The sequence below is a fragment of the Lachnospiraceae bacterium JLR.KK008 genome (assembly GCA_037015955.1).
In the GTDB taxonomy this organism is placed as follows: domain Bacteria; phylum Bacillota; class Clostridia; order Lachnospirales; family Lachnospiraceae; genus VSOB01.
On record CP143548.1, the window covers coordinates 1233700 to 1349042 of the forward strand.

At 47.3% G+C, this 115343-nt stretch carries 122 protein-coding genes, 2 tRNA genes, 1 pseudogene and 1 riboswitch (2 of these 126 only partly in view); of the genes and pseudogenes, 113 read left to right on the forward strand and 12 right to left on the reverse strand.

All coding sequences use genetic code 11. The features are described 5' to 3' along the window. The 36 genes from V1224_06155 to V1224_06330 all read left to right on the forward strand — a co-directional run. Window positions 1-337: the 3' portion of a flagellar basal body-associated FliL family protein gene (locus V1224_06155; protein WWR17009.1), read on the forward strand. 179 nt of this gene lie to the left of the window's left edge; 337 of the gene's 516 nt are visible here — the last part of the coding sequence; the start codon falls outside the window, past its left edge; it ends in the stop codon at window positions 335-337. A 46-nt stretch (window positions 338-383) separates the two neighbouring features. Beyond that, a complete protein-coding gene (gene fliM / locus V1224_06160; GenBank protein ID WWR17010.1) occupies window positions 384-1364 on the forward strand; it encodes a flagellar motor switch protein FliM in 981 nt (326 codons plus the stop codon). A gap of 3 nt (window positions 1365-1367) precedes the next feature. Further along, entirely contained in the window at window positions 1368-2591 is a 1224-nt protein-coding gene (gene fliY, locus V1224_06165; protein ID WWR17011.1) for a flagellar motor switch phosphatase FliY, read from the forward strand. Window positions 2592-2609: 18 nt separating this feature from the next. Next, window positions 2610-2972, forward strand: coding sequence for a response regulator (locus tag V1224_06170; GenBank protein ID WWR17012.1), 363 nt, complete (start codon window positions 2610-2612; stop codon window positions 2970-2972). Between the two features lie 14 nt (window positions 2973-2986). Continuing rightward, window positions 2987-3334, forward strand: coding sequence for a flagellar biosynthetic protein FliO (locus tag V1224_06175; protein WWR17013.1), 348 nt, complete (start codon window positions 2987-2989; stop codon window positions 3332-3334). Window positions 3335-3344: 10 nt separating this feature from the next. After that, window positions 3345-4244: a flagellar type III secretion system pore protein FliP gene (gene fliP / locus V1224_06180; GenBank protein ID WWR17014.1), complete on the forward strand. Its 900-nt coding sequence runs from the start codon at window positions 3345-3347 to the stop codon at window positions 4242-4244. Between the two features lie 32 nt (window positions 4245-4276). After that, window positions 4277-4546 carry a flagellar biosynthesis protein FliQ gene (gene fliQ / locus V1224_06185; GenBank protein ID WWR17015.1) on the forward strand — a complete coding sequence of 90 codons (270 nt, stop codon included), beginning with the start codon at window positions 4277-4279 and terminating at the stop codon, window positions 4544-4546. Window positions 4547-4550: 4 nt separating this feature from the next. Next, the gene (locus V1224_06190) at window positions 4551-5333 is read left to right on the forward strand and encodes a flagellar biosynthetic protein FliR (GenBank protein ID WWR17016.1); all 783 of its coding nucleotides are present in this window, start codon (window positions 4551-4553) and stop codon (window positions 5331-5333) included. Then, the gene (gene flhB / locus V1224_06195; GenBank protein WWR17017.1) at window positions 5330-6442 is read left to right on the forward strand and encodes a flagellar biosynthesis protein FlhB; all 1113 of its coding nucleotides are present in this window, start codon (window positions 5330-5332) and stop codon (window positions 6440-6442) included. The genes V1224_06190 and flhB overlap by 4 nt, the downstream gene beginning before the upstream one ends. 27 nt (window positions 6443-6469) lie before the next feature. Beyond that, complete coding sequence (flhA, locus tag V1224_06200; protein WWR17018.1) at window positions 6470-8503, forward strand: flagellar biosynthesis protein FlhA; 2034 nt, start codon at window positions 6470-6472, stop codon at window positions 8501-8503. After that, window positions 8503-9720 (forward strand): flagellar biosynthesis protein FlhF, encoded by a 1218-nt coding sequence (flhF, locus tag V1224_06205; protein ID WWR17019.1) that lies wholly within the window; start codon window positions 8503-8505, stop codon window positions 9718-9720. The genes flhA and flhF overlap by 1 nt, the downstream gene beginning before the upstream one ends. A 23-nt stretch (window positions 9721-9743) precedes the next feature. After that, window positions 9744-10628: a MinD/ParA family protein gene (locus V1224_06210; GenBank protein WWR17020.1), complete on the forward strand. Its 885-nt coding sequence runs from the start codon at window positions 9744-9746 to the stop codon at window positions 10626-10628. Between the two features lie 7 nt (window positions 10629-10635). Next, window positions 10636-11385, forward strand: a complete 750-nt coding sequence (locus tag V1224_06215; protein ID WWR17021.1) for a flagellar brake protein — start codon at window positions 10636-10638, stop codon at window positions 11383-11385. Beyond that, on the forward strand, window positions 11363-12436 hold the full coding sequence (cheB, locus tag V1224_06220) for a chemotaxis-specific protein-glutamate methyltransferase CheB (GenBank protein ID WWR17022.1): 1074 nt from the start codon (window positions 11363-11365) through the stop codon (window positions 12434-12436). Before V1224_06215 ends, cheB begins: the two co-directional genes overlap by 23 nt. Before the next feature lies 1 nt (window position 12437). Next, on the forward strand, window positions 12438-14561 hold the full coding sequence (locus V1224_06225) for a chemotaxis protein CheA (GenBank protein ID WWR17023.1): 2124 nt from the start codon (window positions 12438-12440) through the stop codon (window positions 14559-14561). Window positions 14562-14608: 47 nt separating this feature from the next. Further along, a complete protein-coding gene (locus V1224_06230; GenBank protein WWR17432.1) occupies window positions 14609-15091 on the forward strand; it encodes a chemotaxis protein CheW in 483 nt (160 codons plus the stop codon). 25 nt (window positions 15092-15116) lie between these two features. Further along, window positions 15117-15734, forward strand: coding sequence for a chemotaxis protein CheC (locus V1224_06235; protein WWR17024.1), 618 nt, complete (start codon window positions 15117-15119; stop codon window positions 15732-15734). Window positions 15735-15763: 29 nt separating this feature from the next. Then, window positions 15764-16249, forward strand: coding sequence for a chemotaxis protein CheD (locus V1224_06240; protein WWR17025.1), 486 nt, complete (start codon window positions 15764-15766; stop codon window positions 16247-16249). 12 nt (window positions 16250-16261) lie between these two features. Continuing rightward, complete coding sequence (locus V1224_06245; protein ID WWR17026.1) at window positions 16262-16555, forward strand: hypothetical protein; 294 nt, start codon at window positions 16262-16264, stop codon at window positions 16553-16555. Window positions 16556-16626: 71 nt separating this feature from the next. After that, complete coding sequence (locus V1224_06250) at window positions 16627-17391, forward strand: FliA/WhiG family RNA polymerase sigma factor (GenBank protein WWR17027.1); 765 nt, start codon at window positions 16627-16629, stop codon at window positions 17389-17391. A 32-nt stretch (window positions 17392-17423) separates the two neighbouring features. Further along, window positions 17424-19013 carry a FapA family protein gene (locus V1224_06255; GenBank protein WWR17028.1) on the forward strand — a complete coding sequence of 530 codons (1590 nt, stop codon included), beginning with the start codon at window positions 17424-17426 and terminating at the stop codon, window positions 19011-19013. A gap of 22 nt (window positions 19014-19035) precedes the next feature. After that, window positions 19036-19350: a hypothetical protein gene (locus V1224_06260; GenBank protein ID WWR17029.1), complete on the forward strand. Its 315-nt coding sequence runs from the start codon at window positions 19036-19038 to the stop codon at window positions 19348-19350. Window positions 19351-19353: 3 nt separating this feature from the next. After that, the gene (locus tag V1224_06265) at window positions 19354-20517 is read left to right on the forward strand and encodes a DUF6115 domain-containing protein (protein WWR17030.1); all 1164 of its coding nucleotides are present in this window, start codon (window positions 19354-19356) and stop codon (window positions 20515-20517) included. Between the two features lie 6 nt (window positions 20518-20523). After that, window positions 20524-21147 carry a hypothetical protein gene (locus V1224_06270; GenBank protein ID WWR17031.1) on the forward strand — a complete coding sequence of 208 codons (624 nt, stop codon included), beginning with the start codon at window positions 20524-20526 and terminating at the stop codon, window positions 21145-21147. Window positions 21148-21322: 175 nt separating this feature from the next. Further along, on the forward strand, window positions 21323-22060 hold the full coding sequence (gene rpsB / locus V1224_06275; protein WWR17032.1) for a 30S ribosomal protein S2: 738 nt from the start codon (window positions 21323-21325) through the stop codon (window positions 22058-22060). 45 nt (window positions 22061-22105) lie between these two features. Next, window positions 22106-23038, forward strand: a complete 933-nt coding sequence (gene tsf / locus V1224_06280; protein ID WWR17033.1) for a translation elongation factor Ts — start codon at window positions 22106-22108, stop codon at window positions 23036-23038. 174 nt (window positions 23039-23212) lie between these two features. Continuing rightward, a complete protein-coding gene (locus V1224_06285) occupies window positions 23213-24421 on the forward strand; it encodes an ABC-three component system protein (protein WWR17034.1) in 1209 nt (402 codons plus the stop codon). A gap of 1 nt (window position 24422) precedes the next feature. Further along, entirely contained in the window at window positions 24423-24923 is a 501-nt protein-coding gene (locus V1224_06290) for a three component ABC system middle component (GenBank protein ID WWR17035.1), read from the forward strand. 2 nt (window positions 24924-24925) lie between these two features. Further along, window positions 24926-26905, forward strand: coding sequence for a DUF3732 domain-containing protein (locus tag V1224_06295; protein WWR17036.1), 1980 nt, complete (start codon window positions 24926-24928; stop codon window positions 26903-26905). A 1116-nt stretch (window positions 26906-28021) separates the two neighbouring features. Beyond that, entirely contained in the window at window positions 28022-28243 is a 222-nt protein-coding gene (locus V1224_06300; GenBank protein WWR17037.1) for a helix-turn-helix transcriptional regulator, read from the forward strand. A 146-nt stretch (window positions 28244-28389) separates the two neighbouring features. After that, window positions 28390-28608 (forward strand): hypothetical protein, encoded by a 219-nt coding sequence (locus tag V1224_06305; GenBank protein WWR17038.1) that lies wholly within the window; start codon window positions 28390-28392, stop codon window positions 28606-28608. Then, window positions 28598-28750 (forward strand): hypothetical protein, encoded by a 153-nt coding sequence (locus V1224_06310; protein ID WWR17039.1) that lies wholly within the window; start codon window positions 28598-28600, stop codon window positions 28748-28750. The genes V1224_06305 and V1224_06310 overlap by 11 nt, the downstream gene beginning before the upstream one ends. A 42-nt stretch (window positions 28751-28792) precedes the next feature. Next, the gene (locus tag V1224_06315) at window positions 28793-29326 is read left to right on the forward strand and encodes a hypothetical protein (GenBank protein WWR17040.1); all 534 of its coding nucleotides are present in this window, start codon (window positions 28793-28795) and stop codon (window positions 29324-29326) included. 1244 nt (window positions 29327-30570) lie between these two features. After that, entirely contained in the window at window positions 30571-30816 is a 246-nt protein-coding gene (locus V1224_06320; protein ID WWR17041.1) for a type II toxin-antitoxin system prevent-host-death family antitoxin, read from the forward strand. A 1-nt stretch (window position 30817) separates the two neighbouring features. After that, window positions 30818-31165, forward strand: coding sequence for a type II toxin-antitoxin system RelE/ParE family toxin (locus V1224_06325; GenBank protein ID WWR17042.1), 348 nt, complete (start codon window positions 30818-30820; stop codon window positions 31163-31165). Between the two features lie 12 nt (window positions 31166-31177). After that, window positions 31178-32302, forward strand: coding sequence for a toll/interleukin-1 receptor domain-containing protein (locus tag V1224_06330; GenBank protein ID WWR17043.1), 1125 nt, complete (start codon window positions 31178-31180; stop codon window positions 32300-32302). 38 nt (window positions 32303-32340) lie between these two features. Here the strand turns inward: V1224_06330 and V1224_06335 are convergent, their stop codons facing one another. From V1224_06335 to V1224_06345, 3 genes are all read right to left on the reverse strand, one after another. Then, the gene (locus V1224_06335; protein ID WWR17044.1) at window positions 32341-32568 is read right to left on the reverse strand and encodes a hypothetical protein; all 228 of its coding nucleotides are present in this window, start codon (window positions 32566-32568) and stop codon (window positions 32341-32343) included. Window positions 32569-32641: 73 nt separating this feature from the next. Further along, window positions 32642-33250: a zf-HC2 domain-containing protein gene (locus V1224_06340; GenBank protein ID WWR17045.1), complete on the reverse strand. Its 609-nt coding sequence runs from the start codon at window positions 33248-33250 to the stop codon at window positions 32642-32644. Continuing rightward, on the reverse strand, window positions 33234-33740 hold the full coding sequence (locus V1224_06345; protein WWR17046.1) for a sigma-70 family RNA polymerase sigma factor: 507 nt from the start codon (window positions 33738-33740) through the stop codon (window positions 33234-33236). The genes V1224_06340 and V1224_06345 overlap by 17 nt, the downstream gene beginning before the upstream one ends. Window positions 33741-33902: 162 nt before the next feature. Between V1224_06345 and V1224_06350 the strand changes: the two genes are divergently transcribed. Genes V1224_06350 through V1224_06370 form a run of 5 tightly spaced genes read left to right on the forward strand, consistent with a single transcriptional unit; the run spans window position 33903 to window position 38840 of the window. Continuing rightward, window positions 33903-34577, forward strand: coding sequence for a response regulator transcription factor (locus tag V1224_06350; GenBank protein WWR17047.1), 675 nt, complete (start codon window positions 33903-33905; stop codon window positions 34575-34577). Further along, window positions 34574-35803 carry a HAMP domain-containing sensor histidine kinase gene (locus V1224_06355; protein ID WWR17048.1) on the forward strand — a complete coding sequence of 410 codons (1230 nt, stop codon included), beginning with the start codon at window positions 34574-34576 and terminating at the stop codon, window positions 35801-35803. The genes V1224_06350 and V1224_06355 overlap by 4 nt, the downstream gene beginning before the upstream one ends. Before the next feature lie 33 nt (window positions 35804-35836). Continuing rightward, window positions 35837-36529: a polyphosphate polymerase domain-containing protein gene (locus V1224_06360; GenBank protein WWR17049.1), complete on the forward strand. Its 693-nt coding sequence runs from the start codon at window positions 35837-35839 to the stop codon at window positions 36527-36529. Between the two features lie 25 nt (window positions 36530-36554). Continuing rightward, window positions 36555-37226, forward strand: a complete 672-nt coding sequence (locus tag V1224_06365) for a DUF4956 domain-containing protein (GenBank protein ID WWR17050.1) — start codon at window positions 36555-36557, stop codon at window positions 37224-37226. Window positions 37227-37238: 12 nt separating this feature from the next. Next, window positions 37239-38840 carry a CotH kinase family protein gene (locus V1224_06370; protein ID WWR17051.1) on the forward strand — a complete coding sequence of 534 codons (1602 nt, stop codon included), beginning with the start codon at window positions 37239-37241 and terminating at the stop codon, window positions 38838-38840. A 2-nt stretch (window positions 38841-38842) separates the two neighbouring features. Here V1224_06370 and V1224_06375 read toward each other — a convergent pair whose 3' ends face one another. Continuing rightward, the gene (locus tag V1224_06375) at window positions 38843-39268 is read right to left on the reverse strand and encodes a helix-turn-helix domain-containing protein (GenBank protein ID WWR17052.1); all 426 of its coding nucleotides are present in this window, start codon (window positions 39266-39268) and stop codon (window positions 38843-38845) included. A 283-nt stretch (window positions 39269-39551) separates the two neighbouring features. On the opposite strand from V1224_06375, the gene V1224_06380 reads away from it, so the two are divergent. From V1224_06380 to V1224_06480, 21 genes are all read left to right on the forward strand, one after another. Continuing rightward, window positions 39552-40226 carry a response regulator transcription factor gene (locus V1224_06380; GenBank protein ID WWR17053.1) on the forward strand — a complete coding sequence of 225 codons (675 nt, stop codon included), beginning with the start codon at window positions 39552-39554 and terminating at the stop codon, window positions 40224-40226. After that, window positions 40223-41647 carry a HAMP domain-containing sensor histidine kinase gene (locus V1224_06385; GenBank protein ID WWR17054.1) on the forward strand — a complete coding sequence of 475 codons (1425 nt, stop codon included), beginning with the start codon at window positions 40223-40225 and terminating at the stop codon, window positions 41645-41647. Before V1224_06380 ends, V1224_06385 begins: the two co-directional genes overlap by 4 nt. Before the next feature lie 122 nt (window positions 41648-41769). Beyond that, a complete protein-coding gene (locus V1224_06390) occupies window positions 41770-41901 on the forward strand; it encodes a hypothetical protein (GenBank protein WWR17055.1) in 132 nt (43 codons plus the stop codon). Between the two features lie 196 nt (window positions 41902-42097). Continuing rightward, a complete protein-coding gene (gene pyrE / locus V1224_06395) occupies window positions 42098-42781 on the forward strand; it encodes an orotate phosphoribosyltransferase (GenBank protein WWR17056.1) in 684 nt (227 codons plus the stop codon). 141 nt (window positions 42782-42922) lie between these two features. Beyond that, window positions 42923-43075: a hypothetical protein gene (locus tag V1224_06400; GenBank protein ID WWR17057.1), complete on the forward strand. Its 153-nt coding sequence runs from the start codon at window positions 42923-42925 to the stop codon at window positions 43073-43075. A gap of 21 nt (window positions 43076-43096) precedes the next feature. Beyond that, the gene (locus V1224_06405; protein WWR17058.1) at window positions 43097-43420 is read left to right on the forward strand and encodes a DUF6142 family protein; all 324 of its coding nucleotides are present in this window, start codon (window positions 43097-43099) and stop codon (window positions 43418-43420) included. After that, complete coding sequence (locus V1224_06410; protein ID WWR17059.1) at window positions 43417-45528, forward strand: aminopeptidase; 2112 nt, start codon at window positions 43417-43419, stop codon at window positions 45526-45528. The genes V1224_06405 and V1224_06410 overlap by 4 nt, the downstream gene beginning before the upstream one ends. 120 nt (window positions 45529-45648) lie before the next feature. Further along, on the forward strand, window positions 45649-46149 hold the full coding sequence (purE, locus tag V1224_06415) for a 5-(carboxyamino)imidazole ribonucleotide mutase (protein WWR17060.1): 501 nt from the start codon (window positions 45649-45651) through the stop codon (window positions 46147-46149). Between the two features lie 23 nt (window positions 46150-46172). Then, window positions 46173-47198, forward strand: a complete 1026-nt coding sequence (gene purM / locus V1224_06420) for a phosphoribosylformylglycinamidine cyclo-ligase (GenBank protein ID WWR17061.1) — start codon at window positions 46173-46175, stop codon at window positions 47196-47198. Beyond that, window positions 47192-47818: a phosphoribosylglycinamide formyltransferase gene (gene purN, locus V1224_06425; protein WWR17062.1), complete on the forward strand. Its 627-nt coding sequence runs from the start codon at window positions 47192-47194 to the stop codon at window positions 47816-47818. The genes purM and purN overlap by 7 nt, the downstream gene beginning before the upstream one ends. A 17-nt stretch (window positions 47819-47835) precedes the next feature. Then, the gene (gene purD, locus V1224_06430; protein WWR17063.1) at window positions 47836-49107 is read left to right on the forward strand and encodes a phosphoribosylamine--glycine ligase; all 1272 of its coding nucleotides are present in this window, start codon (window positions 47836-47838) and stop codon (window positions 49105-49107) included. A 28-nt stretch (window positions 49108-49135) separates the two neighbouring features. Next, complete coding sequence (locus tag V1224_06435; protein WWR17064.1) at window positions 49136-49330, forward strand: hypothetical protein; 195 nt, start codon at window positions 49136-49138, stop codon at window positions 49328-49330. After that, window positions 49327-49584 (forward strand): hypothetical protein, encoded by a 258-nt coding sequence (locus tag V1224_06440; GenBank protein ID WWR17065.1) that lies wholly within the window; start codon window positions 49327-49329, stop codon window positions 49582-49584. The genes V1224_06435 and V1224_06440 overlap by 4 nt, the downstream gene beginning before the upstream one ends. A gap of 19 nt (window positions 49585-49603) precedes the next feature. Then, window positions 49604-50989 carry an SH3 domain-containing protein gene (locus V1224_06445; protein WWR17066.1) on the forward strand — a complete coding sequence of 462 codons (1386 nt, stop codon included), beginning with the start codon at window positions 49604-49606 and terminating at the stop codon, window positions 50987-50989. A 111-nt stretch (window positions 50990-51100) separates the two neighbouring features. Further along, window positions 51101-51478: a GntR family transcriptional regulator gene (locus tag V1224_06450; GenBank protein WWR17067.1), complete on the forward strand. Its 378-nt coding sequence runs from the start codon at window positions 51101-51103 to the stop codon at window positions 51476-51478. Then, window positions 51475-53925, forward strand: a complete 2451-nt coding sequence (locus tag V1224_06455) for an ATP-dependent Clp protease ATP-binding subunit (GenBank protein WWR17068.1) — start codon at window positions 51475-51477, stop codon at window positions 53923-53925. Before V1224_06450 ends, V1224_06455 begins: the two co-directional genes overlap by 4 nt. Window positions 53926-53958: 33 nt before the next feature. Continuing rightward, the gene (locus V1224_06460; GenBank protein ID WWR17069.1) at window positions 53959-54369 is read left to right on the forward strand and encodes an endosialidase; all 411 of its coding nucleotides are present in this window, start codon (window positions 53959-53961) and stop codon (window positions 54367-54369) included. 29 nt (window positions 54370-54398) lie between these two features. Beyond that, window positions 54399-55784 carry a DNA repair protein RadA gene (gene radA, locus V1224_06465; GenBank protein ID WWR17070.1) on the forward strand — a complete coding sequence of 462 codons (1386 nt, stop codon included), beginning with the start codon at window positions 54399-54401 and terminating at the stop codon, window positions 55782-55784. 124 nt (window positions 55785-55908) lie between these two features. Further along, the gene (locus V1224_06470) at window positions 55909-57030 is read left to right on the forward strand and encodes a DUF6709 family protein (protein WWR17071.1); all 1122 of its coding nucleotides are present in this window, start codon (window positions 55909-55911) and stop codon (window positions 57028-57030) included. 251 nt (window positions 57031-57281) lie between these two features. Next, window positions 57282-57352 (forward strand) — tRNA-Trp (locus tag V1224_06475). A gap of 188 nt (window positions 57353-57540) precedes the next feature. Beyond that, entirely contained in the window at window positions 57541-58371 is an 831-nt protein-coding gene (locus V1224_06480) for an HAD family hydrolase (protein WWR17072.1), read from the forward strand. 190 nt (window positions 58372-58561) lie between these two features. Here the strand turns inward: V1224_06480 and V1224_06485 are convergent, their stop codons facing one another. The 6 genes from V1224_06485 to cobD form a co-directional block, all read right to left on the reverse strand. Further along, window positions 58562-59197: a lactate utilization protein gene (locus V1224_06485; GenBank protein ID WWR17073.1), complete on the reverse strand. Its 636-nt coding sequence runs from the start codon at window positions 59195-59197 to the stop codon at window positions 58562-58564. A 79-nt stretch (window positions 59198-59276) separates the two neighbouring features. After that, a complete protein-coding gene (locus tag V1224_06490) occupies window positions 59277-60551 on the reverse strand; it encodes a peptidoglycan-binding protein (GenBank protein ID WWR17074.1) in 1275 nt (424 codons plus the stop codon). Between the two features lie 108 nt (window positions 60552-60659). After that, the gene (locus V1224_06495; protein WWR17075.1) at window positions 60660-61484 is read right to left on the reverse strand and encodes a hypothetical protein; all 825 of its coding nucleotides are present in this window, start codon (window positions 61482-61484) and stop codon (window positions 60660-60662) included. Beyond that, complete coding sequence (locus V1224_06500) at window positions 61478-62182, reverse strand: ABC transporter ATP-binding protein (GenBank protein ID WWR17076.1); 705 nt, start codon at window positions 62180-62182, stop codon at window positions 61478-61480. The genes V1224_06495 and V1224_06500 overlap by 7 nt, the downstream gene beginning before the upstream one ends. Before the next feature lies 1 nt (window position 62183). Continuing rightward, window positions 62184-62552: a GntR family transcriptional regulator gene (locus tag V1224_06505; protein ID WWR17077.1), complete on the reverse strand. Its 369-nt coding sequence runs from the start codon at window positions 62550-62552 to the stop codon at window positions 62184-62186. A 259-nt stretch (window positions 62553-62811) separates the two neighbouring features. Next, entirely contained in the window at window positions 62812-63909 is a 1098-nt protein-coding gene (gene cobD, locus V1224_06510) for a threonine-phosphate decarboxylase CobD (protein WWR17078.1), read from the reverse strand. Window positions 63910-64010: 101 nt separating this feature from the next. On the opposite strand from cobD, the gene V1224_06515 reads away from it, so the two are divergent. From V1224_06515 to V1224_06665, 31 genes and pseudogenes are all read left to right on the forward strand, one after another. Next, on the forward strand, window positions 64011-67580 hold the full coding sequence (locus V1224_06515) for a DUF5717 family protein (GenBank protein ID WWR17079.1): 3570 nt from the start codon (window positions 64011-64013) through the stop codon (window positions 67578-67580). A gap of 21 nt (window positions 67581-67601) precedes the next feature. Continuing rightward, the gene (locus tag V1224_06520) at window positions 67602-68861 is read left to right on the forward strand and encodes a DUF5716 family protein (protein WWR17080.1); all 1260 of its coding nucleotides are present in this window, start codon (window positions 67602-67604) and stop codon (window positions 68859-68861) included. A 28-nt stretch (window positions 68862-68889) separates the two neighbouring features. Then, a complete protein-coding gene (locus V1224_06525; protein WWR17081.1) occupies window positions 68890-69720 on the forward strand; it encodes a hypothetical protein in 831 nt (276 codons plus the stop codon). Window position 69721: 1 nt separating this feature from the next. Further along, complete coding sequence (locus V1224_06530) at window positions 69722-70948, forward strand: hypothetical protein (GenBank protein ID WWR17082.1); 1227 nt, start codon at window positions 69722-69724, stop codon at window positions 70946-70948. A 140-nt stretch (window positions 70949-71088) separates the two neighbouring features. Beyond that, window positions 71089-71979: an amino acid ABC transporter substrate-binding protein gene (locus V1224_06535; protein ID WWR17083.1), complete on the forward strand. Its 891-nt coding sequence runs from the start codon at window positions 71089-71091 to the stop codon at window positions 71977-71979. Window positions 71980-72095: 116 nt separating this feature from the next. Continuing rightward, window positions 72096-72746 (forward strand): amino acid ABC transporter permease, encoded by a 651-nt coding sequence (locus V1224_06540; protein ID WWR17084.1) that lies wholly within the window; start codon window positions 72096-72098, stop codon window positions 72744-72746. A gap of 18 nt (window positions 72747-72764) precedes the next feature. Next, entirely contained in the window at window positions 72765-73520 is a 756-nt protein-coding gene (locus V1224_06545) for an amino acid ABC transporter ATP-binding protein (GenBank protein WWR17085.1), read from the forward strand. A 133-nt stretch (window positions 73521-73653) separates the two neighbouring features. Next, the gene (locus V1224_06550) at window positions 73654-73893 is read left to right on the forward strand and encodes a hypothetical protein (GenBank protein WWR17086.1); all 240 of its coding nucleotides are present in this window, start codon (window positions 73654-73656) and stop codon (window positions 73891-73893) included. Window positions 73894-73906: 13 nt separating this feature from the next. Beyond that, on the forward strand, window positions 73907-74815 hold the full coding sequence (locus tag V1224_06555) for a class I SAM-dependent methyltransferase (GenBank protein WWR17087.1): 909 nt from the start codon (window positions 73907-73909) through the stop codon (window positions 74813-74815). A gap of 126 nt (window positions 74816-74941) precedes the next feature. After that, a complete protein-coding gene (locus tag V1224_06560; protein WWR17088.1) occupies window positions 74942-75133 on the forward strand; it encodes a YjfB family protein in 192 nt (63 codons plus the stop codon). A 61-nt stretch (window positions 75134-75194) separates the two neighbouring features. Next, window positions 75195-75309, forward strand: a riboswitch (FMN riboswitch). 341 nt (window positions 75310-75650) lie between these two features. After that, window positions 75651-76754 (forward strand): bifunctional diaminohydroxyphosphoribosylaminopyrimidine deaminase/5-amino-6-(5-phosphoribosylamino)uracil reductase RibD, encoded by a 1104-nt coding sequence (gene ribD, locus V1224_06565; protein WWR17089.1) that lies wholly within the window; start codon window positions 75651-75653, stop codon window positions 76752-76754. A 4-nt stretch (window positions 76755-76758) separates the two neighbouring features. Next, on the forward strand, window positions 76759-77400 hold the full coding sequence (locus V1224_06570) for a riboflavin synthase (protein ID WWR17433.1): 642 nt from the start codon (window positions 76759-76761) through the stop codon (window positions 77398-77400). A gap of 26 nt (window positions 77401-77426) precedes the next feature. Then, window positions 77427-78635 carry a bifunctional 3,4-dihydroxy-2-butanone-4-phosphate synthase/GTP cyclohydrolase II gene (locus V1224_06575; GenBank protein WWR17090.1) on the forward strand — a complete coding sequence of 403 codons (1209 nt, stop codon included), beginning with the start codon at window positions 77427-77429 and terminating at the stop codon, window positions 78633-78635. Next, complete coding sequence (locus tag V1224_06580; protein WWR17091.1) at window positions 78632-78769, forward strand: hypothetical protein; 138 nt, start codon at window positions 78632-78634, stop codon at window positions 78767-78769. Before V1224_06575 ends, V1224_06580 begins: the two co-directional genes overlap by 4 nt. A gap of 3 nt (window positions 78770-78772) precedes the next feature. After that, window positions 78773-79240: a 6,7-dimethyl-8-ribityllumazine synthase gene (gene ribE / locus V1224_06585; GenBank protein ID WWR17092.1), complete on the forward strand. Its 468-nt coding sequence runs from the start codon at window positions 78773-78775 to the stop codon at window positions 79238-79240. 87 nt (window positions 79241-79327) lie between these two features. Next, a complete protein-coding gene (gene ispF, locus V1224_06590) occupies window positions 79328-79885 on the forward strand; it encodes a 2-C-methyl-D-erythritol 2,4-cyclodiphosphate synthase (protein WWR17434.1) in 558 nt (185 codons plus the stop codon). A 16-nt stretch (window positions 79886-79901) separates the two neighbouring features. Further along, complete coding sequence (locus V1224_06595) at window positions 79902-81011, forward strand: GNAT family N-acetyltransferase (GenBank protein WWR17093.1); 1110 nt, start codon at window positions 79902-79904, stop codon at window positions 81009-81011. A gap of 113 nt (window positions 81012-81124) precedes the next feature. Continuing rightward, complete coding sequence (gene epsC, locus V1224_06600; protein ID WWR17094.1) at window positions 81125-81793, forward strand: serine O-acetyltransferase EpsC; 669 nt, start codon at window positions 81125-81127, stop codon at window positions 81791-81793. A gap of 24 nt (window positions 81794-81817) precedes the next feature. Beyond that, the gene (cysS, locus tag V1224_06605; GenBank protein ID WWR17095.1) at window positions 81818-83227 is read left to right on the forward strand and encodes a cysteine--tRNA ligase; all 1410 of its coding nucleotides are present in this window, start codon (window positions 81818-81820) and stop codon (window positions 83225-83227) included. After that, the gene (locus V1224_06610; GenBank protein ID WWR17096.1) at window positions 83212-83658 is read left to right on the forward strand and encodes a ribonuclease III domain-containing protein; all 447 of its coding nucleotides are present in this window, start codon (window positions 83212-83214) and stop codon (window positions 83656-83658) included. The genes cysS and V1224_06610 overlap by 16 nt, the downstream gene beginning before the upstream one ends. Then, window positions 83655-84410: a 23S rRNA (guanosine(2251)-2'-O)-methyltransferase RlmB gene (gene rlmB, locus V1224_06615; protein WWR17097.1), complete on the forward strand. Its 756-nt coding sequence runs from the start codon at window positions 83655-83657 to the stop codon at window positions 84408-84410. The genes V1224_06610 and rlmB overlap by 4 nt, the downstream gene beginning before the upstream one ends. Next, window positions 84411-85034, forward strand: coding sequence for a sigma-70 family RNA polymerase sigma factor (locus V1224_06620; protein ID WWR17098.1), 624 nt, complete (start codon window positions 84411-84413; stop codon window positions 85032-85034). It abuts the gene before it with no gap. Between the two features lie 143 nt (window positions 85035-85177). Further along, on the forward strand, window positions 85178-85462 hold the full coding sequence (locus V1224_06625; protein WWR17099.1) for a metalloregulator ArsR/SmtB family transcription factor: 285 nt from the start codon (window positions 85178-85180) through the stop codon (window positions 85460-85462). 120 nt (window positions 85463-85582) lie between these two features. Further along, window positions 85583-86585: pseudogene (locus V1224_06630) on the forward strand (permease). Window positions 86586-86671: 86 nt separating this feature from the next. After that, window positions 86672-86744: transfer RNA gene (locus V1224_06635), tRNA-Thr, on the forward strand. Window positions 86745-86922: 178 nt separating this feature from the next. Further along, window positions 86923-87777: a bifunctional DNA-formamidopyrimidine glycosylase/DNA-(apurinic or apyrimidinic site) lyase gene (mutM, locus tag V1224_06640; GenBank protein ID WWR17100.1), complete on the forward strand. Its 855-nt coding sequence runs from the start codon at window positions 86923-86925 to the stop codon at window positions 87775-87777. A gap of 82 nt (window positions 87778-87859) precedes the next feature. Beyond that, window positions 87860-88507 carry a YHYH domain-containing protein gene (locus V1224_06645; protein ID WWR17101.1) on the forward strand — a complete coding sequence of 216 codons (648 nt, stop codon included), beginning with the start codon at window positions 87860-87862 and terminating at the stop codon, window positions 88505-88507. A 28-nt stretch (window positions 88508-88535) separates the two neighbouring features. Beyond that, complete coding sequence (gene cbiQ / locus V1224_06650) at window positions 88536-89255, forward strand: cobalt ECF transporter T component CbiQ (GenBank protein WWR17102.1); 720 nt, start codon at window positions 88536-88538, stop codon at window positions 89253-89255. Beyond that, complete coding sequence (locus tag V1224_06655) at window positions 89252-90115, forward strand: ABC transporter ATP-binding protein (GenBank protein ID WWR17103.1); 864 nt, start codon at window positions 89252-89254, stop codon at window positions 90113-90115. Before cbiQ ends, V1224_06655 begins: the two co-directional genes overlap by 4 nt. Before the next feature lies 1 nt (window position 90116). Beyond that, a complete protein-coding gene (locus tag V1224_06660) occupies window positions 90117-90920 on the forward strand; it encodes an energy-coupling factor ABC transporter permease (protein ID WWR17104.1) in 804 nt (267 codons plus the stop codon). Beyond that, the gene (locus V1224_06665; GenBank protein WWR17105.1) at window positions 90917-91267 is read left to right on the forward strand and encodes a cobalt transport protein CbiN; all 351 of its coding nucleotides are present in this window, start codon (window positions 90917-90919) and stop codon (window positions 91265-91267) included. Before V1224_06660 ends, V1224_06665 begins: the two co-directional genes overlap by 4 nt. Window positions 91268-91374: 107 nt before the next feature. On the opposite strand, the gene V1224_06670 is transcribed toward V1224_06665, so the two are convergent. Then, on the reverse strand, window positions 91375-92013 hold the full coding sequence (locus tag V1224_06670; GenBank protein WWR17106.1) for an orotate phosphoribosyltransferase: 639 nt from the start codon (window positions 92011-92013) through the stop codon (window positions 91375-91377). 426 nt (window positions 92014-92439) lie between these two features. Here V1224_06670 and V1224_06675 point away from each other — a divergent pair, with 426 nt between their 5' ends. The 8 genes from V1224_06675 (at window position 92440) to V1224_06710 (ending at window position 100238) form a co-directional block, all read left to right on the forward strand. Then, entirely contained in the window at window positions 92440-93516 is a 1077-nt protein-coding gene (locus V1224_06675) for an autoinducer 2 ABC transporter substrate-binding protein (protein ID WWR17107.1), read from the forward strand. A gap of 145 nt (window positions 93517-93661) precedes the next feature. Next, entirely contained in the window at window positions 93662-95149 is a 1488-nt protein-coding gene (locus V1224_06680) for a sugar ABC transporter ATP-binding protein (GenBank protein ID WWR17108.1), read from the forward strand. An 8-nt stretch (window positions 95150-95157) separates the two neighbouring features. Then, window positions 95158-96156, forward strand: coding sequence for an ABC transporter permease (locus V1224_06685; GenBank protein WWR17109.1), 999 nt, complete (start codon window positions 95158-95160; stop codon window positions 96154-96156). Between the two features lie 12 nt (window positions 96157-96168). Continuing rightward, a complete protein-coding gene (locus V1224_06690) occupies window positions 96169-97143 on the forward strand; it encodes an ABC transporter permease (GenBank protein WWR17110.1) in 975 nt (324 codons plus the stop codon). Between the two features lie 15 nt (window positions 97144-97158). Continuing rightward, window positions 97159-97638 carry an ureidoglycolate lyase gene (locus V1224_06695; GenBank protein WWR17111.1) on the forward strand — a complete coding sequence of 160 codons (480 nt, stop codon included), beginning with the start codon at window positions 97159-97161 and terminating at the stop codon, window positions 97636-97638. 38 nt (window positions 97639-97676) lie between these two features. After that, window positions 97677-98687 (forward strand): dihydroxyacetone kinase subunit DhaK, encoded by a 1011-nt coding sequence (locus V1224_06700; GenBank protein ID WWR17112.1) that lies wholly within the window; start codon window positions 97677-97679, stop codon window positions 98685-98687. Between the two features lie 24 nt (window positions 98688-98711). After that, window positions 98712-99338 (forward strand): dihydroxyacetone kinase subunit L, encoded by a 627-nt coding sequence (locus tag V1224_06705; protein WWR17113.1) that lies wholly within the window; start codon window positions 98712-98714, stop codon window positions 99336-99338. 171 nt (window positions 99339-99509) lie between these two features. Continuing rightward, on the forward strand, window positions 99510-100238 hold the full coding sequence (locus V1224_06710; protein ID WWR17114.1) for a DNA alkylation repair protein: 729 nt from the start codon (window positions 99510-99512) through the stop codon (window positions 100236-100238). A gap of 172 nt (window positions 100239-100410) precedes the next feature. Here the strand turns inward: V1224_06710 and V1224_06715 are convergent, their stop codons facing one another. Continuing rightward, entirely contained in the window at window positions 100411-101412 is a 1002-nt protein-coding gene (locus V1224_06715) for a LacI family DNA-binding transcriptional regulator (protein WWR17115.1), read from the reverse strand. A gap of 113 nt (window positions 101413-101525) precedes the next feature. On the opposite strand from V1224_06715, the gene V1224_06720 reads away from it, so the two are divergent. The 12 genes from V1224_06720 to hemC all read left to right on the forward strand — a co-directional run. Beyond that, on the forward strand, window positions 101526-101768 hold the full coding sequence (locus V1224_06720) for a hypothetical protein (GenBank protein ID WWR17116.1): 243 nt from the start codon (window positions 101526-101528) through the stop codon (window positions 101766-101768). Between the two features lie 2 nt (window positions 101769-101770). Continuing rightward, on the forward strand, window positions 101771-102475 hold the full coding sequence (purC, locus tag V1224_06725) for a phosphoribosylaminoimidazolesuccinocarboxamide synthase (protein ID WWR17117.1): 705 nt from the start codon (window positions 101771-101773) through the stop codon (window positions 102473-102475). Window positions 102476-102481: 6 nt separating this feature from the next. Beyond that, window positions 102482-103930, forward strand: a complete 1449-nt coding sequence (gene purF, locus V1224_06730; GenBank protein WWR17118.1) for an amidophosphoribosyltransferase — start codon at window positions 102482-102484, stop codon at window positions 103928-103930. 97 nt (window positions 103931-104027) lie between these two features. Beyond that, on the forward strand, window positions 104028-105461 hold the full coding sequence (purB, locus tag V1224_06735; protein WWR17119.1) for an adenylosuccinate lyase: 1434 nt from the start codon (window positions 104028-104030) through the stop codon (window positions 105459-105461). 184 nt (window positions 105462-105645) lie between these two features. Further along, entirely contained in the window at window positions 105646-109224 is a 3579-nt protein-coding gene (gene nifJ, locus V1224_06740; GenBank protein WWR17120.1) for a pyruvate:ferredoxin (flavodoxin) oxidoreductase, read from the forward strand. Window positions 109225-109296: 72 nt separating this feature from the next. Beyond that, window positions 109297-111222, forward strand: coding sequence for a BMP family ABC transporter substrate-binding protein (locus V1224_06745; GenBank protein ID WWR17121.1), 1926 nt, complete (start codon window positions 109297-109299; stop codon window positions 111220-111222). Between the two features lie 7 nt (window positions 111223-111229). Beyond that, the gene (locus V1224_06750) at window positions 111230-111847 is read left to right on the forward strand and encodes a metallophosphoesterase (GenBank protein WWR17122.1); all 618 of its coding nucleotides are present in this window, start codon (window positions 111230-111232) and stop codon (window positions 111845-111847) included. Beyond that, window positions 111844-111990, forward strand: coding sequence for a hypothetical protein (locus tag V1224_06755; protein WWR17123.1), 147 nt, complete (start codon window positions 111844-111846; stop codon window positions 111988-111990). Before V1224_06750 ends, V1224_06755 begins: the two co-directional genes overlap by 4 nt. After that, the gene (cobI, locus tag V1224_06760) at window positions 111975-113507 is read left to right on the forward strand and encodes a precorrin-2 C(20)-methyltransferase (GenBank protein WWR17124.1); all 1533 of its coding nucleotides are present in this window, start codon (window positions 111975-111977) and stop codon (window positions 113505-113507) included. Before V1224_06755 ends, cobI begins: the two co-directional genes overlap by 16 nt. Before the next feature lie 9 nt (window positions 113508-113516). Then, complete coding sequence (gene hemA / locus V1224_06765) at window positions 113517-114728, forward strand: glutamyl-tRNA reductase (GenBank protein WWR17125.1); 1212 nt, start codon at window positions 113517-113519, stop codon at window positions 114726-114728. Further along, complete coding sequence (locus tag V1224_06770; GenBank protein WWR17126.1) at window positions 114725-115282, forward strand: bifunctional precorrin-2 dehydrogenase/sirohydrochlorin ferrochelatase; 558 nt, start codon at window positions 114725-114727, stop codon at window positions 115280-115282. Before hemA ends, V1224_06770 begins: the two co-directional genes overlap by 4 nt. Next, on the forward strand, window positions 115275-115343 hold the start of the coding sequence (gene hemC / locus V1224_06775; protein ID WWR17127.1) for a hydroxymethylbilane synthase. Its footprint extends 912 nt past the window's final position; 69 of the gene's 981 nt are visible here — the first part of the coding sequence; its start codon is at window positions 115275-115277; the stop codon falls past the right edge of the window. Before V1224_06770 ends, hemC begins: the two co-directional genes overlap by 8 nt.

A 115343-nucleotide genomic window follows, 5' to 3' on the forward strand; every position in this document is an offset into this window, starting at 1 on the left:
TAATGTGCCAATGGAAGATATCGAGGTCTATAAAATTGCAGAGCAGATGACTATTCCGTTAAAATTAGGGGAAGATGGGCAGGCTCATTATTGTCTTGTGTCAGTGGCGTTGTCTATGGACATTAAGAATGAAGGGTATAAAGCATATGGAGCAGGTCTCAGTTCCAAGGAGAGTTTGATAACCGCTAAGATTTATGATATTATTGGCAGCTATACATTGGAAGAGGCACAGGCAAACAAAGATCTGATGCGTGAAGATATACTGAAACAGGTTCAGGCAATGTTTGATTCTGACTTTATTTTCCAGGTTTCTTTTAGTGATATTATATTCCAATAAACCTCCTGTTGTTATATGATAGAAGGAGAATGGGAGGTGAGCCGGAGTGGGAGAAGTTTTATCCCAGGCTGAAATTGATATGCTGCTGTCGCAGATGAACAGCGGTGAATTTGATGCAGAGGAGATGCAGGCCAAGGATGAGAAACAGGCCAAGAATTATGACTTTAAACGTCCTGTTAAATTTTCCAAAGAGCATTTGCGAACCCTTGAAATTATATATGAACATTACGCACGGCTATTGTCCACCAATCTGCCGATTTATCTTCGCAAAAGTGTTCAGATTGATGTTGCCAGTTCGGAGACCGTTACATTCTCGGAGTTTTCCAATGCACTGGCCAATCCTGTTGTGCTGGGAATTATAGGCTTTGATCCTCTGCCAGGGAATATTTTGGTTGAGTTGACAGCGAATCTGGCTTTTGCCATTATTGACAGAATGCTCGGTGGGCAGGGAGTGCCGCTGGACAAGAGCAGAGATTTTTCTGAGATTGAGATGACTATTATTGAGAGAATTATGGTCATTGCGATTCAGCTTATGCGGGATCCCTGGAAGAATGTATTGGAGATCAATCCGCTCTTAGAGCGCATTGAGACGAATCCTCAGTTTGCACAGGTGATTTCACCCAGCGATATGATAGCTATCGTTACCTTGAACATCAAAATTGGTGATATAGAAGGGTTTATGAATGTCTGTCTTCCGTATCTGACGTTGGAAGACATTATGGATAATCTGAATACGAAATATTGGTATTCAACGATCAAGGCTGTCAGCGATGAAAGTTATGAGGAACATATTGAGTCGATGCTGCGGAGGGTGGATGTTCCGGTTAAAGCAGTGCTGGGCAACAGTGCGATTTCTGTAGATGATTTTATCCACCTTCAGGTGGGGGATATTATACGGCTGGATTCCAGAGTGGATTCTGATCTGAATATCTACGTTGGTAATATTAGAAAATTTACGGCATTACCGGGAGCAAACAATGATACATATGCGGTACAGGTAACGTCAATAGTCAGAGAGGAGGAATAGAGCATGGACGGGATGTTATCTCAGGATGAGATAAATGCCCTTCTGAGCGGCATGGATAATTCGCCAGAAGCACCGGCAAGCAGTCCCTCAAAGAACGAAGATGGGAGTGCACCGATCGACAAGTCGCTGCTTACGGATACGGAGAGAGATGCGATCGGTGAGATAGCCAACATTAGTATGGGTTCTTCGGCGACGACTCTTTATTCCCTGGTAAATATAAAGGTGGATATTACGACGCCAGTCGTTACTCTTTCTAACTGGAAGACCATGATTGAGGATTATGAAAAACCTTGTGTGTTTATCCAGATACGGTATACGGTCGGCTTGGAAGGCAGTAATATTCTTATTTTAAAAGAGCGGGACGTAAAGGTCATCACAGATCTGATGATGGGTGGAGATGGAACTAATATTGACGGGGAACTGGGAGAGCTGCATTTGAGTGCAATTTCTGAGGCAATGAATCAGATGATGGGTTCTTCTGCCACCTCGCTTTCCACGATGCTTGGCAAGATGATAGACATCAGTCCGCCGGAAGCCAGTCTTGTCGATTTGACAGAGTTCAAAAAGCCGGGGGAGATTGCAGAATTTCTTACCGGCACGTTCTGCAAAATTGCATTTACAATGACGATCGGTGATCTTGTTCAGAGCACGATTTTACAGTTGTATCCGGTCGATTTCGCGAAATCCCTGTATGATACCTTTATCAATCAGCAGATGGGAGAAGCAGCAAAAGATCCTACACCGGCACCGGCTCCGACTCCGGAACCGCAGGCATTCAATCCGCCGCCGGCACAGGCGCCAATGTCACAGTCAAATATGGGGATGCCGCAGATGGATATGTCTCAAATGAATATGCAGATGCCGCAGATGAATATGGGGATGCCGCAAATGCCAATGCCACAAATGAATATGGGAATGCCGCAGATGCAGATGCCGAATGTACAGCCAGCGCAATTCCAGAGCTTTTCGGGTAATTATGGAATGACAAATGCGCCGGAGAATATCGGCCTGATCATGGATGTTCCGCTGAATGTTACCGTGGAGCTGGGAAGAACGAGTAAATCCATTTCGGAAATTTTGGATTTTTCACCAGGTACGATCATAGAGTTAGATAAAATAGCAGGTGAACCGATTGATGTGCTGGTGAACGGAAAGTTTGTTGCCAAAGGTGAGGTTGTTGTTATAGAGGAATGCTTTGGTATTCGTGTAACTGAAATAATAAAGTAGAACACAGGAGTGAGAGAGATGGCGAAGAATATTTTAATTTGTGATGATGCAGCATTTATGAGAATGATGATTAAGGACATTCTGACAAAAAACGGCTATAATGTTGTTGGAGAGGCAGAAAACGGATTGAAGGCTGTTGAAAAATACAATGAGTTGAAGCCGGATTTGGTGCTGATGGATATTACCATGCCGGAGATGGATGGTATTCAGGCATTGAAAAAGATTAAGTCCGCAGATTCGGGAGCAATGATTATTATGTGTTCTGCAATGGGTCAGCAGGCAATGGTTATTGAGTCAATTCAGGCGGGGGCAAAAGATTTTATTGTTAAGCCATTTCAGGCAGAGCGTGTTCTGGAAGCAGTGAAAAAGGTTGTAGGATAATGCTTCTTACGCATATGAGCGGAGTGGAGTCTTTCGTTCAGTTTATAACAGTGCTGATACTTTTCTGTATTGTACTTGCGGTTACATATGTGACTACGCGGTATGTTGCAAATTTCCAGAAGCTGAGACAGGAAGGAAGCAATATTTCTGTTGTGGAAACATGTAGGATAGCACCCAGTAAGTATGTTCAGATTTTGAAGCTGGGGGGAAAGTATATTGCGGTCGCAGTATGCAAGGATACCATGACAAAATTGGCAGAACTTTCTGAAGAAGAACTTATGCTGTCTGTCAATCAGGAAAATGAAATTCCCGGTTTTGCCAGTTTTTTGGAGAAAGCGAAATTGAGAAAACAAAAAAAGTAGGCACAGTGTGATGAAAAGATTTTTTTTCGGAAAACAATTTAGGTTCGTAGTATGCCTGCTGTTCACAGTAGGCATATTGTTTTTGCATCATTCGGCGGTTGTACTGGCAGCGGATGTCACGGAGGATACATCGGACGATCTGTTTGACAGAGAGACGCATCTGACAGGGGATACCGATACGCGAACATATCGTAATGAACCGGGTTCCGCGGAGAATGCAGATGATTTGAGAGAATTGAATATTGCCAACAGTCTGTCGGTTACTTATGAGGGCGATAACGGCAATGTGTCAGGGCCTGTAAGAATATTTGTTGTCCTGACGATGCTCGCGCTGGCGCCGATCCTGTTAATTATGCTTACGTCTTTTACAAGGATTATTATTGTACTGCATTTTACGAGAACGGCTCTGAATACACAGACAGTTCCGCCGAATCAGGTATTGATAGGTCTGGCGTTGTTTCTGACGTTCTTTATTATGAGCCCGATCATAACACAGATCAATGAAAATGCCATACAGCCTTTTGACAGGGGAGAACTGACGCAGGAGCAGGCGATCGAGATTGGTATGGAGCCGCTGCGCGAGTTTATGTATGGACAGACACAGGTCAAGGATGTACGGATGTTCATGGAGATTGCGGATCAGGAGTGGGACGGCAGTCTCTCAGGGATTCCTTCTTCGGTATTGATTCCCAGTTTTATTGTCAGTGAACTGAGAACTTCATTCATTATCGGATTTTTATTATATATACCGTTTATTGTCATAGACATGGTGGTAGCTTCGGCACTGATGAGTATGGGTATGATGATGCTGCCGCCAACGACGATTTCCATGCCGTTTAAGATATTGTTGTTTGTGCTGGCAGATGGCTGGAATCTGGTCATTGGCAGTCTTGTCAAGACCTTTTATTAGCTTTGAGCAGGAAACAGAAAGGGGGAAATAAAATGACGATTGATGTGGTGACAGCGATTGCAAGGGAAGCCCTGTTTTTGATCATTAAAACATCGGCGCCTGTACTGCTTATTTCCCTTACCATCGGTCTGGTCGTCAGCGTATTTCAGACGGCAACTTCGATACAGGAGCAGACGCTTACATTCGTTCCCAAGGTTGTCTGCGTGTTTATGGGACTGATGCTGTTTGGCCATTGGATATTGAATTCTATCGTGGACTATATGATAAGACTGTGGTCAGATTTCAGTCTGTATATCAGGTAGCGGTATGATCGATTACAGTTTTTCATATGATGAGCTGGAATATTTTCTGCTCATATTAGTAAGAATTACGAGTTTTATCCATGTGGCTCCATTTTTTGGAATGAATAATACGCCAAGAAGGGTCAAGATCAGTCTGGGATTTTTCATAGCAGTGCTTCTTTATCATATGACAATGCCGCATACACCGCTTGTGTATCATACGGTCTGGGGATATGGCGTACTTGTGATGAAGGAAGCTGTAACCGGTCTTCTGATCGGGTTTGGGGCCAATATCTGTACGACAGTGGTCACTTTTTCCGGTATGATTATTGATATGAATATTGGTTTGTCAATGGTGAGTATGATGGATCCGACGACAAAACAGAATTCCAGTATTACGGGTATGTACTTGCAGTATACGACAATGTTGATGCTGCTAGTCAGCGGGATGTATCAGTTTTTGCTGATGGCGTTTGTTGATGCCTATCGGCTGATACCGATCAATGGAACGGTTTTCCGCACGGATTCTCTGCTGGCGAGTATGACACAGTTTTTATCGGAATACATTATCATTGGATTTCGCATTTGTCTGCCTGTATTTGCGGTTATTATGATATTGAATGCGGTGCTTGGCATTCTGGCGAAGGTGGCGCCGCAGATGAATATGTTTTCTGTCGGCATTCAGTTTAAAATTCTGGTGGGATTGATGGTGCTGTTTTTTACGACGGCGATGCTGCCGGGTGCGGCGGATTTTATTTTCAGACAGATGCGGATTATGGTAACACGCATTGTGGAGGGACTGTTGTGACAGTGACATATAATTTGCAGTTTTTTGCAAAAGATGGTCCTGGCGGAGAAAAGACAGAACCGGCTACGGCGAAGAAGCTGCAGGATGCAAGAAATGAAGGACAGGTGGCCAAGTCCAAGGAATTGAACATGGCGTTTTCATTGCTATTCCTGTTCCTTATTTTAAAGATAGCGGTGGGCTGGATCGGAGAAAAACTGACAGGCTGCTTTTCTCTCGTCTATACGCGGATTCCGGATATGGTTGGGTTGCGTGACGGTATGGTGCCGGCAATGGCAATCAACAGCCTTGTGAAAAATATGATGCTGCGGATTCTGATGATTCTGGCGCCCTTTCTGGCAGTTGGTTTTCTTGTTGCTTTTATCGTTGATCTCGTGCAGGTAAAATGGAAGCCAACATTTAAACCTATGAAGCCTAAATTCAGCAAGATGAATCCGGTTACCGGTCTCAAAAAGATCATTTCTCCCAAGTCGCTTATGGAGCTGGCCAAAGCAGTGATCAAGATTCTCCTGATCAGTTATGTCGTTTACAGTACTCTGAAGGATCAGGCAGGTGTTATTCTTTCCATGTATGATATACCGATGATGAATGCGGTTATGTTGACCGGCAGTATTGTAATCAATCTCGGCATTAAAATATCTGCACTGTATCTGGTTGTTGCGCTGCTCGATTATATTTATCAGAAGTGGAAGTTTTCCGAAGACATGAAGATGACCAAACAGGAAGTCAAGGAAGAGATGAAAAATGCGGAAGGCGACCCGCAGATCAAGGGAAAGATTCGTGCAAAAATGCGCGAGGCTTCCAGAAGACGAATGATGCAGTCAGTACCGGAGGCAGATGTCGTCATTACAAACCCGACGCATTATGCGGTTGCGGTCAAGTATAATGCCGAGGCACACACAGCTCCGATGGTAACAGCCAAAGGAGAGGACTTTCTTGCGCAGAAGATTAAAGATGCAGCCAGAGAGCATCATGTGGAGATTGTGGAGAACAAGCCGCTGGCGCGTATGCTCTATGCCAATGTGGAGATTGGCGAGCTGATACCGCCTGAATTATATCAGGCAGTGGCGGAAGTGCTGGCGATGGTATATCATGCACAGGGACGTGCGTAGCGAATATCGGACAAAGGGGAGGGACAGATGAAAAAAGCGGATATAGGCGTTGCGTTGTATGTATTGGCAGCTTTCGTTATGCTGATCGTTCCGATACCTTCGTGGCTTTTGGATGTTTTACTGGCACTGAACATTTCGGTTGCCTTTACCGTTATGTTTGGCTGTATGTTTGCAACAGAGGTATTGGAGATGTCATTTTTCCCTACCGTGCTTCTGTTTACAACAATTTTCAGGATCGCTTTGAACGTGTCTTCGACCCGTCTGATTCTGGCTACCGGTGACCCGGGAAATGTCGTACAGGTTTTTGGAAACTTTGTTGGTGGCGGTGATCTGACAATCGGTATCATCGTGTTTCTGATTTTGATCATCGTGCAGTTTATGGTTATCAATAAAGGTTCCGAGCGTGTTGCGGAGGTAACGGCCAGATTTACACTGGATGCTATGCCAGGTAAACAGATGGCAATCGACGCCGATCTGAATACGGGTGCAATCACCGATGACGAGGCGAAGAAACGCAGAGAAAAGATCCAGGAAGAATCAAGTTTCTTTGGCTCCATGGATGGTGCCGTGAAGTATGTAAAGGGAGATGCTACAGCCGGTCTGCTGATCTCGGCTGTCAACATCATTGGCGGTATCTGCATGGGAGTGCTCAGACAGGGGATGGATTTCGGGGCGGCCATGGATAAGTATACGATTCTGACGATCGGTGATGGTCTTGTCAGTCAGATTCCATCGCTGCTGATTTCATTGTCCACCGGTATTCTTGTGACGAAAGGCTCAAAAGACGCAGACTTTGGCACGGTTCTTGTCAGCCAGCTGTTTGGGGTTCCGAAAGTACTCTATTTTGTCGGGGGTACGATCATTGCCCTGGGCGTTCTGACACCACTCAATACAATCCTGTTTCTTGTCCTTGGATTTTCCTTTATCATTACGGCCAGGATTATGTCCGGTACGCTGGAGACAGCGAAGATCGACAGTCAGGTAGAGGAAGAAGAGGCGGCGGCAGAAGAGATCCGTCAGCCGGAGAATGTCACCTCTCTTCTGCAGGTGGACCCGATCGAACTGGAGTTTGGCTACGGTATTATTCCGCTTGCCGATGTCAATCAGGGAGGCGATCTGCTTGACCGCGTTGTCATGATTCGTCGTCAGGTAGCGCTTGAACTTGGTACGGTCGTGCCGATTATCCGTCTGCGCGATAACATTCAGCTCAATCCGAATCAGTATATTATTAAGATCAAAGGAATCCAGGTGAGTGAAGGTGAGATCCTTTTTGACCATTATATGGCCATGAATCCGGGGTATGTGGAGGAGAAGATCACCGGTATTCCTACTTTTGAGCCGTCCTTCCATCTGCCTGCGATCTGGATTACGGAAAATCAAAGAGAGCGGGCAGAGAGTATGGGTTACACAGTAGTGGATCCTCCTTCTATTATCGCGACCCATCTGACCGAGATTATCCGCCAGCATATCGCAGAGCTGTTGTCGAGGCAGGATGTACAGGGGCTTGTGGACAATATCAGGGAGAGCAATCCGGTGCTTGTGGACGAACTTGTTCCCAAGTTGCTGGGGCTTGGTGAGATTCAGAAAGTATTGCAGAATCTGTTGAAAGAGGGTGTTTCCATCCGCGATCTGCAGACGATCTTTGAGACGCTGGCAGATTATGCGGTGACAACGAGGGACACAGATATTCTGACAGAATATGCCCGTCAGACGCTGAGGCGTGCGATCTCCAACAAGTTCTTTCCTGCCGGTGAGACGACGAGTGTGATCACGCTGGACCCGAAGATAGAGCAGGAGATCATGGGAAGCGTAAAGCAGACGGAGCAGGGCGCATATATTACCTTAGACCCGGAGCGGACGAAAAACATCATCGCTTCCGTGGAGTCAGAGATCAAAAAGCTGGAAGAGCTGGGACGAAATCCGATCATTATCACATCTCCGATCGTGCGTATGTATTTTAAACGTCTGACGGAAGATTATTTTAAAGATTTGATCGTAATCTCATATAATGAGATAGAATCTAATATTGAATTACAATCTGTGGGGATGGTGACAGCATAATGATAATAAAAAAATATCAGGCGAAAACGGAAGCGGAGGCCGTGGAGCAGGCAAAAAAAGAGTTGGGACAGAATGTGGTGATCATGAATGTCCGCAATATGAAAAAGAAGGGGATGTTCGGCGTTTTCAAGTCCAAGATGGTGGAAGTTACAGCGGCTCTGGAAGATGACACAGATAAAAATTCTACCCAAAAAGAAGCACCGGTCGCGGCTGCTAAACAGGCGGAAACAGGCGGTATCCTCTCTGATGAGCTGCTTCAAAGCACGATGGAGAAACAGGAAATACTGGAGAAACAGGAAGAGAGTGGGAAAGCGATTGAAGAGAAACTGGAAAATCTGCAGACTCTGTTGGAAAAACAGTTAAAACCTGCCGAGGAAGAGGAAAAGAAAGAGACGGAAAGCCCGCAGGAAGAAAAAAGTGAGATCGTAGCCTTCATGCAGTTATTGTCGCACACAATGACTGAAAATGAAGTCAATGAGAATTACGCTAACCAGATCATAGAGGAAATCGAAAAAACGACGAAAGCCAATGTGCCGATGGATTATATTTTGTCCAATGTATATCAGAAGATGATTTTAAAGTTCGGGAAACCAATGCCAATCCAGCCGGCGGAAAATGGTCCTAAGATTCTTTTTTTCATAGGGCCTACGGGAGTGGGAAAAACGACGACAATCGCCAAGATCGCTTCCAGATTCCGTGTGGATGCCAAGAAGAAAGTTGCGCTTCTGACAGCGGACACCTATCGTATCGCCGCGGCGGAACAGCTTCGCACATATGCGAATATTCTGGAAGTACCATTTCGTGTGATTTATTCGGTGGAGGAGATAGAGGCTGCACTGAAAGATTTTATGAATTATGATTATATTCTGGTCGACACGGCCGGGCATTCTCATCATAATGAGACGCAGAGGGATAATATGAATCAGTTTATCCATTCTGTCGATGATAAGGCTGAGAAGGAAGTGTTTCTCGTTGTCAGTGCGACGACCAAGTACAGAGACCTGGTGAGCATTGCCGATGTGTATCGGGATATGACGGAGTACAAACTGATCTTCACAAAGCTGGATGAAACGACTGCACTCGGTAATCTGCTGAATTTAAAGCTTCACACGGGAGCGGCGTTGTCTTATGTGACATGTGGACAGAATGTACCGGATGACATTGAGCAGTTTAACCCACAGAAGACAGTAAAGCAGCTGCTTGGAGGGAGAAAGTAAAGTACAGTACGGAGGAGGCGCCGATGGATCAGGCGGAACAGTTACGGAATATTATAAAGGCATCTTCACAGAATAACAGACCGCTCGCACGGGTCATTACTGTAACAAGTGGCAAGGGTGGTGTGGGAAAGTCAAACACCTGTATTAATCTGGCGCTTCAGTTTAAGAGTTTTGGACAGAGGGTCATTATTTTGGATGCTGATTTTGGGCTTGCAAATATTGAGATTATGTTCGGAGCGATCCCCAAAAATAATCTGAGTGATCTGATCTATGAGGGAAAGAATATCAGAGAGATCATCACCTGGGGTCCGGGGGATGTGGGATTTATTTCCGGCGGGAGTGGGATCGCAGGACTTTCCAATCTGAGCCGGGAGTATCTGATCTATATTATCCAGAATCTGGCAGAGTTAGATGCCATTGCTGATGTTATTATTATTGATACGGGGGCAGGCATTTCTGACGCAGTGCTGGAGTTTCTTGTTGCCAGCGGGGAGATTCTGGTCGTGACGACGCCTGAGCCTACTTCAATCACAGACTCATATTCCCTTTTAAAGGCGTTGAATCGGCATTCAAGATTTAAGCAGGAAGATTCAAAAATCAAGGTGATTGCCAACAGGGTGGGGAGTACTGAGGAAGGAAAAACACTGTTTCACAAATTGAACGCAGTCGTCTCCAGATATTTAAAGCTGCCGATCCAGTATTTGGGCTATGTGCCTCACGATAGTCAGCTTTCCAAGGCAGTCATGCAACAGATGCCAGTGTCTCTGTATAATCCCTCTGCAAAATCTGCGGTCGCCTATAAGGAGATCGCAGCGAAATTAATGAACAAGGAACTGAATGAAGATCTGAGAAAACGTGGGATGGCAGCATTTTTTTCTCATATCGTAAACGGAAAGAAGATGGGGTGACGGGAATATGGATATGAAAAAGATTTTAAGACCAGGAATGAAAATAGAACTGCGTCCGGACGATATGCCCAATTCTGAAGAGGAAGAGGATAGTTTTCAGCTTTATTCCAGTCAGATCAGCGATGTCAGAGAGGACGGGGAGATAGAGGCTTATATGCCGATCGAGCAGGGCAGGCTGATTCTTATATCGGTGGGTAGTCAGATGGATATGTACTGTTACACGGACAGAGGAATTTATGAATGCCGTGTCGGGGTAAAAGAGCGCTATACGAACGAGGGGCTCTATCTTCTTCTTCTGCATGTCACGAGTGATCTGAGAAAACATCAGAGGAGGGAATTTTACCGTTATGAGTGCTCTCTGCCGATGCAGGACAGGTGGATGGATGATTCGGAACAGAAGCTGATGACTGACAATGGCTGGCTTTGTGTGGATGAGGATCTGCCTATGAGTAAAAGTACGGTAATTGACATCAGTGGCGGCGGAATCCAGTTCACAGGGAAACACAGTTATGGCGTCAATGAGTTGGTCTATTGTAAGTTTGACTTTGGAAAGGAATACAGGCTGTGTGTGGAGATTATGGGGTGTGATCCGATCGCAGGCCAGCCGGGAAATTATTGTCACAGAGCAAGGTTTGTTGGGATGAGCAAACAGGAGAGAGAAGGAATTATACGTTATATTTTTACTTTGGAACGGTTGGAAATAAAGAAGAACAGAGCTGAGAAAGAGGGAGAATATGAAAAAAATTCTGGTAGTTGATGACTCTGCACTTATGAGAAGAGTCCTTTGTGATATAATTGATGGAGATAAACGATTTCAGGTAGTAGACAAAGCGACCAATGGAGTGGAAGCACTGGCGCTCCTGACAAAAAATACATATGATGCGGTTGTACTGGATGTGAATATGCCGAAGATGACCGGTCTGCAGCTTTTAAAAGAATTGCAGAAGCGTAAGATTCCGGCCAAGGTCATGATGGCAAGTACGGATACAAGAGAAGGCGCAAAGACGACGATGGACGCATTGGAGCTGGGCGCGCTTGATTTCGTACATAAGCCCAATAATGCCCTGGACTGCAAAGCGGATATTTTTCAGAGAGACTTTTTGCGGACGCTCAGTGCGATTACGGAGAGTAAGGCACCGGCTTTCGGAAAGGCGTTTAGTCTGGACAGTATCAAAAAGACGAAACAAGTCGTAGAACTGGCAAAAAAACATGCCTCTTCGATCAGGGGAAAGAAAATCGTGGCGATTGCAAGTTCCACGGGAGGACCCAAAGCACTTCAGTCTGTGATTACGAAACTGCCCAAAGGACTTAAGACACCGGTTGTCGTTGTCCAGCATATGCCGGCAGGGTTTACACAGTCGCTGGCAGAGCGGCTTGATTCGCTCAGTGAGATCGAGGTGACGGAGGCTGCCGATGGCGAGACCTTGCAGAGTGGTCATGTGTATATCGCCCGCGGAGGAAAGCATTTAAATATTGACACGAAGCCGGGCGGCAGGTATGTGATCCGTTATTCGGATGAACCGTCGCGGGAAGGTGTGAAACCCTGTGCGAATTATATGTATGAATCGTTAATGAAGAGTGACTTTGACGAAGTTGTCTGCGTTGTGATGACTGGCATGGGTGCAGATGGCACAAAGGGAATCGTGAATCTGAAAGAAGCGAAAAAAGTGCATGTACTTGCACAGGAGCAGAGTACCTGTGCGGTATATGGGATGCCAAGAAGCATTGTCCAGTCAGGCCTGGCGGATCAGATTGTTCCGCTGGAGCAGATTGCACAAGAGATTATTTTGAATGTGGGGGTAATGTAAGATGGATGTAAGCCAGTATCTTGAGATTTTCATTGATGAGACGAAAGAACATTTACAAAGCTTAAACACGCAGATATTGAATTTGGAGCAGGATTCTGAAAACGAAGATACGATCAACGAAATATTCCGTGCAGCGCATTCCTTAAAAGGAATGGCGGGTACAATGGGTTATAAGAGGATGCAGCTTCTTACCCACGACATGGAAAACGTATTTTCCGAAGTGAGAAACGGAAATATAAAAGTAAAAGCAAATATGATTGATATTCTTTTCCAGTGTCTGGATGCTCTGGAAGAATATCTGGATAATATTCAGTCTTCCGCGGACGAGGGGACCAATGACAATGAACCGTTGATTAAGGCGCTCAATCAGATTCTGGCAGGCGATGCTGCACCGGAGAAGGAAGAGGAACCGCCGACGGCCGAGAGCGAGTCCGATGAGAATGAAGAGATCGAAGAGCCGGGGGAAGACGCAAAATGGACAGGCGTGCCTTTGGATGAGACTGACAGGAACGTAATCAATAAGGCGATTGATCAGGGAAAGAAAGTATACGGAGTTACCGTTTATATTCAGGAGAACTGTATTTTAAAAGCAGCCCGTGCGTTCCTCGCGTTCAAGGCGGTGGAAGAGCTGGGGGAGATCATTGTGTCCGAACCTTCTGCGCAGGATATAGAAGATGAAAAATTTGACAGTAATTTCAGTCTGATCGTGATCTCTGACGCTTCTCTTCATGAGATTTTAGAGTCTGCTCGGAGCGTATCCGAGATTGAAAAAGTGGTGGGCGGCGTTCTGAAACTCGGTGAGGAAGCCGGTGAGCAAAAGAAAGAGAAAGAGGAAGAGCACGAGGAGAAACAGGAAGAAGAGAAAGCGGCGGAAGTGCCTGCCGTACAACATACGGAGCAGCCTGTGTCTGCACCCGTTCCTTCTGCAAAACCGGAAAAGAAACCGGCAGTAAATAAACCGGTTGTCAATCGTACCGTTCGTGTGGATATTGAGAAGCTGGATACGCTGATGAATCTGGTGAGTGAGCTGATTATCGCCAAAAACTCTCTGGTGTCGATCGGAGCCAATGGCGGAAACGATTCGGCAGACAGCACAATGTTTAATGAGCAGATCGAATACCTGGAGAGTGTCACCACAAACCTTCATGAGTCAGTGATGAAGGTGAGAATGGTTCCTATCGAGAGTGTAGTTCAGAAATTCCCGCGTATGATCCGTGACCTGCAAAAGAAGCTGGGAAAAAAGATGGAATTATACATGTCCGGCGAAGAGACAGAGCTGGATCGTACCGTAGTGGATGAGATTGGTGATCCGCTGATGCACTTGCTGAGAAATGCAGCCGATCATGGTCTTGAGAGTGCCGAAGTGCGCAGGGAAAGAGGAAAGTCGGAAGTTGGTTCCATCCATCTGGACGCATATCAGGACGGCAATAATGTCATTATCGAAGTCAGCGATGATGGCGGCGGAATTAATGTAGAAGCAGTCAAACAGAAAGCAATCGGTCGTGGCGTTATTTCGGAGGAACAGGCGGAGAGCATGAGCGACAAGGACATTGTCAATCTGTTATTCCTCCCGAGTTTTTCCACTGCGGAAAAGGTTACGGATGTATCGGGCAGGGGCGTCGGTCTGGATGTCGTGAAGTCCAAGATTGAGGCGCTCAGCGGCGAAGTGGACGTTAAGACAAAATACGGAGAGGGAAGTACATGGACGATTCGTCTCCCGCTCACACTTGCAATCATTCAGGCGCTCATGGTAGTAGTCGGAGACGAAAAATATGCTATTTCCTTAGGTTCTATCGATACGATAGAGAATATCTCCAAGGAAGACATCAAATATGTACAGGCGAAAGAAGTCATTAATCTGCGTGGTATAGTCATTCCTTTGATCCGTCTGGACGAAATGCTTGATATTCAGAAAGAAAAAACGGAAAATGAAGATATTATCGTTGTTATTGTCAGAAAGGGTGATAAGCAGGTCGGACTCGTTGTAGATGAACTGATCGGTCAGTTGGAGATCGTTATTAAGTCTCTTGGAAAATACGTCAACAAATGTAAATTTATCAGCGGTGCTACTATCCTTGGCGACGGTGAGGTGGCGTTGATCCTTGATACGAATGTAATGATTTAATGAGAACAGGTGAGGAGGACGATAGCATGGACAAATTCAATAACAATATGAACCTTGCAAATGTCGGTGACGACAGTGAAGAATATGTGACTGCTCAGGTCACACAATATATTGTCGTGAAGTTTGGGGAAGAGCAGTATGGCATCGACATTAAATATGTGGACAATATCGTACGTATGCAGCACATTACAAGAGTGCCCAAGGTAGCCAATTATCTGAAAGGTGTGATCAATCTGCGCGGCGAAGTCATTCCGGTCATGAGTGTGAGACTCAAGATGTATCTGGGAGAGGACGTGGAGACGAAGGCGACGAGAATTATCATTTTGAAGATGGAACGTGGCAATATTGGTATTCTTGTGGATGAGGTAAAGGAAGTAGTCAATCTGGAAGAAAAACAGATCGAAAAAGTTGCCTATGATGGAAAGGAGGATAAATCCAACTACTTTATCAATGGAATTGGCAAATATGAGGGCGGACTGATTTCGCTGTTGGATCTGAACGCAGTCGTGCTCGACAGAGAAATGATGTAATAAGAGTAAGGCGGGAAAGTGGAAAATGGACAAAGAGATCAATTTGGAGACGATGTCAGCGGAGTATGTTGATGTGTTGAAAGAGCTGGGGAATATAGGAGCCGGCAATGCAATGACGGCGCTGTCTCAGCTTCTGAACTGTAAGGTAGATATGAAAGTACCGCAGGTCATGCTGCTGGAGTTTAAGGACGTTGGAACTCTGATCGGTGGCGAGGAACAGATTATGGCGGGAATTTACCTTGCTGTGGAAGGGGATATAACCGGAAGCATCATGTTTCTTGTAGAAGTAGATTCTGCAAAACATCTGATCGGTAAGTTAATGGGGATGGAAATATCGGGGGATGAATTTGGCGAGATGGAGATGTCTGCTTTGATGGAGGTAGGAAATATCATTACCGGAGCGTATCTGAATTCTCTTGCTACAGTCACAAATCTTAAAATCTTTCCATCAGTGCCGGCAATCAGCATTGATATGGCAGGAGCGATATTGAGTGTGCCGGCAATTCAGTTTGGAACGATGGGCGATAATATATTGCTAATACAGTCTCAGTTTATGGATGAGATAGAATTGAACGGTTATTTCATTATGGTTCCGGATATTGATTCTTATGCAAAAATATTGTCATCGTTAGGATTAGCATAAAATAAAATCATTGGGAAGAAGTTTGAAAAATGAGTGAAATTATCAAAGTAGGTATGGCCGATTTAAAAGTGTGCAAAAGCCCCAATGCGGTGACGACATTAGGACTCGGGTCCTGTGTGGGAATTGCCGTGCGTGATCCGGTTACGAAAGTCGGAGGGCTGGCGCATATCATGCTGCCGGACAGTACATCGATACGAAATAATTCTAACATTCCCAAGTTTGCAGATACCGGCATTGAGGAGCTGGTAAGGCAGATCGTGTCGGCAGGCGCCAACCGTAACCGGTTGGTCGCCAAGATTGCCGGCGGGGCGCAGATGTTCAGCTTTCAGCAAAAGGCAGATATGGTACGTGTCGGAGACCGAAATGTGGAAGCAGTAAAAAAGAAACTGCAACAAATGAAAATTCCGATTCTTGCATCAGATACCGGAAAAAATTACGGAAGAACTGTTATTTTTTACCCGGAAACAGGTGATTTTGTGATCAGGCGTGTAGGAAAAGGTGACAGTGTCATCTAGTTGAGGAAAGAAATGAACACGAAACAAATACCACTTATCGTGATGCTGTTGGCGGGAGCCGTAACAAGCATCAGTACGAAACTTATGCACTATGAGCTGGAAACATCATTATGGATATTACTTGCAGTTTTGCTTGTGTCATATATCGCGGGATGTGTGATCAAGAGGACGATAGATTCCTTTGAGGCGGCGGTAGCGGAGAGCGAAACGCAGCAGGAGGACGATGGAAGTGTCTCCGAAGAAGGAGAAGTGATTGAAAAGGATCTGTCGGAAGAGGCTGTGGAAACTGAGGATGCACAGGAGTGACAGGCGCGGAGACGGCGGTCAGATGTGCAGGGGTATAAAAAAGCGAAGGGGAATTAAAATCGGAGGGATTTATGGACGAAACGGCCAGAAAAAAAATGTGGGCCGAATATGCGCGGACCAAGCGGCCAGACATCAGGGAGAAGATCATTTTGGAGTATGCGCCCCTGGTCAAAGTGGTGGCTGGCAGGCTCAGCATGTATCTTGGATATAATGTGGAATATGAAGATCTGGTCAGTTATGGAATTTTCGGACTGATTGATGCTATCGATAAATTTGATTCTCTGAAAGAAGTGAAGTTTGAGACGTATGCAAGTTTGCGTATCCGTGGAGCAATTTTGGACCAGATACGCAAGATGGACTGGATTCCCAGAACAATACGGCAGAAGCAGAAAAAGATAGATGCCGTAATGCGGGAGATCGAGACACAGACAGGCCGACCGGCAACGGATGAGGAGATTGCCAAATCGCTGGGGATCAGTGATCTGGAGTATGTTGAGTGGCAATCGCAGATGAAGATAACAGGCATTGTCTCTCTGAACGAATATTTGGAACAGGGGAGTGATATTCCCAATGATAAAAATGTGTCCAGATATTTTGACAGTCCGGAGAAAGCGATGGAGCAGAGTGAATTGGCGCAGGTGCTCAAAGATTCTCTGACTCTCCTGACGGAGAAAGAGAGGCGGGTCATTGAACTTTATTATTATGAGGAGCTGACGTTGAAAGAGATCAGTCATATACTGGAAGTGACAGAGTCGAGAATATCTCAGTTACATACGAAAGCGTTACAGAAGATGAAAACAAAAATGGGACATTATATGGGAATTTTAACTGATTAAGCAGACAATCAAAGAGCAGGCGGGGTGGCATTATGAATGGATATTTTCAGATAGTGAATGAAGAAACCGAAACTAGTATTATGCTGTATCCCGCCGTAGACGGCGGTGAAGAACTGGATATGAAAGAAGTGGCAAGTTATTTGAATCAATGCGAGATTTCCTATGATTTGCAGTCTTTGTCCGCTGCAGCAAAAAATATGGGTAAGAGTCCTGTGAAAGTTGCGCTCTGCAGTCAAAAAGGCAGGCCGAGACAGGAGAGAATGAAAGTACGGATCTCGCGTGATACAATGTCAGTAACTGCGAGGTTTTATGCGCCTTCTAATGACGGTACAGTCTTAGGAAAGGAAGACATCATTATAGATCTGAAACTTCAGGGTGTTGTTTACGGCGTTTGCGAAGATGTCTTGGATGACTTTGTGAAGAACCGAGAATATTGTAAAGACCTGACAATCGCGCTTGGCAAGGAAAAAGTGCGGGGACAGGACGCCAGAGTGGAATATCAGTTTAATACCGATACAAAGGCCAGACCAACGCTTCAGGAAGATGGCAGTGTAGACTTTTTTCATCTGAATACGGTCAATAATTGTCATAAAGGGGATGTGCTTGCAAGACTGATTCCGGCAGTGCCTGCGGAATCAGGTGTGAATGTGTTCGGCGAGGTGCTCCCGGGCGGAGATGCAAAGAGTGCTTTTTTGCGCTATGGAAAGAATGTAGAGCTTTCTGAGGATGGCGATGAGATTATTGCTCTCGTGGACGGTCATGTGATGCTGGACGAGGGAAGGGTCTCTGTCTCCGATGTACTACAGTTGAAGAATGTGGATCACTCCACAGGCAATGTCGATTATTATGGCGGAGTTCATATTACCGGCAGAGTATGTGAAAATTTTACGGTTAAGTCAGGCGGTACTGTGATTGTGGAAGGGGTCGTGGAAGGCGCTGTCATAGAGGCCGGTGGCGATGTAATCATTGCCAGAGGCATGAACGGAATGGGAAAAGGGAAGATTAAAGCAGGCGGCAACGTCATCGCCAAATTTTTTGAAAACGCAGAAGTGACAGCAGACGGCTATGTCGACAGTGATTCTATTCTGCACAGTACGGTTAAGGCAAAAGATGCGGTACATGTGGGAGGAAAACGGGGATTTATTACCGGCGGACGCATTTGTGCGGCCAATGGTGTCGATGTAAAGAATCTTGGTTCCAATATGGGAGCGGATACAACGGTGGAGATCGGGGCGGACCCTTCTCTGAAAAACCGAGTGCAGGATTTGCAGAATTTATTGATGGAAGGTGATAAACTGATCAGACAGACACGCCCTATTTTAGATTCTGCAACAAAAAAGATTAAAAGCGGTGCTGCTGTCTCCGATGAACAGCTGAGTTATGTCAGGGAGCTGTATCTTCTCTATAAAATGAAAAAAAGGGAAATAAAGAGTCTGGAGAAGGAGCTGGATAAACTCCAGAAAATACTGGAAAACAGTAAACATGCCGCTGTTATCGTCAGAGGTGATGTGTATGCAGGCACAAGGATTGTAGTCGGTGATGTGTCTATGATGATCAAAGGAAAGCAAAGTTACTGTAGGTTTGTCAGAGAACATGGTGATGTCAAAATGAAAGCGTTGTGACGGGCAGAAACGGGGTGCGGATATGGCAATAGGGCCGGTTGAAATGAATGGCGTAATATCAAGAACGCAGGATTACTCTACGATCAAACAGAATGAGGATAATAGGGGGATTATCAACCAGCAGAATTTTCAAAATAAGTTCGAGAAAGAGCTTGATATAAAACACAATCAAGTCGTGCAGAAAGATGATCTGAGAAAACAGGACAGAAAATTTGACGCCAGAGAAAAAGGGGATAATGAATACCAGGGAGATGGCGGCAGACGGAAGAAAAAAGAAGAAAATCCAAACGGAAAGGTAGTTGTGAAAGGGCGGGCGTCCTTTGACATGAAGATATAGACTATGGAAACGATTGAAATGATACTGCTTGGCTTGGGAGTTATCGTGTTTATATTGAGCTTTATACTTCCCGAGAGAAAACAAAAACTACATGAGGCGGACAGAAAACTGGGTGAGGAGCTGCTCAGGGAACTTTTGGAAGAGCAGATGAAGGATGTGAAGGTAAAGGTTTCCGAAGTAGTAGAGGAAGTGATCACACAGGCGACGGAAAAAGTGGAACGCTCCATGGAACGAATCGCGAATGAGAAGATCATGGCGATCAATGAATATTCAGATACCGTGTTGGAATCGATCCATAAAAATAATGAAGAGGTTGTTTTCCTGTATGATATGTTGAACGATAAGCATAAAAATCTGAAAGAGATCGCCGCCGAAGTGGACAAGAGGATAAAGGCAGTCAGAGAGTCGGTACAGGAATCTGCAAGAGAAATTGAGGAATCGGCAGCCCGTACGGTACAGGAATCTGCGAAGACGCTGGAGGAATCGGCAGCCCGTGCAGCGCAGGAGTCTGTGAGAGCAGTAGAGGCGTCGGCGGCCAGGGCAACACAGGAGTCTGTGAGAGCGGTGGAGGCTTCAGCGGCGAGAGCAGCGCAGGAGTCGTCCAAGGCAGTGGAGGAATCTGCCCGTGCGGCCTGGGAGTCTGCGAAAGCAGCCTTGCAGCAGGTAAAGGATGCGGAAGAGACGCGGATCAGACAGAAGAAAGATGCCGAGAGACAGGCAGAAAAACAAGTAGAAAAGCAGACAGAAAAAACAGCACATCCGGCGATCATGGTCGAAGAGAAACGGGAGGAGAAACTAAAGAAGGAAGAGAAAAAACCGGAGCTTTCTTCTTTTGCTCCTTTTTCATCGCTACCTGTCGTGGAATCTGTGCCATATGATGTGATGCAGAAAGAAACGGAGCCCGTCAAAGAAGAAAAGCCAAAAAAGAAGACGGCAGCCAGAAAGCCTGCCAAGCCAGTGCCGGTGAACAGGGAAACGATTCCGGTACCGGGCGAACTGCCTGAAGTAAAACTTTCTTTTGCCAATGCCGGAGATGACGGAAAAAACAATAATGAAAAGATTTTAGAATTGCACAAGGCGGGCAAGTCAAATATGGCGATCGCCAGAGAGCTTGGACTTGGCATCGGGGAAGTGAAGTTGGTGATCGGTTTATTTAAAGGGGTTTAGTCTGATATGAGATTAAAATGTTATTTACGGGGACTTGGCATTGGCGTTGTGGTGACTGCGATCATCATGAACCTTTTTGTCAGTAGAAAACCGGCTTCCATGACAGATGCAGAGGTCATAGCCAGGGCAAAAGAACTGGGGATGGTGGACGGCGTATTGACAGAGCTTTCCGAGACCGGGGAAGAAGTATCACCGGAGTCAGAAGACGGAAGTGAGGAAGCTGCCGGGGAGCATGTGTCGGAAGAAGAGGACGACGAAGATGAGGAGGATGGTCCGCAAGAGACGGACAGTAAGATACAGACTCCCGATGAAGAGCAGCCGGATGCAGAAAATGTCTTACCGGAGACAGACGGAGAGGCGGAAGAAGGGCAGCCGGAAGAGCCGCTGGAAGATGAAAACAAACCTGTGCCGTCCGAAACGGTAGCGACAACGATCGTGTCGGTATATCCCGGGGAAGGTTCTCATACAGTCAGCAGAAAGCTGGCCAATCTTGGTTTGGTAGAGTCAGCGGATATTTTTGATGATTTCCTCTGCCAGAATGGGTATGACAAGAAATTGTGTGCGGGAAATTATGAGATTCCCGAAGGGGCTACCGCACATGAAATCGCCAAAGCTCTGACGGGGGAATGACAGCCATTATAATGTGATTTACAGGGAATCCTCTTGCAGGATTCCTTTTTATGTGGTATAATCTGCATGTTGCAAAAAAACACGTGTGTGGATCTGTCACCGGTGCTTCATTGACGCGGAAGTGGCTGACAGAGTAGAAATGCACGGAAGAAAGATAACCAATGGAGGTAGAAAAATGAGCGTTATTTCAATGAAACAGTTGTTAGAGGCAGGTGTTCACTTCGGACATCAGACGAGAAGATGGAATCCTAAAATGGCTCCCTATATTTTTACGGAGAGAAATGGAATTCATATCATTGATTTGCAGAAATCCGTAGGGAAGGTAGACGAGGCCTACAGAGCAGTGGCAGATATTGCGTCTCAGGGTGGTACGATTCTTTTTGTAGGAACAAAGAAGCAGGCACAGGATGCAGTAAAAGCGGAAGCGGAACGCTGCGGAATGTTTTATGTAAATGAGAGATGGCTGGGTGGAATGCTCACCAACTTTAAGACAATCAGAAGCAGAATCGAGCGTCTGAAAGCGATCGAGACAATGTCTGAGGATGGTACCTTTGATGTACTTCCGAAGAAAGAAGTTATTAAACTGAAAAAAGAATGGGAAAAACTGGAAAAGAACCTTGGCGGTATTAAAAATATGGCAAGAATCCCGGATGCGATTTTTGTTGTTGATCCGAAAAAGGAGAGAATCTGTGTGCAGGAAGCACATACATTGGGTATTACTCTAATCGGCATCGGTGATACGAACTGTGATCCGGAAGAACTGGATTACATCATCCCTGGAAATGACGATGCGATCAGAGCAGTCAAATTGATCGTGTCTAAAATGGCGGATGCTGTTGTCGAGGTAAATCAGGGCGAAGCGGCAGAAGCGGAAGAAAACGTTGGCGAGACAGAGGAGACTGTAGCTGAATAAGCGGGTTTCAACTGATTAAAATAGAAGAAATGGAGGAACAGACTCATGGCTATTACAGCAACAATGGTAAAAGAATTGCGTGAGATGACCGGTGCAGGCATGATGGACTGCAAAAAGGCATTGACGGAGACAAATGGCGACATGGATGCCGCTGTAGAATTTTTGAGAAAGAACGGACAGGCTAAAGCGGAGAAGAAAGCAAGCAGAATTGCGGCAGAGGGCCTGTGCAAAGTAATAGTAAAAGATGATACGACAGCAGCGGTTGTGGAAGTAAATTCCGAGACAGATTTTGTGGCAAAGAATGCTGATTTCCAGAACTTTGTAGCGGCAGTTGCCGAGCAGGCAGTGAATTCTGATGCTGCAGACATGGATGCTTTTCTGGCAGAAGCATGGAACCAGGACAGCCAGAAGACAGTAAAAGAGGCACTCGTAGACAAAGTAGCCGTTATCGGTGAGAATTTAAATATCAGAAGATATGAGAAAGTTGTGGCAGAGCATGGCTGTGTTGTCTCCTATACACATGGCGGCGGAAGAATTGGCGTTATCGTGGAAGCTGATACTGATGTGGTGAATGATGCTGTGAAAGAGGCATTGACGAACCTTGCAATGCAGATCGCTGCGCTGAATCCCAAGTATGTGTCCAGGGATGAAGTGAGCGCAGAGTATATTGCTCATGAAAAAGAGATTCTTCTGGCACAGATTCAGAATGATCCGAAGGAGTCTCAGAAGCCGGAAAAAGTAATCAACGGCATGATCGAAGGCCGTATCAGCAAGGAATTAAAAGAGATCTGTCTCGTAGATCAGATCTATGTAAAGGCAGAAGATGGAAAGCAGACAGTTGCCAAATATATCGATCAGGTAGCGAAAGAGACAGGCGCAAAGCTGTCCGTCAAGAGATTTGTCCGTTTTGAGACAGGTGAAGGACTTGAGAAGAAAGAAGAGAACTTTGCGGAAGAAGTTGCAAAACAGATGAAATAATTGTCGTATTTTGTCGACGCATTGATAATTAAAATAGAAGTTCTTGTAAACGGTGTAGTAGCACTGTTTACAGGAGCTTTTTACATTTCAAGGAAATATAAGTGGTAGAATACGGAGAAAAGATATGTTAGAATAGAAAAAATGAAAACCTACTTATGCTTTGGAGAAGTGAGTATGGACAAGGGAGAAGTTATTAAAAAAACTAATATTGAGAAAACGCATGTGCCAGATAAAGTTTATGCGTTTATGATTCAATCGCATCATATGTTATATGAATTGTTGAATTGTAAAGATGGAGACAGTGTGAGTGTTGAAGTATTTGATGATGTAGGGGTAGAACATGAAGACGGAAGCAAGGATGCTATTCAATTAAAAAGTGCCCTTTCTAATAGAAATCCGGTATCTAATAAGGCGGCTGATTTATGGAAAACAATGTATAATTGGTTGATTTCTGTAGAAGCTGGTGTATTTGGTCCAGGAAAAGTAAAATTTATTTTATTCCTTAATGTCAATAAGCAAGGAACTATCGTTAATGGATTTCATTTAGCAGAAAGATATGATGAGGCGGTTTTGGCATGGAAGAATGCAAGAAGGGAGTTTTATGATGAAAAAGGGATACTTAAAGAAATTGGAGAAGAGTATAAGAAATATATTGAATATTTTTTCGCTCAAGACAGGATGGAAATGGCTTGCAAAATAATTCAAAATTTTGAATTAAAAAAGTGTATTGATAATTATACGATAACTGTAAGGAAAGAATTTGATAAATCTGGTATTCCGGCAGATATTATTGAACCTATTTATATGGGAATTATCGGTTGGATAGATTTAAATGTAACAAATATGGTTGAAAATAATGAAGCAATAATTATTCCATTTGAGAATTATCAGGTACAATTAAGAGCGCTTTATAGAGATTATAATCAAAAACATAGTCTTATGCCTCATTCAGTGAAACCGAGTAAGCTTGAAATTCAAAATGAATTACAACAGCAGAGAACATATATAACACAGTTGGAGATTATTGATTGTGATTACACAGAAAAGATTGAGGCGATAAATGATTTTATACGAGCATCGATAGATAGAACGATTTGGGCAGATAATGGAGATATAAGTTTTTTGAGTATGCAATCGTATGAAGAAAAACTAAAACGTTCATGGAATTTGGAACGGAAAATTATTATGATTGAAAAGAAGAATGAATTACCAGAAGAACAGGGAAAATTGATTTATTATAAATGTCAAAGGAATCAAATTGAAATGCCATCAGTCAGTGTACCAGATTTTTTTCAAAATGGTTGTTACCATTTGCTGGCGGATGGGCTGGAAGTCGGTTGGCATCCACAATATTTGGAGAAGATTAAAGAGGTGAAAAGTTAGCATGAGTAAACTGACGAAAGAGTTTTATAATGTTCAAAATCCGGCATTAGGGGCGTACTTGTTAGCTCGTTTTTCACTAGGTTATTTGGAGGAAAATCAAAATATGCCACCAATGCCATTGTTATTTGTTGTATTGCCTATGATTTATAAAAAGGACGTCGTTGCTTTTATATCATCAACACAGAAATCATCAAGTTTGCATTTTTTTGCGGATAAATTTACTGAGAAACAAAACAGTAATAATGATTTGATTATTCAAATACAAGGTTTGAGCCAGCAATATAAAATGATGACATTAGAAGCGCTTCGTATATCTATAATCGGAGAGTTAATATCTATTCAAGATAAGGTATACATATTACCGTTAAGAGATAATATTAATGACTTTAAGCCAAAGACAAAGGATATAAAAAAAATGGGAAATGCTGCTGAAAAATTTGGTATATGGTGTTCAAGACTTTCACTAGTGGAAATTTCTCAAATTTTAAAAGTGAGGTTTTAAAAGTGTATTTTCAAATTGAAAAAATAATACTGTGGTCTAAAAAGATACAATATGCATTTAAAACAGTTGATTTTGAGATTGAAAAGGTAAATATAATAACAGGAGCTTCCAGAACAGGAAAATCTGCGATCATTCCTATTATTGATTATTGTTTAGGAGATGGGAATTGTCAAATACCGGTTAATACAATACGTGATGCATGTTCATGGTTTGGCGTATTGGTAAAATTGGAGAGTAAACGTATTTTATTAGCAAGAAGAGAACCAGGTCAACAAAAGTCTACAGACGATATGATGTTGCTGGAGGGTCAGAAAATTGTAATTCCAGAAATACCAGCTAAAAATACGACACGTAAGAATGTTCGTAGACATTTAGACGAGATAGCAAGAGTTTCATTCTTAGAGATAGAACAGGAAGAACTAAATGGGTTTACTGATAGACCTTCATTTCGGGATATGATGGCGTTTTGTTATCAATCCCAAAACATAGTTGCTAATGCCAATGCTTTATTTTATAAAGCAGATACAATGGAGCATAGAACAAAACTTATAAATATTTTCCCATATGTTTTGGGAGCGGTAACGCCTGAAATTTTAGCCAAAAGGCAGGAGTTAAGTGATTTAGAGAAAAAATTAAAACGCAAAGAGCGTGAATTAGAAAAAATGCAAGAGGTATCTGATAGATGGCATATTGAAATAGGTGGTTGGATTAATGTTGCAAAAGAATATGGATTAATTGAAGCAGAACTTTCAGTAGATTCTTTAAGTTTCGGAGATAAGCTGGCTTTATTAAAAGAAATTTCTAAAAAAAATAATACGGATGTTTATATATTAGGGAAGAATATTAAAAATTCATCAAAACAAATAGTTGAGTTGCGGAAACGAGAAAATGAAATATCATTAAAATTATCAAAGTATAAGAGCCGATATTTGGAAATGACGCAATTTGTTGAAAGTATAGAAGATTATCGAAAAACACTTACTATACAGATTGATAGATTGAATATATCAAAATGGTTTGAAGAACTGACAAAAAAGAATAAGATTTGTCCGTTTTGTGGAAGTAAACATAATGTTGATGAAAAAATGAAAGAGTTAGTTAGTAGCTTGGAGGCACTTGAATATGAAACTGAAGAAATTGCAGAAATTCCTGTAGCTTTTGAAAGAGAATACTCTCTTGTACAAGAAAAAATTTCAGAATTAACTGAAAATCTTAATTCTATTCAAAAGTCTATAAAAATACAAAATAATAAAAAAGATGAAACATACAACCAAAAATATACGCTGGAAAGTATGTTACGTTTTTTGGGAAAGGTTGAATATGCTGAGGAAGCATATAGAGCCATGGCATTTGATGGTGAACTGCAAGAGGAAATTGTACGATTGAAGGGAAGAATTTCTGATTTGCAGAAAGAAATTAATGAATCTGTAATACAAAAGAAATTTAAAGCAGCTTTGAAAAATATTGAATTAAAGGTAATGAAATTATTACCTATGTTGGATACAGAAAGGCCAGAAGATAATGTTGAGATAGATTATAAAAATCTTACGATTACGGTTACCGGGAAAACTGGGCGTAAAGATTATTTGTGGGAAATAGGGAGTGGTTCCAATTGGTTATCATACCACATTTCTGTATCATTGGCATTTCAAATGTTTTTTGCGGAACAGAATTATTCTACGGTGCCACAATTTATTGTATATGATCAGCCTAGTCAAGTATATTTTCCCCAAAAACTGGCACAAAAGGAAAATGAAAAGGAGAAAGATCCACAACTTGAAGATGAGGATGTATTAGCTGTTAGAAAAATATTTGAAGCAATGTCGAGTGCTTTGGAAAAGACAAATCCACATATACAAATTATAGTGTTAGAACATGCTTCGGAATCTGCATGGAGTGAAATTAAAAATATAAATTTAGTGGAAGAGTGGAGGGGAGATAATAATAAATTAATACCCAAAGAATGGCTAGATGAAAATTAGCTTTTATATAAAAGGCCGTTTTGGATAGATGATATTATGACATAATGTGTAAAAATGATATAGATTTTGGCTATTAGTTTTTGTAAAATTAAGGATAAGAACGTGAGAAATAGGATTATATAAATATGAAGGAAAGGATATGTTAAAGCTAGAAATAAAACTTTATGAAAGTAAAATAAGTAAAGAGCAAAAATATAGCGTTTCTAGTGTATATTATGCATTGGAGGAAACTTTTAACAGTTATCACTAGAGGAAAAATAGTGAGCCTGATGGCACAATTGTATTTTATGGAAGTGGAAACCCTAGAGATTATGGGACATTTGGTTGTATTATCACATCTTTAAAAGAGAAATCGTGGTTTAGGGATTATGTAATTAAATGGATTTGGTACAATAGCGATGATGGTGAAAATAAAAATGACTTTGCTGTTGAGGATGTTCTGTATTATTATACAAAGAGAATGAGTGTGGCGTAATGAAGGGGAGGGAGGCAAAACACTTCAAGGTACTTTATTTCGATTTATGTGTAAAGGATTTGGAAAAATACTATTCTGCAACTAATCCAAGGGAATCTTATCGGAAGATACATGATTATTGGCTTCGACGACAGTTTTCACATGAACAGTATTCGGGTTATCATTCGCAATATAAAACAACAGATTTGGTATATGAAATAAATAAAGAATTTCCGTGGCTAGGACATTGCCTAAGTCATTTTGAAGTAACATTTAGTGCAGTTGTTCGATGAACCGTTTCAAGAACCGAAAAAGGTGTGAACATATTTATTGATATTATAAATGGTTAGAAATTGGGGGGGATGCAGTTGAAAAGGTATAGATATAGGGTAGTTAAAAATTACTGAAAAGCCAGTAAAATACATAGTTCCGGGGATATATGGTTGTAACATGAAAAAGGGAAAGTTCGCAAAACAGATGAATCAATAGAAATTTTTCAATATTAGACGAATATAGATAAAAATGAAGACCCTTGTAGATGGTGTGGAAATGCCATTTACAGGGGTTTTTAATGTTTTATGTTGAATTTTCATTTCTTGACACTGTCACGATATACCGTTATAATCAATAAAAAAAGAATCCCTGAAATGGAGAATAGAGAAATGGAATTGATGAATTTGTTAAAGGAAAAGCAGCTTTCTGTTTATCAGTGTGCGAAAGAAAGCCATGTACCATACACTACATTATCAGATATTGTAAAAGGGAAAACTAAGATTGAAAAATGTACCGCAGAAACAATATATAAATTAGCGAGGACGCTCCATTTGACAATGGAAGAACTTTTAACAGAATGTTTTAAAGAAGATGAAAATGCCCCAATTTAAAAGATTTTGAAATATATAAAAGTAATATCTGCCATTTAGTGAAAGATAAGGGGGATAAGGACTTTATTATTGATATTTTAAAAGAAAATCAAATAAGGACTTATTGGGAACGATAATGGTATCGGGAAAGTTTTTATCTTTTGGCTATGGTAGATTACTTAAGCAGGGAAAATGGACTCCCACTGTGCAATGATTATAAGGATATAAGGAATTGTACGTTGTCAGAGCCATTATATCCAAGGGATGTTGTTCTTGCTGCAAAACTGGATCCTTCGCTTGATGTGAAAGAACAGTGCTTGAAGGAAGCGATTCCTGAGTTTATGAGATTTAATATTATGGAAAGCGAGATCAGGAATGTCTGTTGAAAAAGGTTTTACAAAGGAAAATTTGGATTATTACTTGAAAGAATTGGCAAAAGAATTCCGAAAAAGGAATGGAAGAAATACGCCAGCAGAAATTATATTAGTTGGTGGTGCGGCAATTCTTGCCAATTATGGATTTCGTTAAATGACGTACGATATTGATGCAGTCATAACTGCATCATCAGCTATGAAAGAAGCAATTAATACATTAGGTGACCGTTTGGATTTGCCAAATGGCTGGCTGAATGCAGATTTTAAGAATACGAGTTCTTATAATCCTAAATTATCGCACTACTTTAAGTATTACCGTACCTATTCTAATGTGTTGAATATCAGGACAATCAGTGCAGAATATCTTGTTGCCATGAAATTAATGTCCGGAAGACGCTATAAGAAAGATTTGTCTGATACTAATGGTATATTGATTGAACAAAAAAGGATGGGAGAGCCTTTAAGTTATCAGCAAATTGATTGCGCAGTAAAAAATTTGTATGGTGGATGGGATCATATTTCCGAATATGCAGTACAGGTTTTGGAAGCGGCTTTAGATTCAGAAAATTTAAGGGAATTGTTTATGGAACAGGAACATGAAGAAGCATTATCAATACAGGCAGTGCTTCAAGTTCAAAAATATGAAGAGGGAAAAGTGAAGGAAAGTAATATGGATGAGATTATTCAAAAAGCTTTAAGGAAGAAAAGAAATAATAGAGAAGGAAAATAATATATGTGTATTGAAAAACTAAATATTCTTTAGAACAGAAAAAAGCCAACTTTATTTTTCGGTGCAGGATTTACTCTAGGTGAGAAAAGTAAAAATATGGAAATATGCTTTCAGCAGATGAATTGGTAAAACGTTTGCATGAGTATTGTCTTGCTAAACGTAAACTATCAAATGAATTACAATATGATATTTTATATACAAAAGAATATATGAAGGATCAAAATTAAAAAAATTGTGCAACCTATTAAGAGAGGAAGGTTCTGAAAGGCTAGAATTACAAGATAATGATTTGTAGGATGTGTTTGCAAACTATTCGGTAGAAGATGATGATTTTCATTTCTATTTGACAAAGTATGAGTGGAACAAAATTTATACTTTGAATATTGATGATTTGTTTGAATACGTTTTTGTTAAAAGAAACATTGAGTTAAATGTTTGAATAATGACCATGATGATAGAGGGAATGATAAAAGTAGGACAACGCTAGTAAAGTTATATGGCTGTGTGAACAATCATTCTTTGTGCGGATAAAGATGCACTGGCAACAGAATATGCGTTAGGTGGTTTGTCAAGCGACATTTTTGTTTCAAAATATGCGTATTACATACCGGATAAGGAGTAGTTGCTTGCAGAGGTTGAAAAAGTAATTAATCAGTGAAAGAGGACAAGGATTGCTAGGTACTTAGTTGCTCAATAAGTATGAAAAACAAAATAATATATTTTTGAGGGCATTTGCCAGGAGAAACCGTATTTAGCAGATTGAGAGTCAAAGTAACGGATATACGGTTTACTCAACAGCAAGTTCTGGAACGGTATAAAAGTACATATGATAATAAGCCAAACCAAAGAGATAATAAATATAGATATGGAAATTCGGCTTGGTATAAAATATATAACAAATAAAGAGACAATAAGATGGTATATGTATCTAATAGGGATTATTTAGTTTGCAGAGACATAACCAGCTCAACAATTGTTATTATAGTGTTATATTTTGTTTTTTCGGTAGCGTTGCAATTAGTTCCTTTCAAAATAGAATGTGTTATATATTTGATGATCATGTTTCTTGTGACGAATATTGCCACTAGAACGAAAGGAGAGAGAATGGTTAACAATGTAATTATATGTGATCTTCAAGCTAAGAATGAAAATCAGGAGTAATCTATCAGCTGTAAATTCACGTGTTAATTTACTTGCTATTTATCTGTGGATTGCATATAATAAATGCAAAGGAGATGATGACTATGCCAAATATTAAGCCAATATCAGATTTGCGAAATTATACAGAAGTATTAAAAGAAGTAAAAACAAACCAACCAGTGTATCTGACTCGGAATGGTCGGGGAGCATACGCTATTGTGGATGTTGACGAATTGGATCGATTAAAAGCAACTATTCAGCTTTTGACAAAACTGGAAGAAGGAGAGCAGTCTGCTAGAGAAAAGGGGTGGTTAACAGCGGATGAAGTAGAGGCTGCGTTGGGATTGTGAAATGCCGAAATTGATTTATACACCAAAAGCGTTGGATGATCTACAGGGAATAAAGGCTTATGTTGCCAAGCAGTTTGGCGAGAGCAAGGCAAAATCCTGTGCCAAGGAGATTACATCAACTGTCAAACAGTTAGAATTGTTTCCGGGAGAAGGTCCTTGCTTAGAGGATCTGATAGAATATCCAACAGATTACCATTATTTGGTTATAAAGCCTAATTATATTTTTTACAGGGTTGAGAGTGATACCGTAAGGGTTATCCGTATTCTAAATGAAAAACAGGATTTTTTACAGTTGCTATTCGGAATTAGCAGTATATCTGAAGAAGGAGAAGATTGCTGGGGTGAATAGGGGATTATGTAGATGAAGGAAGATTTAGTAAAGCTTATAGAAGATACAGAGCAGATAAAGACAAAATTTCACAGCACGGGTGGACGAGGACTGCCTGTTCACAACGTAATATATGATAATGCGGACTTTACTTTGTGGAAACGAGAAGTGCAATTAGAGTTGCAGGAAATATATGACAGGACAAGTGATCAGTTTATATGGGATATTTTGGTACTAATTAAACAAGGTTTTAATAGTTGGAAAGATGAAAAATCCTTTAATGAATTACAAGGGGGATTACGGGCGATTTATAAAAATATAGACAAATATTATCCAAATAGTATTCAGAATTCGGTATTATTGGAGGAAAGCCAAATGGCAGTTAAAAAGCCAAAGATATTCATTAGTCATGCAACAAAAGATAAGGACTATGTATCCATATTGGTTAATTTGTTGGAGGACATGGGACTAAGGGAGAGTCAAATATTCTGTTCGTCAGCCTCTGGATATGGTATTCCGCTTGATGAGGACATTTATGAGTATTTGAAAAAGCAGTTTGATGAATTTGACTTACATATTATTCTTGTTTTATCCAATAACTATTATGAAAGCGTTGCCAGCATGAATGAAATGGGAGCAGCATGGGTATTGCAAAAGAAGTATACGACAATCTTACTTCCGGGTTTTGAATTTATGGAGATAAAAGGTGCTATCAATCCGCGAAAAATAGGTCTTAAATTAGACAATGACTTGAATGATGTCAAAGAGAAACTGGGTCAGCTTAAGGATATGGTTATTGAAGAATTTGGCTTAGAAAAGATAAGAGATGTACGCTGGGAGCAAAAAAGAGATCAGTTTATTACCGGAATAATGGAAATATGTAAAGAGCAGTCTTTGAGTGAAGAAGCATTGCAGATGCTTCAGGCTGCATGTGATACATTGGACGGGACAATTATTAAGACGTCGGATTTAAGTGGTGAGTATATTCAAGTGAGAAATAAAGATTTTATAACATCACAGAATAGAAGAGAGATATTAAGATGGACGAATGGATTGGATGAATTGGTAAAAAGAGGCTTCGTTGAAGTAAAAGGTGATAAAGGAGAAATTTTTACTGTTTCCAAAAACGGATATGATTATGTTGAACAATTGAAATAGTGGTGCAGCAGGGACAAAGATGCCCCTGCTGTTTTGAGTTAAATATTCTGCTTAATAATCCGCGAAATCAACCCTACTGCCACATTCCGGTCTGCGTCAACCCGCGTCACCACAAAGCTGACTTCATCCTTCTTTCCGGGGAGGCGGTTATCGTAGCAGCTATGGGCGACTGCATTGACACCGATGTGGAGGCGGACGAAAACAGTGCCTTTATGGATGTCCGTGACGGTCCAGAAGGCTGGCTCTGTCCGTTTATAACTATTCATAAATCTCATGTCAGTTTTTAGGGGTTACACAAAACTTGAAACAGTCTCTTTTGCAATATTCTCTTCTGAATCGTTATTCAGTGTTGGAAATTTGTAATGTATCATTTTCCAGTTCAACGATCACTTCCAGATATTGTTTTTCCTCATTCGAAGGTCTTCCCCAGCTCATGGAGCTGGTATTTTGTGTAAAATTATTATGATATTGCAAATTATACAGAGTGATTGGCCGACCGCATACTTCGTTTTGGTCATTCAAAATATCTTCCGTTTTAGAATCAAAAGAAAGAGATTTTCCGGCTTCGGTTTCTAAGATAATATAGGTATACCTGCCGTCAGATTTTACTGACAGTGAAATATTGTCCTTCTTCACAGAGTAACTAATGCCGGTATAAAGCATGATTGCACTAAATAATACTACGAATACAAGACATACAGCAGCCACTATTTTAAAAATTCTTTTGGCGATTTTCTTTTTGACCGCCGTTATTACATTTATGTCATTGTTTCTCTGAGGAGTTTCTGACTTACCAATTTGCCCGCCCGACTTCAAATGTTCAAATTCTGCGGCACAATCGGTACAATTTTCCAGATGTTCCCCTACAAATACCGCTGTATCTTCGTTTACCATAGTTTCAAGGTATAATGGCAACACATCACGAACAATATTACATTCTCTTTTCATTATTGATCTCCTCCAGTCTGCTTTGTATCATTTTTCTTGCCCGATGGTATGTAACACAGGCCCAATTATCTGTCTTGTCATATAGATTGCCTATTTCTTTAAAGGATAGTTCTCCAAACACGCGCCACATAAAAATTTCCTTGTAAGGGTCAGGAATTGTATGTAAAATTTTTCTTATTCGCTGAGCTTCGTCCTGTATTACAATCTGTTCATCTATAAGAGCATTTGGGGATCGTATACTCTGCAATTCTGTTTCGCTGGCACTTGCAATTTTGTTTCTTTTTTTCGGGTATGAAAAGTATGTATTTTTCGCAATTTGGCAAATCCATACACGCATATCACATTCGCCACGAAAATCCCCAATGGATTTCAGTACCTTTAAAAATGTTTCACTTGTGATTTCCTCCGCAACATGTTCATTACCGGAAAGTTTTCGGATATAGAGGTATACCGATTTAAAATAAGTGTTGTATATCTGTTCAAATTCCATTACACTACCACCTCTTTTCATTTATAAGGTTCCGGAAACATAGAAATCATACAAGGTTTTAGAAAAAATTTAAACCTGTCAGCAGATTTTTATTGATGTAAATAGCTTTAGCCTGCCTTTAGGCAGATGTGGTAAACTGTTTTCAGTAAGGGAGGTGAAAGGATGAAACTTCTGATTGCGGAAGATGATCCCAGATTATTAAAAACACTGGTTCATATTTTTGAGAGCAATCGATTTGTTGTGGATGGTGTGTCCAATGGTACAGATGCGCTCGCCTATGCTGTGGCCGGGGAATATGATGGTCTGATACTGGATATTATGATGCCGGGTTCTGACGGTATACAAGTGTTACAGGAGCTGCGCAGGCAGAAGATCACAACACCGGTACTTTTTCTGACTGCCCGAACCGAAGTGGAGCAGCGTGTGGAGGGACTGGATGCCGGAGCGGACGATTATCTGCCCAAGCCGTTTGTGGTCTCCGAGCTGCTGGCGAGGACTAGGGCAATGCTGAGGCGGAAAGACAATTATTGCCCGGATCTGCTGATGCTTGGCGACGTTATTCTGAACCGGTCCACATATCAGTTAAGCTATAAAGATAATATACAGACATTAAGCGGCAGGGAGTTTCAGATTATGGAAATGCTGATGCAAAAACCGCAGATGATTGTTCCGACTGAGCAGCTTATGTCGCATGTCTGGGGATGGGACAGTGATGTGGACACCAGTGTGGTGTGGGTTCACATATCCAATCTGCGAAAAAAGTTTGGTGCGCTTCATGCACCGCTGGAAATCCGTTTTGTACGCAGTGCTGGATATATTCTGGAGGAAAAAGAATGATCTACAGTTTACGCAGGAAATTCATATTGATCTGTACCGTTTCGATCTGTACCGTACTGCTGGCTATCTTTGCGATTATGTGCGTGATGAATCAAATACAGCTCAATCATACAATGGATACGCTGGCAGATGTGATCGTTTCCAATGAGGGTGTATTCCCGAAAAAGGATGAGTCGGGACATCCGTTTCCACCGGGAGGCAGACCGCACAGGGATATTATCACAAGGGAGACTCCCTTTAGTACCCGTTTTTTTACCGTATGGCTTGGAACGGAGAATCAAATCGAAAAGGTAAATGTGGATTCTATTTTTAATATCTCGGAAGAGCAGTTGCAGGAATATGTGGAAAAGGCATTGGAAAAGGGTCAGAAAAGAGGATGGGTATCTGATTATCGTTTCTGCACATTCCAGTCGGAAAATAAAACGGCAGTCGTTTTTGTGAACGGTGAAATGAATCTGATGATGTCAAAGCGTTTCCTGACGAGTGCGTCTTTGGTTCTGGCGGGAAGCGGTATTGCTATCCTTGGATTAATTATCCTTATTTCAAGAAAAGCAGTCTATCCTGTTGCGGAGAGCTATCAAAAGCAGCGACAGTTTATCACGGATGCAAATCATGAATTAAAAACGCCTCTGACGCTCATATTGTCGAATTTGGACATTGTGGAAGCGGAATTTGGAAAGAATGGTTGGCTTGATGATATGAGAAGCGAAGGCGAGAGAATGAGAACACTGATCAACCAGCTGGTTACGTTATCAAGAATGGATGAAGACCAGGTAAACCTTTGCCTTTGGTCTTTTAATCTGAGCGATGCGGCATTGGACACTGTATCGGAATTTCAGCCTTTGGCAGCCGGGAGCAAAAAAGAACTGACTGCTGATATAAGACCGTCTGTCAGCTACTATGGCGATGAGGGGCTGATCCGTCGGCTTCTAGCGGTTCTCTTAGACAATGCAGTGAAATATTGTGACGAAGGCGGCAGCATAAGTGTTGCAGTGTACAGAAAACGCCATCCGGTTATAGTCGTGGAAAATACCTGTCAGCATGTGGATCGTCTGGAGCTTGACCGCTTGTTTGACCGCTTTTATCGTGCAGACAAATCACGGCCTTATGATGGAAGTTTTGGGGTGGGACTGTCTATCGCCAGAGCGATTGCAAGGAACCATCATGGAGATATTACCGCATATAAAAAGGATCAGCTGATCGGATTTAAGGCAGAGCTGAAATAGAATCTGATCATGCTTTGAAAGGAGCAGTGGAAGATGACGAAAAACGATACTTATCGGCATGAACTGAAATATCGGATTGGCCCTGCGGATTACTTTGCCATTCGTCAGAGGCTGCGTCCGGTTATGAAACCGGATGAACATGCCGGAGCAGACGGACAATATGTGATCCGCAGTATTTATTTTGACAATATGGACGATAAGGTGCTGCGGGAGAAAATAAATGGTATTTCTAAAAGAGAAAAGTTCCGTATTCGTTATTATAATGACGATTTTTCCTTCCTTATGTTGGAGAAAAAGGTGAAATGGAACAGTCTGTGCCTGAAAGTCGGTGTGAGATTGACGGAAGATGAATGCAGGAGAATCCTGTCCGGAAATACCGGGTGGATGAAAGAGCACTCTTTCGGGCTTGTGCGGGAGTTATATTGCAAAATGAACAGTCAGCAGCTCCGTCCCAGAGTTCTGGTCTCCTATGTCCGGGAACCATATGTATATACTGCCGGAAATGTCCGGGTCACCTTCGATTCCTGCATCAGGAGCACTCTTTTTCACAGAGATTTTTTGGAACAGACGGTCAGAGACATCAGTGTGGCGGACAATCCGGGGGAAATGACTCTGGAAGTGAAGTTTGATGCTTTTTTGCCGGAAGTGATCCGGATGCTTTTGCAGACAGGCGGGATACGGCAGCAGGCATATTCGAAATACGGCGCCTGTCGCAGATTCGGCTGACAACATGAATCAGGAGGAACAAGGTATGAGTTTTCAGGATGTATTCAAATCCAGCTTTCTGGAGAATGTATCACAATTTTCTATGATCGACACTTTGATAGGGTTGACAGCGGCCTTGGTCATTGGCTTGTTTATCTTTGTCATTTATAAGAAGACGCTGACAGGCGTCATGTATTCGAATGGCTTTGCGCTGACACTTGTAGGGCTCTCTCTTGTGACAACGCTTATCATTATGGCAGTTACCTCCAATGTGGTTCTCTCTCTTGGAATGGTCGGTGCGCTGTCTATCGTTCGATTTCGGACTGCGATCAAAGAACCGATGGAGATTGTTTTCTTGTTTTGGTCACTGGCTACGGGTATTGTGATCGGTGCCGGTATGATTCCACTGGCTGTGATCGGCTCCGCCATGATCGGGGTGATTTTATGGCTGTTTGCCAATCGGAAGATTCGTAACAATCCTTATATTCTTGTCTTAAACTTACAGGATGAGAAGGCAGAAGGAGAAGCTCTGAATATTATCAGACAGGGTGTTGAACAGTATATTGTAAAATCCAAGACGATCAGTGGCGCAGGGATCGAGCTGACTGCGGAGCTTCGCACAAAAGACGCCACGACAGAATTTGTCAATCGGCTCTATGAGATTGCTGGGGTGGAGAACGCAATGCTTGTCAGCTATAACGGCGAATATATGTCTTAGCGGGGGAAATGTATGATCGCACAGAAATACATATCAAAAATCGTTGTCGTTATGATGGCTGTCGCTGTCGGTCTGTGTCTGGTGGCGATGAGTTATGGGGGAGCGGTCGTGGAGACTCTTGGCGGTGCTGCTGTCACAATGGAGTATGAGTCCATGCTTTTTGATACGGATGAGGTCATCCGCGCCAATATCATCATGGACGAGGAGGATTGGGAAGAGATGCTCGCAAACCCTCTTGCGGAGGCCTATTATCCGTGCGACATCACGATCAACGGAGAAACATTTTATCATGTTGGGATCCGTCCGAAAGGAAATACAAGTCTGACATCCGTTGCCAATGACCCGGACACGGACCGGTACAGTCTGAAGCTGAAATTTGATCATTATGTCGATGGACAGACATGTTACGGTTTGGATAAACTGATTCTGAATAATAACTATGCCGATGCGACCAATATGAAAGAGGCTTTGATTTATGATATGTATCAATATCTGGATGCAGATGCTTCTTTGTATAATTATGCCGAGCTATCTGTCAATGGTGAATATTGGGGAGTGTATCTGGCGCTGGAAGCAGTGGAAGAAAGTTTCTTGATGCGCAATTATGGAACGGAAAATGGTGAACTCTATAAACCGGATAGCATGAAGTTGAACGGCAGAAACGATGGCGCTGGCGGCCCTCCCATGGGTGACAAAAAACGCAGCGATCCTCCCATGGGCAGAAGAAATGACAGCAGCCCTCCGAGGGAAGACACAAATAGTGGCGGCTCTTCCAGCGAAGACAGGAATGGCAGCAGTCCTCGTATGGGAGGAAATGGCGCCAACCTGAATTATGTGGATGATAATCCGGGCAGCTATTCTGCGATCTGGGAGGGCGAGGTAACTGCCACAACAGAGGCCGATCATAAGCGCGTAGTAAAAGCGCTGAAAAATATCTCGGAAGGCATAGAGCTGGAAACGTATATGGACGTGGATAATCTCCTGAAATATATGGCAGTTCATGTTTTTTCCGTGAATGAAGACAGCCTTTCAGGAATGATGGCGCATAACTATTATCTGTATGAGTCAGAAGGACAGCTGAATATCATTCCATGGGATTACAATCTTGCATTTGGAGGTATGGGAAGGATGGACGGTAAAGACGGAAAGGATGGGAAACAGAGAATGAGTGAGAAGAATAGAGTGAGCGGCAGTGACAATGCGACAGCTACGGTCAACGATCCGGTCGACCATGCCTTTTCGGGTACGGAATTTTTTGACACACTGATGGAAAACGAGGAATATCATGAAACGTATTATGGATACCTGCAACAGCTTGTGGATGAGTATGTTTTGGGCGGCGGATTTGATGATTTTTATAATCACACCCGCAGCCGGCTCGATCCATTGATTGAGAACGATCCCACGGTTTTTTACACCTATGAAGAATATGAGGCAGCAGCGGATGTGCTGTATGAGGTTGTACGGCTTCGTGGTCAGTCCGTAGATGGTCAGATTACAGGGGCGATTCCTTCCACAGAAAGAGAACAGGAAATTTCCGATGCCCTGATAGATGCCTCTCATCTTGATCTGAACATAATGGGAAGTATGGAGATGGGAGGCCATGGCGATTGAGCCTATCCACAGCAGACGGTACCGGCATAGCTGTCATGGTACCTGTCTGCGGAAGGGAATGATTTTACATGTTCCTTTATTGCTTTTGGCAGTTTTTTTAATTTCATCCGCAGGATTTCCAGCAATTCTTCTTTTTCGGCGTCAGGAAGTCTGCGGAATCCTCTGATCAGTTCTTTCTCGGATCGGCAGATGGAAATAGCTATTGCATGGAAGGAGTGACCTGTTGCCAGCCAATTCATATCACAATTCAATATGCGGGATAATCTGCATAGTACGGTCATGGATGGAAGGGTCTCTCCGGTTTCTATCTTGGATAATAATTCTGCTGTGATGTTACATTTTTGAGAAAGGTCAGACTGGGAAAGCATCTGCTCCTTTCTTTTTCTTTTGATTCTGACGCCAATGGCAGTGCTTTTGTTTTCTGTCATGATGGCCTCCTGAAAGACAGTACCAGAGGAGAGTCCCGGCTGCGGAACCCTGAAATTAATATTTGCATCGCAGACAGCCGGTCAGAAGCTGTGCGGTATCCTGTCATTTATTATACAGGAACAGAACAGTGAATGAAATGGGGCTTTCGGGCCATACCGGAGACATGTTCATAATATATGCGGGAAATATTTTGTTGCGGTGTGACGGTGAGAATCATATAATAAAATCAGAGTGAGACAGGTCAGGAATCAGTGCAATTAAGTAGAAAAAGGATGAGAAAATATGCGTATTTTGGTGGCAGAGGACGAAAGAAATCTCAATGATATTATCGTCAGGGAATTGAAACAGAATCATTACACGGTGGATGCGTGCTATGATGGGATTTCAGCGCTGGACTACATCCGGCTTGCGGAATATGATGCCGTTGTGATGGACATTATGATGCCAGGAGCAAGCGGGATTGAGGTAGTCAGACAGCTCAGGGATCTGGGAAATCACGTACCGGTACTGCTCCTGACAGCACTGGGCAGTGTGGAGGACCGGGTTGCCGGACTTGATGCGGGCGCGGATGATTATCTCGTGAAACCGTTTGCGCTGGACGAGCTGACAGCCCGCATTCGGGCGATGCTCCGGAGAGCTTCTGGAAATACCAATAATTGTTTTACCGTTGCAGATCTGAAAATGGACTGTGATAAGAGGACCGTGTTCCGTGGGAATGTGGAGATCGTGCTGTCAAGCAAAGAATTTGCCATTTTAGAATATATGATCCGTAATAAGGGAATCGTTCTGACGCGCGAGAGGATCGAGCAGCATATCTGGAATTATGACTACGAAGGCGGTTCCAATGTCGTGAATGTCTATATCCGGTATCTGCGGAAAAAGATCGACGATGATTTTGAACCGAAACTGATCCATACAATCCGGGGCGCTGGGTATGTATTGAGGGAGAATGGATGAGAAGGTTATCGATCAAAGGAAGAGTGACGCTCTGGTATACGCTGTTTCTGATCGCTCTCACAGGGATTATTTTTGTCATTTTGTTTTTTATCGGTGACAGACAGATTCTTGCTTCTGTGCAGAGCCGGTTGGAGGAGGCTGTTTCCGGCAGTCTTGATGAGATAGAATATAATGATGAAGAATGGAATGGGGTGGAGATAGACGATGATCTGAGAATTTTTCAGGACGGCGTTTATCTCACGGTCTATGATGAGCAGGAAACCTGTATCTACGGTCAGCTTCCTCATGACCTGCAGGAAGCCCGGATACCCGGTTTTGAGAACGGAAAGATACAGGAGGTAAGGCTGCGTTCTGCCAGATGGCTGATCTTTGACGTATACAAACCCCTGTATGCCGAACGTGGGGTGTGGGTGCGGGGCGTGTTGTCTCAGAGCGAGGCAGAGTCCGGGCTGGCAGTTATGCTGCGGCTGCTTATGTTTTTTATCCCAGTCTTTGTCTTATTGGCAGCTATCGGCGGATATTATATTATCCGGCAGGCGTTTGCGCCAATCGAGAAGATTCGTAAAACGGTAGATGAGATTGCGGACGGGAATGATCTGTCACGCCGTATCAGACTTGGAGACGGGAGCGATGAAGTTTACCGCCTGGCAGATACATTTGACCGGATGCTGGAGCGTATCCAGGAGGCTTATGAGCGTGAGAAACAATTCACTGCGGATGCATCTCACGAGCTGCGCACGCCGACTTCGGTCATTGCAGCGCAGGCAGAATATGTACTGCGCCACGATACGGTTTCCGAGGAAGCGAGGGGAAAATTGCAGATCATCTTGGAACAGTCTCATAAAATGTCTGTCCTGATCTCTCAGCTCCTGGCGCTTGCCCGCGCGGACCGGGGACAGGAAAAGCTGCACAGGGAGAACATAAATCTCAGTGAGCTGACAGAGATCATTGTCGAGGAGGAGCGGGAACGGGCTGCCGGGAAACAGATGGAAATTTATCTGGATTGTCAGCCGGGACTGTATCTGGAAGGTGATGAGACAATGATGATGAGATGCCTGATAAACCTGCTGGAAAATGCCATTACTTATGGAAGAGAGGGTGGGCATATCTGGGTGAGTCTTGTGGGACTGGATGATACGATTCAGGGCTACGTCCGCGATGACGGGATCGGGGTGCGGGCGGAAGACTTGCCGAGAATATGGGAACGGTTCTATCAGGCCGACGCCTCACGTGGTTCTCAGGCAAGGGGCAACGCCGGTTTGGGTCTGACGATGGTGAAATGGATTGTGGAAGCCCATGGCGGCAGTATCACGGCAGAGAGCAGATACGGTCAGGGGACGGTGTTTTATTTCCGTTTACCGAAGAAGGACAGTGCGGCGGATGAAATGAAAGTGGGAATGGCAGGAGAAAAGAAGGAATGAGAAGGCCTGGGGCCGGAGGGGGGGGCAGAATATTGACAAATTACAGGATAATATGACAGGTCTTATCATACGGAAGGTTGGAGGAATAAGATGGCGACAGTGCTGCTGCCGGCATGACAGATATGAAGACAATGACGGCAGGATATTTTGCCGGTTTTCGGGCGGATTATATTGTATTTGTCATCGTGCTTGTCTTTGCGGTCATTTTTGAAAGGGCGGTAATTCCTGTCCCTCTGGAAGAAAATGGGATGTGATCGACAGCAGGACGACGCATGGGGCAGAAAGTAACAGGAACAATATAGTTGAAGACGGGCAGTAAATGTGGTAAAATTGGGAAAACGCTGACGGAAAAATAAGCGGCAGTGTGTCTGAAAAGGAATAGTGTTAATTATCATATTATGAAACCTTAACAAGATGCAAAAGCCGGCAGATACGGAGGTTTAACGATAAGTGGACAGCTATAAAAAGGAATTTATTGAGTTCATGGTGGACAGCAATGTGTTAAAGTTTGGCGAGTTTACGTTAAAGAGCGGCAGGAAGTCTCCGTTTTTCATGAATGCCGGTTCGTATGTGACGGGGAGCCAGCTCTGCCGTCTGGGACAGTATTATGCCAGAGCCATACACGATACGTATGGTGTGGATTTTGATATTTTATTCGGTCCTGCCTACAAGGGGATTCCTCTTGGCGTGGCAACGGTTATGGCGATCAGCCAGTTATACGGAAAAGATGTGAAATATTGTTCTAACCGAAAAGAGATCAAGGATCATGGAGATGTCGGTATATTGCTTGGGAGTCCGATTCACGATGGAGACCGGATCGTTATCATTGAGGATGTGACCACTTCGGGAAAGTCGATTGAAGAGACGTTTCCGGTGCTGAAAGCGCAAGGAAATGTGGAGATCGTGGGGCTTATGGTGTCTCTGAACCGTATGGAAAAGGGGCAGGACGGAGACAAGAGCGCACTGCAGGAGATCCAGGACCGATATGGTTTTCCGGCTTCAGCCATCGTAACAATGGAGGATGTCGTCTCCTGTCTGTATAACAGAGAATATAAAGGGAAGGTTTATATTGACGATACGATTAAGAAGTCGATCGAAGCGTACTATGCAGCGTACGGAGCAAAGCCAATATAATCCCGCCGTAGGCAGCGGAGAATGGAGTTTGAAGAGCCTGAAGGGTGACGGGATTGCCCTTCGCGGCATTTGTCAAATGTCCGGACAAACACGGTACCAGACCGATTGCCGGCGGGAATAAAAAGGAGAGAGGGACAGAATATGGAAGAAAAAGCATATAAGGTCATGAGCCTGACAGGAGGTTTGAACATTACGCTGGGCGTGATTTCGATCGTGATGGGAATTGCCGGCGGCGTTCTGCTGATCGTCGGTGGAGCCAGACTGCTTGCCGCAAAATCAAAATTATTGTTCTGACCGGGAACACGGGAGGCAGTGATGGCGAAGAAAAACGGTTATATATTTACCAATAAGGAGCATCCCCAGAAGGCGATCATGTCAACGATACTGGGGATTGTTTCTGCGGCTTCTGTTATCATGGCTGTTTACTTTACCTTTTTAAATGGCGGGGCCGCGCAGGTGCGCTATGGGGTGGCGGCATTTTTGTCGATGCTGTTTTCACTCGCAGGGTTTGTACTCGGCGTTATGTCGAGGATGGAACCGGACAAATATTATTTTTTTTCATATCTGGGGCTTGTGTTAAATAGTTTGGTTTTGGCGGGCACCGGATTTATTTTATTTGCGGGAGTGCATGGAATATGAGAGAAAATGAGACAGGCGGGACAATACCGATTGCCGAAAATACGTTGGACGAGCGGTTTGCGCTGGCCGGAGAGCGAATTGCAGAGATCGTTTCTCTGGCAGAGGGAGAGTTGGGAATTTCTCCGGAATATGTGCCTTATTTCCGCCGGACAGCAGGTTATATCATAAAACTGGTAAGTGAATGGGAAGAACAGGAGCGGAAGCCTTTGCACAGTCTGACGCTCGCACAGCTTCGGGCGCGCAATTATGCGCTGTATGAAGACATTTTGCCGGAGGCTTATGATAACTGTTATGGCAATCCGGCGTATGCGGTGAGTCAATATGGCGAGGAGACAGGCAGAGCGCTGGCATTTTTGTATGCGGAGCTGCACAGCCAGATCGAGTCGGTGTATGAACGGGACAGGGAAGAGTTTGTCATACGGATAGAGCTTTTTCTGGAGGTCTATCAGTCTTTTGTCTGTGCATTTGAGGAGAAAAAGAACGCGCCGGATTATGAACAGCTTCGTCAGATTATCTATTGGTTTATCAGCGATTATTCTGAGACAGAGCTGGAAAAGAGAGTGCGCAGCCAGTTAGATCCGGACTGTGATTTTTTTCTGCGTATTGTAATGGATGCGGACCTTACCGATAACAGGTATTTATATTATTACGGAGAATATATGACCGGGGCCGAGGAGGCGCTTGCCTCTTATCTGCGCAGTCTGCCGCAGGAAAAGATAGAGAGGATAGCTGAAACCTTTACAGAGGGGTATCGCAAAGGTTTCCTTGCGGGCGGCAAGGATATGACAAAGAAAAAGACGGTCAATATCCGGTTTCCGGCAGGCTTTGAGCGGATCATCCGGCAGGCAGTTCTGAATTTTCGGGAGATGGGGCTGGAATCGGTGATCCACAGGGCGTCTACGAGTATTTTCCATAGAAAAGGGGCTATGCGCATCGGTTTTTGCGGGGCGGATGCCAACAAGCAATATCTGTATGATCATAAAGAGGACGATGCACTCTTCCTCGATAAAAAATATGTGGGCAGGAAACTGGAAGAGCTGAAAGCAGCTTACGAGGCCGTAAAGGATTTGGCGGGCGTTCACGGTGGTCCGGCTTGTCTGGAGTCTTTTGGTGAAACACCGTTTGCACCGCAGACGAAACCGGAGGCGGCTCGGCTGAATGACGTGCAGAGAAAGCTGGCTGTGGAATATGCCTCCGCTGCCGGCGAACTCGTCAATCAATATATCAAAGGAGAAGAGCGCAGTTTTACGATCATTGCCTTTCCGACACCGGAGATCGGCCAGCAGTTCCCGGAAATCTTTGATGCCGTGACAGAGATCAACACCCTGGACTATGTACTGTATCAGAGCATACAGCAGACAATTATTGATGTACTCGATCAGGCCCGGTATGTGAGAGTCAAAGGGCAGGGCGTAAATCGAACGGAGCTGGCGATAGCCCTTCACCCGCTCTCCAACCCGCAAAAGGAGACGATCTTTGAAAACTGTGTGGCCGATGTGAATATTCCGGTCGGCGAGGTCTTTACCTCCCCGCAGTTGGAAGGAACAAACGGTACACTGCATGTCACCCGCGTATTTTTAAACGGGCTGGAATACAAAGATCTGGAGCTGACTTTTACGGAAGGGATGATAACGAATTATCACTGCGGTAATTTTGAATCGGAGGAAGCAAACCGAAATTACATCCGGGAAAATGTGCTTTATCATCACGATAGCCTTCCGCTGGGAGAATTTGCGATCGGGACGAACACGACGGCGTATGTGGCCGCTGAAAAATATCAGATCGCGGATAAACTGCCGATTTTAATCGCGGAAAAGACAGGGCCGCATTTTGCAGTCGGCGATACGTGTTATTCTCACAGTGAAGACCTTCCGGTGTATAATCCGGATGGGAAGGAAGTGATCGCCAGAGACAATACCTGTTCCAAAAACAGAACCACCGATCAGACGAAAGCCTACTTTAACTGCCATACGGATATTACAATTCCCTATGACGAACTGGGAGAGCTGACCGCTGTGTCTGCGGACGGAAGGCAGCAGACGATCATCCGGAACGGACGCTTTGTGCTGCCGGGATGCGAGGAACTGAACCGGGCGTTTGCAGATTGACTGCTGTCATTGTCATATAGGAAATACCTCCTATGTGGCAAAAAGGCTCCGGTAATGTATTGACGGTAAAGAAGTCTCATAATAAAATAGATAAGGATAAATGAAAAAGGAGATGTGATTATGGCACAGGTATCAATCGTTATGGGCAGTGATTCCGACCTGCCGGTTATGGCAAAAGCGGCGGATATTTTAGACCAGCTCGGCGTTTCTTATGAGATGCGGATCATTTCCGCACACAGGGAGCCGGATGTGTTTTTCGAATATGCAAAAGCGGCGGAAGAGCGAGGAATCAAAGTAGTCATCGCAGGGGCAGGTATGGCAGCTCATCTGCCGGGGATGTGTGCAGCTATCTTTCCGATGCCTGTGATCGGCATTCCGATGCACACCACGTCTCTTGGCGGCAGAGATTCCCTGTATTCTATCGTGCAGATGCCTTCCGGTATTCCGGTAGCTACCGTAGCCATAGGCGGCGGGGTCAATGCGGGTCTGCTGGCGGCGAAGATTCTTGCCGTGTCAGACAGTGAGCTGTTACAGAGGCTGAAAGACTATCAGGCAGATCTGAAGACGAGCGTAGAGAAAAAGGATGCACATTTACAGGAAGCAGGATATAAAAACTATTAAGCTGCGATATAAGGAGATAGAAGATGGATTATAAAAGTGCAGGCGTGGATATTGAAGCGGGTTATGCCTCCGTGGAATTGATGAAAAAGCATGTACAGGAGACGATGCGTCCGGAAGTGCTTGGAGGTATCGGCGGGTTTTCTGGAGCCTTTTCCATGGCGGCCTTTCGTGATATGGAGAAGCCTACGCTTGTCTCCGGTACGGACGGAGTCGGAACGAAATTGAAACTGGCGTTTTTGATGGACCGGCATGATACGGTCGGCATTGACTGCGTGGCCATGTGTGTCAATGACATCGCATGTGCGGGTGGTGAACCACTGTTTTTCCTGGACTATATTGCGTGTGGCAAAAATCATCCGGATCAGATCGCTGATATTGTCAAGGGCGTGGCTGAGGGATGTAAACAGGCGGGAGCGGCGCTGATCGGCGGGGAGACTGCGGAGATGCCGGGATTTTATCCGATCAATGAATATGATCTGGCAGGATTCGCGGTCGGCATCGTGGATGAGAAAGACCTGATTACGGGCAGAGATCTGCAACCGGGCGATGTGCTGATCGGGATTGCTTCGAGCGGCGTACATAGCAATGGGTTTTCACTTGTGCGTAAAGTGTTTACAATGACGAGGGAAAGCCTGGATACTTACTATGATGTGCTCGGAGAGACGCTTGGAGAGGCGCTTTTGACGCCGACGAAAATTTATGTGAAAGCGCTGAGACAGGTCAGGGAGGCAGGCGTTACGGTCAAAGCGTGCAGCCATATTACCGGCGGCGGCTTTTATGAAAATATTCCACGTATGCTGACCGACGGTGTGCGGGCGGTAGTGAGAAAAGACAGTTACCAGATTCCGCCCATTTTCGGACTGCTGCAAAAGGAAGGCAATCTCGAGGAAGAGATGATGTATCATACATATAATATGGGAATTGGTATGGTGGTAGCCGTGTCACCGGACGATGTGGACAAGACGATGGCAGCATTACAGACGGCAGGGGAAACTGTTTACAGGATCGGACAGATAGAGACGGGCGAAAAGGGAGTTGACTTATGCTGAGGGTGCTCGTATGTGTCTCCGGCGGCGGCACAAATCTGCAGGCGCTGATCGACAGTGTGGAGAAGCGACAGATTGCGGATGTGCAGATCGTTTCAGTCATCAGCAACAACAAGGGAGCCTATGCACTGGAGCGTGCGAGAATACATGGTATTCCGGGGCGTTGTATTTCACCGAAAGACTATGCTGACAGGGAAAACTTTAATACCGCATTTTTGCAGGCAGTGGAGGAAGCTGCGCCGGATCTGATCGTACTGGCCGGCTTTCTTGTCGTACTTCCGGAAAGCATGATAAAAAAATACAGAAACAGAATTTTGAATATTCATCCATCGCTGATCCCTTCCTTTTGCGGGACGGGTTATTACGGACTGAAAGTGCATGAAAAAGCGTTAGAACGGGGCGTCAAAGTGGTCGGGGCGACCGTACACTTTGTGGATGAGGGGACGGATACCGGCCCGATCGTGCTGCAGAAGGCAGTTGAGGTACATCCCGGTGATACGCCGCAGACATTACAGCGGCGTGTGATGGAGGAAGCCGAGTGGATTCTTCTTCCGAGGGCAGTGGAACTGTTTGCGCAGGGAAAGATCGTTGTCGAGGGCGGCAAGGCAGTCATACGGGATTGACAGTTCAGGAGGAAAAGATGAAAGTTTTAATCGTAGGAAGCGGCGGAAGGGAACATGCGATCGCCATGAGTGTGGCCAGGAGTGCCAGAGTGAGTCAGATCTTTTGTGCGCCGGGGAATGCCGGCATCGGACAGGTTGCGCAGTGTGTGCCGATTGGTCCGATGGAATTTGATAAGCTGGCTGGGTTTGCCAGAGAGCAGGCGGTCGACCTGGTGATTGTCGGTATGGATGACCCGCTTGTGGGAGGGCTTACCGATGTATTGGAGGAGGCAGGCATCCGGGTGTTCGGCCCGCGGAAGAATGCGGCTATTTTGGAGGGAAGCAAGGCTTTTTCCAAAGACCTGATGAAGAAATATCATATTCCTACCGCGTCCTATGAAAATTTTTGTTCTTCCGAAGAGGCGCTCGCTTATGTGGAAAGGGCCAAATTGCCTGTGGTACTGAAGGCGGATGGGCTTGCACTGGGAAAGGGTGTGCTGATCTGTAATACTCTGGAAGAGGCCAGAGCAGGGATTCACACGATTATGGAAGAAAAACAGTTTGGAGATGCCGGTAACAGGATCGTCATTGAAGAATTTATGACAGGACGGGAAGTGTCGGTTCTTGCCTTTGTAGATGGCAGGACGATCAGGACAATGACATCCGCACAGGATCACAAACGTGCCGGGGATGGAGATACAGGATTGAATACCGGCGGTATGGGTACCTTTTCGCCGAGTCCCTTTTATACGGAGGAAGTGGATGCATACTGTAAGAAATATATTTATCAGCCGACGGTGGACGCTATGGCGGCGGAGGGAAGAACTTTTCAGGGAATTATCTTTTTCGGGCTGATGCTGACGGAAGAAGGACCGAAAGTGCTGGAATACAATGCCCGCTTTGGAGATCCGGAGGCACAGGTCGTTTTGCCGCGTATGAAAAATGATGTGATAGAAGTGATGGAAGCGTGCATTGACGGCAGGCTGGATGAGATTGATCTGCAGTTTGAGAATAACGCGGCAGTCTGTGTCGTACTGGCGTCCGGTGGTTATCCGGTTTCCTATGAAAAGGGGTTTCCAATATCCGGGCTGGAATGTTTCGATGGCAAGGATGATTATTTTTGCTTTCATGCGGGAACGGGCAGAAAAGGCGATCAGATCGTTACGTGCGGAGGACGTGTTCTGGGAGTTACCGCTCTTGGTAAAGATTTAAAAGAAGCCAGGGAAAAAGCCTATGAGGCTGCCGGCTGGGTTTCTTTTGAAAAGAAATATATGCGTCACGATATTGGAAAGGCAATCGATGAGGCGTAAAAAATAAGATTATATGGGGGTGTTTTGTGTGGAAAAACGATTTGGGGATTCGGAAAATTATAACAGGCCGGTTACATGTGAAAAATGCGGCGGTATTATGATTTTCAAAGGAGTCGGAGAATATCAGTGTGAGGACTGCAGAGCGGTTGACTATGACGATTATGGAAAAGTGCGTCGTTTTCTGGAGGAACATCCGGGGCAACGGCTTCCGAGGCAGAGATGAGCACCGGGGTAAGTCAGAAATCGATACGCCGTATGCTGAAGGAAAATAAGCTGGAGATTTCCCAGGATTCCGCAGCCTTTCTTCGCTGTGAGGTCTGTGGAACCAATATTCGCAGCGGCCGTTTCTGCGCAAAATGTGAACGGGATTATCATGCCAGACTGGAAGATGAGCAGCGGCGTCAGAAGAAGATTCAGGGATTTGGCAAAGCCGGGGAGGAAGAAGAAGGAGCAAAGCGGTTTAAGCGTAAAAATTAAGGAAGGATACATTAGAGAAATGAAGATAGCAGCAGAGAAAACGGGGAGAAAGATCTTATATGGAGCGGCCGGAGTGGTGGCGGCTATGTATATGTTTTTTTCCGGTGCAAATAGCTTTGTCAGTCATGCGGAAGACATTACCATGAAAAACAATGCAAATGTAAGGAGCAGCGCCAGTACTGACAGCGCCGTAGTGATCGGCGTATCACAGGGGGATACATTTACTGTTCTCGACGAAGTGACAGGAAGCGATGGCAACATATGGTATCAAATATCCGTGAACGGTACGACGGGCTATATCCGTTCTGACCTGGCAGACAAGGGTGGAGCGAGCCTGACACAGGAACAGGTAGAGAGGGAAAATTCAACCTCCGAAGTTTCGGCCACTGTGTCAGAGACGAACGTGAAATCTGCTACTGCGATCACAAACGCCACAGTACGAAAGGGACCTTCCACTTCTGCGGCAGCAGTCGGGTCTAGTGTGAAATCCGGCGCGCAGGTGACGGTGACAGGAGAGACGGTTGGTTCTGACGGGAATACCTGGTATCAGGTTGAGGTGAATGGCAATATTGGTTTCATCCGCTCTGACCTTCTGGACCCGGTTGAAGATTCGGCAGCGGAGGGAAGCCCGGAGGAAGGCGGGGAAGAGGTGCCCGCAGAAGGAGAAGCCAGTCCGGAAGAGCCGGCAGGGGAGGAAGCCGCGCCGGAAGACTCCGAAGGTTCCGGAGATGCGATGAAGATTGTCAATATCATATCTTCGCAGAATATTCCCGCAGGTACGGATCTCGATGATATTACGATCGACGCTTCATTTCTTCAGCAGAATGCGAATGAAGATCTCTATTTATTGCGCATCAAAGACGAAAATGATGAGGAGGATGAGGGAAGCTGGTACCTCTATTCCATCAGCAATCATAAATTGGAAAAACAGAATATTGGCAGCAGTGGTTCCGGCGGGGGAAATTTTCTGTCCTCATTGGAGGGAAACGGAAAAATTATCCTGATTGCAGCTATCGTTTTGTTTGTGATCCTGATCCTGGTCTGTGTTGTTCTTGCCGTAAAGCTTCATGAATATCGTGAGGATGATGGATATGACGATGATGACGACGAAGAAGATGAGGAAGACGACGAGGATTATGAGGACGACGAGGATGAGGAAGACGACGAGGATTATGAGGACGAGGAAGACGACGAGGATTATGAGGACGAAGACGATGAAGATGAGCGTCCGGTGAGACGGCGCCGGTGGCGTCCGAAAAATTTCCTGTCCCGTCGTGACGAGGATGAAGATGAGGACGAAGACGACGAGGATTATGAGGACGAGGACGACGAAGGCGATGAATATCTGGATGATGACGATTTTGAGTTCGAATTTTTAAATATGGATGACAAGGATGATTTTTAACGGTATTTATATGAGCTAAGATGACAGAGTCGGTGTCAGCACAGGAGCTGGCACTGACTTGACTTTTTTTACACTCTGTTATAATATTCATATAACAGAGGAAGTGATGAAATGATAATTGAACTGGATTTTAACAGTGACGAAGCATTGTATATTCAACTGAGGAATCAGATCATTCTTGGAATTGCCACGACACGGCTGAAAGAAGGCGATACACTTCCTTCTGTGCGCCAGCTCGCAGACATGGTCGGAATCAATATGCACACGGTAAACAAAGCATATACTGTATTGAAGCAGGAAGGGTATGTGAAAGTAGACAGAAGAAAGGGAGCTATTATTGCCGTGGATATTGATAAAATGCAGGCAGTCAAAGATATGAAAAAGGAGCTGCGGGTGTTGCTGGCCAAAGGAAGTTGTAAGAATATTTCTCGTCAGGAAGTGCATGCTCTTATAGATGAAATCTATGAAGATTATGGAGGGCTGGGATGATGTCGCAGTATACAAAGAAAGCAGTCGCTGCGCTCTCATTGGCAAAACAGACAGCAAGAGAGCTGAGACAGAACTATATTGGTACGGAGCATATTCTGTTAGGACTGCTCAGGGAGAATACTGGTGTAGCCGCCAGGGTGCTTCAGGACAATGGGGTAGAGGAAAAGCAGTTGATCTCCATGATCTATGATCTGATTGCGCCGGGGAATTTTTTGCCTGTGAAAGAGAGGGACGGTTATACGCCCCGGGCGGAAAAAATCTTGCAGGAGTCGGCAAGACAGGCGATCCGGTTTCGCTCGGAGTCAGTCGGGACGGAGCACATTTTATTGTCTCTGTTAAAAGAGGGAGACAATGTGGCGGTGAGACTGCTCAATACGCTTGGTATGCAGATACAGAAATTGTATATGGATACTCTTCTCGCGATGGGGCAGGACGGTAATCTTTACAAAGAGGATTTAGGTTATAAAGGGAAAAAGAAAAAAGATAAGAACAGTACGACAGAGACTTTAAATCAATATAGCAGAGATCTGACAGAACTGGCGGGAGAGGGGAAGCTGGATCCGGTTATCGGCAGAGAGACGGAGATTCAGAGAGTGATACAGATTCTGAGTCGCCGTACGAAAAATAATCCCTGTCTCGTAGGCGAGCCCGGCGTGGGAAAGACTGCGATAGCGGAAGGACTTGCGCTGCATATTGCTGCGGGCGATGTACCGGAGACGATTAAAAATAAAAGAGTCGTCACACTTGATCTGTCAGGTATGGTGGCGGGCAGCAAGTATCGGGGAGAGTTTGAAGAGCGGATCAAAAAAGTAGTGCGTGAAGTGACTGAGGACGGGAATATCATTCTGTTTTTGGATGAACTGCACACAATTATTGGCGCAGGAGGCGCCGAAGGGGCCATCGATGCCTCTAATATATTGAAGCCTTCTCTGGCGCGGGGGGAGCTTCAATTGATTGGAGCCACGACGATCGCGGAATACCGCAAGTATATTGAGAAGGACGCGGCTTTGGAACGGAGATTCCAGCCGGTGACCGTTGAGGAACCTTCCGTAGAGGAGGCCGTGCGGATTCTAAGCGGTATCTGTGGCAAATATGAGGAACACCACGGCGTTAAAATCACGAAAGAAGCGATCGAGGCCGCCGTACAGCTCTCCGACAGATATATCAATGACAGGAATCTGCCGGACAAAGCGATCGATCTGATTGATGAGGCGGCAGCGGCGATCCGCCTGCGGGATATGCACATGCCGGAAAACCTGAAGACAATGCAGGAAGAAATAGGGAAAATGGATCTGCAGATCGAGCGTTCCATTCGCATAGAAGCGTACTTGCAGGCAGGGGAAATCCGCAGGAATCAGGAAAAACTGATCAGAAAATATGAAAAGGCAAAGGCGGCTCATGAGCAGAAAATGGCTGACCGGGAATTGGCGGTAGGAGAAAATGAAATCGCCGACGTCGTGTCCGTATGGACAAAGATCCCGGTATCCAAGCTGGCAGAGAAAGAAAGCGAGCGTCTGTTGAAACTCGAGTCTATTCTCCATAAGCGGGTGATCGGACAGGAGGAAGCGGTAAAAGCTGTGGCGAAAGCCATGCGCAGAGGGCGGGTCGGGTTACAGGATCCCCATCGTCCAATCGGCTCCTTTTTGTTTCTCGGTCCTACCGGTGTGGGCAAGACAGAACTGAGCAAAGCGCTGGCGGAAGCGATGTTCGGTTCCGAAGAGGCGCTGATCCGGGTAGACATGTCGGAGTATATGGAGTCGCATTCCGTCTCTAAGATGATCGGCTCGCCCCCGGGATATGTAGGATTTGACGAAGGGGGACAGCTCAGCGAAAAGGTGCGGCGCAATCCTTATTCCGTAGTACTTTTTGATGAGATAGAAAAGGCGCATCCGGATGTGTTTAATATATTGCTTCAGGTACTTGATGACGGGCATATTACCGATTCCAAGGGCAGGAAAGTCAGCTTTAAAAATACGATATTAATTATGACATCCAATGCAGGCGCGCAGCGGATTATCGAACCGAAAAGTCTGGGATTTATAGCGGAGACATCGGAAAAGAAAGACTACGAGACAATGAAGGCCAGTGTCATGGAAGAGGTCAAGCGGATGTTTAAGCCGGAGTTCATCAATCGTATTGACGAGATCATGGTGTTCCATCCCCTGAACAAGGAGAATATGAAAGACGTAGTTTCACTCCTCGTAAAAAATCTGTCGCGGCGATGTAAAGAGCAGATGGACATCGGGCTGACGGTAACGCCGGCGCTGAAAGAGCATATTGTTGACAAATATTCTGAGATGAAGATGGGGGCGCGTCCGATGAAGCGGGCCATTCAGACCGTGATCGAAGATATGCTGGCGGAAGAGATTTTACAGAAGAGAATTGTACCCGGCGACGTGGTAGTAGCCGGATTGAAGAAAAAGCAGGTCGTTTTTACAGTGAAATAATCATAAAATACAAAAGCACAGGAGGAAATAAAAATGGCAGCAGTGGAAGGATTGATTCGTACAGAGAGTGACGGAAGTCTCAGTTTTGGCAATCACAGTCTGAAGGAAAAAGCCAAAAAAGAAGATTTTGAGCATGGTGGTGACCTGTTTAAAGTAAAGACATATGTCACGATGACAAAGCTGGAAAAAAACGGTATGTTTGTTTATGAATCTGTTCCTGGCACGAGTGTGACTCATTTTATGGAAAATGAGAACGGCGTCGCTTTTAATGTGGAAGGAAAAGAAGATGCACAGTTGACCGTAGGTCTGGAAGATGAAACAGAGTACGAAGTATTTGTCGGAGGCGGAAGCATCGGTAAGATGCGTACCAACTTGGGAGGCAAGCTCAATATCAGTGTGGAGCTCGCGGGCGCAGGTGAGGTAGCCGTGAAAATCTGCAAATAAACGATCGTAAGTTTTGAAGGAACAGGGATATGGCGAAAGGAAAAACAGCGACAGTATTTTTCTGTCAGGAGTGCGGGTATGAGTCGTCGAAATGGATGGGACAGTGCCCGGGCTGCAGACAGTGGAATACATTCGTGGAAGAGACAGTCTCGACAACTTCAAAGGCAGCGTCAGGCAGTGGAAAGAAGGCTTCTAAGGAAGGACAGGAGCCTTCTTCTTTGTCTGCGATTGTGATGGAAGAGGAAGAGCGGATGGGCACACATATACAGGAATTGGACCGGGTGCTGGGTGGTGGTATCGTGCCCGGTTCTCTGATTCTGGTAGGTGGTGATCCGGGGATTGGAAAGTCCACCTTGCTTCTCCAGGTGTGCAGATATTTGTCAGACGACGGCCGGAAGGTACTTTATATTTCCGGGGAGGAATCTTTGAAGCAGATCAAGCTCCGTGCCATGCGCATCGGTGAGTTTACGGATGATCTGCTGCTACTTTGCGAGACGAATCTGGCAGTCATTGAGGAGATCATCGCCAGACAAAAGCCGGCGGCGGTTGTGATCGATTCCATTCAGACGATGTACCGGGATGAAGTGTCAGCGGCGCCAGGCAGTGTGTCACAGGTCAGGGAGGCTACGGGAATTTTGCTGCGTCTGGCAAAGGATATGGGGATTTCCGTCTTTATCGTAGGTCACGTGACAAAGGAAGGAACAGTGGCCGGTCCCAGAGTGCTGGAACATATGGTAGATACGGTACTCTATTTTGAGGGAGACCGGCATGCCTCTTATCGAATCCTGCGGGGCGTAAAGAATCGGTTCGGTTCCACCAATGAAATCGGTGTGTTTGAGATGCGGCAAAGCGGTCTGACTGAGGTGGCGAATGCCTCGGAATTTATGTTAAATGGCAGGCCGCAGGGAGCCAGCGGCAGTGTGGTTGTCTGCTCAATGGAGGGAACAAGACCAATCCTCCTGGAGATTCAGGCGCTCGTATGCAGGAGCAATTTCGGTATCCCGAAAAGACAGGCGACGGGCACCGATTTTAACCGGGTAGGCCTCTTGATGGCAGTTCTGGAAAAAAGGGTTGGTCTGCCGATGTCGAACTGCGATGCCTATGTGAACATTGCCGGGGGGATTCGGATGATGGAGCCAGCGATTGATCTGGGTATTGCCATGGCAGTCGTGTCCAGTTTTCAAAACAAGCCGGTCAACGAGAAAACCGTCGTATTTGGAGAGATCGGATTAAGCGGCGAGGTGCGCTCCGTGAGCATGGCGGAACAGCGCATCACAGAGTCAGCCAAGCTCGGGTTCACGGAATGTATCCTGCCCAGATCGGCGGAAGAAACATTGCGCGCTTCCGGGAGTATACCAAAAGAGATCACGCTCAAAGGCGTCTCCAGTGTCCAGGAGGCAATTCGGCTGATGTAACTTGCTGGCGGAACACTTATGTGGTATACTTATGCACGACAGCAATGAGCACTGCGGGTGCAGAACAGCGGCGTGCTGCACTGTCATTTGCTGTAGCGCATAGTAAAGAAGAGGGGGAACAGGTATGTTAGAAATACTGAAGAAAAAAGCCAGACAAACGCTGATTTTGTATGCGGTAATTGCGCTGGCAGTTGGCATCGGGCTTCTGGTCTGGACAAAATTTGCGATTATCAATGTGATTACCGGACCGATCGAGATGGATTTTACAAGAGATCCCGATTCCTATAAAGGAAAATATGTGACGGTCGACGCAGACTTTTTCCTGACAGATTATGTGGAACATACGACGACAACGACACGGAAGTATGGCGGAAGTACGACCAGTGTAGATGGAAACAGCTATATTGCTTTTCAGTGGATTGATGATTATGAGAATCAGTCGTCTACCTGGTATTATTACAGTGTGTACATGAAAAAGAGCGATCAGGCTATGATGTACGGTCTGATCGATGATACATGGAATTACATGGCGGATGAGACGGGAACGGTAGCGCCTCCTTCGACGTTACAGGTAAAAGGAACCTGGACGAGAATGGACGATGAGATCGAGAGTTATTACCGGCAGACACTGGCAGAGATTGGAGTAGAAGAAACAGAATACGATGTCTTCTATTTCTATACATTAGAGACGAACAAGATCGGCGGTGTTACAACCATGTTTTTCTGGCTGATGAATATTGGGGCTCTGGTGTCGATTGTTTTCGGTATCTACAGTATCGTCGGCTGCTTTACTGACCGTTATGCGAAGAACATCAACAAATATCTGCAGGGAAATCCGTCAGTTTCTCTTTCTGCTGTGGATGCAGATTTTGCACAGGCACATCCGGTTGGCAAAGATACATGGGTTGGCAGAAATTGGACAGTATATATAAGGAACGCCAGGACAGATATATTGGCAAACAAAGATCTGATCTGGGGTTATTATTACAGAAGAACAGGGAGAAATTCCGTGAGTGAGATGCGTCTGTACCATGCGGATGGAAAGGTATCTCATATTAGTATGTCCGAGGACAGAACAAAAGAGGCATTGCGGTATTATGATGCGGAGCAGCCGCATATGATCATTGGTTATAGCAATGACCTTGATAACGCTTACAGAAGCAGTATTCTTTCTTTTAAAGATCTGAAATACAATCCGGTGATGAATGCAGCTTCTCAGAATCAGGAGGATGTCAACCAGTTTTAGAGCCTGAGACAGAATAGAAAAGCAGTGCTTCGATCCGTGGACAATGCGTCAGGTGCCGTGCCTGCACGTGCACTTGACGAGTGCCGCGAGATGGGACTATCTGTCAAGGCTGTATGGCAGTTAAGAAGTTTCACATTCCTGTAACAGCGTGGTCTCAATGAGTTTGAGAGTCGTAAAAGATTTGCTAAAATATGCTTGCTAATTCAATGTGAGTATGATATAATCATTTCTAGCAGTAAAATTGACAAAATAGGGGAATAGTACAGCGGTAGTGCGGCGGTCTCCAAAACCGTAAACGGGGGTTCGATCCCCTCTTCCCCTGCTGAAGAAGTCCTGAAAGCCTTGCAGAATTGGGTGGTTTTGAGGGCTTTTTATTTTAATATAGGAAATTCCCCCGGATTTGCTGTTTCTTCATAATAAAATGCACATACGCGATTCTTTTTTATGAGATGGCAAAGGAAACAAAAGTATTTGGATAAACGGGATAAAATGACACAAACATAGGAGAATATGATGCAGATACACGGAAAAGAGATAACAACAATCATCAGCGATCTGGACGGAACACTGTTGGGACAGGAAGAGGGTCCGCAAGAGCAGAGACGGGAATTGAACCCGGCAGTCTTTGGATTAATCCGGAGACTGGAGGAAAAGGGTGTCTCTTTTGTGGCGGCGAGCGGCCGACAGTATAAAAATATGCGCCTGTTATTTGAACCGATCGTGAAGGGGCATCCCTTTGTCTGTGAAAACGGCAGTGTGATTGTGAAAGATGAAGAGATTATTTATGCGGGCTATATACCGAGAGAGCTTTGTTTTGCATTACTTGATGATATGCTGTCCATGCCGGGAGCGGAGACAATCGTTTCCAGTGAGATGTCGATCTATACGCTCGCTGACCGGGAAAGTTTTATTGAACGCATGAATAAATTTTTGCGTCCGCGCGTGGAAGTGATCGAAGATTACAGTCAGATTGAGGGGCGGATCAATAAAATTTCTATCTGGTGGCCGGATGGGATACCGGAAAAAGAAGAGAAGTGGTTCCATGAGAAATATGATGACAAGCTGCAGGCAACGGACAGTGGCAACGGCTGGCTTGATTTTACGATGAAACATGTAAACAAAGGAACTGCGTTACAGAGACTGGCAGAACTGGAAGGGTTTTCTCTCGAGGAAGCACTTTGTTTTGGGGACAGCGAAAATGATGTTACGATGTTTCGGGAGTGCGGGATCTCTTATGCAATGTCGATGAGCAGAGAGCATGTCAAGGCGGAGGCTGATTATGTATGTACGGATGTGATAGAGACGCTGCGCAGTTTCCTGGCGGAAGATGGAACTGAGTAAATCATGATGCCATGGATAACTTATGGAATTGATCAGAACAAGAGAGCATCGTGTCTGCACGGTTCCCTGCGTGCGAACGGGCTGTGAAGCAATTTTCTTATATAATAATTACAGACAAAAAGGTAGACAAAGCAAGGAGCTGTCTACCTTTTCGTATTATATATAACATATGTTTTAATAAGACTGCGGCTCAGTATCCCAGATCTTCATTTACAAGATATACCTGGATTCTGCCCGGGTGCTGGGAGCGGCGTGTGATTACCAGATGGCTGCAGATGCAGTCCGGCGAGAAGCAATCACCGCAGCGTCCGCTTTGCTGGCAGGGGGTCTGCTTGTGCAGTCGCTTTACATTGGCGGGAGCGGCAATGTTACGGGCACGGGCGATGGCGTCCGCTATGTTTGTGGAGACTTTATTACGTCCCACGATCAGACACACATGAGAGGGGCCCTGGACAAGGCAGGCGATCCGGTTGCCGTTGCCATCGATGTTGATCAGTTCTCCATCCATCGTAATGGCGTTTGTACTCATAAAGTAATAGTCAGCCATGACGGTGCGGCTGAAGATCTCTCTCTTTTCTTCCGGGGTTTTGGCCTCTGCCCGGTCGATCAATTTATAACGACCGTTCTCTAATAAGTCCATCACGCCGCTCTCCCGGAGGGATTCGCTGCCGCCCCAGGAGATCACGGCATTCTCCGGCAGCATTTGTTTCAGATGATCGCAGAGGGCAGTACTGTTTTCAAAATAAAAGCCCTCCATTTCCCGTTTTCTCAGATTTTCTACGATTCCTTTTGCCAGTGTGGCAAAGGCTTCTTCTTTTGGCGTCATAAAAATACCTCCTTACCAGATTTGTGAAACATATTTCATTCAGCCATATTATATCACAAAACAGTTCAAATGGCGAAACTTAGTCCGGTTCGGAGATGCGGGTAACGCCTACATAAATATCGGAGATTTCGTACCAGGTGGCATAATCAATAACGCCTGTTTGTGGAAGGTCAAAAATTCCCTGGAAGATGCGCACGGAATCAGCGGTTCGCTGACCATAGATGCCGTCGGCGACGATCTTTGGAATGGCGGGATAGTTCTGGGCGATCCGATTGAGCTGTTCCTGCGCCTGCCGCACTTTGGGGCCGCTTGAGCCGATCGTCAGATTATACCCAGGCCAGGAAGAGGGAATGCCCGCTATTTCATCGGCAGTGTTGATATACATGTCGTTGCCGTAATAATAACGGATGATTTCAATCGGAGAGTAACCTTCATCTGCCAGGTATTTGGAACCCCATTGGCTCAAACCCGAACAGTCTACCCGTTTTCCATCGCAGTAGGAAGTAAAGATCGGCTGTCTGACGCCGGGCCGGGAGAGATAATTGGCAAAGATGTTGTCTACCAGCATGTCAATATTTTCAAAGATATTTCGCCCATGTATCCATTTCTGGTCATAGGCGGTGGAAGAAGTGATCGTAAAATCATAGCCCTGGTTTCGATACCATTCCGTATAGACACGGTTCATCGTGAAAGACATGATGACAAGGATATTGGCGTAGAGGGCAGCCTCGGGCCAGGTGGCATAGATTTCGCTGGATGCCACATTTTTGATATAGTCTTTGTACCGCACATAATAGTTCTGGGCGGTGGGATCTGACGGCACACCATCGTGGACGATAACATATTCCGGTATGACGACCCGGCTGAGAACGATTTCGCCGGATTCGTCCATCGGTTTGATCTCATCCTCCGGTATTTTGGGCGGATATTCGCCAAATAGAGTGTGGTCCGGAATGATGATGTCTTCTTCCGTCTCGCCTTCCTCGATCGGTGTCATGCGGATCGACTGTATGGCGGTGACATCCGGCAGTATTTCCGTGCCGGAGACAAGTACCGGCTCATAACCTTCTGCAGTCACGGTAATATTATATTCGGAATAGGGTTGTACGAGTTGTTCCGGCTCCAAACTGTATTCCAGATCGGGAGCTGAGAGCATGATTGGCGGTGTCTGACCGCTCTCGTCAGTTGTGAGTGTCATGAGCGGTGTCTGGGGATCGCCGGTGTATGATATGATAACAGTTGCATTTTCAATGGGGATCAGGCCAATGGTGGAGAGCACGGAAATGCGCAGACCACCTTCGAATGTTTCTCCCTCAGAAGGTTGTTGCGCTTTTGTCAGATAGTTGAAAGGCATAGAGATACCTCTGCATTTTTTGTTATACTATGCAGAGGTATGGAAAATGACATATAAAATAACAGATGAAATTATATTTATATATGATCCGGGTATCTGCTGCACTTTTTAGTCAAGGTTTAGTCGTTTTTCCATCATATGGAGCGTGATGATATAGAAAGCGATACCGGTAAACAGGCTGATAATCGACACAGTCAGCAGTGTACCATTGAGATAGGCCGCCAGGTCGAACTGCGTTGTGTTACGAATTGACAGCACTAGCTGCGGTGTCATCGCAAACGTAGTTATTGTCTGCAAGAGAAAATAGATGCCGACATAACATAAAATAGATCCCATCACTTTATGCTTTTGGAAAGTCTGGCCCAGTGATACCGCACAATAGACGGACAGGATGCCGCTGAGCTGGCCGATAATACTGGCGAGTACGTATAAAATAAAAACAGCAGGCAGTAAGAGACCGTAAGCCTCAGTACCGCTTTTGGTCAGCTCTTTTATTAAATAGAAGACAGACACAGAGGGATCTTCCGTAATCCTTGCCATCAACGGAAGGAGCAGCAGACAGACGCTGGCGCATACGAGAATGCCTGTGATACACATGCAGACGAAGTGCACAAGCAGCTTGGAGATGACGAGCTGCCGTTTTGTCACTGGCAGAGTGTGCATGAGATAACCTTCCTCTGTGTACAGATTCCGGTAAAAGCGGACTGCGATATAGATCGTCATGGCAAAGGAAACACCCATGATCGTTGCATAATAAAACAGGAACAGAAGAATAGTCATCACTATATGGTCATCGGTGTGGAAACCGCCGTTATAGGAGAGACTGTGCATGGCGATCATACCAAGGAATGTGACGGCGACGGTGAAAGCATTGATGATGAGCAGTGCTTTCCAGACAGCTTTCCATTCATATTTAATCAGATTTTTTAACATGTGAACACCTCCCTGAAATATGCGTCCAACGACTTCCCTTTTTCTTCCCGAATTCTTTCTGCCGGAGCATATAAAAATATACTGCCGTCGCGGATGAAAATCACATCGTCGAGTATGTTTTCGATGTCTGCGATCAGATGGGTGGAGATCAGAAGCGTTGCGTTTTCATGATAATTGGAAATTATCGTCCTTAAAATATAATCTCTGGCGGCAGGGTCAACGCCTGCGATTGGTTCATCAAGAATATAGAGCTGGGCGTTCCTGCTCATCACGAGAATGAGCTGCACTTTTTCTTTCGTCCCTTTCGACAGTGTTTTTAATCTGGCGGAAGGATCGATCTGCAGTGAATTCAGCATGTCATATGCTCTTTCCCTGGAAAAATCCGCATAAAAATCAGCAAAAAATTCGATGAGCTCTTTGACTCTCATGGAACTTTGCAGATAAGTGCGCTCCGGAAGATAAGAAATCACCGCCTTACTGCCTGTTCCAGGTGCTTGTCCATTTATGGTAAGACTGCCGCAGGTAGGGACTAACAGGCCATTGATCAGTTTGATCAGTGTTGACTTGCCACTGCCGTTTGGGCCCAGCAGACCAATGATACGTCCTCCGGGGATAGACAGGTTGATGTCACTGAGTGCAGGGGGTTTCTTTTTATCATATTGTTTTGTAAGGTGACTGATTTCTAATAAGTAACTCATGTTAAACTCCCTCCTTATGTTCCGATTCAAAAAAAGACAGAATCTCTTTTTTCTCATATCCAAGCTGCTGCATGTTGTGCAGGAAATGAGCCAGTAATTCTCTTGCCAGCTCCTGCCTGGTATGGCATATCCGGTCAGTGTCTTCGGTCACGAAACGTCCCGAGGTCCTCTGCGTCTGTATCAGCCCTTGCCGTTCCAGCTCCTGCAGAGCTTTCTGCATTGTGTTGGGATTGACGCCAGCCTCGGATGCCAGTTCTCGTACGCTGGGCAGTTTGCCGCCGCAAGGGTATCTGCCGGAAACGATCTGCATTTGGATCTGTTCCAATAGTTGTGCGTAGATCGGTCTGTCTGAATCCAGCTTCCACGCCATACATATATTCCTCCTCTTTGCCTTATGTATTATTGTATTAAGTGATTAATATAATAATACATAAGAAAAAAAGAGATGTCAACAAAAAGTTGAAATCTCTCATAATCTGAATAAGGGGATATGGGATGAAGATAATTGCTTTGCAGCCGGCTTACGCGAGGTATCGCACTGCGGCGGAGGGGGGGAGTATGTCGCTGTCGCGACCCGCCGCAGGCGGAGAATCCTGCTTTGCAGGATTCTTTTTTATTGTAATTTCTTTTCAGGAAACAAATTCCCGGATACAGGAGAGCAATCTCTCATTGTCATCCGGCTTCATGAAACAGAAGCGGAAATAGGTGTCATCCAAAAAAGGAAATGTGGAGCAGTTGCGGATCATCATGCCCCGGCGGATAGCCATGTCAAACAGCTCTGCGGCGGAGAGAGACTCCTTCAACAGACGCACGAGAACAAAGTTGGCGCAGGGAGGATAAACTTTCAGACCGTCTGTCACCGATAACTTTTGGAAGACATGCTGCCGCTGGCTGTCAATCAGTTCCCTCGTCCGGCGGATATAGTCCGTATCTGTAAACAGAAGCCGGCCGGCCGTCTCGGCGATACTGCTGACTGACCAGGGATTCTGCTTTCGCGCCGCGGATCTGATCAGAGTTTCATCTGCAGTGACGGCGTACCCAAGGCGCAGACCCGGAGAGGCGAAAAATTTGGAGACCCCTCTGAGAACGACGAGATTGTCATATTGTTCCGTCAGTGGGATGGCACTGGCAGCGTCCACGTCGCGGACAAATTCCATATAGGTTTCATCGACCATGACAAAAATATGACGCTGCCGGCACAGGTCGAGAATGGTGCGCAGACGGTCTGCGCCGATGAGAGTCGAGGTAGGATTATTCGGATTACAGAGAATGAACAAGTCGATCTCCGGCTGCAGAGCCTGCTTCAGTTTGTCTTCATTGAGAGCAAAGTCTGCGGACTCTTCCAGAGGAAAGTACGAACAGGTACCGCCGGAAAGACAGACTTCACGTTCATATTCCGAATAAGTTGGTCCGAGGATCAACGCCTTTTTCGGATCTTGTATCTGGATGACAAGAGAAATCAGTTCCGTGGAGCCGTTGCCGACGATGACACGGTCGCTCTCTGTTTTGCAGTAGGAGGCGATCGTTTCCCGCAGCTTTTGATAGGTTCTGTCCGGATAGGTGGTGATTACATCGAGCTGTGCGGACAGCCTTTCCTTAAACTGACGGGAGAGCCCGAGCGGATTTACATTGGCGCTGAAACTGACGATTTCTTCTTTGCGGATACCATAAAGGCTTTCGATCTTTTCCAGATCACTGCCATGGAATTGGTCTGATGGTTTTAACATTTCCTGCTCCATTCTTGAACTTATACTATAAATCATGCTATACTTATTATAATTCTATACGTAGAAAAGTCAAATGAGGAAGAGTGAGGGCGGCGTAATTGATGGACAGAAGAGAGAAGATCGCGGAAATGCTTGCAGCAAGATCTGTTTGCAGGGAAGGTTCCCTTTCTTTTTCATGCCCAAAAGTAGAATGCTGCGTGAAAGCAGGCCAGTCTGTGGAGGGGAGCTTTTGCATGACCGGGCGGGAAGACACCGTTCTGACAGGAACCGTTGTCACGGGTGATCTCCGTATGCACTGTCTGAAATCTGAGTTTACAGGCAATCCGTCTGAAGTTTTTTACCGGTTTGACAGTACGGGGCTGGAGGAACGGGAAGTCTGCACGGGTGAGTTTAAGATCGTCTCCAATCAGGGAGAATATACCCTTCCTTATGCGATAACCGTTCAGCCCGAACTGTTTGAGACTTCTCTCGGCCCGATGAAAAATCTCTTTCACTTTGCCAATCTGGCAAAGACTAACTGGAGAGAAGCTGTCGAGGTCTTTTACTCCCCTGGGTTTGAAACAGTACTTTCCGGTAATGACAGACAATATCTGAACGGATACCGGGCGCTCAGCGCACTGCCGAGGCAGGAACAGAAGGTGGAGGAATTTCTCATCTGGGTACGGAAGAAACAGCCGGTTGCCTATACTTGTGACCGGGACAGTGTCGTGATCTCCGCCTCGGAGGACATGATCCGTGAGGTCATTACCCTGACGAGAGACGGCTGGGGGCACACAAGACTTTTGGTGGAGACAAAAGGGCGGTTCCTGCAGGCGGAAAAAGATGTGCTGACAGACGACGATTTTCTTGGCGATCAGTGCCACTGCGGGCTGATTATATTCCGGGATGCACTTCACGGAGGCCGCAATTACGGAAAGGTACGGTTTTTTAATGAATATGTCTCTTTGGAAATCGCCGTGTGTGCAGAGCATAAGAAGAGAACGCCTGTCAGACGCAGGAAGGGCAAAAGACGGAAACTGCTGGAGTTTTACCAGCAATATCTTCAATACAGTGTAGGCAGGCTGTCCAAACAGGAGTGGCTGGCTTCCACAGAGGCTATTGTGTCAGGGATGAATTACTATGGCAAAGAAAATCCAGTCAAAGAATTGTTTCAGGCGCAGCTTCAACTGACAAAGGAACGGTATAAAGAAGCGAAATGGCTTCTCGACTATGCGGGAAATGTGATTGTACCGGAGGAAACAAGACCGGAGACAGTCTGTTATTATCTGTATCTGACGACACTGACGAGCAAAGACGGACATTATATCCGGGCGGTGACAGAGGAAATCCGGCGGATCTATCAGACTGATCCGACAAACTGGCAGGTCGCCTGGCTGCTTTTGTATCTGGATGAAGAGTGTGGAAAAAGTGTTTCCAGGAAATGGCTTTTTCTCGAACAACAGTTTGAAAGAGGGTGTCGCAGTCCGATCTGGTATATGGAGGCTGCGATGCTTGTCAGGAAGAATCCGGCACTTTTGATGAAGACAACGCCCTTTGTCATGCAGACGCTTAACTTCATGGCGAAATATGATTTTCTGACGGATGCCTGTATCGGGCAGGTGCATTATCTGGCTGACAGGCTGAAGCAGTATTCAGAGAGGATGTATGCCGTCCTGCAAGTCTGCTATGAAAAGAAGAAAGACGTGGAGACGCTGCGGGCTATCTGTACGCTTCTGATTAAGGGAAATAAGATCGGTCCGGCATATGCCGTCTGGTATCGAAAAGGGATCGAATGTGAACTGTGGATCACCAGATTGTATGAACACTATATTCTTTCTGTTGATCTGCAAAAGAAAGAGAGCATACCGGCGGCCGCGCTCCGCTATTTTTCATACCGCAGTGAGCTGCCGTATGAGCGGATGGCCTATCTGTATGCGTATGTGATGCGCAGACGGGATAAATATCCTGATCTGTACCGGGCGTATTTCCCGGACATGGAGAGGTTTTTGACGGAACAGCTGGAAAAGAGACGGATGAACCAGGACATCGCATTTGTATTCCATGAGATGATACAGGAGGGAATGGTCTCCGAAGAACTGCTTGGCAGATATGCGGACCGGCTGTTCTACCATGAGATCCGGGTGGAGGCATCCGACATCTGCCGGGTCATCGTTGTCTATGGAAAGCTGAGAAATGAGACGATATGGCCGGTGAGCGACGGTGTGGCCTATGTGCCTCTCTATGACAGAGATTTCTGCCTGATCTTTGAGAAAGAGTCCGGAAGCCGTTTTATTTATGAGATCCCATATGAGGATCAGACACTTTTTTATCCGGAAGAAATGCTGTCCGACATCATTCCCGACAATGCGGGTCTGTTTGTGGAGGAGGTCGGCGTTGCGCTCTATCAGTGCGAGCATGGAAAGTGCTATACGGTCGTGGACAAAGGAAATGTGCGCTATGCCCAGCGGCTTTGGAGCAGTGGGCAGATCCGGGAAGCATACAGGGATGAGCTGGGGATGAAGCTGCTCCAGTATTTTTACCAGCAGGATCAGCCTGAGGAGATGGATCAATATCTGACAGGGCTACATCCCAATCGTATGAACGCGAGAGAACGGTCGGAGACCGTACGCTATCTGCTCTCGCGGGGCCTGTATGATACCGCTTATGAATGGATTGTCAGGTATGGGGCGGAGAAGGTGAAGCCAAAAGTGATCGCCCGTCTGTGCAGCAGGCTGCTGCCGCGGTACGATTACATGGAAGCGGAAAACCTGACGATACTGGCGCATATGGCATTCCAGAGAGGGAAATATGACGAAGATATTCTGTGTTATCTCAGCAGATACTTCCGGGGAACCGTGCGGGAGCTTTGGGAACTCTGGTACGCCTGTGACCAGTTTGACACAGGAAGTTATGAGCTCTGTGAGAGACTGCTTCTGCAGATGCTTTTTGCCGGCGAATATATCGCGGAGGAGGCAGAGGTCTACAGGAAATATCTGGAAGGCAGCGCGGATGAGAAATTGGCCGATGCCTGCCTTGCACACTTTGCCTGGCAGTATTTTATGTATGATCAGGAACTGGCGCCTTTTATCTGGAGAGAATTAACGCGTAAGAGTCGCAACGGAGAGCAGCAGGATGAGATCTGCGAGCTTGCACTCTTAAAATATTTTGCCGGGAAGAGCGGTCTGGAAGATGAGGAACGGCAGATGGTGCAGGAGTTCATGGACGATCTGATCCTGAAGAGAGGAATCGTCTTCCCGTTTTTCCGAAAATTTGCGGACATGATTCCGGCGATGGACTGTTACATGGATAAAACGTTTCTCGAATACCGCTCAGAGACAGAAAACCCGGTCATCCTTCACTATATGCGCAAGTCCCGGGATAAGAGCGGGGAATACCGGATGGAAGAACTGAAAAACTGTTATGCCGGTATTTATGTCAGGAGTTTCCAGCTCTTTGCGGGCGAGGTCGTACAGTATTATATTACCGAGAAAAAGGGAGAAAAGGAAAAGCTGGTGGAAAGCGGCACTTTGGGCGGAGACGGAGAAGCGGACAGGTCAGAGGTGGGACGTTTTGGGATGATCAATCATTTGATCGACGATGCTTTGCATGGCAGGGAAGAAAAGGCCAGGAAGATACTGGGGCAATATTATGAGACGGAGTTTTCTGCCGGAAAATTGTTTACACTTTTGTAATGCGGATAAAAGGCGATCAGAATGTTTTTGGATAAAGAGACTTTTACAGGAAAGAAAAATAAGATCATTGTCGGATATGATCTGGGAGACCAATGGTCTCAGATCAGCTTCTGCCATTTTGACGGGGAGGAACCGAGGACATTATCGGTGGTGGCCGGGGAAGAGCAGTATGATTTTCCGACCGTTTTATGCCGCCGCAGGGAAGTTGATCAGTGGGTCTGCGGAAAGGAAGCGGTGAAGCTGGCGGCGGAAGGCCGGGGGATGGCGGTGGAACACCTGCTGACACTGGCGAGAGATGGCAGTGAAGTGGAGGTAGGGGAAGAAAAGCTCGATCCGGTTGCTTTGCTGGCACTGTTTATAAAGCGGAGTCTGTCGCTTCTGGGCATGAATGCGCTCACTCAGCAGATCGATCTGATGATGATCACGGTGGAGGAACTGGACAGACGTACGATAGAAGTGCTGAGTCAGGCAGTATCACTCATGCAGCTTTCCGCAGAGCAGATCAGTTTTCAGAGCTATGCGGAGAGCTTTTATCATTACATGCTTCATCAGCCGAGGGAACTCTGGCTGGGAGAGGCGTTTGTCTGTGACTATGAGAATGCAGGGATGAAGACGTATCGCCTGGAGTGCAATAAACGGACGACGCCTGTCGTCGCCTATGTGGAAGACCGGGAGTATCCACAGATGCAGGACGACGACGGGATGCTGCTGAATATTCTTGAAGAAAACTGCGGCGAGAGAACGGTCTCTTCCGCCTATCTGATTGGCAGAGGATTTGAGGGAGACTGGTATCAACAGTCTCTCCGCTATCTGTGCCGGGGCAGGCGGGTTTTCAAAGGCAATAATCTGTACAGCAAAGGGGCCTGTTTTGGCGCAAGAGCAAAGGTGATTCCGGATGAGACGGAAAAGCAGTATGTATTTCTCGGCAAAGATAAGCTGCAGGCTAATGTGGGTATGGGGGCGCTGCGCAGGGGCGAGGACTCTTACTATGCGCTTTTACATGCGGGGACCAACTGGTTTGAGGCGCAGAAGCAGTGCGAGTTTTATCTTGAGAGCGGCAATTCCTTTTCTATCCGTGTTATTTCTCTGACAGGGAAGGAAAGTAAGGAGATCGAGATCATATTGAACGATCTGCCGGTTCGCAGTGAACGCGCGACACGGATCAGGATGCTGATCACTATGGAGTCGGGAGAGGATGTGTCGGTGACGATGGAGGATCTGGGCTTTGGAGAGATCTATCCTGCGACTCATAAGATCTGGCAGGAGCATTTCAAGATCTGAGCAGTGAAAGTATGGGTGAGGAGAGGCGATGGGCAGAGTAATTCTTTGCATGGGTAATGTGGCAAAAACACCATATCTGATCAGGAAAGCCGACATTTCGGTGTATACAGTGGAGGAACTCTGTTATTGCATCCGGGAAAATACTTTTCTGATGGACGAAGATATGGTGTGCAGGGAACTGGTAGACTGGCTGCGTCAGGAATGCGGGTTGTCCGAACTGGCGGATTCCCTGCGCGGGTATCTGCGGGGCAGGCCGTCTGTCAGCAGTTTTCTGACAGAAATTATGGAGTATGCTGGCTTCTATCCAAGGGAAGAGATCAGACGAATCCGGCAGTTTCTGGAAGCAGAGGCCTGGCAGAGCGAGTATGAGCGTCAGAAAAACGCGGCAGACTATCTGGCAGGCAACGGGAAATACGAGCTTGCGATGATGCGGTACCATGAACTGCTGCAGGATATTCCGCAGGAAGAAATTCTCCTGCGTGCCAGAATCGTCCACAACATGGGATATGTGAGCAGTCAGTTATTTCTGTTTGACAGAGCGGCGAAGTTTTTTTACAATGCTTATGAGCTGTCAGGAGAGGGTGAGAGCTTTCTGCAGTTTCTGGCAGCCAGACGGATGCAGCTCGATGAAAAGTCATATGTGGACTTTATTGCAGGGCTTTCGGAAGACTGCTACGGGATAACAATGGAACTGGAAAAGCGGGTGGAACAGGTCGCACAGGAGTGGCAGCAGAGCGGTCAGGCAAAGGAGCTTGGGTGGCTGGAAGAGCAAAGCGGCGACGGACACTGCCTGGAGCTGTTAGAGGACGCTGCCGGCCAGATGAAAGAAAAATATCGCAGTATGATAAGAGAGAAATAGGATGGGATGGATTAATAAAATATTTCAGAAAAAAGTATTTCAAAAACCATTATTTCAGAAATGGTTTGGCAAAACCAGAAAAGATAACTACGGGGAAGAGACGGAAGATAATTCAGAATCCCCTGTTCTTTGCCGCGACAATATAGATTTGCATGATCGGAGTCAGAGACAGCGTTATGTGCACAGTTGTCTGGAACAGATGAAAGACGCACAGACGCAGATCGGGCATCTGACGAAAGAGTACAGCATGGTTACTTCCTATCTGACAGACATGGAAGAGATCGAGGCGCTGCCTCCTTCTGAAAAAAAAGCGCTCGCTGCCGTGGCGGATAAGATCAGTGGATACGAGAGCGAAAAGAACGTCTACGAGAGAGGGGAAAACCGAATGCCGGAAGCGGACTTTTCCCGGATCGAACAGATGGAACAGGAAGTGGAGGAAGGCATCGGGAAGCTGCGTTCAGCGGAAGAGTATCAGGAAAAGATCCGTCAGGACATGCGCAGGCTCGGCGGAGAACGCCATGCCTACCAGTACCGGAAACATGATCTGAAAAATACAATGGAAAATATGCGGGGCATGATGATCATTATCAGTTTCGCCTTTATCACCTGCATGGTGATCTTGTTTCTCCTGCAGGCGCTGCTGGAGATGGACATCGGAATCGGGTATATTCTGACGGCTGCGGTCACGGCGTTTGCAGTCTTTCTCATCTATATGAAATATACGGAGGCGGCAAAAGAAAAAAAGCAGGTGGAGAGGGCCATTAACCGGCTGATCCTTTTACAGAACCGGGTGAAGATCCGTTATGTGAATAATACAAATCTTCTGGAATATCTGTACGTTAAATATACGGTGGCATCCTCGGAAGAGCTGGCCCGGCTCTGGGAACAGTATGAGAAAGAAAAAGAAGAGCGGCGGAAATTCCGCGAACTGTATGTGGAGCTTGACTATCAGCGCAAGGAACTGCTGCAGATTCTTCGCCGTTTCCAGGTAAAAGACCCTGAAGTGTGGCTGTACCAGACACAGGCAATCACGGACCACAGTGAGATGGTGGAGATTCGCCATAAGCTGATCCAGCGCCGTCAGAAACTGCGGAAACAGATGGAATATAACGAAGGTCTTGCGGAGAGTGCGCAGGCAGAAGTCAGGGCGCTGGCAGAGGAATTTCCTGCCTTTGCGCCGGAGATCATGGAGCTTGTCTCTCAGTATGAGGAAACCGAGGCGTCGTGAACCGGCGTTCGTTACAGCCTTGAGGCAGACTGTTCCTTCCGGCATCTGCTTTCTTTCTGTTGACAGCGGCACTTTATCGTGGTAGTATACAGAAGTACGTTGTTTCCCGCACAGGGAGACAGGGAGAAGGAGGAAAAGTTATGAAAAAATTAGTTTCGATCGTATGTATGCTTTCGATAACGGCAACGATGCTGGTGGCCTGTGGGAACAGTGACAATGCGGGAGCTGAGCAGCCGGCAGAGACTGAGGCTCCGGCGCAGGACAGCAGCTTACAGGAAGATGCTGCGGAGACGGAAGGCGCGTCTGTGGCAGGAGGGCGGACGACCTTTACGGTAGGATTTGACGCAGAATTTCCGCCGTATGGCTATAAGGATGACTCCGGAGAGTATGTGGGCTTTGACCTTGATCTTGCCCGTGCCGTATGTGAGAAGAATGGCTGGGAATTTGTGGCACAGCCGATCGACTGGGATGCGAAAGACATGGAGTTATCTTCCGGTTCTATCGACTGCATCTGGAATGGCTTTACAATGAACGGACGTGAGGAGGACTACACATGGAGCGTGCCTTATATTGATAACAGCCAGGTATTTGTCGTTCCGGCGGAAGGCGGCATTGCCTCCAAAGCGGATCTGGCAGGCAAGATTGTCGGTGTGCAGAAAGATTCTTCCGCGCTGGCAGCGCTCACCGATGAAGAGAATCAGGAAAATCTGGATCTGGCCGCTTCTTTTGCCAATCTGGTAGAATATGCGGATTACAATACGGCCTTTATGGATCTGGAGCAGGGCGCAATCGAAGCCCTGGCGATTGATATTGGTGTTGCCAACTATCAGATCGAGTCGCGAGGCGATGGTTTCGTCATGCTGGATGAAGCTCTTGCCACGGAACAGTATGGGATCGGCTTCCTCAAAGGCAACAGCGAATTAAAAGATACGGTGGAACAGTCTTTGCTGGAGCTGTATGAAGAAGGCGTTGTCGCAGAGACAGCAGAGAAATACGGTATCGACAGTTCCATGATCTGCCTGGGGAAATAAAAGTCAACATATGGTAAGGGATGAAAGGGGAATCCTTCATCCCTTATTGGCTATACAGACATAAATATTAAGAGAAACAGAAGAGATAGAAGTGACTTTATTCTGGAGGAAATACAATGAATTTCACATTGATGGTTGCACAATTAGGGGAAGGAATGGTAATTACGGCAGAGATCTTTTTTCTGACATTGTTGTTTTCCCTGCCGCTGGGACTGGTCATTGCTTTTGGCAGAATGTCCAGACATTTCTCTCTGCGGACGCTTACAAAACTATACATATCCGTCATGCGGGGGACGCCGCTGATGCTTCAGCTGATCGTCGTGTATTTCTCTCCGTACTATGTGTTTGGCATGAAAATTTCTGCTTCGTACCGTTTTACGGCGGTGATTCTGGCATTTGCCCTGAATTATGCCGCATACTTTGCTGAAATCTACAGAGGCGGTATTGAATCCATGCCCATCGGGCAGTATGAGGCCGCACAGGTGCTCGGCTACAGCAAAGTGCAGACGTTCTGTAAGATCATTCTTCCTCAGGTCATCAAGAGGATTCTGCCTTCGATCACAAATGAGACGATCACACTTGTCAAAGACACCTCGCTGGCATTTGTGCTGGCAGTTGTGGAGATGTTTACGGCGGCCAAGCAGATTGCTGCCAAGGAGACAACGATAATCCCGCTGATGGCAGCAGGCGTATTTTATTACATATTTAATCTTGTGGTAGCTGCCTTTATGGAGCATCTGGAAAAGAAACTTGGCTATTACAGATAGACAGATAGGAGGAAGAAGATGAAATATCTGGAGATCAAACATTTAAAAAAGACCTTTGGCGCTCTGCAGGTGCTGAAGGATATTTCCCTGTCTGTAGAGGAAGGGGAGGTGGTGTCAGTCATCGGACCTTCCGGTTCCGGAAAGTCGACACTGCTGCGCTGTGCCACGATGCTGGAACGCATGGACGGCGGCAGTCTTTCTTACATGGGGGAGGCAGCGGCCTGGGAGGAAAACGGCAAATGTGTCTATGCGCCGAAGAATGAACTGAAACGGATTCGCAAAAACTACGGGCTGGTATTTCAGAGCTTCCATCTCTTTCCCCATTACAATGTGCTGAAAAATATTACAGATGCGCCAATCAGTGTAGATCATGTATCAAAGGCGGAGGCGGAGACGCGTGCTGAGAAGCTATTGCTTCAGCTTGGATTGGAAGATAAGAAGGAGGCCTATCCTTTTCAGCTTTCCGGCGGACAGCAGCAGAGAGTATCCATTGCCCGTGCGCTCGCTCTGCAGCCGAAAATACTGTTTTTTGATGAACCGACGTCCGCACTCGATCCGGAACTGACCGGGGAAGTGCTGAAGGTCATCAAGGAGCTGGCGAAAGAGCAGATGACGATGATTATTGTCACGCACGAGATGCAGTTTGCCAGAGAATTGTCTGACCGGATCATTTTTATGGAGGAAGGCGTGATCCGCCAGCAGGGCACACCGGAAGAGCTGTTTGGCAATCCGGATGAACGTGTAAAAGAGTTTATCGGGAAATTTCAGGCGTGAGAGGAGGATTCAGACTTTGCTCCCCTGCCCGGTCAGGGGGCGTTAATCAGTTAAATCAGCAGCTCCAAATCAGAATCAATTTTGAGAATATTTTAGGGGTACGTAGCAAATTATTTCAGGAGGTATGAATTACATGTATTCATTTTTAAAGGAACTGTTGTCAGGCAAGACGTTATATATTTTTGGCGCCGGGCAGCGAGGGGAACGTATTTATTCAATGTTAGAAAGCTGTGGTATGTCTGTCAGGGCATTTATTGATAACAGTATTGAGAAACAGGGACATAAAGTGTGCAATAAAGAATGTCTCAGTCTCGACGAGTTTATCGGTGAGGGGGGGGGCGGCGGACAGAGCCGTTATAGTTTCACCCCGTGATCATGATTCCATATTGGAACAGCTAAAAAAATGTAATGTTGAAAACGTTTATGACGGCGAAGAAATAATCAAAAATTATTTTTTCATTCCGATCGTCAAAGAGAAGGAAGACTATAATAATGTGCGCCCGTTTAATTATTATGAGTCTCCATATCCAGATATTCGTGAGATTCATGAAAAAGAAGACGAAATATTTGATGACTCAAGGGAAGTACTGGGAATTGATTTTAATATAGACCGTCAGTTTGAATTGCTTGAAAAGATGAAACAGATTGATGCAATAGAATGGGGGATACAGAAACAACCTGAATACAGGTATTATTATGGAAATTCCTGTTTTGGCAGGGGTAGTGCAGATGTTTTGCATTATATGATGCGTATTTTAAAACCGAATAAGATTATCGAAGTAGGTTCTGGTTTTTCGACATCAGTTATGCTGGATACGAATAATAATTGTCTGAAAGACAGCATAGAAATTAAATCGATCGAGCCGGATACAAAGCGGTTGAGATCTTTATTGAGAGAGCATGACAATCTGGAAATTCATGAATGCTGCCTGCAGGATATTTCGCTTGATTTTTTCGGGCAGTTGAAAGAAAATGATATATTATTTATTGATTCTTCACATGTGTCCAGAATTAACAGTGATGTCAACTATTATTTATTCGAGATATTTCCGCGTCTTAACAAAGGTGTGTACATACATTTTCATGATATGTTTTATCCGTTTATCTATCCTAAACAGTGGATTTATGAAGGGCGCGCATATAACGAACTATATCTGCTAAGAGCGTTTCTGATGAACAATAACGCATTTTCAGTACAGTTTTTCGGAGAACTGTTAATGAAGAAGTATCCGGAAAAGCTGAATGAAAAGTTACAGGATATTTCAGGAAGTTTGTGGATTAGAAAGGATTGCTGATTAAGCTGGAAAATCAAACTTAATACTTAAGGGAATGTTTCTTTACCTGAGAAAAGTGTTGTCAACTATGGAATAATATGTTATATTTATACTATATATTAGAAATTAAAAAAAGGAGGGATGATTATGGATATTCCGGCATTATCGATGGCGCTTTCACAGACGAAAACAATGGGCGATATCGGGACAGCGGTACTTGGAAAGGCACTGGACACTGCCCGTGAGTCAGGCGCTGCAATGGCAGAGCTGATTGATACCGCGGCTATGGAGCTCTCTGTAAACCCTCATATCGGCGCGAACTTTGATGTGAGCGTATAAAGATTATTGGCTGGAAACCGTAGAGACGGTACGAGCAGTCAGGGAAAATTGGATACTATTTTAATATCTTCAGGGTCGGGTTCATTTCCCAGCCGGTGGTACAGCCCACGAGCCGCAAGGCATGATTCGGTGCAATTCCGAAGCCGACAGTAAAGTCTGGATGGAAGAAGATAAAAATGCAGCGCAGTGTTATCTGTGCTGTATGTGTTGTAATGGATGGACTCTGGAATGGAAACATTTCAGAGTCTTTATGTTTACGCACATACAGGGCAGGTGTGATACCGCTGTATTCAAGTCAGACAGTCCTGGAGATTCCGGGGCTGTTTTTTACCATATAGGAAAGTTCTCCGAATTTCCCATATGGTAAAAAAATGATTATCGCACTGCGGCGGAGGGGGAATATGTCGCTGTCGCGACCCGCCGCAGGCGGAAAATCCTGCCTTGCAGGATTCTTTTTTATTACTGGAAATTTTACTGGATTTGCGCAGATGTGATTTTTTAATTACGAGGTGATGGTATGACTATGACAGAAGACATGTATTTTATGAAGCGGGCCCTTGCGCTGGCTGAGCGGGGCGCCGGAAAAGTGAATCCCAATCCGCTGGTTGGGGCGGTAATCGTTAAAGACGGCACGATCATTGGCGAAGGGTGGCATGGGCAGTTTGGCGGGCCGCACGCGGAGCGACAGGCTTTTGCGGCATGTTCGGAGTCGGCGGAGGGGGCCGTTCTCTATGTGACGCTGGAGCCGTGCTGTCATTATGGGAAAACACCGCCTTGTACCGATGCGATCATCGAGCATAAGATCCGCAGGGTGGTCGTAGGTTCTCCGGACCCCAATCCTCTTGTGGCGGGAAAAGGGATTTGTATCCTGCGCGATGCAGGCATCGAGGTGACGGAAGGAGTGCTGCGGGAGGAATGCGATGCCGTCAATGCCGTGTTCTTTCATTATATCGCGCACAAGATGCCCTATGTGACGATGAAATATGCGATGACAATGGACGGGAAGACTGCGACATATGCGGGGCATTCCAAATGGATCACTGCCCCTCCGGCCAGAGTGCGGGTACATGAGGACAGGAACAGAAATATGGCGATCATGGCCGGAATGGGAACCGTTCTGGCGGATGATCCACTGTTAAACTGCCGGCTCCCAGGTTCCAGACAGCCTGTCCGTCTGATCTGTGATACGCATCTGCGCACTCCGCTGAAGTCAAAAGTAGTACAGACGGCAGACAGACAGCAGACATGGATCTTTACGTGCTGCCGGAGGCCGGAGAAATGGGCGGCATATGTGGAAAGCGGCTGCCGGATCTGGAATGTTCCGGAGAAAGACGGACATGTGGACCTGCGGAGAATGATGCGGCAGCTTGCAGACGCGGGGGTGGACAGTGTGTATCTGGAGGGCGGCGCTTTGCTGAATGCCTCTGCGCTACAGGAAGGGATCGTGCAGGCAGTGCACTGCTATGTGGCGCCAAAGCTATTCGGAGGGACGGAAGCCGGCGTGCCAGTCGCCGGCGGGGGCGTGGAGTTTCCGCAGGAGGCGTATGGTCTGGAGATCCGGGAGATCCGTCGTTATGGGGAAGACATTCTCATCGAGAGCGTTGTGCGGAAAGGGGAGTGACAGCGTGTTTACGGGAATCATTGAGGAGATTGGTTCCATACGGAAGATAACGAGAGGCAGATCGTCGGGCAGTCTGACGATCGGGGCCAGAGAAATCATGTCCGATGTGAAGATCGGGGACAGCATTGCGGTGAACGGCATCTGTCTGACTGTGACAGGGTGTGGGGAGGACAGTTTCACGGCAGATGCGATGCATGAGACATTTGACAGGAGCTGCATCGGAAGTTTTCGGGCAGGGACCAGAGTCAATCTGGAGCGGGCGATGCCGGCGCAGGGGCGTTTTGGCGGTCATATTGTAGCCGGTCATATTGATGGCACCGGGAAGATACGAAAGATTCACAGAGATGAAAATGCAGTCTGGTATGAGATCACGGCTCCGGAACAGATCAGGCGCTATATCGTGGAAAAAGGTTCCGTGGCGATTGACGGAATCAGTCTTACCGTTGCCAGAACCGGCCGTGACAGCTTTTCGGTGTCGGTGATTCCCCATACGGAGATAGTGACGACGATGGGCGACCGGCGGGAAGGCGACATGGTAAATGTGGAAACGGACTGTATTGGTAAATATGTGGAGAAACTGCTGGCAGGGCGGAGCGCTGACAGTCATGTGACAAAGGAACTGCTGTTGCAAAACGGGTTTTTGTAAAAATAACCGGAAAAGGAGAGGGAACGATGAGTGGATTTGGGACGATTCCGCAGGCATTGGAGGAATTGAGAAGCGGTCACATCATTATGGTGACAGACGATGAGGATCGCGAGAACGAAGGAGATTTTATCTGTGCGGCGCAATTTGCCGACTGTGCCAATGTGAACTTTATGGCGGTGTATGGAAAAGGTCTAATCTGTATGCCGATGAGTGAAAGTTACTGTAATAAGCTGATGTTTCCGCAGATGGTGGCAGAGAATGGGGACAATCATGAGACTGCGTTTACGGTGTCTGTCGACTATGTGGGGACGACGACGGGTATATCAGCGAAGGAGCGGAGCATGACGGCGATGCGATGCGTGGCGGAAGACGCGAGACCGGAAGACTTCCGCAGGCCGGGCCATATGTTTCCCCTGCGGGCTAAAAAACACGGGGTATTGGAGCGGCCGGGCCATACGGAAGCGACGGTGGATTTTATGCGTCTCGCCGGATTGAAGGAATGCGGCCTTTGCTGTGAGATCATGCGGGAAGACGGGACAATGATGCGGACGCCGGAGCTGCTGGAACTGGCAGAGCGTCACGGGATTGTCTGCGTGACGATCAAGGCGCTGCAGGAATACAGGAAGCGCACGGAAAAGCTGGTGAGCAGGGAGGCGGTGACGAAACTGCCAACCAAATATGGTGATTTTACGGCCTACGCCTACGTGAACAGGCTAAATGGAGAGCATCATGTCGCGCTCGTAAAAGGAGAGATTGGCGATGGAGAAGATATGCTTTGCCGTGTTCATTCCGAATGTCTGACAGGTGATGCCTTCGGCTCAGCCAGGTGTGACTGTGGGCAGCAGCTTGAGGCGGCAATGAAAGAGATCGAAGCGCAGGGCAGAGGAATTCTGCTGTATATGCGTCAGGAGGGCAGAGGGATCGGACTTGTCAATAAGCTCAAAGCCTATGCGCTGCAGGATCAGGGAATGGATACGCTGGAGGCCAATCTGGCGCTCGGATTTGCGGGCGACGAGAGAGAATACTATATTGGCGCGCAGATTTTGCGTGATCTGGGTGCGAGGTCGCTGCGTCTGCTGACGAACAATCCGGACAAGATTTATGAGCTTTCGGACTATGGCATGGAGATCAAAGAGCGGATTCCCATTCAGATCGAGGCAGGCAGTTACAATCAGTTTTATCTGCGGACCAAACAACTGAAAATGGGACACATGGTGAACTATGAGGCGATTTGAGCCAGGAGGTCAGAGATGACAGCAGCCGGGAATTGGCAGGTACAATCTACAGTAAGGATGCTGTCTGTGACAGATTGAACATAGACAGAGAACTGCCGGGAAGCGGCAGAAAACAGAGAAAATCGGAGGTTTGAGAGATGAGAAGAGTAGAAGGTAACATGACGGCAAAAGGGATGCGGATGGGCATTGTCGCGGCACGGTTTAACGAGTTTATCACTTCAAAACTGGTGGAGGGTGCGTTAGATATACTGCGCAGACATGAGGTGGCGGAGGAGGATATTGTGACAGCGCTCGTGCCGGGAGCTTTTGAGATACCGGTCGTCGCCAAAAAGATGGCGGAGAGCGGAAAGTATGACGCTATCATCTGTCTGGGCGCTGTGATCAGAGGTTCGACTTCCCATTATGACTATGTGTGCAACGAAGTGTCCAAAGGGATTGCACAGGTGTCAATGGCCAGCGGTATCCCTGTGATGTTCGGGGTACTGACAACGGAAAATATCGAACAGGCCATCGAGCGTGCCGGGACAAAGGCGGGCAACAAGGGCGCCGAGTGTGCAAGCGGCGCGATCGAGATGGTCAATCTGCTGCGAGCGCTGGAGAAGTAAGTAAAATATTTAACCCGATAGTTGTAGGAAACCGTGGATATCGTGTATACTAACCTATAGAAATCAGAGGTAAGGAAGGGAGAAATGATGCGGATAGGAATGGGATATGATGTCCACAGACTGGTAGAAGGAAGAAAGCTGATTCTTGGTGGGGTGGAGATTCCTTATGAAAAGGGGCTGCTTGGACATTCGGATGCGGATGTGCTGCTCCATGCGATTATGGATGCACTGCTCGGTGCGGCGGCGCTGGGAGATATTGGCAAACATTTTCCGGACACGGATGACGCTTATCGAGGAATTTCCAGTATCAAGCTGCTTGAAAAAGTGGGGGAACTGCTGGAGGACAACTGCTTTTTTATAGAGAATATTGATGCAACGATCATTGCACAGGCGCCGAAGATGCGTCCGCATATCGATGTGATGCGGGAAAACATCGCAAAGGCGCTAGGCATTGAGGCCGGACAGGTCAATGTGAAGGCGACGACAGAAGAAGGGCTCGGTTTTACGGGGAGCGGAGAGGGCATTTCCTCTCAGGCAGTCTGCCTGTTGACCAGTCCGGCTCATTTTTATGACATTGATGTCACAAAAGAGAAAGAGAAAGCCTGCGGCGGCTGTAAAGGTTGCCCGAGAGCGCAGGAAGCGTGACAGAGGAAGGTGAGAGATGGAACAGGTGGTAAAACTGACGACAGCGGAAGCGCTTGCGGTGAAGCAGATGTGGTCGGAAATATTTTTTGAGGATTCGCAGACGTTTACGGACTACTATTTTGCGGAGAAGATGAAAGACAATATCGGATATGGGGTGACGTCTGACAATGCGCTGCGTGCGATGCTGTTCCTGACGCCTTATACGGGGAGAATTTACGCACCGGACAGGGAAGGCCGTCTGTTTCAGGATGTGCCGCTGTATTATATTGTGGGCGTGGGCACACAGAAGGAATACCGTCATCGGGGCTATATGGACAGGCTTCTGCGCCACTGTCTGCATGATATGTATGAGTCCGGGCGGCCATTTACGTTTCTGATGCCTGCGGACCCGGCGATCTATACGCCCTATCAGTTTCGTTATATCTATGACAGGCCGGTATTTCATGTTGTCTGGAGAGGGGAGAACAGGGGCTCTGTCATGGAGGCGGGGGAGGAAGAAGCGCTGGCCCGGTTTGCGGGGGAGCAGCTGGAAGCGCGGTATCATTTTTATTTAAAGAGAGATGCTTCCTATTATAGAAGGCAGAAAAAAGAGAGTCTGGCGCAAGGCGGCGACATCTATCTGTGGAAGAGACAGGGAGAGATTGCCGGTTTTTATCTGTATGCAAAAGAAAACGGGAAGGAAGAGATTCAGGAGGCTATTGTGTCCAAGGAGCTTGCCGCGCAGGATGCGCTGCAGATTTCCGATCAGACCCGTCCTGTCATCATGGCGCGGATCACCAATGCGGCGGCTATGCTCTCTCTTATGCGGCTGAAAGGGCAGCAGGGGCAAACGGTCACGGTCACGCTGAAGTTGTCAGACCCGCTGATCCGTGAGAACAATGGTACTTTTCTCTGGACAGTGGGGGAAAAAGAAAGTACAATAGCTTTATTGGAAAAAAACAGTAAGGCGGAAGTGTCTGTGCGGATCGATGCGCTCACTGAGTTTATCTTCGGAAGAAAAAGCAGTGAAGAATGCTTTGACGATATGGAGCTGGACTGTCAGAGGAATGGGCCGCAGGGCGGTGTGTATGAGCGGCTGTCGAAGATACGGACGTTGTCGCGGTCTTTTATCAATGAGATTGTATAGAGAGGATCTGGCATTGACCCGGACAGGCCGGCGTGCATATTGTGATAGAGAGCATATTCGGCCGCAGGAATGCCGCAGACGGTCTGGGCCGCAGGGGTTTAGGAGATGGCATTATGGGATTTATCAGGCGGGTTCGTGAGGAAATACGGATTATCAGGGAGAGAGATCCGGCGATCCATTCTGCGATGGAAGTATTTTTGTATCCCAGTTTTAAAGTGATGATCCATTATCGGATCGCACATAAGCTATATGAAAATGGTCATTATTTTCTGGCGAGGTGGATCTCGCAGAGAGGCGTGCGCAAGACAGGGATCGAGATTCATCCGGGGGCCGAGATCGGCGAAGGATTCTTTATCGATCATGGAAATGGGGTTATTATCGGGGAGACGACGATCATCGGCCGGAATGTCACACTGTATCAGGGCGTGACACTGGGTGGAACGGGAAAGGAACACGGCAAGCGTCATCCGACGATCGAAGACAATGTGATGATCAGTGCCGGTGCGAAAATATTGGGTTCCTTTACGATCGGCGCCAACTCCAAGATCGGCGCCGGGAGCGTGGTGCTGCATGAAGTGCCGCCGAATTCCACGGTCGTGGGTGTGCCGGGAAGAGTTGTAAAGCGGAACAATACGGCGCTTCCGCGGGAAGAGCTGAACCAGACGGATCTGCCTGATCCTGTCCGGGAAGATATTCAAAATCTGCAGAAATCCAACAGCGTTCTCACAAACCGTCTGCTGGAGCTGGAGGAGAGATTAAAAGAACTGCAGAAAAAGCAGTAAAGAAAAGCGGTAAGGGAGAAAAAGATGAAAATTTATAATACGCTGTCAGGGAAAAAAGAGGAGTTCATTCCCATTGAACCGGGGAAGGTGCGCATGTATGTGTGCGGTCCCACGGTATACAATCTGATCCATATCGGCAATGCCAGGCCAATGATCGTGTTTGACACGGCGCGCCGCTATATGGAATACAGAGGCTACGAAGTGAATTTTGTGAGCAATTTTACCGATGTGGACGATAAGATCATTAAAAAGGCGATCGAAGAGGGTGTGGAGGCATCGGTGATCTCCCAGCGATATATTGCGGAGTGCAAGAAGGACATGGCGGCCATGAATGTCCGTCCGGCGACGACGCATCCGCTGGCGACGGAAGAAATCTGCGGGATGCTGGAGATGATCCGTACACTGATTGACAAGGGCCATGCCTATCTGGCAGCGGACGGAACCGTTTATTTCCGCACGAGAAGTTTTAAGGAATACGGAAAACTTTCCCATAAGAATCTGGATGATCTGCGGGGCGGCAATCGCTCGCTCCTTGTGTCAGGGGAAGACCAGAAAGAAGATCCTCTCGATTTCGTTCTCTGGAAACCGAAAAAAGAGGGAGAACCGTATTGGGAGTCCGACTGGTGCCAGGGACGGCCGGGCTGGCATATCGAGTGTTCCGTTATGAGCAGGCGGTATCTGGGGGAGGAGATCGATATTCATGCGGGCGGCGAAGATCTGATATTCCCGCATCATGAGAATGAGATCGCACAGTCCGAGGCGGCAAATGGCAGGACATTTGCCAGATATTGGATGCACAACGGCTTTTTGAATATTGATAATAAAAAAATGTCCAAGTCTCTCGGCAATTTCTTTACGGTGAGAGACATAGCGGAAAAATATGATCTGCAGGTACTGCGGTTCTTTATGCTGTCGGCACATTACAGAAGTCCGCTTAATTTCAGCGCGGAACTGATGGAAGCGGCGGCAAATGGTCTGGAGCGGATCATCACCAGCGTGGAGAACTTGAAATTCCTGCTCGGAAACGCAAAGAAGGAAGAGGCGGATGCGCAGGAAGAGGCATTTCTGCGGGAGGCAGACGGCTTCCGGATGAAATTCGAGGAGGCGATGGATGACGACATCAATACGGCGGACGCGCTTTCGGCAGTGTTTGAACTTGTGAAGTTTGTCAATACGAAAGTGAACGAAACCAGTTCCGGCGCCTTTCTTTCAGGACTTTTGTCAGAGATCCGCACATTGACGGGCGTGCTGGGGCTGATCGTTGACAAAAAAGAGGAGATGCTTGACGCCGACATCGAGGCGATGATTGAAGCGCGGCAGGCGGCGAGAAAAGCGAAAGATTTTGCCAGGGCTGACGCGATCCGCGGCGAACTGCTGGAAAAGGGCATTATATTGGAGGACACAAGAGAAGGCGTAAAATGGAAGAGGGCGTAAGCGGGCTGATTAAAATCAGGCGTGCGTTGGTCCGGGAAGAGAGAGAAATTGATATTCGCACTTTTTCCCCGCTGACGCTCGCTTATATCGGCGATGCCGTCTATGATCTGATCATCCGTACGGTCGTTGTGGAGCGGGGGAACAAGGCGGCCAACCTGCTTCACCGTGAGACGGTGAAGTATGTCAAAGCCGGAGCGCAGGCACAGATGGTAGAAGCGATGCAGGAGGATCTGACAGAAGAGGAACTGGCCGTGTACAGGCGGGGACGAAATGCCAAATCCCATACGACGGCAAAGAATGCGTCGATCGAAGATTACCGGAAGGCGACAGGACTGGAAGCGCTGATCGGGTACCTCTACCTGGAGGACCGGTTCGACCGGGTATTGGAGCTTGTGAGACTGGGGCTGGAAAAGGCAGGGAAAGAACTATGAGTAATGAGACATTTGAGAATGAGACGTCTGTGATAGAAGGGCGCAATGCAGTCATCGAGGCGTTTCGCAGCGGCAGGACGATAGACAAGCTGTACATACTGGACGGCTGTCAGGACGGTCCGGTGATGACGATCAGACGGGAGGCGAAAAAGCAGGACACACTGATCCGCTATGTCGACCGGGAACGGCTGGATCAGCTCTCGCAGACGGGAAAGCATCAGGGGGTCATTGCCTGCGCAGCGGCGTATACCTATGCGGAGGTGGAAGATATGCTGCAGGCGGCGCGGGAAAAAGGAGAGCCGCCTTTTTTGTTTTTGCTGGACAATATTGAAGACCCGCATAATCTGGGCGCGATCATTCGTACCGCCAATCTGGCGGGAGCCCATGGGGTGATCATTCCCAGAAACAGAGCGGTCGGACTGACTCCCACCGTGGCGAGGACTTCCGCCGGGGCTCTGAACTATACGCCGGTGGCGAAGGTGACGAACCTTGCCAAGACGATTGAAAGCCTGAAAAAAGAAGGCCTTTGGTTCGTCTGCGCGGATATGAATGGCACTGTCATGTATGATCTGGATCTGAAGGGCCCGATCGGGCTTGTAATTGGCAGCGAGGGACAGGGCGTGGGACGGCTCGTAAAGGAAAGCTGTGATCTCACTGCGGCCATTCCCATGAAGGGCAATATTGATTCCCTGAATGCGTCTGTGGCGGCCGGTGTGCTTGCCTATGAAATTGTGCGCCAGAGGATGCAGTAAATGGAAAAAGATTATGCGGGGATCAGTGATGAGGAATTGATTGTGCGGCTGCGTGACGGCGAGGTGGAGATCACGGATTTTCTGATGGACAAATATAAAAACCTTGTCAAAAGCAAGGCAAAGTCGATGTATATCCTTGGCGCGGACGGTGAAGACCTGATTCAGGAAGGGATGATCGGGCTTTTTAAGGCGCTGCGGGATTATGACATTGGCAGAGACGCCAGTTTTCTCACTTTTGCCGACCTGTGTATATCCAGACAGATGTATACGGCCGTGCAGGCTTCCAGGCGGAAGAAACATAAGCCTCTGAACACATATATTTCCCTCTACAGCGATGTGCGGGAGCGGGGCGAGAATGGCGGCGAGGAGACGGAGCTTGTCAATGTGCTCAGTTCGCTATCGGACAAGAGCCCGGAAGAGGCGTGGATCGACAAGGAGAGTGTGGAGCTCCTGGAAAAGACGATAGAAAAAGAGCTGAGCAATTTTGAAAAACAGGTGTTCGATCTCTATCTCACAGGTATGGGCTATGTGCAGATCGCAAAAGTGCTTGGCAGAGACGACAAGTCCACGGACAACGCCCTCCAGCGTATTAAGAGCAAACTGAGACGGGCGATCGGGAGATAAAAGGGGCGACATGATACCGCAGATGCGATCGATCAGAATAAAGTGTGGAAAATGATGCCGGATTTGAGAAGCATTATTGACAAACGGACGATTATTGCATATACTGAAATATATTAAAAAATTTTGATGTGAGAGGAGATTGCATGGGCATTTATCAGGAAAACGCAAAAATCTTTAAGGCCTTGTGTGACCCCAAGCGCCTTGCCATTTTGGAACAACTGCGAAGTGGTGAAAAATGTGCCTGTGTACTGCAAGAACCAATGGATTTGACTCAATCCGGCCTGTCCTATCATATGAAAATTCTATGTGATTCCGGGCTTGTTTTAAGCTGTCAGGAGGGGAAATGGACGCATTACCGTTTGAGCGATAGTGGCAGAGAGAGAGCGGTAAAGTTGTTGCTTGCCATAACAACGCCAGATGCAGATTAAAAGGGCGGATGCCTTTTATGTGATAGAGAAACGCCATCAAAATAAGATGGTGTTTCTTTTGAAACAAAACATCAAATTTTTTTGATGTGATATATAAAGAATTGAAAGTGAGGTTTCTCTATGAATGTATGGAAATTTATTCAAGACCAGGTTTTGGGCATGAAATGGCTGAACGAACTGATTGGCGCAGGACTTTCCGTGTTTGGGCTGGATGTAGGGGAACGCATAGGGGGGAAGCATCCAGTTTTTCCTCTATGATGTCTTGAAAATCACTGTGTTGCTCTGCTTTTTGATTTTTGTAATCTCTTACATTCAAAGCTACTTCCCGCCGGAACGAAGCAAGCGCATATTAAGCCGGTTCCACGGTATTGGTGCAAACGTCATCTCTGCCCTGCTGGGGACTGTGACGCCATTTTGCTCCTGTTCGTCCATTCCCCTGTTTATTGGCTTTACCGGTGCAGGTTTGCCGCTGGGCGTTACGTTTTCTTTTCTGATTTCATCTCCCATGGTGGATTTGGGGAGTCTGCTTCTCCTGATGAGTATTTTTGGTGCAAAAGTGGCTTTTGTTTATGTGATTGTCGGATTGGCGATTGCCGTAACAGGCGGTACTTTGATTGAGAAGTTGCGCATGGAGTCATATGTGGAAGAATTTATCCGCAGGGCCGGGGATGTGGACGTAGAAACCCCTGCATTGACAGTACGGGAACGGATTCAATATGCAAAAGAACAGGTTGCTTCCACTTTCAGGAAGATATTCCCGTATATTTTAATTGGCGTGGGTGTTGGCGCAGTCATTCATAACTGGATACCGGAAAGCTGGATCGAGGCTGTATTAGGTGGCAACAATCCTTTTGGCGTTATCCTTGCGACGCTGGTAGGCGTTCCCATGTATGCCGATATTTTTGGTACGATTCCGGTGGCGGAGGCTCTGCTTTACAAGGGTGCACAGCTCGGTACGATTTTGGCGTTTATGATGGCTGTCACCACATTAAGTTTACCATCTGTGATTATGCTCCGCAAAGCGGTAAAACCGAAACTGCTGGCATTGTTTATTGGCATCTGTACTGTTGGCATGATACTTGTCGGCTACCTGTTTAACTTGTTCCAATTTTTACTGATATGAATAACAGCGCTGGACATCAAAACTTCCTATTGACAAAAAAGACAAAATTAGGTACTATATTAAAGGTGTTGTGAGAGTAGCAATAAGCTACCTTGGCGCAGTCGGTAGCGCGCATCCTTGGTAAGGATGAGGTCGGCGGTTCAAGTCCGCTAGGTAGCTGGATCAGAATGAAAAAAGGCTTTTTGAAGTGTGATACTTCAAAAAGTCTTTCTTTGATTATCTCCCGGTTTCGCCGGTTCTGACTGGCAGGCAGTGTCTGGGAAGACTGCGGCTCGGCTCACAGCCGACAGGACATAAGTCTGTGTGCAGGAAATACGGAGAGAAAGGACGAAAGAGGATGCCGGAATTACCAGAAGTAGAGACGATCAGGAGAACGATCGAACCGCAGATACAGGGGCTTACAGTCGAAGAGGTAACAATCAGACGGACGGAAGTCTCCGCCTATCCGGCGGCAGATGAGTTTTGCAGGAGGATGGCAGGACAGACCATATCGGGCATGTCGCGCAGAGGAAAGTTTCTGACCATTGTATTAGAAAGCGGTGATCGTGTGATATTGCACCTGCGGATGACAGGCTGTCTGCTGCTTACTCCGGCGGGGTATCCGGAAGAAAAGCATACCCATATCATTTTTCACCTGTGCGGCGGGAAAGAGCTGCGTTTTGCCGATATGCGCCGCTTCGGACGCTTCTGGCTGCTTCGGAAGGGAGAAGACGATACATACAGCGGGATCGGTAAGCTGGGGCTGGAACCGTTTGATGCGTCTCTGACGGCTGAATATCTGCATACATGTCTGGGAAAACGACGCAAAACGGTCAAGGAATGTCTGCTGGAACAGACGACGGTTGCGGGAATCGGCAATATCTATGCAGATGAAATCTTATTTACGGCAGGTATCCATCCGGCGCGCTCTGCAGACGATCTGCGGACGGAAGAATGGGAGCGCCTTGCGGCCGTCATTCCCGAACGGCTTTCTTATTTTATAGAGAAAAATCATATTACACCGGAAGAATATCTGGAGACGAAAGGGAGAGACTACCGCAACACTCCGTTTTTGCAAGTCTACGGTCATGCGGGCGAACCCTGTCCGGTCTGCGGGAACAGACTCTGCCGGCTTGTGATTGGCGGCAGGGGCAGTGTGCACTGCACCGTCTGCCAGAACAGGGAAAGCAGGCGGCAAATAGTGGCGGAGTAATTTACAAATTTTCCGTGTATGTTAGAATAAATATATAGGGAACCCGTTGACCGGATGGAAACAAATGACGGAGGATAAAAAGATGAGAACATTAAAAAAGATACTACTGATCACTGTATCGTCGCTGGCACTCATAATATTGCCGGTGCAGGCGGGCAGGTTTGACCTGGCACTGACGGCGCAGGCGCACAGCGGGAGAACGGACGCGAGCGGAGGACATCACGATTATAAAAATAAGAGTGGACTGGGGTCTTACCATTATCATCACGGATACCCGGCCCACCTGCATCCCGATGGGTTTTGCCCTTACGACAGTGCGGCGGCCGATCTGGATCAGGGCTTTCTTCAGCCGGATCTCCCGGTTCCAGCCATTGTCCCGTCCATCCCGCAGATTTCGGATGACGGACAGACCGCTGTTGGTACAGATGACCAGACAGTCGATGCCGGAAACGGTCAGACAGGTACCGGTTATGAGAGCGTGATCTTTGATCCTGCCTTTTATGCTGCCACTTATGCGGACCTGGCGCCGATACAGGGCGACGCCGCAGCGCTGTATGCCCATTTTGAGACGACAGGAATGGCGGAAGGCAGACAGGGAGCCGCAACATTTAACGTAACGGTCTATATTCAGAACAATCCTGATCTGGTTTCTCTGTTTGGCAATGATCTGAAACTCTACTATGGGCATTATGTAAACAGCGGTCAGTATGAAGGACGTGTAGCATATTGATGAAGAGGGAGTTGGAAGAGAAGTGAGTATGCGCAGACAACATGTCGCACATCTGGAACAATACGCATATGCTTCCGGCCTGCGGCGACGCAGTGCGGCTCTGAAAATGGTGTTCAGTCTGGCGGTACTGACTCTGTGTCTTGTACTGGACAGCCTGGCGGTATCGGTCTTTGTAATCCTGTCCATGATGGTCATAACGGCAGGGATTGGCAGGGTGAAGCTGCGCGAGTATTTCAGTCTGCTTGGAATCCCTCTGTTTTTTGTGATATTTGGAGGGATTGCGCTGCTTGTGACAATGGGCAGTCCACTTCGGGCGGCGGAGGTGACGCTTCGGGCAGTGGGGGCGGTCAGCGCTTTTTATTTTCTGGCCCTGTCGACGCCGGTGGGGGAACTGCTGGCAGTCCTGAGAAAATGTCATCTGCCGGGACTGATGATTGAGCTGATGTATCTGATCTACCGTTTTATTTTCGTGCTGACAGAGGTATGGAATCACATGGATACTGCGGCGCAGTCCAGACTCGGTTATGTGGATTACCGGACGTCGCTGCATACGTTCGGTAAGGTGGCAGGTAATCTGTTCGTGCTGTCGATGAGAAGGGCGGACGCTTTTTACAATGCCATGGAATCCCGCTGTTATGAGGGAGAACTCTGTTTTCTGGAGAAAACGGCAAAGAGCAGCCTGGGTGAATGGGCGGCCGCCGCCGGGTATGTGTGCGTACTGGTCTTGATCGGGAGGATCAGCGGATGAAAAGAGAGCCTGTCTTAGCTTTGCAGGAGGTGAGCTTTGCCTATGTGGGCGGCGGTAAGGCGCTGCAGAGTGTCAGTCTGAATATTTACGAGGGAGAGAGGATTGCGGTGCTGGGAGCGAACGGCGCCGGAAAGTCGACGCTCTTTCTGAATATGAACGGAGTGCTTTTTCCTCAGCAGGGCCGACTGTGTTACAGAGGGAATACAATTACCAGAAAGAATGTCAATGTACTGCGCCGGGGAGTGGGGATCATCTTTCAGGATGCCGACAGCCAGATGATCGCGCCCAGTGTGCGCGCAGAAATTTCTTTTGGTCCGATGAACTTAAAATTGTCCCGGATGGAAGTCGAAAGCCGGGTGGCCGCCGCGGTTTCCTTTATGAATCTGCAAGGCTATGAGGACAGACCGCCTCATACATTGAGCGGCGGGGAGAAGAAAAGGGTGAGCATTGCGGACATCATTGCGATGGAGCCGGAGGTCTTTCTGTTTGATGAGCCGCAGGCTTCGCTTGATCCGCTGCATGTGCGGCAGCTGGAGCAGGTGCTCGATCTGCTCAGCGGAAAAGGCAAGACGCTCATAGTCGGCACTCACGATGTGGATTTCGTATGGCGGTGGGCAGACCGGGTGCTTGTCATGCAGGAGGGAACAGTGAGAGCGGACGGGCCGCCGCCCGCGGTCTTTTCCGAAAGGGCGCTATGCAAGGACGCGAATCTGGAACAACCAATGTTATATCAACTCACGAAACTGCTGGAAGAAAGAAATCTGCTGAAGGAGAAAGGGAGAGTCCCCAGGACAGTGAAAGAGCTGGATACACTCCTCGGGGATGGGCAATATCTCACAGAAAGAAAGGAGAGGCCATGAAATGAGGACAATCAGGAAACCGGAGAACCGGGAAGCGGGTAAAGGGAAGACTGAGCGAAGACGGGAAAAGCGGCTGGTGCTGGCAGCGGTGGTCCTTGCCGTGGCTTCGGGTATTGCGCCTGCGGCAAATGCCATGCACATTATGGAAGGCTATCTTCCCGCGTCATACTGTGTGGCCTGGGGCGTTCTCTGCCTACCTTTTTTGCTTGCGGGATTTTTCGCAATCCGGAGACGGCTGCAGGCCGACCGCAGTGTGATTACGCTGCTGGCCATGTCAGGGGCGTTCATCTTTGTGATCTCTTCCCTGAAGATTCCGTCTGTGACGGGGAGCTGTTCGCATATGACGGGGACCGGTCTGGGCGCCATTTTATTTGGTCCGTCTGTGGTCAGTATTCTGGGGCTGATTGTATTGATCTTTCAGGCGCTTTTGCTTGCACACGGAGGACTGACTTCCCTTGGCGCCAATACGTTTTCCATGGCCATTGCCGGACCGGCCTTGGCTTATGTTATCTATGTGGTCTGTAAGAGAGCAAAAGTCAACAGACGGTTTTGTATTTTTCTGGCGGCGGCGCTCGGAGACCTGTTTACCTACTGTGTTACAAGCGTGCAGCTTGCGCTGGCATTTCCCTCTCCGGAAGGCGGCGTCTTTCAGTCAGCGGTGAGGTTTCTCGGCGTGTTTGCGCCGACCCAGCTTCCGCTGGCGGTGATTGAAGGAATCGTGACGGTGATTCTGGTCATCGGACTCGATGTCTATGCGCAGCCTGAACTGCAGGCGCTGGACAGGAAAAAGGAGGAAATGCAATGAGCAAGAACACCAAAACAGTACTGGGGCTGCTTTTATTGACGGCGGTACTGATAACAGTGCCTGTCGTTGTCCGCAGGGGGGCGGAGTTTGGTGGTTCCGATGATGCCGGAAGCGAAGTGGCGGCGGAGATTGCCGGTAGTTATGAGCCCTGGTTTACACCGGTGCTGGAAACGATGATTGGCGGTGAGCTTCCGGGCGAACTGGAGAGCCTGCTGTTTTGTATCCAGACCGGTATCGGTGTCGGCGTAATCGCGTTTTTTATGGGCCGGTTTGTGGAGCGTAGGAAATGGATGAATGAGAGAGGTGATAACAGCGATAACATGAAGACATTGCAGAACAGAATTTAAGAAGAAGGACGGAAAGATTTTTGCAATGAGTCTGAAAAAGAGTTCTCATACGGCGCAGAGAGCGCACCGTATGAGAACTTTTTGTTTTATTTATGACTGTTTTTACCTCAGAGCGCCGAATATCCATATCCGTTGGCAATGGCGTCCACGGGTTTTCCCTCTTTACACATCGGGCACGATTCGGGCGGGCTCATCTTATAGTCGGCAATATCTGACATCGTATAGAGCGCATGGACAGGTATGCCGTGGGTTTTGTTGACAGCGCTGAAAATCGCGGAGATTCCGGTCACAGTACCGCCATAATAGACGATGGAATCGATCGCTCTTGACATTGTGTTTCCGGTGGTGGCGGCTGCCAGCAGCAGAAGCACATGCTTATTTTTGATCATGGGCTGCAGGTTTTCACGAAAAAGAATCTGCCCGGCAGAGTTGATCTCCGGCGATGTAATGTAGATCGTCTTATGGGCATTCATGGAGAGGACACCAACGTTTGTGAGCTGTTCGGCAAGATAAGCGCCGATGACCTTGCATTCTTCCAGACAGACGATCGTATCTACGACTGTGCTGGCGACATAGGCGTCCGCCATTGCCTTTGCCACTTTCTGTGCTTCGCTCAGTCTTGCCTTTAACATCGACATATCCAGATAATAGTTGATGTGGGAGCTGGGGGTTACAAAGTGCCCCGGGATGACATTCAACACGATATTTGGGTATTTCTTGGAGACCAGTTTTTTCGCATCCTGCATAAAAATCCCTCGCTTTCGTTTTATGACTGCATTTGGATAAAATGCAACAATATTTTCTTCTATTATACTATTTATTAGACAAAATTACTATCACAAATTCAGAATTTATTCTCGTAAAATTTTTTATGTTTTTTAAATTCAGAATATTTTTACTGAAATTTACTAAAATATAGTGAGAGGGGATGAAAATGGATTATAGAACGATGGTTTTTGGATTTAGTCATTCTGCACAAAATATAGGAGATAAAAATGGATAAAGCGTCAAAAATGGTAAAATGGATTGACACGGGGGGGGGTAAAATGATACATTAGTGTTACTTGATAAGACGTAAAAAATACTAAATATAATAATAATATAAGTATAATATTAATTATGTTTAGTAAAGTTTTATTAAAGTGAGTAAATGGATAAAAGGAGGAAAAGGAATGAAAAAGAAAGTATTGAGTGTGCTGCTTTGCGCTGCCATGACGGCTTCTCTGTTAGCTGGCTGTGGTGTGAGCAAAGTGGAAGAAGCACCGGCTGCAGAGCCGGCGGCGGCAGAGGCGACAGCCGAGGGTGCAGGAGATGCGGCGGCATCCGGCGACAGCGCAGGTTATAAGATCGCTGTTGTTCCGAAACTGACGAGTATCGCGTGGTTCCAGAGAATGGAAGTCGGTGTCAAAGAGTATGCGGAAGAGACAGGAGTGGATGCTTTTTATACCGGACCTTCCGAGGGTGATGGCGCGCTGCAGGCGCAGGCAATCGAGGATCTGATCTCTCAGGGCGTAGATGCGATCTGTGTCGTACCGTTCTCTACGGAAGCGTTGGAGCCCGTATTGAAAAAAGCAAGAGAAGCAGGAATCGTTGTCATTACACATGAGGCTTCCGGCATGACAAATATGGATTATGACATTGAGGCGTTCAACAACGAAGATTATGGTATGCACTTTATGGAATGCCTCGGCGAAGCTACAGGCGGCGAGGGTGAATACATATTTGAAGTTGGTTCTCTGACGAGCGAATCTCACAATCAGTGGGTGGATGCTGCAAAAGAACTTCAGGAAGAGAAATTCCCGAACATGACACAGTACGGGGATAAGATTGAAACCGCGGACGATCAGTCCAAGTCTTATGACAAAGTGAAAGAGGTTCTGACAGCAAACCCGAATATCGCAGCTATCCAGGGTTCCGCTATGCCTGATGTGGCAGGTGCGGCGCTTGCAGTAGAAGAACTTGGCCTTCAGGGTAAGGTAAAGATTGCCGGTACTTCTCTTGTATCCGTATCCGGTGAGTTTGTAAGAAACGGCACCATCGATATGATCTCTTTCTGGGATCCCGCGCTTGCAGGCAAAGCGATGATTCAGCTTGCAATCAAGGTTCTGGACGGTGAGACGATCGAGTCTGGCTGTAATCTGGAAGTACAGGGCTATGACAATCTGACATTGGAAGGAAATGTTCTGTATGGTCAGGCATGGATCGATGTGACGAAGGATAATGTAGATGACCCTGCATATGATTTCTGATAAACAGGTGAAATAGAAAGCGGAGCCGCTTTCCGGAAGTAAGTGCGGACCTTGTAAGACTGTAAAAGGGATTTATGAGGTCCGCCTTTCCACTATGATAAGGGAATGCGTCTGTTGGAATGATGAAAGAAAGATGGGACAGAGTATGGCAGAGACATTTTTGAAATTGGATGGAATAAAAAAATACTTTGGCGGCGTAAAGGCGTTAAAGGGAGTCAGCCTGGAAGTGAGAAGCGGAGAGATCCACTGTCTGGCAGGAGGAAATGGCTGCGGCAAGTCTACACTGATCAAAGTAATATCCGGCGTTCATGACGCTACGGAAGGCAACATTTATATTGAGGGCAAAAAAATACAGAAATTGACGCCGATCGATTCGATCAGCCTCGGAATTCAGGTTATCTATCAGGATTTCGCAGTGTTTCCGAATCTTTCAGTGGCAGAAAATATTGCGATGAACAGAGCGCTCATGACAAGCGCGAAGAAAATGGACTGGAAGAAGGCAAGGGAGCTTGCCTTGGAGGCGATGGAGCAGATCGGTGCTCACATGGACCCGGATATACCGGTTGAACGGCTGTCTGTGGCAAATAAGCAGATGGTTGCCATATGCAGGGCAATCATCAATGATGCCAAGATGCTCATCCTCGATGAGCCGACGACGGCGCTGACGGCAAATGAAGTGGAAAAATTGAATAAGATTGTCCGCAACCTCAAAGAGAAGGGGATGGCGATCGTTATTGTAAATCATAAATTGGATGAGATCTATCAGATCGCAGATCGTCTGACGATCCTGCGAAACGGCGAGAATGTGGCGACGGGACTGATTGATGAGTTTGACAGGAAACGTTTTGTCATGTGCATGACGGGACATGAGTTGTCTGACGAGACGTACCGTCCGAAGCACAGTGATGAAGAGATATTGAAGGTGGAGAATCTGACGAGACATGGCGCTTTTGAGGATGTCAGCTTTACTTTGAATAAGGGAGATATGCTTGGGATCACGGGTTTGCTCGGTTCCGGCCGCGGGGAGATTGGCGATGCTCTGTTCGGGCTGGCCCCGGCGGAGAGTGGCAGGATTATCCTCAACGGAAAAGAGATCCGGGTCCGTTCGATTGCCGACGCCATGAAAAACAAGATTGGCTATGTGCCGGAAGATCGTCTGACACAGGGACTTTTTATGACTCGCTCCATCCAGGACAACACAGTGGCGGCCTCGATCTCCCGCTATTTAAAGCATGGAAAACTGGACCACTCGGAGATGTACCGTGTGACGCAGGAATGGATCAACAAGATCGGCTGTGCGGCGCCCTCACCTTCGCCTGAGATCCGCACACTTTCCGGAGGAAATGCACAGAAAATGGTAATTGCCAAATGGCTGAACACGGAGCCGGCGCTTGTCGTCCTCAATGGACCCACGGTAGGCGTCGATGTGGGGGCCAAGGCAGACATCCATAAAATTTTGCATGAGCTCGTGGAAAAAGGCATTGGCGTGATCATCATCTCGGATGACTTGAGTGAACTTGTGCAGAATTGCAATAAGCTGATAATTATGAAAAACGGCAGAACTTCCGGCATGATCGAGACCGGTGATATGGACGAAAACCAGCTGACGGGAATGCTGAACAGCGGGATGTAAGGAGGACGATGATGAATAAGAAATTAAAACAGACATTGTCTACAAATGAAATGATCGTTGTTTACATCATTGTAGGCTTGTGTATCTTAATCGGTGTGGTCAACCCGGCGTTTGCAGGAGTGTCCACGGTAATCACGCTGTCGAGAGCGATGCTGGTCACTCTGATCTTTGCCATCTGTGAGATGATCGTGATCATCTCCGGCGGTATTGATGTTTCCTTTCCGGCAGTCGCCTGCATGGCGATGTATGCGACCGTTCGTTTTACGATGGTCACAGGGATTGACAATCCGCTCATAGCTTACCTGATGGCAGGCGCCATCGGCGTTTTGTTTGGGGTAATCAATGCCATTTTGATTGCCAAGATCAAACTGCCGCCGCTGATTGCAACGCTGGGTGTGAGCAGCGCTGTCAATGGGGCAACGCTTGCGTTTCTCGGGACAGAGGAATGCAGCATCTCGGGAAATCTGGGTGATCTCTCGAAAGTGTTTATTTTTTCCTATACCAATGCGGACGGTATCACGTTCCAGCTTACGGCCCTGATTCTGATTCCGGTCGTGCTGATCGTTGCCGCTTATTTCCTCTTAAAATATACGATGCTCGGGCGTGGGATCTATGCCATCGGCGGTGACAAGAACGCTGCCAGGATCGCTGGTTTTAATGTGGTGAAAATACAGTTTATTATCTATATGGTTTCAGGATTTTTTGCAGGGATCGGCGGTCTGACTTACGTGATCCTGCTCAGACATGCCAGCCCGCAGGCGCTGATGGGGAGCGAGATGATGGTGATTGCCGCGGTCGTTGTAGGTGGCACGCGGATCACGGGCGGACACGGCACGGTCATCGGTACGGTATTGGGCGTCCTTCTGATCGCCATTGTACAGAACAACCTGATTATGCTCGGCATACCGACACATTTCCAGACTTTTGTGGTAGGTCTGATCATTGTTATCGGTACGTCCATCACTTCTCTCAGGGCAAAGAAGATTGCCAACAGTGCAAAGGTATAAGGAGGCGTACATATGAAAAACAAAAAAATAAATCTTAAAAACGCGGACAGAAATACCCTTGCATTATTTGGCATTGCCGTTGTGATCTTCGTTGTCATGGGTATTTTGGAACCGCAGGCGTTTCTTGGCGTTGCCAATCTTCAGGGTATGTGTATTCAGTTTCCTGAGTTTGGGATTCTTGCGATCGGTATGATGCTGGCGATGATGTCCGGCGGTATCGACCTCTCTCTTGTGGGTATTGCAAACTTCTCCAGTATTGTTGGAGCAGTCGTGATCCTTAATATGGGCGGAAGCGGCGCGGGGATTATGGCAGGTATCGTTGCAGCGCTCATTATCGGCGCGCTCTGTGGTATTTTCAACGGCTTCCTTGTCGGCTATCTGAAGATACCGCCGATGCTCGTGACTCTGTGTGGTCTCCAGCTCTATACCGGTCTCGGTCTGGCGATTACCAAGGGACCTGCACTGACCGGACTGCCGGAATCGTTCAGTCTGATCGCCAACGGGGTGATCGCCAATATTCCGATCGCAGTCATGATCTTTGCGGCGGTGGCGCTTGGCGTTGCGTTTCTGCTTCGGTCCACTGTCTATGGACAGCATGTGTCCTATATGGGAACCAATGATGTGGCTTCCAGATATTCCGGTATCGACAATCTGAAGATTACGATTATCACTTATCTGACATCGGGCGTTCTCGGTTCGATCGGCGGTATTTTGATGGCTTCTCATTATAATTCGGCAAAGGCGGATTACGGCAGCTCGTATACCTTGTTGACACTGCTCATCGCCGTTCTCGGCGGTACCGATCCGGATGGAGGAAAGGGCAAAGTGGCAGGCGTATGTATGGCAGTCGTTGTATTGCAGCTCATCTCCAGTGCATTCAATATTATGCGGATCAATTCTTTCCTGAAGACATTTATCTGGGGACTTTTGCTGCTCGTGATCATGATTGTGACGAAGATGATTGAAAACAAAAAATCTACAAGATAGGAGAGCATGGCATTTATGAAGACAATAAAAGCGAGGGCGCTGACCAAAGAGGCATTTGCAGAATACGGTGATTTTTATAATCTTGTAAAGCCGGAAGGACATAATCTGGGAACATTTTATCATGACCATGTGCTTTATCCGGTGTCCGGGGCAGCGCCGGTTGGCTTTTCCGCACTGGCGGCGGAAAAATGCGAGATGAAAGTGACAAAGGCAGAGTATCACAACACAACGGCGGAAATACTCCTTCCGCTTGATGGAGACATCGTTCTTCATGTGGCGCCGCCGTCGAAGACACCTGTTCCGGAGCTGACAGAGGCGTTCTACGTGCCGAAGGGGACGATCGTACGCATGAATACGGGGGTGTGGCATCTGGCGCCATTCCCGGTGAATGAGGAGACCGTACATCTGATGGTGGCGCTTCCGGAGCGTATCTATTTTAATGACTGTACGGTGGTGGAGTATGAACCGGAGCAGTATGTGACGATCACATTGTAATAACAGAACTGCAGATGATATGAGTGGAGGTAAGGGCAATGAAGAAAATTATCAATCAGCCGGAAAACTATGTAAATGAAATGCTGGAGGGGATCTACATCGCACACCCGGATCTGGTAACATACACAGCGGGAGATGTGAGATGTCTTGTGACAGCCAATAAAAAGGAAGGAAAGGTGGGGATCGCCACCGGAGGCGGCTCCGGACATCTGCCTCTGTTCCTTGGATATGTCGGTAAGGGAATGCTGGACGGCTGCAGTGTGGGCGATGTCTTTCAGTCTCCGAGCGCCGAGCAGATGTTGGCTGTGACAAAGGAGATCGACAGCGGCGCGGGTGTGCTTTATATTTATGGCAACTATAACGGAGATATTTTCAACTTTGATATGGCGGCTGAACAGGCGGATTTTGAGGAGGACATCAGAGTCGTATCGGTTGTGGCCGGGGAAGATGTGGCAAGCGCAGGTCCGAGCGCTCCGGGAGAGAAAAATACGAGGCGTGGTGTGGCTGGTATCGTGTTTGTCTATAAATGCGCAGGCGCAGCGGCAGATGCCATGCTGGATCTCGATGAGGTGGCAAGGATCGCTCAGAAAGCTGCCGATAATGTGCGCACGATGGGTGTGGCGTTGACGCCCTGTGTCGTGCCACGGGTCGGAAAGCCGGGGTTTGAGATCGGTGAGGACGAGATGGAGATCGGTATGGGGATTCATGGAGAGACCGGCATCCGCCGCGGCAAACTGGAGCCGGCAGATCAGATCACAAGCGAGATGCTTGATAAAATCCTCACAGATCTTCCTTATGGGTCGGGAGACGAAGTGGCTGTGCTCGTAAACGGGCTCGGGGCGACGACACTCGACGAGCAGTATATCGTGACGAGAAAAGTGGATGCGCTGCTCAAAGAAAAAGGAATCAAAGTACATAAATATTATGTCGGCGAGTATGTGACTTCGCTGGAAATGGCCGGATTTTCCATCTCCTTGCTGAAGCTGGACGAAGAACTGAAAAAATATCTTGATGCACCGGCACAGACACCATTTTTCGTACAGGTTTAAGAGGTACAGAAAGGACGGGGAAGTATGGATAACAAGGTGTTACTCGGTTTCCTGAGAGAAGCCGATACGATTATGAATGAAAACAAAAACTATCTGATCGATCTTGACAGTATCGTCGGCGACGGCGATCTCGGTCTGACAATGGGCGACGGTTTTAAAGCTGCTTATGAGGCGGTAAAAGACGGTGGCGAGGCCGATGCCGGGAAACTGCTCTATGCGGCGGGCAAAGCCATGTCAACGGCAGTGCCGTCCACGATGGGAACGCTGATGGCTTCCGGGCTTATGCAGGCAGGCAAGGTGTTAAAGGGAAAGACCGAGCTGGAAGATGCGGATATTGTCAGCGTGTTCCAGGGGTATCTGGACGGTGTGATGAACCGGGGCAAGGCAAAGATCGGTGATAAGACGTTTCTGGACGGACTGGCGCCGGCGGTAGACGCCCTGCGCGCGGCAGTGACAGAGAATGGAGAGAATCTTGCCGACGCGGCGAAGAAAGCTGCTGCTGCGGCAGAAAAAGGGTTTGAAAACACAACGACGATGATCGCAGTCCACGGGCGGGCGGCTACGAGAGGTGAAGCCTCGAGAAGTCTCAAAGATCCCGGGGCTGCGGTGGCGATGCTGCTGATGAAAGCGTTTGAGAAATCGCTGGCATAGTCATAACGGTACTTAAGACTGCAGAGAAGGCCGCTCATGAGAATGGGCGGCTTTTTTGCGCGATATGGATAAATTCCGTCAGGAGCTGCTGTGCTGGGGCAGCAAAACAAATTTACACAGAGATTGTTTGGATGTTATAATAAATTTATCAGTTACAGGGGGCGGACAGATATGAAGCACAAAGACTATTATAACGACCATTATATTCTCAGTCTTTCACAAAAAATATGTTCAGTGATGCCGGACTTTGAGGAAACAAACTTTTGCCATTCTCTGCTCGGTAAATTGGACGACAAAGAATTGTTTGCAAGGCTTGACTGCATTGCAGATGCTATGCAGGAATGTATGCCTGGAGACTATTCAAAAAATATCCGGGCATTTTTTGATCTGTTAGGGCCGGAACTGACGCGGCCCGAGGGAATGTTTCGTTTGGGGTGGTGGTTATGGCCTGTTGGCAGATATGTCGAACGATGCGGAAATGAGAACTGGACTTTATCACTCACATTTTTGAAAGAACTGACAAAAAGATTTACCGGAGAGTTTGCGATTCGGCCTTTGCTGCAAGAACATCCCCGGGAAGTCATGGATGAATTAATAAAATGGACCGCCGACAGCAGTGTGCATGTCAGGAGACTTGCAAGTGAAGGTATCAGAACGCGGCTGCCCTGGTCTAAAAAATCATTTGTGGCATTGGATGAGTTTGAAAGATATACTATTATCCTTACAAACTTAAAAGACGACCCGGAAAAGTTTGTTCAGAAAAGTGTGGGGAACAATCTCAATGACTTGTATAAAGATGCACCGGAAAAAGCAGATTTTATTATTTCTCAATGGGAAAAACTGGGGCGGAGCAAGGCCCAGGATTGGATCATCAAACATGGAAGAAGAAATCAAATATGAAAGAAAAGAATTGCCAGTACATATCTTGCGCAATCTGCCTGTTTGGCTGTCTGGCAAGCGGATTATGGAAAGAAAAGCGGAATGGAGACAGAACCGGATTATTCCCGCTGCGTTGTCTCCGATTGCCTTCCCTCCGCAGTTCAAAAGAGTCGGAAGAGCGGCTCTTTTTTGCTTACTGCAAAAGCGTACTGTGACGAATGATGAGCTGTCCACCGACTTGAATTTTGGTATTGCGGTATTCACTGTGAAGTATGGAATTGTTTAATGTCTTGACGGCAAGACAGCCGATCAGATTTTTCGGTACCTGCATCGTGGAAAGAGAGGGGGAGTTGGCGGCGGCAAACTGAATATCGTCAAATCCGATCACACAGACATCCTCCGGGATTTTATAATGAAATTCATTCAGTGCTTTCATGGCGCCGATGGCGATCGTATCATTGTCGGCAAAACAGCAGGGCGGCACGGAATGCCGCGTCAGTAAATGCTGCTTCATAGAGGCATAGGCTCCAAGCATCGTCGGTTCCAGCAGAAATTCATGGGAAGGTGAGCAGTGCAGACCGAGTTCTTTCACAGACTGATAAAATGACTGTGCCCGCTCCTCAAAATTCTGGATTGACATGCGGCTTCTGAAATAACCAATATCGGAAACATTGAGGGAGGCCAGATGTCTGACCGCCTCATATACCATTTCCTGATTGTTCATCGTGATTGTATTGCAGGAAAAATGCGGCATATTGTTGTCGATGACGATATAAGGAACCGGTATTTTTTCCAGTATCGGATAGGAAAAATGATCCAGTTCCGTACCGAGCACAAAAATACCGTCAATAGAAGAATAATCGATTTCGGAGATCGTATGATTAAGACTGTTGTTAGAAACGACGATACGCAGTGTATATTGTTCTTTACGACACTGTGCTTCAATGGCATCGATGATCGTAGAGACAAAACCGATATTTTCCTCCACGAGATGTCCATTGCTGATATATTTGAGAAAGAGCAGATTCTTTTGTATCGTCTTTTTGGGACGTCTCGATGAGGTGTAATTATATTTCCGCAGGAGAGTTTGAATTTCCTGTCGTTTGCTGTCACTGATTCCCGGTTTGTTATTGATGACAAGAGAGACCGCTGCCGGTGAGACACCGGCCATTTCCGCAATTTCCTTGAGAGTCAAGTAGAAGACCCCTTTCCTTATGACTGAATTTACTAAAATGTACTAAATATGAATTTATTGTATCATGACTTTTTATCTTTCACAACAACAAAGTTGATTTCTAAAAGATCGTAATGTATAATATCGACAGATATGATACCGCCGGATGGCATCGGGAGGATGTCCGCAGGACATACGATAATATCGACAGATATGATACCGCCGGATGGCATCGAGAGGATGTCCGCAGGACATACGATAATATCGACAGATATGATACCGCCGGATGGCATCGGGAGGATGTCCGCAGGACATACGATAATATCGACAGATATGATACCGCCGGATGGCAACAATACGAAAGGCACAGGGGATAAAAATGAAAAAACTGGAACAGCTTTACGAAGGAAAGGCAAAAAAGGTATACACGACAGATGATCCGGATGTACTCATCGTAGATTACAAAGATGATGCGACCGCATTCAACGGAGAAAAAAAGGGTACGATCGTCGGTAAGGGTGTGATCAATAACCGCATGACGAACCGTGTGTTTCAGCTCCTGGAGGAAAAAGGGGTTCCCACTCATTTTATTGAAGAATTGAGCGACAGAGAGACCGCGGTCAAAAAGGTGGAGATCGTTCCGCTGGAAGTGATCATCCGCAATGTGGCGGCAGGCAGCTTTTCCAAACGTCTCGGCGTACCGGAAGGCACTCCTTTTACGATGCCGACGATCGAATTCAGCTACAAAAACGATGAACTTGGCGATCCGCTGATTAACACTTATTTTGCAGTTGCCCTTGGACTGGCAACATGGGAAGAGATTGAGACGATCAAAAAATATGCCTTTCAGGTTAATGAAGTGCTGAAAGATTATTTTTTGCGGGCGGGTATCAAACTGGTCGACTTTAAGATCGAATTTGGCCGCTATCACGGTCAGATCATTCTGGCAGACGAGACTTCGCCTGACACATGCCGTCTCTGGGATGTGCACACGAATGAGAAACTGGATAAAGACAGATTCCGCAGAGATCTCGGAAATGTAGAGGAAGCATATAACGAAGTATTCAAACGTCTGGGGTTATAAATAAGAATGACAGAAAAAATAAACATATTGACGGAAGAGACAGACAAGCTGCGGGAAGAATGCGGCGTATTTGGCATGTATGACTTTGACGGCGGGGATGTGGCTTCTACCATATATTATGGTCTGTTTGCACTGCAGCATCGGGGTCAGGAGAGCTGTGGGATCGCAGTCAGCGACACTGAGGCGCCCAGGGCGAAAGTTATCAGTGCCAAGGATATGGGGCTTTTGAATGAGGCTTTTACGCCGGAGATCATGGAGAAACTGAAGGGAGACATCGGCGTCGGGCATGTGCGCTATTCGACTGCCGGCAGTTCCACGAGAGAAAACGCACAGCCGCTTGTTCTCAATTATGTAAAGGGAACGCTGGCGCTTGCCCATAATGGCAACCTGATCAATGCGCCGGAGCTTCGCAGGGAACTCGAGTATACGGGCGCAATCTTCCAGACTACGATTGACTCTGAAGTGATTGCCTATCACATAGCGAGAGAGCGCCTGCATACGAAAACGGTGGAAGAGGCGGTAGGCTGTGCCATGAAGAAGATCAGAGGGGCTTATTCTCTGATCGTGATGTCGCCGAGGAAGCTGATCGGCGCCAGAGACCCGTTTGGATTCCGGCCGCTCTGTATCGGCAGACGGGATAACACCTATATTCTTGCCTCCGAGACATGTGCCCTTGACACGGTGGGGGCAGAGTTTATCCGCGATGTGCTTCCGGGAGAGATTGTCACGATTTCTCCGGAGAAGGGGATTGAATCCGATACGAGCATGTGTATTCCAAGAGAAGAACATGCGAGATGCGTATTTGAATATATCTATTTTGCGCGGCCGGACAGCTATGTGGATGGCTTCAGCGTTTACAATTCGAGAATACTCGCGGGGAAATATCTGGCGATCGATTCGCCGGTCGATGCGGACCTGGTCGTTGGCGTGCCCGAGTCCGGGAACTGTTCGGCGATGGGATACGCCATGCAGTCGGGGATTCCCTATGGACAGGCTTTCGTCAAAAATGCCTACGTGGGCCGGACATTTATCAAGCCAAAACAGAAAAACCGTGAGAGCAGTGTACAGATCAAGCTGAATGCGCTGCGGGAGGTCGTAGAGGGCAAACGGATCATCATGATCGATGACTCGATCGTCAGAGGGACGACATCTGACCGTATCGTGCGTATGCTGCGGGAGGCGGGCGCCAGAGAAGTGCATATGCGCGTCAGCTCGCCGCCGTTCCTCTGGCCCTGCTATTTCGGTACGGATGTGCCGGCCAGAGAGCAACTGATCGCCTACAACAGAACGGTGGAAGAGATCAGTGAGGTGATTGGTACGGATTCTCTCGCGTATCTGAAGACAGAACGTCTTCCGGAGATCGTAAACGGACTGGAAATCTGTACAGGCTGCTTTACGGGTAAGTATCCGCTGGAACCGCCGGGAGACGACATCAGAGGTGAGTACGACCAGTGAGCCGCTGGGGTCAGTGATCTGACACGGTAATGACAGTAATGGATAGAAAAAGGGACTGACTGCGGACAGTCGGTCAGGCCGATATGAGGAGAATTTCATGAATACAGACAGATATAACAGTCCTCTTTCCGAGCGATACGCCAGCAAAGAGATGCAGTATCTATTTTCGCCGGATATGAAATTCCGCACATGGCGCCGTCTCTGGATTGCATTGGCGGAGACGGAAAAGGAACTGGGCCTGGACATTACGCAGGAACAGATCGATGAGCTGAAGGCTCATGCGGAGGACATTAATTATGAGGTGGCGCTGGCAAGGGAAAAGGAAGTCCGCCATGATGTAATGAGTCATGTCTATGCCTATGGGGTGCAGTGTCCGAAGGCGAAAGGCATTATCCATCTCGGAGCCACGTCCTGTTATGTGGGCGATAATACGGACATGATTGTCATGGCACAGGCGCTGAAGCTGGTGAAAAAAAAGCTCGTCAATGTGATTGCGGAGCTTGCGCGTTTTGCGGATCAATATAAAGATCTGCCGACGCTGGCATTTACACATTTCCAGCCCGCCCAGCCGACAACAGTAGGGAAGCGTGCCACACTGTGGATGCAGGAATTTTGTATGGACCTGGAAGACCTCGATTATGTGCTCTCCAGTTTGAAGCTGCTCGGTTCCAAAGGGACGACGGGGACACAGGCTTCGTTTCTGGAGCTGTTTAACGGGGATCAGGAGAAGATCGACAGGATTGATCCGATGATCGCTGAAAAGATGGGGTTCTCTGAGTGTTATCCGGTATCCGGGCAGACATATTCCCGAAAAGTCGATACGAGAGTGGCCAATGTGCTGGCCGGTATTGCGGCGAGCGCTCATAAAATGAGCAATGACATCCGTCTGCTGCAGCATTTGAAAGAGGTGGAAGAGCCGTTTGAGAAAAATCAGATCGGTTCTTCGGCAATGGCGTATAAGAGAAATCCGATGAGAAGCGAACGAATCGCCTCTCTGAGCCGTTATGTGATGATTGATGCGCTCAATCCGGCCGTCACTTCGGCGGTGCAGTGGTTCGAGCGTACGCTGGATGATTCCGCCAACAAGCGTCTCTCCATTCCGGAAGGCTTTCTGGCTGCGGACGGGATTCTCGATCTGTGCCTGAATGTTGTGGACGGGCTTGTCGTCTATCCGAAAGTGATCGAGAAGCGTCTGCGCAGTGAGCTGCCGTTTATGGCCACGGAAAATATTATGATGGATGCGGTCAAGGCAGGCGGAGACAGACAGGAGCTGCATGAGAGGATTCGTGTTCTTTCGATGGAGGCGGGAAAGAACGTCAAAATAAAAGGAAAAGACAACAATCTGCTTGAACTGATCGCGGCGGATCCGGCGTTCCCGCTGACGCTTGACGATTTACAAAGTGCGATGGAGCCTTCCAGATACGTGGGACGTTCCAGAGAGCAGGTGGAGAGTTTTCTGGCCAGAGTAGCGGCACCAATTCTCGAAGAAAACAAGGAACTGCTTGGTGTGAAAGCAGAGATCAATGTGTAAATCGGTCTGTGGATCATCCTGTTATGATTTGATGGGATAAGAAAAACAGTGAATCAGATTATAAAAATGTCGTTTTGTTTGTAAACAGAACGGCATTTTTTTTAATAAAACGGTACACACTAAGTCCAAAACGGTCGATGCCGGCAATATGGGTGTCGAGGCAAAGGAAAGTGGGTATCTATTTATGGAACAGAATGATAAAAAATCGAGCAGAGAAACAACCGGTGTGAAACAGAGAAACAGGAAGACTATGGATGGCAATCAGGCGGCGGCGCTGGCGGCTTATGCTTACAGCGATGTGACGGCGATCTATCCGATTACGCCGTCCTCGACGATGGCCGAGTGGATGGACGAGTGGTCGGCAAGAGGAGAGACAAATATGTTTGGCGATCCGGTCACGGTATCCGTCATGCAGTCGGAGGCGGGGGTAGCCGGAGCCGTACATGGCTCTCTTGCGGCCGGCGCCATGACGACGACATTTACCGCTTCGCAGGGACTTTTGCTGATGATCCCCAATCTCTATAAGATTGCGGGAGAGGGGCTGCCGGGTGTCTTTCATGTGGCGGCGCGGTCGATCGCTGCCCATGCACTTTCTATTTTTGGAGATCACTCGGATATTTATGCGTGCAGGCAGACGGGCGTGGCCATATTAGCCACCAGCAGTGTACAGGAGGTTATGGATCTGGCTCCGGTGGCGCATATCGCCGCACTGCAGGCAAGTACGCCTTTTCTGCACTTCTTTGACGGCTTTCGTACGTCTCATGAGGTACAGAAAATCTCCATATGGGAGAAAGAGGATTATGCACAGTTGATGGACCGTGAGGCGGTGAACCGGTTCCGGCAAAGCGCGCTGAATCCGTCTCATGCCAGACAGATGGGGTCTGCGCAGAATCCTGACGTATTTTTCCAGTACCGGGAGGCGGCTAATCCGAGATATGACAAGATTCCCGGTGTTGTGGAAGCGTTGTTTCGCAGGATCACGGAGAAAACAGGGACGCCGTACGAACTGTTTCAGTATTATGGGGACCCGGAGGCAGAGCATGTGATCATCGCCATGGGAAGTGTCTGCCAGACGATTGAGGAGACGATCGACGAGGAAAACAGAGCCGGCAAAAAGACAGGACTGATCAAAGTACGTCTTTACAGACCGTTTTCCCGGGAACATCTGCTGGCGGCCATTCCCAAGACAGTGGAAAAGATCACGGTACTTGACCGGACCAAAGAGCCGGGCAGTATCGGGGAACCGCTGTATCTGGATGTGCTGGGAGCTCTGCACGGAAGCTATTATCAGGACATCCCGGTATATTCCGGCAGGTACGGACTTGGTTCTAAGGATACGACGCCGGCGCAGATCCATGCTGTTTTTGTCAATGAGAGCAAAAAGCGGTTTACGATCGGGATTGAAGATGACGTCACCGGGACGTCGCTCCCGGTGAGACCCTTTCCGATCAAGAAAGAAGGAGAGATATGCTGCAAATTCTGGGGGCTGGGAGGAGACGGTACCGTGGGCGGAAACAAGTCTTCCGTCAAGATCATCGGCAATCACACGGATTTGTATGCACAGGCATATTTTGACTATGATTCCAAAAAGTCAAGGGGGCTGACAGTGTCCCATCTGCGTTTTTCCAAAGAGCCGATCCGGTCTGCCTATCTGATTGACCGGTCAGATTTTACGGCGTGTCATAATCATGTCTATATGCACAAGTTTCATATTGTGGAGGAGATCAAAGACGGAGGTACTTTTCTGCTCAACTGTCCTTACGAGGGGGAAGCACTGGAGCGATTTCTGCCGGGGCAGGTGAAGCGGTATCTGGCAGAACATCAGATCCGGTTTTTTGTGATCGACGGCATCCGGATCGGCAAGGAGATCGGACTTAACAATAAGATCAATACCATTTTGCAGGCGGCGTTTTTCAAGCTGTCGGGTATCATCCCGGAGGAAGAAGCGCTGACGCTGATGAAAAATGCTGCGAAGGCTGCCTATGAGCGCAAGGGCGAGAAGATTGTCCGCATGAACTATGAGGCCATTGAGAAAGGTATGGCGCAGGTAAAAGAAGTGACGGTACCGGCGGCATGGAAAGAGGAACGGGACGAGCCACTTGATACGGATACACTCCCGGACCGTCCGGAAGTGCTTCGGTTTGTAGAACGGATTCAGAAGCCGGTGAATGTGCAGGAAGGACATAAACTGCCGGTGTCTGTGTTTGCGGACATTGCCGACGGCTCGGTACCATCCGGTACGGCGGCGCACGAAAGACGGAATGTGGCCACAGAAGTACCTGAATGGAAACCGGAGAACTGTATACAGTGTAACCGCTGTGCCTATGTGTGTCCACATGCGGTTATCCGGCCGGCAGTGATGGATGAGAAAGAGGCCAAAGCGGCGCCGGAAGGGATGAAGATGCTGGAGGCGGTGGGCGCACCCGGTTATCAGGTATCGATGATTATCTCGGAAGTCGACTGTACCGGCTGCGGTTCGTGCGCTGCCGTCTGTCCGGGTAAACAGGGAGAGAAGGCGCTTGTCATGTGCCCAGTCCATGAGCACGAAGAACATCAGCAGTACTTTGATTATGGAAAGAGCCTGCCGGAAAAAGAAGAATTGGTCAAAAAGTTTGGGATCTCCACTGTAAAAGGAAGTCAGTACAAAAAGCCTTATCTGGAATTTCACGGGGCCTGTGCGGGCTGCGGTGAGACGACGTATCCACGCCTGATCACACAGCTCTTCGGGGAACGGATGTATATCGCCAATGCCACCGGCTGTTCTTCCATCTGGGGCAATTCGTACCCGTCTACTCCGTATGCGGCCAATGAGAAAGGAGAAGGACCCGCCTGGTCGAATTCACTGTTTGAGGATGCGGCGGAGTTTGGATTTGGAATGCTTCTGGCGGAAGAGACGATCCGGCGGCGACTGAAAGGAAAAGTACAAAAACTGGAACAGGAGACGACGGAGCAGACGTTGCAGGAGCGCTGCAGCAAATGGCTTTCCACATATGAAGATTTTTATGAAAATGGATGTGCAACGAAAGCGCTCATTGAAGCGCTGACCGGTTCCGGCTGCGCTCTGGCGGGAGAGATCTTGGAAGACAGGCAGTTTCTCTCCAAAAAGTCGAAGTGGATCTTTGGCGGCGACGGCTGGGCCTATGACATCGGCTTTGGCGGTTTGGACCATGTGCTGGCGAGCGGAAAGGACATCAATATTCTCGTGTTTGACACAGAAGTGTATTCCAACACGGGCGGCCAGGCTTCCAAGGCGACGCCTCTCGGTGCAACGGCGCTCTTTGCGGCCGGCGGTAAGCGCACGGTGCGCAAAGATCTGGCAGGAATGGCCATGAGCTACGGCTATGTGTATGTGGCACAGATTGCCATGGGAGCGGATTATAATCAGACGATCAAAGCGCTCACGGAGGCACAGCAGTACGACGGCCCGTCGCTGATCATTGCCTACGCGCCATGTATCAACCATGGTGTGAAAGCGGGTATGGGAAGTGTGCAGCGCGAAGAGGAAAAAGCGGTGCAGTCCGGATATTTCCCGTTGTTTCGGTTTAATCCGGCTTTGAAACCGGAGGGGAAGAATCCGCTGACGATAGACAGCGGGGAGCCGAGTCTTTCCTATGAGGAATTTCTTGACGGTGAGATCCGTTATACGGCGCTGAAAAAGACGAAGCCGGAAGAAGCCCGCAGGCTGTTTGATGCGGCTGCCGAACATGCCAGAAGACATTACGCATACCTGAAAGAGTATGTGGAGATGTATGACAGACTGTAGATGGAAAAGGGGTTTTCATTTTTCCGGGGAAATGGTAAAATATAGTAATATATTTTTTCGGAGGAGTTTGTTGTGGCACTCAGTGATTATACGGCGGCATTAAAGCAAGGCAGACGAAAATACCAGTCTGCCGTGACCAAAGGGGAATATCCGTATCTACCGGTGTTGGATGATATATTGTCTTATACGGAAGTGACGGCGAATGTCAGTCTGGGACGGATGGATGTTCCGTTGTCAAAGATTGTCGGTACGAAGACAGCCGGGCGTACAGATGCGTTTGCGGGCAATTTCATGCCGTTACTGCCGGAGAAAACAGAGTTTGCCAGCAAATGGGCTTCTCTTTATGACCATCAGGTCACGGACGGAATCCGCGACCCGATCGTTGTCTATGAGTTTATGAATCGGTTTTACGTTCAGGAGGGGAATAAGCGGGTCAGTGTGATGAAATATCTGGGCGCCTACAGTATTGGCGCCACTGTGACCCGCATTGTCCCCAAAAAGACAGACGACAGAGAAAACCGCCTCTATTATGAGTATATGGATTTCTTTGAAGTGTCGCACAACTGCGAGATCTGTTTTACGAAAGAGGGCAGTTACAAAAAGCTGTTAAAACTGATGGACAAAAAGGCCGGGGAAATCTGGAGCGAAGAGGAGAGGACGACATTTCGGTCCGTATACAGCAGATTCGCAGATGCGCTGGAGGCAGTCCGGGAAGAAAAAATGGACGTGAGCGTCTCCGATATATTTCTTGTCTATCTGGAGATCTACGGCTATGATCAGGCCGTGAAAGAAAAAGAGAGCGATATGCGTCAGAATCTCCAGCAGATGCGCATGGAGATCAGACTGGCAGACGAAGGAAGTCAGGTGGAACTGGTAGAGAAACCGGAGAAAACCAAGGCTTCTCTGCGCAGTCTCCTGCTGCCTGTCACGCCGGAGATGCTGAAGATCGCCTTTATCTATCCAAAGACGAAAGATACTTCCAGCTGGACTTACGCCCATGAGCTCGGCAGAATGTATTTGGAACAGGCATTTGACGGGAAGCTGAGAACGATGGTGATCGACAGAGCTGACACGGATGCGGAGGTGGAAAATGCCATTGAGCTTGCCATCGCATCGGGCTGCAATCTGATCTTTACGATCGCCATTCAGATGGTAGGTGCCAGTGTGCGCTGCGCCATTCATCATCCGAAAGTGAAGATCTATAACTGTTCTGTGAAGATGCCGTATTCTTCCATCTGTACGTATTACGGAAGGATGTATGAGCCCAAGTTTCTGGTGGGAGCCATTGCGGCAGCCCTGTCACGGACAGACAGGCTTGGCTATGTGGCGGATTATCCGATTTACGGTTCGGTCGCCAATATCAATGCGTTTGCGCTCGGAGCGCGGATGGTCAATCCTTATGCACATGTGTATCTGGAATGGTCGCGGACGAAGGAGCAGGACGCAGGAGGACGGCTTGCGCGGGAGGGCGTCGTCTATATCTCCGGTGATGACATGATCACACCGCAGCAGGCATCGAGAGAGTATGGACTATACGCGAAGAAAGAGGACGGCGGCCTTGTCAATATGGCGACGCCGGTCTGGCATTGGGGGAAGTTCTATGAACGGATCGTAAAGAACATCTGCAAGGGCAGCAGTGAGGCCAGTGTCCAGAAAGGCAAAAAGGCGGTCAATTACTGGTGGGGCATGTCGGCGGATGTCGTCGATGTGATCTGTTCCAAGCATATGCCCGGCGGTACGGGAAGACTGATCGAATTTTTGAAACATTCGATCTGTGAGGACAGGTTTCATCCGTTTGACGGTGTGATCTGCGATCAGGATGGTCATATCCGTTGCGGCGAGGGAGAGAGTCTCGGGGCGGATGATATTATCAGGATGGACTGGCTGGCGGAAAACGTTGTCGGACGTATCCCCGGTCTGGAGGAACTGACAGAGGAAGCCCAGGCGCTTGTACAGCTTCAGGGCATTAAGACAGATGAAACAGAGATGGAAGAATGACGCTGTCATGAACATTATGATACTGACAGATCACGAGTCGAAATTATTATATGATTATTATGATCCCCAGCGGATGAAAGACATTGATCTGATCATCTCCTGCGGAGATCTGCGGCCGGATTATCTGAGTTTTTTTGCCACGCTCTGCAATGTTCCCGTACTCTATGTCAGGGGAAATCATGACGGGATCTACGAGGAAGAGCCACCGGAAGGCTGTATTTGCATCGAGGACAGGATCTATGTCCATCAGGGCGTACGGATATTAGGGCTTGGCGGTTCTATGGAGTATATTGAAGGAGCCAGGAACCAATATACGGAGTGGCGGATGAGAAAGCGAATCCGCAGACTGTTTCTGAAACTGTGGTGGCATAAAGGGTTTGATATTCTGGTGACACATGCGCCGGCGTATCAGGTCAACGATCTGCCGGACCTGCCGCACCGTGGATTTGTTGCTTTTCGCGCATTGATGGAAAAGTATGAGCCCAAATACTTTTTTCACGGTCATGTACATGTGAATTATGGCAGGAATTTCAAGAGAAAAGATACGTTCGGAAAGACGACGGTCATCAATGCCTATGATTTCTATGTGGTGGAGTATCCCCCTGAGAATGTGGGAGGATCGTGAGATATGGCATGGGAGGACGGGGATATACGGGAGTATGTCCCCGTCTGTGTGCGGAGGGAGAACCGCAGGCCGGATATGGCCGGAGACTGGCAAGTACGAAAACAGAGAAAGAACGGGGGAATGATCCGTGGCAGAGAGAGTGAAAAGAGCGATCCTTGCAGTGAGCTTCGGGACGACTTGCGACAGGGCGGAGAAAGAGGCGATCGTAGCGATCGAGGAAGACTGGAGGCGAACGTTTCCGGAGCATACGGTGCGCCGCGCTTATACGAGTGAGATCGTGCGCAGTAATCTGGCACGAAGGGGCGTGGAGGTAGACAATGTGACGAAGGCCCTGGAGGCTCTCTGTGAAGATGGTTATTCTCATGTATGGGTCCAGCCGACGCATCTGATACCGGGCGAGGAATACGATAAACTGGTGCGGCAGACGATGCAGTGGAAAGAGCGGTTTGCACTGCTCAAGGTCGGAGAGCCGCTGCTCGTGCAGGAAGAGGATTATGACATTATTGTCGGTATTATGCGGGAGAAGTTTCCGGTTTGTGCAGGGCAGGTCTGTATCTTTATGGGGCATGGCACTTATCATCAGGCGAACAGAGTCTATGAGAAGATTGAAAAACGGCTGGAGAAAGAAACTGCACGCTCTCACTATATGGCTACTGTGGAGGGCGTACCTTCCATCGAAGATATTTTGCGGATGCTGGATGAGAGAGCGGATATCCGGAAGGTGACGCTTGTCCCGTTCATGCTTGTGGCGGGTGTCCATGCGCTGGAGGATATGGCGGGAGAAGAGGAAGAGAGCTGGCGCAGCCGGTGCCGGGCCCGGGGGTATGAAGTCGAATGTGTGATGCACGGGATGGGATATGATCCGCAGATCCGGGCGCATTATATCCGTAAATGCAGGAAAAATGTCAGTGGTATTTTTTACGGTATCAGCGTCGGGCCGGGCGCCGGCGGTAACCTGACGCTGGACGGGGCGGCATGTATCCGCAGTTGCCAGGTGCTGGCAGTGCCGAGGACAAAATCGGAACATACGATCGCGCTGTCGATTGTCCGCAGAGCGGCAGCGCAGATCCGTGAGATGTTCGGCGCAGCGGACTATATGGAACTGTCAGACAAAGAGATCGTATATCTCGATCTGCTGATGACAAAAGACGAAGAGAAGAGAAGACAGGTGTATGCTGCGCTGTCAAAGCGGCTGGAAGTGTATCTGCGGCAGGGGAAAAATGTCGGTATGATCGTGCTGGGCGACGTTTCTGTCTATGCGACCGTGTCCTATCTGGCCGGCCCGGTGCGCAGGGCTGGGTATGAGGTGATGCTGGTGCCCGGGGTCAACAGTTTCTGCGCTTCGGCGGCCGCGCTCGGCAGGAGTCTGACAGAGATGTCGCAGCCGCTTCATATTATTCCGGCAGGATATGAAGGACTGGAGGAGAGCCTGCGGCTGCCCGGAAGCAAAGTGCTGATGAAGAGTGGCAGGAATCTGCCGGAAGCAAAGCGTCTCCTGAAGGAGATGGGTCTGTATGACTGCGCTTCCATGGTCAAAGACTGCGGTATGGATACAGAGGAACTTTGCTGGAGTCTGGACGAAGATACGGAGAGGAGCTCTTATTTCACGACGGTCCTTATACCGGGGCATGAGTATGACCAGAGTGACGGGAAAGAATAGAGGCAGACTATGTATGTGATCAGCATCAACTATAAGAAAGCGCCGCTGGAAGTGCGCAGCCGTTTTGCTTTTTCTGTGGAAGAGCAGCTTGCCTTTCTCAAAAAACTGGGCGAGGGGAGCGACATGAAGCACAGCGTCATCCTTTCCACCTGTAACAGAATGGAGTTGTATACGGAGTTTCCGGGGGAAGAGGATATGGAGACGGAGATGGCGACTGTCCAGCGCCGATGGGAGCGGATGGAGGAGGCTGTCTGTGAGGCAAAGGGCGTGCCTATCGAACTGTGCCGTCAATACGGCAACTGTTATTACGGGACCGGCGCTCTGCGGCATCTGCACCGGGTAGCGAGCGGTGTCGATTCCATGGTCATGGGAGAGGACGAAATACTCGGTCAGGTGAAAGATGCCTGGTATCGGGCGCTGGAGACGAAGTGCACGGACTTTGCGCTCAATACGGTGTTTCGCAGCGCCGTCACCTGTGCGAAAAAGATCAAGACAGATACGAGTCTTTCGAAGACTTCCGTCTCTGTGGCGACACTGGCCGCCGGACAGATCATGAATTTTGTCAGAGAACAGGGACTGAAAACGGCAAAAGTGATGATCATCGGCATTACTGGAGCGACGGGGAGCACGGTCATGAAAAATATTCGGGGTCAAAAAGGACTGATTCTCATGGGGACGAGCAGAAAACATGGAGCGGACGGACAGGTGGTAGAGATCGAAGGCGTGCAGATGGTTCCTTATGAAGACAGGTACACGGCTATGGGGGACTGCGATGTCGTTGTCAGCGCTACGGGAAGCCCTCATTATACGGTGACTTACGAGGCATGGCGCAGAGCGCGGGAGGAAGCGGCGAAAGACAGACAGGTGCCTGCCGGAGTGCTCTGGCTTGATCTGTCCGTACCTGCGGACATCGACAGAAATGTGTCTGAGTGTGGCAGCCTCTATCAGATGGATTATTTTCACGGACTGGCCAGCAGTAACAATGAAAAAAAACAACAGGCGAAAAAAAGCGCCGAGCATATGATAGAGGAACAGCTTGACGTATTAAAAAAAGAACTGCTTTTCCACCGGATATTGCCGGAGATCCCACAGATGAAGGAAGCGGCGGCGGGGATCACGTTTGAGCAGCTTTTGTACCGCGTGCGGGATGGAGCCGTCTATGAGGAGATGAAGGGTTTTCTGGAAGCTCTTCGCAAAGCATTGAGAGAGGAAGGGCAATGACGTATTTTCCCATGTTTGTCTCACTGGAAGGAAAGCCGTGTCTGATCGTCGGCGGAGGCCGGGTGGCGGCCAGAAAGTGCAGGGGACTGCTTGCTTTCGGAGCGGAGGTGACCGTCGTTGCGAAACGTTTTACGGCCGAATTTGAACTACATAACGTGTTGCTCCCCGATCAGGATATGTCTGACAGGGCAACGGCGTGTGACTGCCTTGCGGATGGCTGTGTGCAGAAGATCACGCGCGCCTTTCATTCAGAGGATGTGACGGAAGGCAAATGGGCGCTTGTCGTGACGGCTACCGACAGCCGGGATGTCAATCATATGGTCGCGGCATTGTGTCATGCGCGACAGATTCCGGTCAATGTGGCGGATTGCCAGGCGGAATGCACCTTTTTCTTTCCCGCCTACTGTATGGAGGGAACTGTGGCTGCCGGTATCACGACGTCAGGACAGGACCCGGCGATGGCCCGCGCGCTGCGCAGGCGTCTGCAGACGGCCCTCCCCGGATGGATCGGTGAGATCCGTGAGAACAGGAAGGAGACAAAAGCGGATGAATAATGTCGTGCGCATCGGTACAAGGAAAAGCGCGCTCGCTATAGCGCAGACAAAGCTGTTGACA

Coding starts and splice junctions, on each gene's coding strand:
- fliY (WWR17011.1), top strand. CDS start 1,368: ATGGACGGGATGTTATCTCAGGATGAGATAAATGCCCTTCTGAGCGGC.
- V1224_06170 (WWR17012.1), top strand. CDS start 2,610: ATGGCGAAGAATATTTTAATTTGTGATGATGCAGCATTTATGAGAATG.
- V1224_06175 (WWR17013.1), top strand. CDS start 2,987: ATGAGCGGAGTGGAGTCTTTCGTTCAGTTTATAACAGTGCTGATACTT.
- fliP (WWR17014.1), top strand. CDS start 3,345: ATGAAAAGATTTTTTTTCGGAAAACAATTTAGGTTCGTAGTATGCCTG.
- fliQ (WWR17015.1), top strand. CDS start 4,277: ATGACGATTGATGTGGTGACAGCGATTGCAAGGGAAGCCCTGTTTTTG.
- V1224_06190 (WWR17016.1), top strand. CDS start 4,551: ATGATCGATTACAGTTTTTCATATGATGAGCTGGAATATTTTCTGCTC.
- flhA (WWR17018.1), top strand. CDS start 6,470: ATGAAAAAAGCGGATATAGGCGTTGCGTTGTATGTATTGGCAGCTTTC.
- flhF (WWR17019.1), top strand. CDS start 8,503: ATGATAATAAAAAAATATCAGGCGAAAACGGAAGCGGAGGCCGTGGAG.
- V1224_06210 (WWR17020.1), top strand. CDS start 9,744: ATGGATCAGGCGGAACAGTTACGGAATATTATAAAGGCATCTTCACAG.
- V1224_06215 (WWR17021.1), top strand. CDS start 10,636: ATGGATATGAAAAAGATTTTAAGACCAGGAATGAAAATAGAACTGCGT.
- cheB (WWR17022.1), top strand. CDS start 11,363: ATGAAAAAAATTCTGGTAGTTGATGACTCTGCACTTATGAGAAGAGTC.
- V1224_06225 (WWR17023.1), top strand. CDS start 12,438: ATGGATGTAAGCCAGTATCTTGAGATTTTCATTGATGAGACGAAAGAA.
- V1224_06230 (WWR17432.1), top strand. CDS start 14,609: ATGAACCTTGCAAATGTCGGTGACGACAGTGAAGAATATGTGACTGCT.
- V1224_06235 (WWR17024.1), top strand. CDS start 15,117: ATGGACAAAGAGATCAATTTGGAGACGATGTCAGCGGAGTATGTTGAT.
- V1224_06240 (WWR17025.1), top strand. CDS start 15,764: ATGAGTGAAATTATCAAAGTAGGTATGGCCGATTTAAAAGTGTGCAAA.
- V1224_06245 (WWR17026.1), top strand. CDS start 16,262: ATGAACACGAAACAAATACCACTTATCGTGATGCTGTTGGCGGGAGCC.
- V1224_06250 (WWR17027.1), top strand. CDS start 16,627: ATGGACGAAACGGCCAGAAAAAAAATGTGGGCCGAATATGCGCGGACC.
- V1224_06255 (WWR17028.1), top strand. CDS start 17,424: ATGAATGGATATTTTCAGATAGTGAATGAAGAAACCGAAACTAGTATT.
- V1224_06260 (WWR17029.1), top strand. CDS start 19,036: ATGGCAATAGGGCCGGTTGAAATGAATGGCGTAATATCAAGAACGCAG.
- V1224_06265 (WWR17030.1), top strand. CDS start 19,354: ATGGAAACGATTGAAATGATACTGCTTGGCTTGGGAGTTATCGTGTTT.
- V1224_06270 (WWR17031.1), top strand. CDS start 20,524: ATGAGATTAAAATGTTATTTACGGGGACTTGGCATTGGCGTTGTGGTG.
- rpsB (WWR17032.1), top strand. CDS start 21,323: ATGAGCGTTATTTCAATGAAACAGTTGTTAGAGGCAGGTGTTCACTTC.
- tsf (WWR17033.1), top strand. CDS start 22,106: ATGGCTATTACAGCAACAATGGTAAAAGAATTGCGTGAGATGACCGGT.
- V1224_06285 (WWR17034.1), top strand. CDS start 23,213: ATGGACAAGGGAGAAGTTATTAAAAAAACTAATATTGAGAAAACGCAT.
- V1224_06290 (WWR17035.1), top strand. CDS start 24,423: ATGAGTAAACTGACGAAAGAGTTTTATAATGTTCAAAATCCGGCATTA.
- V1224_06300 (WWR17037.1), top strand. CDS start 28,022: ATGGAATTGATGAATTTGTTAAAGGAAAAGCAGCTTTCTGTTTATCAG.
- V1224_06305 (WWR17038.1), top strand. CDS start 28,390: ATGGTAGATTACTTAAGCAGGGAAAATGGACTCCCACTGTGCAATGAT.
- V1224_06310 (WWR17039.1), top strand. CDS start 28,598: ATGTCTGTTGAAAAAGGTTTTACAAAGGAAAATTTGGATTATTACTTG.
- V1224_06315 (WWR17040.1), top strand. CDS start 28,793: ATGAAAGAAGCAATTAATACATTAGGTGACCGTTTGGATTTGCCAAAT.
- V1224_06320 (WWR17041.1), top strand. CDS start 30,571: ATGCCAAATATTAAGCCAATATCAGATTTGCGAAATTATACAGAAGTA.
- V1224_06325 (WWR17042.1), top strand. CDS start 30,818: ATGCCGAAATTGATTTATACACCAAAAGCGTTGGATGATCTACAGGGA.
- V1224_06330 (WWR17043.1), top strand. CDS start 31,178: ATGAAGGAAGATTTAGTAAAGCTTATAGAAGATACAGAGCAGATAAAG.
- V1224_06335 (WWR17044.1), bottom strand. CDS start 32,568: ATGAATAGTTATAAACGGACAGAGCCAGCCTTCTGGACCGTCACGGAC.
- V1224_06340 (WWR17045.1), bottom strand. CDS start 33,250: ATGAAAAGAGAATGTAATATTGTTCGTGATGTGTTGCCATTATACCTT.
- V1224_06345 (WWR17046.1), bottom strand. CDS start 33,740: ATGGAATTTGAACAGATATACAACACTTATTTTAAATCGGTATACCTC.
- V1224_06350 (WWR17047.1), top strand. CDS start 33,903: ATGAAACTTCTGATTGCGGAAGATGATCCCAGATTATTAAAAACACTG.
- V1224_06355 (WWR17048.1), top strand. CDS start 34,574: ATGATCTACAGTTTACGCAGGAAATTCATATTGATCTGTACCGTTTCG.
- V1224_06360 (WWR17049.1), top strand. CDS start 35,837: ATGACGAAAAACGATACTTATCGGCATGAACTGAAATATCGGATTGGC.
- V1224_06365 (WWR17050.1), top strand. CDS start 36,555: ATGAGTTTTCAGGATGTATTCAAATCCAGCTTTCTGGAGAATGTATCA.
- V1224_06370 (WWR17051.1), top strand. CDS start 37,239: ATGATCGCACAGAAATACATATCAAAAATCGTTGTCGTTATGATGGCT.
- V1224_06375 (WWR17052.1), bottom strand. CDS start 39,268: ATGACAGAAAACAAAAGCACTGCCATTGGCGTCAGAATCAAAAGAAAA.
- V1224_06380 (WWR17053.1), top strand. CDS start 39,552: ATGCGTATTTTGGTGGCAGAGGACGAAAGAAATCTCAATGATATTATC.
- V1224_06385 (WWR17054.1), top strand. CDS start 40,223: ATGAGAAGGTTATCGATCAAAGGAAGAGTGACGCTCTGGTATACGCTG.
- V1224_06390 (WWR17055.1), top strand. CDS start 41,770: ATGAAGACAATGACGGCAGGATATTTTGCCGGTTTTCGGGCGGATTAT.
- V1224_06400 (WWR17057.1), top strand. CDS start 42,923: ATGGAAGAAAAAGCATATAAGGTCATGAGCCTGACAGGAGGTTTGAAC.
- V1224_06405 (WWR17058.1), top strand. CDS start 43,097: ATGGCGAAGAAAAACGGTTATATATTTACCAATAAGGAGCATCCCCAG.
- V1224_06410 (WWR17059.1), top strand. CDS start 43,417: ATGAGAGAAAATGAGACAGGCGGGACAATACCGATTGCCGAAAATACG.
- purE (WWR17060.1), top strand. CDS start 45,649: ATGGCACAGGTATCAATCGTTATGGGCAGTGATTCCGACCTGCCGGTT.
- purM (WWR17061.1), top strand. CDS start 46,173: ATGGATTATAAAAGTGCAGGCGTGGATATTGAAGCGGGTTATGCCTCC.
- purN (WWR17062.1), top strand. CDS start 47,192: ATGCTGAGGGTGCTCGTATGTGTCTCCGGCGGCGGCACAAATCTGCAG.
- purD (WWR17063.1), top strand. CDS start 47,836: ATGAAAGTTTTAATCGTAGGAAGCGGCGGAAGGGAACATGCGATCGCC.
- V1224_06440 (WWR17065.1), top strand. CDS start 49,327: ATGAGCACCGGGGTAAGTCAGAAATCGATACGCCGTATGCTGAAGGAA.
- V1224_06445 (WWR17066.1), top strand. CDS start 49,604: ATGAAGATAGCAGCAGAGAAAACGGGGAGAAAGATCTTATATGGAGCG.
- V1224_06450 (WWR17067.1), top strand. CDS start 51,101: ATGATAATTGAACTGGATTTTAACAGTGACGAAGCATTGTATATTCAA.
- V1224_06455 (WWR17068.1), top strand. CDS start 51,475: ATGATGTCGCAGTATACAAAGAAAGCAGTCGCTGCGCTCTCATTGGCA.
- V1224_06460 (WWR17069.1), top strand. CDS start 53,959: ATGGCAGCAGTGGAAGGATTGATTCGTACAGAGAGTGACGGAAGTCTC.
- radA (WWR17070.1), top strand. CDS start 54,399: ATGGCGAAAGGAAAAACAGCGACAGTATTTTTCTGTCAGGAGTGCGGG.
- V1224_06470 (WWR17071.1), top strand. CDS start 55,909: ATGTTAGAAATACTGAAGAAAAAAGCCAGACAAACGCTGATTTTGTAT.
- V1224_06480 (WWR17072.1), top strand. CDS start 57,541: ATGATGCAGATACACGGAAAAGAGATAACAACAATCATCAGCGATCTG.
- V1224_06485 (WWR17073.1), bottom strand. CDS start 59,197: ATGACGCCAAAAGAAGAAGCCTTTGCCACACTGGCAAAAGGAATCGTA.
- V1224_06490 (WWR17074.1), bottom strand. CDS start 60,551: ATGCCTTTCAACTATCTGACAAAAGCGCAACAACCTTCTGAGGGAGAA.
- V1224_06495 (WWR17075.1), bottom strand. CDS start 61,484: ATGTTAAAAAATCTGATTAAATATGAATGGAAAGCTGTCTGGAAAGCA.
- V1224_06500 (WWR17076.1), bottom strand. CDS start 62,182: ATGAGTTACTTATTAGAAATCAGTCACCTTACAAAACAATATGATAAA.
- V1224_06505 (WWR17077.1), bottom strand. CDS start 62,552: ATGGCGTGGAAGCTGGATTCAGACAGACCGATCTACGCACAACTATTG.
- cobD (WWR17078.1), bottom strand. CDS start 63,909: ATGTTAAAACCATCAGACCAATTCCATGGCAGTGATCTGGAAAAGATC.
- V1224_06515 (WWR17079.1), top strand. CDS start 64,011: ATGGACAGAAGAGAGAAGATCGCGGAAATGCTTGCAGCAAGATCTGTT.
- V1224_06520 (WWR17080.1), top strand. CDS start 67,602: ATGTTTTTGGATAAAGAGACTTTTACAGGAAAGAAAAATAAGATCATT.
- V1224_06525 (WWR17081.1), top strand. CDS start 68,890: ATGGGCAGAGTAATTCTTTGCATGGGTAATGTGGCAAAAACACCATAT.
- V1224_06530 (WWR17082.1), top strand. CDS start 69,722: ATGGGATGGATTAATAAAATATTTCAGAAAAAAGTATTTCAAAAACCA.
- V1224_06535 (WWR17083.1), top strand. CDS start 71,089: ATGAAAAAATTAGTTTCGATCGTATGTATGCTTTCGATAACGGCAACG.
- V1224_06540 (WWR17084.1), top strand. CDS start 72,096: ATGAATTTCACATTGATGGTTGCACAATTAGGGGAAGGAATGGTAATT.
- V1224_06545 (WWR17085.1), top strand. CDS start 72,765: ATGAAATATCTGGAGATCAAACATTTAAAAAAGACCTTTGGCGCTCTG.
- V1224_06550 (WWR17086.1), top strand. CDS start 73,654: ATGTATTCATTTTTAAAGGAACTGTTGTCAGGCAAGACGTTATATATT.
- V1224_06560 (WWR17088.1), top strand. CDS start 74,942: ATGGATATTCCGGCATTATCGATGGCGCTTTCACAGACGAAAACAATG.
- ribD (WWR17089.1), top strand. CDS start 75,651: ATGACTATGACAGAAGACATGTATTTTATGAAGCGGGCCCTTGCGCTG.
- V1224_06575 (WWR17090.1), top strand. CDS start 77,427: ATGAGTGGATTTGGGACGATTCCGCAGGCATTGGAGGAATTGAGAAGC.
- ribE (WWR17092.1), top strand. CDS start 78,773: ATGAGAAGAGTAGAAGGTAACATGACGGCAAAAGGGATGCGGATGGGC.
- ispF (WWR17434.1), top strand. CDS start 79,328: ATGCGGATAGGAATGGGATATGATGTCCACAGACTGGTAGAAGGAAGA.
- V1224_06595 (WWR17093.1), top strand. CDS start 79,902: ATGGAACAGGTGGTAAAACTGACGACAGCGGAAGCGCTTGCGGTGAAG.
- epsC (WWR17094.1), top strand. CDS start 81,125: ATGGGATTTATCAGGCGGGTTCGTGAGGAAATACGGATTATCAGGGAG.
- cysS (WWR17095.1), top strand. CDS start 81,818: ATGAAAATTTATAATACGCTGTCAGGGAAAAAAGAGGAGTTCATTCCC.
- V1224_06610 (WWR17096.1), top strand. CDS start 83,212: ATGGAAGAGGGCGTAAGCGGGCTGATTAAAATCAGGCGTGCGTTGGTC.
- rlmB (WWR17097.1), top strand. CDS start 83,655: ATGAGTAATGAGACATTTGAGAATGAGACGTCTGTGATAGAAGGGCGC.
- V1224_06620 (WWR17098.1), top strand. CDS start 84,411: ATGGAAAAAGATTATGCGGGGATCAGTGATGAGGAATTGATTGTGCGG.
- V1224_06625 (WWR17099.1), top strand. CDS start 85,178: ATGGGCATTTATCAGGAAAACGCAAAAATCTTTAAGGCCTTGTGTGAC.
- mutM (WWR17100.1), top strand. CDS start 86,923: ATGCCGGAATTACCAGAAGTAGAGACGATCAGGAGAACGATCGAACCG.
- V1224_06645 (WWR17101.1), top strand. CDS start 87,860: ATGAGAACATTAAAAAAGATACTACTGATCACTGTATCGTCGCTGGCA.
- cbiQ (WWR17102.1), top strand. CDS start 88,536: ATGCGCAGACAACATGTCGCACATCTGGAACAATACGCATATGCTTCC.
- V1224_06655 (WWR17103.1), top strand. CDS start 89,252: ATGAAAAGAGAGCCTGTCTTAGCTTTGCAGGAGGTGAGCTTTGCCTAT.
- V1224_06660 (WWR17104.1), top strand. CDS start 90,117: ATGAGGACAATCAGGAAACCGGAGAACCGGGAAGCGGGTAAAGGGAAG.
- V1224_06665 (WWR17105.1), top strand. CDS start 90,917: ATGAGCAAGAACACCAAAACAGTACTGGGGCTGCTTTTATTGACGGCG.
- V1224_06670 (WWR17106.1), bottom strand. CDS start 92,013: ATGCAGGATGCGAAAAAACTGGTCTCCAAGAAATACCCAAATATCGTG.
- V1224_06675 (WWR17107.1), top strand. CDS start 92,440: ATGAAAAAGAAAGTATTGAGTGTGCTGCTTTGCGCTGCCATGACGGCT.
- V1224_06680 (WWR17108.1), top strand. CDS start 93,662: ATGGCAGAGACATTTTTGAAATTGGATGGAATAAAAAAATACTTTGGC.
- V1224_06685 (WWR17109.1), top strand. CDS start 95,158: ATGATGAATAAGAAATTAAAACAGACATTGTCTACAAATGAAATGATC.
- V1224_06690 (WWR17110.1), top strand. CDS start 96,169: ATGAAAAACAAAAAAATAAATCTTAAAAACGCGGACAGAAATACCCTT.
- V1224_06695 (WWR17111.1), top strand. CDS start 97,159: ATGAAGACAATAAAAGCGAGGGCGCTGACCAAAGAGGCATTTGCAGAA.
- V1224_06700 (WWR17112.1), top strand. CDS start 97,677: ATGAAGAAAATTATCAATCAGCCGGAAAACTATGTAAATGAAATGCTG.
- V1224_06705 (WWR17113.1), top strand. CDS start 98,712: ATGGATAACAAGGTGTTACTCGGTTTCCTGAGAGAAGCCGATACGATT.
- V1224_06710 (WWR17114.1), top strand. CDS start 99,510: ATGAAGCACAAAGACTATTATAACGACCATTATATTCTCAGTCTTTCA.
- V1224_06720 (WWR17116.1), top strand. CDS start 101,526: ATGTATAATATCGACAGATATGATACCGCCGGATGGCATCGGGAGGAT.
- purC (WWR17117.1), top strand. CDS start 101,771: ATGAAAAAACTGGAACAGCTTTACGAAGGAAAGGCAAAAAAGGTATAC.
- purF (WWR17118.1), top strand. CDS start 102,482: ATGACAGAAAAAATAAACATATTGACGGAAGAGACAGACAAGCTGCGG.
- purB (WWR17119.1), top strand. CDS start 104,028: ATGAATACAGACAGATATAACAGTCCTCTTTCCGAGCGATACGCCAGC.
- nifJ (WWR17120.1), top strand. CDS start 105,646: ATGGAACAGAATGATAAAAAATCGAGCAGAGAAACAACCGGTGTGAAA.
- V1224_06750 (WWR17122.1), top strand. CDS start 111,230: ATGAACATTATGATACTGACAGATCACGAGTCGAAATTATTATATGAT.
- hemA (WWR17125.1), top strand. CDS start 113,517: ATGTATGTGATCAGCATCAACTATAAGAAAGCGCCGCTGGAAGTGCGC.
- V1224_06770 (WWR17126.1), top strand. CDS start 114,725: ATGACGTATTTTCCCATGTTTGTCTCACTGGAAGGAAAGCCGTGTCTG.